At 71.3% G+C, this 114,740-nt stretch carries 86 protein-coding genes and 1 other RNA gene (1 of these 87 only partly in view); 34 read left to right on the plus strand and 53 right to left on the minus strand.

Annotation, left to right across the window (positions count from 1 at the left end):
• From ACZ4TO_RS14715 to ACZ4TO_RS14725, 3 genes are all read right to left on the minus strand, one after another.
• Positions 1 to 1,461, minus strand: the 5' portion of a protein-coding gene (locus tag ACZ4TO_RS14715) for a beta-N-acetylhexosaminidase (RefSeq protein ID WP_468024308.1). It extends 192 nt beyond the left edge of the window; the window shows 1,461 of its 1,653 coding nt (coding positions 1-1,461); its start codon is at positions 1,459 to 1,461; its stop codon lies beyond the left edge, outside the window.
• A 1,274-nt stretch (positions 1,462 to 2,735) separates the two neighbouring features.
• Entirely contained in the window at positions 2,736 to 3,035 is a 300-nt protein-coding gene (locus ACZ4TO_RS14720; protein WP_351861896.1) for a DUF3039 domain-containing protein, read from the minus strand.
• Between the two features lie 86 nt (positions 3,036 to 3,121).
• A complete protein-coding gene (locus ACZ4TO_RS14725) occupies positions 3,122 to 3,694 on the minus strand; it encodes a YqgE/AlgH family protein (protein ID WP_382790222.1) in 573 nt (190 codons plus the stop codon).
• Positions 3,695 to 3,975: 281 nt separating this feature from the next.
• Between ACZ4TO_RS14725 and murA the strand changes: the two genes are divergently transcribed.
• Complete coding sequence (gene murA / locus ACZ4TO_RS14730) at positions 3,976 to 5,316, plus strand: UDP-N-acetylglucosamine 1-carboxyvinyltransferase (RefSeq protein ID WP_339129611.1); 1,341 nt, start codon at positions 3,976 to 3,978, stop codon at positions 5,314 to 5,316.
• 125 nt (positions 5,317 to 5,441) lie between these two features.
• Here the strand turns inward: murA and ACZ4TO_RS14735 are convergent, their stop codons facing one another.
• The 6 genes from ACZ4TO_RS14735 to ACZ4TO_RS14760 form a co-directional block, all read right to left on the minus strand.
• Entirely contained in the window at positions 5,442 to 5,723 is a 282-nt protein-coding gene (locus tag ACZ4TO_RS14735; protein WP_037619258.1) for an HU family DNA-binding protein, read from the minus strand.
• A gap of 374 nt (positions 5,724 to 6,097) precedes the next feature.
• Entirely contained in the window at positions 6,098 to 7,531 is a 1,434-nt protein-coding gene (locus ACZ4TO_RS14740) for an NAD-dependent malic enzyme (protein WP_385043809.1), read from the minus strand.
• Positions 7,532 to 7,947: 416 nt separating this feature from the next.
• Positions 7,948 to 10,341, minus strand: coding sequence for a HelD family protein (locus ACZ4TO_RS14745; RefSeq protein WP_382790229.1), 2,394 nt, complete (start codon positions 10,339 to 10,341; stop codon positions 7,948 to 7,950).
• 85 nt (positions 10,342 to 10,426) lie between these two features.
• On the minus strand, positions 10,427 to 11,212 hold the full coding sequence (locus ACZ4TO_RS14750) for an anti-sigma factor family protein (protein WP_382790232.1): 786 nt from the start codon (positions 11,210 to 11,212) through the stop codon (positions 10,427 to 10,429).
• Between the two features lie 38 nt (positions 11,213 to 11,250).
• Entirely contained in the window at positions 11,251 to 11,781 is a 531-nt protein-coding gene (locus tag ACZ4TO_RS14755) for a sigma-70 family RNA polymerase sigma factor (RefSeq protein ID WP_037619265.1), read from the minus strand.
• Between the two features lie 225 nt (positions 11,782 to 12,006).
• Positions 12,007 to 12,594 carry a CGNR zinc finger domain-containing protein gene (locus tag ACZ4TO_RS14760; RefSeq protein ID WP_382790235.1) on the minus strand — a complete coding sequence of 196 codons (588 nt, stop codon included), beginning with the start codon at positions 12,592 to 12,594 and terminating at the stop codon, positions 12,007 to 12,009.
• Between the two features lie 230 nt (positions 12,595 to 12,824).
• On the opposite strand from ACZ4TO_RS14760, the gene ACZ4TO_RS14765 reads away from it, so the two are divergent.
• Positions 12,825 to 13,379: an anthrone oxygenase family protein gene (locus tag ACZ4TO_RS14765; RefSeq protein ID WP_468024309.1), complete on the plus strand. Its 555-nt coding sequence runs from the start codon at positions 12,825 to 12,827 to the stop codon at positions 13,377 to 13,379.
• Here the strand turns inward: ACZ4TO_RS14765 and ACZ4TO_RS14770 are convergent.
• The 3 genes from ACZ4TO_RS14770 to ACZ4TO_RS14780 form a co-directional block, all read right to left on the minus strand.
• The gene (locus ACZ4TO_RS14770; protein WP_382790242.1) at positions 13,328 to 14,479 is read right to left on the minus strand and encodes a uroporphyrinogen-III synthase; all 1,152 of its coding nucleotides are present in this window, start codon (positions 14,477 to 14,479) and stop codon (positions 13,328 to 13,330) included. The genes ACZ4TO_RS14765 and ACZ4TO_RS14770 overlap by 52 nt on opposite strands.
• Positions 14,480 to 14,605: 126 nt before the next feature.
• The gene (locus ACZ4TO_RS14775; protein ID WP_382790246.1) at positions 14,606 to 15,985 is read right to left on the minus strand and encodes a nitrate/nitrite transporter; all 1,380 of its coding nucleotides are present in this window, start codon (positions 15,983 to 15,985) and stop codon (positions 14,606 to 14,608) included.
• A 283-nt stretch (positions 15,986 to 16,268) separates the two neighbouring features.
• Positions 16,269 to 16,712, minus strand: coding sequence for an SgcJ/EcaC family oxidoreductase (locus ACZ4TO_RS14780; RefSeq protein ID WP_468024310.1), 444 nt, complete (start codon positions 16,710 to 16,712; stop codon positions 16,269 to 16,271).
• A 140-nt stretch (positions 16,713 to 16,852) separates the two neighbouring features.
• Between ACZ4TO_RS14780 and ACZ4TO_RS14785 the strand changes: the two genes are divergently transcribed.
• Entirely contained in the window at positions 16,853 to 17,980 is a 1,128-nt protein-coding gene (locus tag ACZ4TO_RS14785) for a sigma-70 family RNA polymerase sigma factor (protein ID WP_468024311.1), read from the plus strand.
• 19 nt (positions 17,981 to 17,999) lie between these two features.
• Here ACZ4TO_RS14785 and ACZ4TO_RS14790 read toward each other — a convergent pair whose 3' ends face one another.
• The 16 genes from ACZ4TO_RS14790 to ACZ4TO_RS14865 form a co-directional block, all read right to left on the minus strand.
• Complete coding sequence (locus ACZ4TO_RS14790) at positions 18,000 to 19,046, minus strand: hypothetical protein (RefSeq protein ID WP_385043823.1); 1,047 nt, start codon at positions 19,044 to 19,046, stop codon at positions 18,000 to 18,002.
• On the minus strand, positions 19,034 to 19,690 hold the full coding sequence (locus ACZ4TO_RS14795) for a hypothetical protein (RefSeq protein ID WP_468024312.1): 657 nt from the start codon (positions 19,688 to 19,690) through the stop codon (positions 19,034 to 19,036). The genes ACZ4TO_RS14790 and ACZ4TO_RS14795 overlap by 13 nt, the downstream gene beginning before the upstream one ends.
• A gap of 293 nt (positions 19,691 to 19,983) precedes the next feature.
• Positions 19,984 to 20,640, minus strand: coding sequence for a hypothetical protein (locus tag ACZ4TO_RS14800; protein WP_468024313.1), 657 nt, complete (start codon positions 20,638 to 20,640; stop codon positions 19,984 to 19,986).
• Between the two features lie 207 nt (positions 20,641 to 20,847).
• Positions 20,848 to 21,507, minus strand: coding sequence for a hypothetical protein (locus tag ACZ4TO_RS14805; protein ID WP_468024314.1), 660 nt, complete (start codon positions 21,505 to 21,507; stop codon positions 20,848 to 20,850).
• Between the two features lie 274 nt (positions 21,508 to 21,781).
• Positions 21,782 to 22,444: a hypothetical protein gene (locus ACZ4TO_RS14810; protein WP_468024315.1), complete on the minus strand. Its 663-nt coding sequence runs from the start codon at positions 22,442 to 22,444 to the stop codon at positions 21,782 to 21,784.
• 128 nt (positions 22,445 to 22,572) lie between these two features.
• Positions 22,573 to 23,226, minus strand: coding sequence for a hypothetical protein (locus ACZ4TO_RS14815; protein ID WP_468024316.1), 654 nt, complete (start codon positions 23,224 to 23,226; stop codon positions 22,573 to 22,575).
• 44 nt (positions 23,227 to 23,270) lie between these two features.
• On the minus strand, positions 23,271 to 23,960 hold the full coding sequence (locus ACZ4TO_RS14820) for a hypothetical protein (protein ID WP_468024317.1): 690 nt from the start codon (positions 23,958 to 23,960) through the stop codon (positions 23,271 to 23,273).
• A gap of 24 nt (positions 23,961 to 23,984) precedes the next feature.
• Positions 23,985 to 24,674: a hypothetical protein gene (locus ACZ4TO_RS14825; RefSeq protein WP_468024318.1), complete on the minus strand. Its 690-nt coding sequence runs from the start codon at positions 24,672 to 24,674 to the stop codon at positions 23,985 to 23,987.
• 25 nt (positions 24,675 to 24,699) lie between these two features.
• Entirely contained in the window at positions 24,700 to 25,968 is a 1,269-nt protein-coding gene (locus ACZ4TO_RS14830; protein ID WP_468024319.1) for a putative T7SS-secreted protein, read from the minus strand.
• A gap of 26 nt (positions 25,969 to 25,994) precedes the next feature.
• On the minus strand, positions 25,995 to 26,312 hold the full coding sequence (locus ACZ4TO_RS14835; protein ID WP_468024320.1) for a hypothetical protein: 318 nt from the start codon (positions 26,310 to 26,312) through the stop codon (positions 25,995 to 25,997).
• A gap of 44 nt (positions 26,313 to 26,356) precedes the next feature.
• Positions 26,357 to 27,403, minus strand: a complete 1,047-nt coding sequence (locus ACZ4TO_RS14840) for a hypothetical protein (RefSeq protein WP_468024321.1) — start codon at positions 27,401 to 27,403, stop codon at positions 26,357 to 26,359.
• The gene (locus tag ACZ4TO_RS14845) at positions 27,391 to 28,020 is read right to left on the minus strand and encodes a hypothetical protein (RefSeq protein WP_382790282.1); all 630 of its coding nucleotides are present in this window, start codon (positions 28,018 to 28,020) and stop codon (positions 27,391 to 27,393) included. Before ACZ4TO_RS14845 ends, ACZ4TO_RS14840 begins: the two co-directional genes overlap by 13 nt.
• Positions 28,021 to 28,315: 295 nt before the next feature.
• Complete coding sequence (locus tag ACZ4TO_RS14850) at positions 28,316 to 29,812, minus strand: acyltransferase family protein (RefSeq protein ID WP_468024322.1); 1,497 nt, start codon at positions 29,810 to 29,812, stop codon at positions 28,316 to 28,318.
• The gene (locus ACZ4TO_RS14855; RefSeq protein ID WP_468024323.1) at positions 29,809 to 32,064 is read right to left on the minus strand and encodes a glycosyltransferase; all 2,256 of its coding nucleotides are present in this window, start codon (positions 32,062 to 32,064) and stop codon (positions 29,809 to 29,811) included. Before ACZ4TO_RS14855 ends, ACZ4TO_RS14850 begins: the two co-directional genes overlap by 4 nt.
• Positions 32,061 to 33,068, minus strand: a complete 1,008-nt coding sequence (locus ACZ4TO_RS14860) for a hypothetical protein (RefSeq protein WP_468024324.1) — start codon at positions 33,066 to 33,068, stop codon at positions 32,061 to 32,063. Before ACZ4TO_RS14860 ends, ACZ4TO_RS14855 begins: the two co-directional genes overlap by 4 nt.
• Positions 33,069 to 33,497: 429 nt before the next feature.
• Positions 33,498 to 34,478, minus strand: coding sequence for a LysR family transcriptional regulator (locus tag ACZ4TO_RS14865; protein WP_468024325.1), 981 nt, complete (start codon positions 34,476 to 34,478; stop codon positions 33,498 to 33,500).
• An 83-nt stretch (positions 34,479 to 34,561) separates the two neighbouring features.
• Here ACZ4TO_RS14865 and ACZ4TO_RS14870 point away from each other — a divergent pair, with 83 nt between their 5' ends.
• From ACZ4TO_RS14870 to ACZ4TO_RS14895, 6 genes are all read left to right on the plus strand, one after another.
• Positions 34,562 to 35,929: an MFS transporter gene (locus tag ACZ4TO_RS14870; RefSeq protein WP_468024326.1), complete on the plus strand. Its 1,368-nt coding sequence runs from the start codon at positions 34,562 to 34,564 to the stop codon at positions 35,927 to 35,929.
• Positions 35,930 to 36,221: 292 nt separating this feature from the next.
• Complete coding sequence (locus ACZ4TO_RS14875) at positions 36,222 to 37,517, plus strand: ABC transporter substrate-binding protein (protein ID WP_468024327.1); 1,296 nt, start codon at positions 36,222 to 36,224, stop codon at positions 37,515 to 37,517.
• Complete coding sequence (locus ACZ4TO_RS14880) at positions 37,514 to 38,479, plus strand: carbohydrate ABC transporter permease (RefSeq protein ID WP_468024328.1); 966 nt, start codon at positions 37,514 to 37,516, stop codon at positions 38,477 to 38,479. The genes ACZ4TO_RS14875 and ACZ4TO_RS14880 overlap by 4 nt, the downstream gene beginning before the upstream one ends.
• Positions 38,476 to 39,297 carry a carbohydrate ABC transporter permease gene (locus ACZ4TO_RS14885; RefSeq protein ID WP_385043857.1) on the plus strand — a complete coding sequence of 274 codons (822 nt, stop codon included), beginning with the start codon at positions 38,476 to 38,478 and terminating at the stop codon, positions 39,295 to 39,297. The genes ACZ4TO_RS14880 and ACZ4TO_RS14885 overlap by 4 nt, the downstream gene beginning before the upstream one ends.
• Before the next feature lie 11 nt (positions 39,298 to 39,308).
• Positions 39,309 to 41,564: an alpha-xylosidase gene (gene yicI / locus ACZ4TO_RS14890; protein ID WP_382790309.1), complete on the plus strand. Its 2,256-nt coding sequence runs from the start codon at positions 39,309 to 39,311 to the stop codon at positions 41,562 to 41,564.
• Positions 41,564 to 42,577 (plus strand): LacI family DNA-binding transcriptional regulator, encoded by a 1,014-nt coding sequence (locus ACZ4TO_RS14895; RefSeq protein WP_382790312.1) that lies wholly within the window; start codon positions 41,564 to 41,566, stop codon positions 42,575 to 42,577. Before yicI ends, ACZ4TO_RS14895 begins: the two co-directional genes overlap by 1 nt.
• A gap of 104 nt (positions 42,578 to 42,681) precedes the next feature.
• On the opposite strand, the gene ssrA is transcribed toward ACZ4TO_RS14895, so the two are convergent.
• From ssrA to ftsE, 5 genes are all read right to left on the minus strand, one after another.
• Positions 42,682 to 43,070, minus strand: a transfer-messenger RNA (tmRNA) gene (ssrA, locus tag ACZ4TO_RS14900).
• Between the two features lie 139 nt (positions 43,071 to 43,209).
• On the minus strand, positions 43,210 to 43,752 hold the full coding sequence (gene smpB, locus ACZ4TO_RS14905) for an SsrA-binding protein SmpB (RefSeq protein WP_385043883.1): 543 nt from the start codon (positions 43,750 to 43,752) through the stop codon (positions 43,210 to 43,212).
• 81 nt (positions 43,753 to 43,833) lie between these two features.
• The gene (locus ACZ4TO_RS14910) at positions 43,834 to 45,000 is read right to left on the minus strand and encodes a S41 family peptidase (RefSeq protein ID WP_382790315.1); all 1,167 of its coding nucleotides are present in this window, start codon (positions 44,998 to 45,000) and stop codon (positions 43,834 to 43,836) included.
• 67 nt (positions 45,001 to 45,067) lie between these two features.
• A complete protein-coding gene (gene ftsX, locus ACZ4TO_RS14915; protein ID WP_355766939.1) occupies positions 45,068 to 45,988 on the minus strand; it encodes a permease-like cell division protein FtsX in 921 nt (306 codons plus the stop codon).
• A gap of 33 nt (positions 45,989 to 46,021) precedes the next feature.
• Complete coding sequence (gene ftsE, locus ACZ4TO_RS14920; RefSeq protein WP_328555238.1) at positions 46,022 to 46,711, minus strand: cell division ATP-binding protein FtsE; 690 nt, start codon at positions 46,709 to 46,711, stop codon at positions 46,022 to 46,024.
• A gap of 302 nt (positions 46,712 to 47,013) precedes the next feature.
• On the opposite strand from ftsE, the gene ACZ4TO_RS14925 reads away from it, so the two are divergent.
• Positions 47,014 to 47,205 carry a hypothetical protein gene (locus ACZ4TO_RS14925; RefSeq protein ID WP_037619292.1) on the plus strand — a complete coding sequence of 64 codons (192 nt, stop codon included), beginning with the start codon at positions 47,014 to 47,016 and terminating at the stop codon, positions 47,203 to 47,205.
• Between the two features lie 96 nt (positions 47,206 to 47,301).
• Here ACZ4TO_RS14925 and ACZ4TO_RS14930 read toward each other — a convergent pair whose 3' ends face one another.
• The 4 genes from ACZ4TO_RS14930 to ACZ4TO_RS14945 form a co-directional block, all read right to left on the minus strand.
• Positions 47,302 to 47,910: a hypothetical protein gene (locus ACZ4TO_RS14930; protein WP_382790319.1), complete on the minus strand. Its 609-nt coding sequence runs from the start codon at positions 47,908 to 47,910 to the stop codon at positions 47,302 to 47,304.
• Between the two features lie 336 nt (positions 47,911 to 48,246).
• Positions 48,247 to 49,353 (minus strand): peptide chain release factor 2, encoded by a 1,107-nt coding sequence (prfB, locus tag ACZ4TO_RS14935; RefSeq protein ID WP_382790322.1) that lies wholly within the window; start codon positions 49,351 to 49,353, stop codon positions 48,247 to 48,249.
• A 300-nt stretch (positions 49,354 to 49,653) separates the two neighbouring features.
• On the minus strand, positions 49,654 to 50,895 hold the full coding sequence (locus tag ACZ4TO_RS14940; protein ID WP_468024329.1) for a serine/threonine-protein kinase: 1,242 nt from the start codon (positions 50,893 to 50,895) through the stop codon (positions 49,654 to 49,656).
• 330 nt (positions 50,896 to 51,225) lie between these two features.
• Positions 51,226 to 52,896, minus strand: coding sequence for a serine/threonine-protein kinase (locus tag ACZ4TO_RS14945; RefSeq protein ID WP_382790327.1), 1,671 nt, complete (start codon positions 52,894 to 52,896; stop codon positions 51,226 to 51,228).
• A 490-nt stretch (positions 52,897 to 53,386) separates the two neighbouring features.
• On the opposite strand from ACZ4TO_RS14945, the gene ACZ4TO_RS14950 reads away from it, so the two are divergent.
• From ACZ4TO_RS14950 to ACZ4TO_RS14990, 9 genes are all read left to right on the plus strand, one after another.
• Complete coding sequence (locus ACZ4TO_RS14950; protein ID WP_468024330.1) at positions 53,387 to 57,523, plus strand: FHA domain-containing protein; 4,137 nt, start codon at positions 53,387 to 53,389, stop codon at positions 57,521 to 57,523.
• 454 nt (positions 57,524 to 57,977) lie between these two features.
• Positions 57,978 to 59,384 carry an ABC transporter substrate-binding protein gene (locus tag ACZ4TO_RS14955; protein ID WP_468024331.1) on the plus strand — a complete coding sequence of 469 codons (1,407 nt, stop codon included), beginning with the start codon at positions 57,978 to 57,980 and terminating at the stop codon, positions 59,382 to 59,384.
• Positions 59,385 to 59,391: 7 nt separating this feature from the next.
• Complete coding sequence (locus ACZ4TO_RS14960) at positions 59,392 to 60,732, plus strand: carbohydrate ABC transporter permease (RefSeq protein WP_468024332.1); 1,341 nt, start codon at positions 59,392 to 59,394, stop codon at positions 60,730 to 60,732.
• Positions 60,729 to 61,640, plus strand: coding sequence for a carbohydrate ABC transporter permease (locus ACZ4TO_RS14965; RefSeq protein ID WP_382790338.1), 912 nt, complete (start codon positions 60,729 to 60,731; stop codon positions 61,638 to 61,640). The genes ACZ4TO_RS14960 and ACZ4TO_RS14965 overlap by 4 nt, the downstream gene beginning before the upstream one ends.
• A 153-nt stretch (positions 61,641 to 61,793) precedes the next feature.
• Positions 61,794 to 64,076 carry a bifunctional glycosyltransferase/CDP-glycerol:glycerophosphate glycerophosphotransferase gene (locus ACZ4TO_RS14970; protein WP_468024333.1) on the plus strand — a complete coding sequence of 761 codons (2,283 nt, stop codon included), beginning with the start codon at positions 61,794 to 61,796 and terminating at the stop codon, positions 64,074 to 64,076.
• 123 nt (positions 64,077 to 64,199) lie between these two features.
• Positions 64,200 to 66,359, plus strand: coding sequence for a bifunctional glycosyltransferase/CDP-glycerol:glycerophosphate glycerophosphotransferase (locus ACZ4TO_RS14975; RefSeq protein WP_385048914.1), 2,160 nt, complete (start codon positions 64,200 to 64,202; stop codon positions 66,357 to 66,359).
• 1 nt (position 66,360) lies between these two features.
• Positions 66,361 to 68,571 carry a bifunctional glycosyltransferase/CDP-glycerol:glycerophosphate glycerophosphotransferase gene (locus ACZ4TO_RS14980; RefSeq protein ID WP_468024334.1) on the plus strand — a complete coding sequence of 737 codons (2,211 nt, stop codon included), beginning with the start codon at positions 66,361 to 66,363 and terminating at the stop codon, positions 68,569 to 68,571.
• 149 nt (positions 68,572 to 68,720) lie between these two features.
• Positions 68,721 to 69,980, plus strand: coding sequence for a hypothetical protein (locus tag ACZ4TO_RS14985; RefSeq protein WP_468024379.1), 1,260 nt, complete (start codon positions 68,721 to 68,723; stop codon positions 69,978 to 69,980).
• An 84-nt stretch (positions 69,981 to 70,064) separates the two neighbouring features.
• Positions 70,065 to 71,726 (plus strand): hypothetical protein, encoded by a 1,662-nt coding sequence (locus ACZ4TO_RS14990; RefSeq protein ID WP_468024335.1) that lies wholly within the window; start codon positions 70,065 to 70,067, stop codon positions 71,724 to 71,726.
• Positions 71,727 to 71,827: 101 nt separating this feature from the next.
• Here ACZ4TO_RS14990 and ACZ4TO_RS14995 read toward each other — a convergent pair whose 3' ends face one another.
• Positions 71,828 to 72,241 (minus strand): organic hydroperoxide resistance protein, encoded by a 414-nt coding sequence (locus ACZ4TO_RS14995; RefSeq protein ID WP_361681287.1) that lies wholly within the window; start codon positions 72,239 to 72,241, stop codon positions 71,828 to 71,830.
• 125 nt (positions 72,242 to 72,366) lie between these two features.
• Here ACZ4TO_RS14995 and ACZ4TO_RS15000 point away from each other — a divergent pair, with 125 nt between their 5' ends.
• The 4 genes from ACZ4TO_RS15000 to galE all read left to right on the plus strand — a co-directional run bounded on the left by ACZ4TO_RS15000 (position 72,367) and on the right by galE (position 78,561).
• A complete protein-coding gene (locus ACZ4TO_RS15000; RefSeq protein WP_382790354.1) occupies positions 72,367 to 72,864 on the plus strand; it encodes a MarR family winged helix-turn-helix transcriptional regulator in 498 nt (165 codons plus the stop codon).
• Between the two features lie 1,678 nt (positions 72,865 to 74,542).
• Positions 74,543 to 75,811 carry a glycosyltransferase 87 family protein gene (locus ACZ4TO_RS15005; RefSeq protein ID WP_468024336.1) on the plus strand — a complete coding sequence of 423 codons (1,269 nt, stop codon included), beginning with the start codon at positions 74,543 to 74,545 and terminating at the stop codon, positions 75,809 to 75,811.
• A gap of 55 nt (positions 75,812 to 75,866) precedes the next feature.
• Positions 75,867 to 77,462 (plus strand): glycosyltransferase, encoded by a 1,596-nt coding sequence (locus ACZ4TO_RS15010; protein WP_468024337.1) that lies wholly within the window; start codon positions 75,867 to 75,869, stop codon positions 77,460 to 77,462.
• 118 nt (positions 77,463 to 77,580) lie between these two features.
• Positions 77,581 to 78,561, plus strand: coding sequence for a UDP-glucose 4-epimerase GalE (galE, locus tag ACZ4TO_RS15015; protein WP_468024338.1), 981 nt, complete (start codon positions 77,581 to 77,583; stop codon positions 78,559 to 78,561).
• Between the two features lie 55 nt (positions 78,562 to 78,616).
• Here galE and ACZ4TO_RS15020 read toward each other — a convergent pair whose 3' ends face one another.
• The gene (locus ACZ4TO_RS15020; RefSeq protein ID WP_382790367.1) at positions 78,617 to 79,273 is read right to left on the minus strand and encodes a TetR/AcrR family transcriptional regulator; all 657 of its coding nucleotides are present in this window, start codon (positions 79,271 to 79,273) and stop codon (positions 78,617 to 78,619) included.
• Between the two features lie 172 nt (positions 79,274 to 79,445).
• Between ACZ4TO_RS15020 and ACZ4TO_RS15025 the strand changes: the two genes are divergently transcribed.
• Together ACZ4TO_RS15025 and ACZ4TO_RS15030 are read left to right on the plus strand one after the other, a co-directional pair.
• Positions 79,446 to 80,366: an ABC transporter permease gene (locus ACZ4TO_RS15025; protein ID WP_382790370.1), complete on the plus strand. Its 921-nt coding sequence runs from the start codon at positions 79,446 to 79,448 to the stop codon at positions 80,364 to 80,366.
• A 34-nt stretch (positions 80,367 to 80,400) separates the two neighbouring features.
• Entirely contained in the window at positions 80,401 to 81,204 is an 804-nt protein-coding gene (locus ACZ4TO_RS15030; protein WP_468024380.1) for an ABC transporter ATP-binding protein, read from the plus strand.
• A 132-nt stretch (positions 81,205 to 81,336) separates the two neighbouring features.
• Here the strand turns inward: ACZ4TO_RS15030 and ACZ4TO_RS15035 are convergent, their stop codons facing one another.
• From ACZ4TO_RS15035 to ACZ4TO_RS15050, 4 genes are all read right to left on the minus strand, one after another.
• A complete protein-coding gene (locus ACZ4TO_RS15035; RefSeq protein ID WP_468024339.1) occupies positions 81,337 to 82,485 on the minus strand; it encodes a glycosyltransferase in 1,149 nt (382 codons plus the stop codon).
• Positions 82,482 to 85,406, minus strand: coding sequence for a bifunctional glycosyltransferase/CDP-glycerol:glycerophosphate glycerophosphotransferase (locus tag ACZ4TO_RS15040; RefSeq protein ID WP_468024340.1), 2,925 nt, complete (start codon positions 85,404 to 85,406; stop codon positions 82,482 to 82,484). Before ACZ4TO_RS15040 ends, ACZ4TO_RS15035 begins: the two co-directional genes overlap by 4 nt.
• Before the next feature lie 37 nt (positions 85,407 to 85,443).
• Positions 85,444 to 85,944, minus strand: a complete 501-nt coding sequence (locus ACZ4TO_RS15045; RefSeq protein ID WP_382790378.1) for a GtrA family protein — start codon at positions 85,942 to 85,944, stop codon at positions 85,444 to 85,446.
• Positions 85,945 to 86,144: 200 nt separating this feature from the next.
• Positions 86,145 to 91,082: an NAD-glutamate dehydrogenase gene (locus ACZ4TO_RS15050; RefSeq protein WP_382790380.1), complete on the minus strand. Its 4,938-nt coding sequence runs from the start codon at positions 91,080 to 91,082 to the stop codon at positions 86,145 to 86,147.
• Positions 91,083 to 91,708: 626 nt separating this feature from the next.
• Here ACZ4TO_RS15050 and ACZ4TO_RS15055 point away from each other — a divergent pair.
• Positions 91,709 to 92,275: a DJ-1/PfpI family protein gene (locus tag ACZ4TO_RS15055; RefSeq protein ID WP_382790383.1), complete on the plus strand. Its 567-nt coding sequence runs from the start codon at positions 91,709 to 91,711 to the stop codon at positions 92,273 to 92,275.
• A gap of 87 nt (positions 92,276 to 92,362) precedes the next feature.
• Here ACZ4TO_RS15055 and ACZ4TO_RS15060 read toward each other — a convergent pair whose 3' ends face one another.
• On the minus strand, positions 92,363 to 93,028 hold the full coding sequence (locus ACZ4TO_RS15060; RefSeq protein WP_382790386.1) for an HAD family hydrolase: 666 nt from the start codon (positions 93,026 to 93,028) through the stop codon (positions 92,363 to 92,365).
• Between the two features lie 57 nt (positions 93,029 to 93,085).
• A complete protein-coding gene (locus ACZ4TO_RS15065) occupies positions 93,086 to 93,601 on the minus strand; it encodes a DUF6912 family protein (protein ID WP_382790388.1) in 516 nt (171 codons plus the stop codon).
• A gap of 346 nt (positions 93,602 to 93,947) precedes the next feature.
• Between ACZ4TO_RS15065 and ACZ4TO_RS15070 the strand changes: the two genes are divergently transcribed.
• Positions 93,948 to 94,628 carry an Rv3235 family protein gene (locus ACZ4TO_RS15070; RefSeq protein ID WP_382790391.1) on the plus strand — a complete coding sequence of 227 codons (681 nt, stop codon included), beginning with the start codon at positions 93,948 to 93,950 and terminating at the stop codon, positions 94,626 to 94,628.
• A gap of 223 nt (positions 94,629 to 94,851) precedes the next feature.
• Here ACZ4TO_RS15070 and secA read toward each other — a convergent pair whose 3' ends face one another.
• Positions 94,852 to 97,698, minus strand: coding sequence for a preprotein translocase subunit SecA (secA, locus tag ACZ4TO_RS15075; protein ID WP_385048877.1), 2,847 nt, complete (start codon positions 97,696 to 97,698; stop codon positions 94,852 to 94,854).
• Between the two features lie 244 nt (positions 97,699 to 97,942).
• On the opposite strand from secA, the gene ACZ4TO_RS15080 reads away from it, so the two are divergent.
• Positions 97,943 to 98,509 carry a GNAT family N-acetyltransferase gene (locus ACZ4TO_RS15080; RefSeq protein ID WP_468024341.1) on the plus strand — a complete coding sequence of 189 codons (567 nt, stop codon included), beginning with the start codon at positions 97,943 to 97,945 and terminating at the stop codon, positions 98,507 to 98,509.
• 91 nt (positions 98,510 to 98,600) lie between these two features.
• Complete coding sequence (locus tag ACZ4TO_RS15085; RefSeq protein ID WP_468024342.1) at positions 98,601 to 99,854, plus strand: winged helix-turn-helix domain-containing protein; 1,254 nt, start codon at positions 98,601 to 98,603, stop codon at positions 99,852 to 99,854.
• Between the two features lie 39 nt (positions 99,855 to 99,893).
• Here the strand turns inward: ACZ4TO_RS15085 and ACZ4TO_RS15090 are convergent, their stop codons facing one another.
• From ACZ4TO_RS15090 to mtnA, 7 genes are all read right to left on the minus strand, one after another.
• Entirely contained in the window at positions 99,894 to 100,640 is a 747-nt protein-coding gene (locus tag ACZ4TO_RS15090) for a response regulator (RefSeq protein WP_382790403.1), read from the minus strand.
• Positions 100,641 to 100,845: 205 nt separating this feature from the next.
• Positions 100,846 to 101,538 (minus strand): ribosome hibernation-promoting factor, HPF/YfiA family, encoded by a 693-nt coding sequence (gene hpf, locus ACZ4TO_RS15095; protein ID WP_382790406.1) that lies wholly within the window; start codon positions 101,536 to 101,538, stop codon positions 100,846 to 100,848.
• Positions 101,539 to 101,853: 315 nt separating this feature from the next.
• Positions 101,854 to 102,894 carry a ComF family protein gene (locus ACZ4TO_RS15100; RefSeq protein ID WP_468024343.1) on the minus strand — a complete coding sequence of 347 codons (1,041 nt, stop codon included), beginning with the start codon at positions 102,892 to 102,894 and terminating at the stop codon, positions 101,854 to 101,856.
• 167 nt (positions 102,895 to 103,061) lie between these two features.
• A complete protein-coding gene (locus ACZ4TO_RS15105) occupies positions 103,062 to 104,906 on the minus strand; it encodes an LpqB family beta-propeller domain-containing protein (RefSeq protein ID WP_468024344.1) in 1,845 nt (614 codons plus the stop codon).
• The gene (gene mtrB / locus ACZ4TO_RS15110) at positions 104,896 to 106,977 is read right to left on the minus strand and encodes an MtrAB system histidine kinase MtrB (protein ID WP_385048863.1); all 2,082 of its coding nucleotides are present in this window, start codon (positions 106,975 to 106,977) and stop codon (positions 104,896 to 104,898) included. Before mtrB ends, ACZ4TO_RS15105 begins: the two co-directional genes overlap by 11 nt.
• A 1-nt stretch (position 106,978) precedes the next feature.
• Positions 106,979 to 107,668, minus strand: coding sequence for a two-component system response regulator MtrA (gene mtrA / locus ACZ4TO_RS15115; RefSeq protein ID WP_192582811.1), 690 nt, complete (start codon positions 107,666 to 107,668; stop codon positions 106,979 to 106,981).
• Between the two features lie 8 nt (positions 107,669 to 107,676).
• Complete coding sequence (mtnA, locus tag ACZ4TO_RS15120) at positions 107,677 to 108,822, minus strand: S-methyl-5-thioribose-1-phosphate isomerase (protein ID WP_382790420.1); 1,146 nt, start codon at positions 108,820 to 108,822, stop codon at positions 107,677 to 107,679.
• A 141-nt stretch (positions 108,823 to 108,963) separates the two neighbouring features.
• Here mtnA and ACZ4TO_RS15125 point away from each other — a divergent pair, with 141 nt between their 5' ends.
• Genes ACZ4TO_RS15125 through ACZ4TO_RS15145 form a run of 5 tightly spaced genes read left to right on the plus strand, consistent with a single transcriptional unit; the run spans position 108,964 to position 114,559 of the window.
• Entirely contained in the window at positions 108,964 to 110,283 is a 1,320-nt protein-coding gene (locus ACZ4TO_RS15125) for a DUF7847 domain-containing protein (protein WP_468024345.1), read from the plus strand.
• Between the two features lie 4 nt (positions 110,284 to 110,287).
• The gene (locus tag ACZ4TO_RS15130; RefSeq protein ID WP_468024346.1) at positions 110,288 to 111,046 is read left to right on the plus strand and encodes a DUF4129 domain-containing protein; all 759 of its coding nucleotides are present in this window, start codon (positions 110,288 to 110,290) and stop codon (positions 111,044 to 111,046) included.
• Complete coding sequence (locus tag ACZ4TO_RS15135) at positions 111,043 to 112,251, plus strand: DUF4350 domain-containing protein (protein WP_468024347.1); 1,209 nt, start codon at positions 111,043 to 111,045, stop codon at positions 112,249 to 112,251. Before ACZ4TO_RS15130 ends, ACZ4TO_RS15135 begins: the two co-directional genes overlap by 4 nt.
• A complete protein-coding gene (locus tag ACZ4TO_RS15140) occupies positions 112,251 to 113,249 on the plus strand; it encodes an AAA family ATPase (RefSeq protein ID WP_468024348.1) in 999 nt (332 codons plus the stop codon). Before ACZ4TO_RS15135 ends, ACZ4TO_RS15140 begins: the two co-directional genes overlap by 1 nt.
• Positions 113,249 to 114,559, plus strand: coding sequence for a DUF58 domain-containing protein (locus tag ACZ4TO_RS15145; protein WP_468024349.1), 1,311 nt, complete (start codon positions 113,249 to 113,251; stop codon positions 114,557 to 114,559). The genes ACZ4TO_RS15140 and ACZ4TO_RS15145 overlap by 1 nt, the downstream gene beginning before the upstream one ends.
• Positions 114,560 to 114,740: the final 181 nt, after the last annotated feature.

A 114,740-nucleotide genomic window follows, 5' to 3' on the forward strand; every position in this document is an offset into this window, starting at 1 on the left:
GGCGAAGGCGGCGAGCCGCGGGAACGCCTGGTAGTCCACGCGCGCGTGGTCCTCCATCACCTCGGTCCACACGTTGGCCTGCGTGCCCAGCACATGCCGCGCCTCGGCCTCGGTGAGCTGCGGCGGAACCGGCTCGAAGCGGTAGACGTCCTCCAGAGTGCGCACATAGGCGATCGGCACCGGTTCGTCCTCGCCCGCGGCCTGACGGTAGTCCAGATACACGTGCTGCTCAGGGCACATGACGACGTCGTGGCCCGCGCGCGCGGCCGTGACCCCGCCCTGGTAGCCGCGCCACGACGAGACCGCGGCGCCCGGCGCCAGACCGCCCTCCAGGATCTCGTCCCAGCCGATGAGCCGACGTCCGCGCGCGGACAGCCAGTTGTCGAAGTGCCGGATGAACCAGGCCTGCAACGCGTCCTCGTCGGCGAGTCCGAGTTCCCGGATGCGCGCCTGCGCCGTGGCCGACTCCCTCCACTGGTCCTTGGCGCACTCGTCGCCCCCGATGTGGAAGAAGCCGGAGAACTCCGGCAAGCGGTCCGGGTCCGCCGGGAACAGATCGAGAAGTTCCTCGAACACCCCCTCGTAGAAGCGCAGGGTGTTGTCGGTGGGGGCGAGTACGTTTTTGGAGACGCCCCAGTTGTCCCAGACGGTCAGGGAGGTCGTGTCGACGACGTCGGTGTTGCCCAGTTCCGGATACGCGGCGATGGCGGCCTGCGAGTGGCCGGGGATGTCGATTTCGGGGACGACGGCGATATGCCGCTCGGCCGCGTACGCGACGATCTCCCGGATGTCGTCCTGGGTGTAGAAGCCTCCGTGCGGCTTGTCGTCCCACAGCGGCGAGGCCCGGTGGCCGAATTTGGTGCGCGCCCGCCACGAGCCGATCTCCGTCAGCTTCGGATAGCGATTGATCTGAACACGCCATCCCTGATCGTCGGTGAGATGGAAGTGGAAGACGTTGAGTTTGTGCGCGGCCAGCAGATCGAGGTAGCGCAGGACGCCTTCCTTCGGCATGAAGTGCCGTGAGACGTCGAGCATCAGACCGCGCCAGCGGAATCGGGGCGCGTCCTCGATGACTCCGTGCCGGATTTCGTACGCCGTCCGCGGACGGACGGGGGCGCGGCGGAATGCGTCGGGGCCGAGCAGTTGACGCAGTGTCTGGGCGCCCCAGAAGACGCCGGCCGCGTCGCCGCCGCGGATCTCGACACCGTCGTCGCCGACGGCGAGCCGGTAGGCCTCCGGCCCCAGGGTGTCGTCGAGGAGCAGGCGTACGGCGCGCGGAGCGTCCCGCGGCCCAGGTCGCAGGGGCAGTCCGAGCGCGGCGCCGAGGGCCGAGCCGAGCCAGCGCGCGGTGGTGTCCGTGCCCGGCGCGGCCCACAGGACGGTGTCCGCGTCCAGCGTGAACCGTCCTTCCGCCGCGCCTTCGACGACGAGGGGAGCGGGAATCAGGCCCGTGTCCTTCATGTCCATCCGTCCTTCAGTCCTTTACCGCCGCCGGGGCCGGAGACGGGTCACTGGGTTCGCGTACGAAGAGGAGCCGTATGAGGAAGATCGGCGTGGGGAGGACCGGCACGTGAATGGCCGCCGGGAAGGCGGGCGCCATACCGTCCGGTCGGACTCCCGGACCCGTCCGGCGAGTTCGGGAAATCGCGCCGGAGGCCGTGGACCGGGGTGTGGCCGGGCGGGAAAGTGATCCGCCCGGGAAAATCGCGCGCGGCCCGCCCGGCCGGTTTCCCGAGGCCTTCCGCGCATCCGCGACGGGGCGGGTGAAACCGCGCGGCATCGGGGCCGTGCGGGGCCGCCCGACTTCGGTGGGCCGGAGTCGGGCGGCAAGGGGAAGAGGGGTCCGCCGGAGCCGTGCGGGGCATCGTCCGGACCGCCCGGAAGACGACCGGTGAGCCGCTCCGGAATCGGAACCGGAATGGTCGCGGTGGCGGCGCCGGGGGAAATCCGCCGTGCGCGCCGACGACGGCGGCGCGGTCCGCCCGAAGAAGACGCCCGGGGAACTGACAGACGAATTCCCGCCGCCCCAGGAGCCCGGGGAAAGCCCTCCCCGAAGGACACCGCCCGGACGCGAGACGCGGGTCCACCGGAGGGCGCCGGTCCGCCCGAGAGCGCCCGTCTGCCGGAGGGCACCGTCCGGCCCCGAGCCACCGGCCCGCCGAAGGGCACCAGCCCGCGAGAGAGCGCCCGTCTGCCGGAGGGCACCGTCCGGCCGCGAACCACTGGCCCACCGGAGGGCACCGGCCGGCCGCGAGCCTGCCGGAGGGTGCCTGCCTGCCGAAGGGCACCGTCCGACCCCGAGCCACCGGCCCGCCGGAGAGTGCCGTGCCGTCGGAGGGCGTCTGTCTGCCGGAGGGCGGCGCCGCTCGGTTGCGAGGAACGGTCGGCCGCAACGGGTCCGGTGTCGGCCGGAGGCGGGGTGGTCACCGTTCGCGCCACGGCGATCCGGGAGCACTGGGCTTCAACGGGCGTCCTCCAGCCAGAGCGTGTTGCAGCATGCGCAATGACGGCTTCGCATCGCACAACACTCCGGAGGCTAAGGAGTACCGGGACCCGCCCACAAGAGGTCTACACCACTCTGTGATCGCGCACCGCTGTGAAAAACAGCCCACCCCCGCAGGAGACGGCCGCTCCGGGAGCGCCCCGCGCACGACACGGCCGCGCCGCCCCTCGCCGGGGGCGTCGCGGCCGTGGTCGGTCTGCGCGGCGTACCGCGCCGGGGCCGGAGCCCGGCGCTACTTCTTGTCGCCGCCCTTGCCCTGGTCGCCGCCACCGGCGCCCATGGACTCGAAGATCTCCTTGCACATGGGACACACGGGGTACTTCTTCGGGTCGCGGCCCGGCACCCACACCTTGCCGCACAGCGCCACCACGGGCGTGCCGTCCAGCGCGCTCGCCATGATCTTGTCCTTCTGGACGTAATGGGCGAAGCGCTCGTGGTCCCCGTCGCCGTGCGACACCTGCGGCGTCGGCTCTACGAGGGTCCCCGTCCCCGTGCCTCGCTGGGGCTGGGTCTCAGGCTCAAGAGTGCTCATGAAGCCAAGGGTACTGGGGCTCGCACCCATCAGTTGAGGGAAGGGCCGCGCACGAACGGCGGAAGACACCGGGGCCGGTGCGCCGGTCAGTTGAGGGAGGCATCGTCGGGGTACGTCGCGACCATCGCCAGCTCGCTGCGCTGGCGGCGCAGGACCTCGCGCCACAGGCGTTCGGGCGCCGGGGAGGAGACGTCGCCGGGTTCGGACTCGACGACGTACCAGGCGCCGTCGACCAGTTCGTTCTCCAGTTGGCCCGGTCCCCAGCCCGCGTATCCGGCGAAGATGCGCAGGGAGCCGAGGGCGGACGCCAGCAGTTCGGGCGGGGCCTCCAGGTCCACGAGACCGATCGCGCCGTGCACCCGCCGCCAGCCGAGGGGCGCGCGCTCCCCCGCCATGCCGCCCGGGATGACCGCCACCCCCAGCGCGGAGTCCAGCGAGACGGGGCCGCCCTGGAAGACGACCCCCGGTTCCCCGGCCAGTCCGGCCCAGTTCTCCAGGATGTCCCCGACACCGACCGGCGTCGGACGGTTGAGGACGACACCGAGGGAGCCCTCCTCGTCGTGGTCGAGGAGCAGCACCACCGCGCGGTCGAAGTTCGGGTCCGCCAGGGCGGGCGTGGCCACGAGCAGCCGCCCTGTGAGCGAGGACACCTCGGTCATGCCAGACATGATCCCGCACATTCCCTTCATGTGGGGAGCCAATGCGCGTACGGGAGTGAATGCAGCTCAGGGCGCAACGAAGCGTCGCCCGCGCACGGCGGCGCCGGTGACCCCCCGTGCCCGGCCAAGGACGGCTCGTGTTGTGGCCAAGCTATGACAGAGCTGAGTCCTCCTCGGGCTTACTGCGCCGGGGCGGGCGCCCATTACCCTTGCTGTTCGGCTCCCGTACGACCGGCCTGCCGACGACCCACACCTGCCCAACTCATCGGAACGCGAGATACATGACCGTCAACGACGATGTCCTGCTTGTCCATGGCGGAACCCCGCTTGAGGGCGAGATCCGTGTCCGCGGTGCGAAGAACCTCGTACCGAAGGCCATGGTCGCCGCCCTGCTGGGCAGCGGGCCGAGCCGGCTGCGCAATGTCCCCGACATCCGCGACGTCCGTGTCGTACGCGGGCTGCTGCAGTTGCACGGTGTGACCGTCCGTCCGGGTGAGGAGCCCGGTGAGCTGATCCTCGATCCCTCGCACGTCGAGAGCGCGAACGTCGCCGACATCGATGCCCACGCGGGCTCGTCGCGCATCCCGATCCTCTTCTGCGGCCCGCTGCTGCACCGGCTGGGCCACGCGTTCATCCCGGGTCTCGGCGGCTGCGACATCGGCGGCCGGCCGATCGACTTCCACTTCGAGGTGCTGCGGCAGTTCGGCGCGAAGATCGAGAAGCGGGAGGACGGCCAGTACCTGGAGGCCCCGCAGCGGCTGCGCGGCACCAAGATCCAGCTTCCGTACCCGTCCGTGGGCGCGACCGAGCAGGTCCTGCTGACCGCGGTCCTCGCGGAGGGTGTCACGGAGCTCTCGAACGCGGCCGTGGAGCCGGAGATCGAGGACCTGATCTGCGTCCTGCAGAAGATGGGCGCCATCATCGCGATGGACACCGACCGGACGATCCGCATCACCGGTGTGGACTCGCTCGGCGGTTACACCCACGCGGCCCTCCCGGACCGCCTGGAGGCCGCCTCGTGGGCTTCCGCGGCGCTGGCGACCGAGGGCAACATCTACGTCCGCGGCGCCCAGCAGCGGTCGATGATGACGTTCCTGAACACCTACCGCAAGGTGGGCGGCGCCTTCGAGATCGACGACGAGGGCATCCGCTTCTGGCACCCGGGCTCGCAGCTCAAGTCCATCGCGCTGGAGACGGACGTCCACCCCGGCTTCCAGACCGACTGGCAGCAGCCGCTGGTCGTGGCCCTGACGCAGGCCACCGGCCTGTCGATCATCCACGAGACGGTGTACGAGTCCCGGCTGGGCTTCACGTCCGCGCTGAACCAGATGGGCGCGCACATCCAGCTCTACCGCGAGTGCCTCGGCGGCTCCGTCTGCCGCTTCGGCCAGCGCAACTTCCTGCACTCCGCCGTCGTTTCGGGCCCGACGAAGCTGCAGGGCGCCGACCTGGTCATCCCCGACCTGCGCGGCGGCTTCTCGTACCTGATCGCGGCGCTGGCGGCCCAGGGCACGTCCCGCGTCCACGGCATCGACCTGATCAACCGCGGCTACGAGAACTTCATGGACAAGCTCATCGCCCTCGGCGCAAAGGTCGAACTGCCGGGCAAGGCGCTCGGCTAGCACTCCGGCGGGCTCGCCCGCGTACGCCGATGGGGCGGCCCCCTGAAAGGGCCGCCCCATTGGCGTTGCTGGGCTTCGTACGTCTCCCGCGTCCCGCGTCCGAGGGGAACGTACGGGCGCCGGGACTAGTTGCCCTTGGCGGCTTCCTTGAGCTTGCTGCCCGCGGAGACCTTCACGCTGAAGCCGGCCGGGATCTGGATCGGGTCGCCGGTCTGCGGGTTGCGCGCGGTGCGAGCGGCACGGTGGGTGCGCTCGAAGGTCAGGAAGCCGGGGATGGTCACCTTCTCGTCGCCCTTGGCGACGATCTCGCCGACGGTCTCGGCGAAAGCGGCCAGAACGGCGTCGGCGTCCTTGCGGGTCACCTCGGCACGGTCGGCCAGCGCGGCCACCAGCTCACTGCGGTTCATGTTGTTACTCCCGTGTTCTTCTTGCTGTTGAGGCGTGCCAGGCGGCGGAGCCGCATATCGGGCACAGTGAAGCCGATGCTGCCAGGGTCCTCGGTCGGCTCCCGGACCCGGGTCCGTGGCCAGACCGTCGCGCCCGAAGACGCATCCTGCCCCCACCTGCGGCGGGAAAGCCAATCCGGCACCCCTGGGAGTCACACGAACACCCCTGGGGGTCACACGAAGAGGCCCCTGCGAGGCCTGAGCCTGGCCGCCACCCTAGAGGCGGCCACTGGCCCCGCGTTCCGCGACGCGCCGGGTTCCGGGCGGTCGTGGCGCCCGTCACAGACGGGACATCGGCCGGTACGGCACGGGCTCGCGGCCCGGCTCGACCCGTGCTACGCGCTCGTGTTGGCCGCGTCCGTCGCCCCCGCCGCCTTCGCCGCGTCACGCACGGCCCCGGCGACCGCGCCCGCGACCTTGTCGTTGAAGACGCTGGGGATGATGTAGTTCGGGTTGAGCTCGTCCTCGGTCACCACGTTCGCGAGCGCGGCCGCGGCGGCGAGCATCATGTCCGTGTTGACGGTACGCGACTGGGCGTCCAGGAGGCCACGGAAGACACCCGGGAACACCAGGACGTTGTTGATCTGGTTGGGGAAGTCGGAGCGGCCGGTGGCCACAACTGCCGCGGTCTGGCGGGCGATTGCCGGGTCGACCTCGGGGTCGGGGTTCGCAAGCGCGAACACGATGGCGTTCTCCGCCATCGAGGCCACGTCGTCCCCGTCGATCACGTTCGGGGCGGAGACACCGATGAAGACGTCGGCGTCGCGCACGGCCTCCTTCAACGTGCCCGTGAGGCCTTCGAGGTTGGTGTTGTCGGCGATCCAGCGCAGCGGGGAGTCCGGGGCGGCGTCGACGAGGTCGCCGCGGCCGGCGTGGACGACGCCGTGGATGTCGGCGACGACGGCGTTCTTCACCCCGGCGGCGATGAGCAGCTTGAGGATGGCCGTACCGGCCGCTCCCGCGCCGGACATGACGACCCGGATGTCGCCGATCGCCTTGCCCGCGACGCGAAGCGCGTTGGTCAGGGCGGCGAGGACGACGATGGCCGTGCCGTGCTGGTCGTCGTGGAAGACGGGGATGTCGAGGGCCTCGCGCAGCCGGGCCTCGATCTCGAAGCAGCGCGGCGCGGAGATGTCCTCCAGGTTGATGCCCGCGAAGCCGGGGGCGATCGCCTTGACGATCTCGACGATCGCGTCGGTGTCCTGGGTGTCCAGGCACAGCGGCCAGGCGTCGATGCCGGCGAAGCGCTTGAAGAGGGCCGCCTTGCCCTCCATGACGGGCAGCGCGGCCTTCGGGCCGATGTTGCCGAGGCCCAGCACCGCGGAGCCGTCCGTCACGACCGCAACGGAATTGCGCTTGATGGTGAGGCGGCGGGCGTCCTCGGGGTTCTCGGCGATCGCCATGCACACCCGGGCCACACCCGGGGTGTAGATCATGGAGAGGTCGTCACGGTTGCGGATCGGGTGCTTGGACTGCATCTCGATCTTGCCGCCGAGGTGCATGAGGAACGTACGGTCGGAGACCTTGCCGAGCGTCACGCCCTCGATCCGGCGGAGCTGCTCGACGATCTCGTCGGCGTGCGAGGTGGAGCTCGCCGCGATGGTGACGTCGATCCGGAGCTTCTCGTGGCCGGACGCGGTCACGTCGAGGCCGGTCACCGAGCCTCCGCTGGACTCCACGGCCGTCGTGAGCTGGGAGACCGCGGTTCCGCTCGCGGGCACCTCCAGCCGGACCGTCATCGAGTAGGAGACGCTGGGCGCCGTTGCCATGGCCGACTTCCTCTGCTTTCACCGAGTCACTGCTTTGTGCCGTCCGATCGTCGCACCTACCACCGAGTACGCGGTAGTCGCCCCGGATTGCGAACGTTTTGTTCGCCGGGGGTTCGCTCTTCGGAAAGCGGATTCCACTGTACGAGAGAGGGGCGGCCGCCGCGCGGGAGGGTCGGGGGACCGGCCGGGGGACGAAAGAGGCCCACGTCACGGATGACGTGGGCCTCTCCAGGTCCTTCGGTGAAGGACGACGTTCAATGACACCGACCCGCCATGCTCGCCTCGCGGCAAGTGGTCGCTCGTAGCGACGAAGGTTGGGCCCGGGGGCTTGGATCGGGCCGGTGTCACGTCAAAGGTAACAAAGGATTCCCGTGGAGCAATTCCCGTCCCGGGAGTTCTTTTCGGCGCGGGGGCCGTCAGTCCCGCAGGAGGTCGGGCACCCCGTCCGCGTCGGGCTCGTCGCGGTCGCTGGAGACCACGGTGAGCTGCTGCGTGGCCCGGGTCAGGGCGACGTACAGGACCCGCAGTCCGGCGGGCGACTCGTCGGCGATCTCCGCGGGCGAGACGACCACGGTCGCGTCGTACTCCAGGCCCTTGGCCTCCAGGCTTCCCAGGGCCACCACGCGGTCCCCGAGCCCGGTGAGCCAGCGGGCGGCCTCCTCGCGCCGGTTCATGGCGACGACGACGCCCACGGTGCCGTCGACCCGGTCGAGGAGATGGGCGGCCTCGGCCCGCACGGTCTGCGCGAGGGAGTCCCGTACGACCGCGAAGCGGGGCTCGACGCCCGTGGACCGTACGGCGGACGGGGACTCGGAGCCCGGCATGGCGAGCGCGAGGACCTTGGCGGCCAGCTCGGCGATCTCCGCCGGGTTGCGGTAGTTGACGGTGAGGGTGAAGCGGCGCCGGGGGCGGGTGCCGAGCGCCTCGTCCCGGGCCTCGGCCGCCTCGTCGGGGTCGGACCACGAGGACTGGGCCGGGTCGCCCACGACCGTCCAGGTGGCGTGCCGGCCGCGCCGGCCGACCATCCGCCACTGCATGGGCGTGAGGTCCTGCGCCTCGTCGACGATCACGTGCGCGTACTCGGTCCGCTCCTGCGCCAGCCGCTCGGCGCGCTCGCGCTGGGTCTCCTCGCGCACCGGCATGAGCTCCTCCAGGCCGGTGAGCTGGTCCAGCGGGTCCAGATCGCGGCGCTTCCTGGGCCGTGCGGGTGTCCCGACGATGGCCTCCAGCTCGTCGAGCATCGCCACGTCGTGCACGGAGAACCCGTCCCGCTTGAGCGAGCGGGCCACCCGGCGGACCTCCCCCGGGTTGAGGATCCGGCGCGCCCAGCGCCCGAGGCGCCGCTCGTCGGCCATCGCGGCCAGCACCCCGCGCGGGGTCAGCTCCGGCCACCAGGCGTCCAGGAACGCCAGGAAACTGTCCTCGGAGGTGACGTCCTCGTCGAACGAGGACCGCAGCTCGGCGGCCAGCTCCGGGTCCGAGTGCCGGGTCCCGGCGCCCGACTTCGCCCACAGCGCGTCCAGCAGGAGTCTGCGGGCGCGCGGGCGCAGCAGGTTGACCGGCGCGGTCCCGCCGAGCGCGTTGTGCTTGATCCGGTCCAGTTCGGCGGACTCCAGCTCCAGACGGCGCCCGAAGGCGACGACCCGCAGCCGGGTGGGGGTGCCGGCGGGGGCCTGTTCCGGCTCGCCGAAGGTGAGCTGGCCGTTGTCGGCGCCGCGTGCCGGGCCGGCCGGGTTCTCCAGCGCGCCGCGCGCCGCCTTCCGCAGCACCTTCAGCATCCGGTACGAGCCCTTGGCGCGGGCCACCGCCGGGGAGTCGTACAGCGTCGCGGCCACGCCGTCGACGAGCGAGCCGATCGCGCGGATCGCGACCTGGCCCTCCTCGCCGAGCGAGGGCAGCACGCCTTCGGTGTAGGCGACGAGCAGCGGGGTCGGCGAGACGATCAGGATGCCGCCCGCGTACCGCCGGCGGTCCTGGTAGAGCAGGTAGGCGGCCCGGTGCAGGGCGACGGCCGTCTTGCCGGTGCCGGGGCCGCCCTCGACGTAGGTCACGGACGCGGCGGGCGCGCGGATCACCATGTCCTGCTCGGCCTGGATGGACGCCACGATGTCGCGCATGGTGTGGCTGCGGGCCTGCCCGAGCGCGGCCATGAGCGCTCCGTCGCCGATGACGGGCAGCTCACGGCCGTCGAGGGAGGCCTTGACCTGCGGGCGCATGAGGTCGTCCTCGACCCCGAGGACCCGGCGGCCCTTGGAGCGGATGACCCGGCGGCGCACGACCCGGCCGGGGTCGACCGGGGTGGAGCGGTAGAACGGGGCGGCGGCCGGTGCCCGCCAGTCGATCACCAGCGGCGCGTACTCGGCGTCCAGGACGCCGATACGGCCGATGTGGAGCGTCTCCGCGATGTCGGCGGTGTTGTCCTCGCGGACCGCGCCCTCGGCGGGCTCCACCGCGGTGTACGCGCCGTCGGGCCCCTTCACGCCGTCCTTGCCGCGGAGCAGGTCGATCCGGCCGAAGAGGAAGTCCTCGAACTCGTTGTTGAGACGGTTGAGGTGGATTCCCGCGCGGAACACCTGGGCGTCCCGCTCCGCGAGCGCCCCCGGTGTGCCGACGTGACCGCGCTGGGCGGCGTCGTGCATGAGGAACTCGGCCTCGTGGATCTTCTCCTCGAGGCGCCGGTAGACCCGGTCCAGATGTTCCTGTTCGACGGCGATCTCACGGTCCCGTACGGAGTCGTCCTTGACGGATTCCTCCGGTACGGATGTGCGGACCGAGCCGAGCGCGGTTTCCTGCTGAGCCTGAGCGGCCACCGGGCGCCCCCTTCTGACGTGCTGGGCAGCCGTCAACCGTACGCGAAGGGAGGCCCGCCGGGCTACGTCCGCGCCCGGAGTCCGCTCACGCCTTCACCTCCACGAGGCGCTTCCCCCCGAACGTCATGACCTCGAAGTGGTCGATCTGGTTCGGTTCGAAGGCCGCGCCGCCGTGGACGTAGAGGGGCTCCTTGGCCTGCTCCGTCTTGGCGTTGGGCGTGCCGTAGCCCCACTCCGGGACCGACCAGGAGGTGACCGTCTCGCGCTCGCCGTTCTTGCCGACGGCGATCAGGGAGCACTTCTCGGGGCCCGTGACGTTCTTGAGCTGGAGGACCGCGTGGGTGCCCCAGTCCTTCGGCTCGATCGCGACGACGGCGCTGACCTTGGTCTTCGGGTCCGTGGCCGACGACTTGTCGGTCATGACCTGGAAGGCGGCCTTGGCCGGGCTGGTGGCGTGCGCCTGCGGCATGTTCGTGCCGGTGTCGTTGCCGCCGTTGACCGCCATGACGGTCAGCGGTCCGCCGATGATCAGCGCGGCCGCGGCGGCGACCAGGTACATGCCCCGGCGGCGCTTCTGGGCCCGGCGTGCCGCGACCTCGTCCACGAGCCGTTCCGCGAGCCGTGGGCTCGGGCGGGCCGAGAGGGACTCCGCGATGGCCGGGCTGCCCTGCGAGGCGGGCAGGTCGGCGAGGGCCGCGAGCATCGGTTCCATCCCGGCGAGCTCGTCGAGCTGCTGGGCGCACCACTCGCAGGAGGCGAGATGCTCCTCGAAGGCCGTGGCCTCGATGTCGTCGAGGATGCCGAGCGCGTAGGCGCCGACAGTCTCGTGAATGTTGTCCCCGGACCCTTGCTGCCCTCGTGGACCTTGCATGGCTCCCGGACCACCTGTTCCGTAACCCCCGTACGTGTTCATGCCGTCACCCCCCGCTCCTCAAGAGCCAGCTTCATCGACCGAAGGGCGTAGAAAACCCGTGAGCGCACAGTGCCGCTGGGAATGCCGAGCGTTTCGGCCGCCTCATTGACGGTACGCCCTTTGAAGTATGTTTCGACCAATACTTCCCTGTGAGCAGGGGTCAGGTCGTCCAGCGCGTCCGACAGTGTCATCAGCCACAACGCCTTGTCGATCTCGTCCTCCGCGGGGATGACCTCCAGCGGCGACGGGTCGACCTCCTGAGGCCGGGCCTGCCGGCTGCGGTGGCCGTCGATGACGATGCGCCGGGCGACCGTCACCAGCCAGGGGCGTACCGAACCGGTCGCTCGATTGAGCTGGCCGGCGTTCTTCCAGGCACGGATGAGTGTTTCCTGCACGACGTCCTCGGCGCGCTGCCGGTCTCCGGCCACCAGGCGCAGCACGTAGGCCAGCAGGGGCCCCGCGTGTTCCCGGTACAGCGCACGCATCAGCTCCTCGTCGGGTTCGGTCGACGAGGACTGCTGAGACATGCGATGTCGGGCCCTTGGCTTGTGTTCATCAGCCACGGCTGAATCCTTGCGCACGCCTACCTCCGGTGTCCGGGGGTTCCCCCAGTCGGTCGCTCATCACCGGGTACGTGTGCTGGTACGCGGGTGTTCAAAGTGTTCAGGATTTTTTCTGGGGAAGATGTGTAGACAGCGAAAAGAATGCATATCGATCACCTCACGTCACTGGAACATCACGGACGGGTGTGATCAGGCGCGTGCCAGAGCCGCCCGCCGCCGGTGCCGGGCCACCCTCTCCCGATTGCCGCACACCTCGCTGGAGCACCACCGGCGGCGCCGGCCGCGCGAGGTGTCGAGGTAGACGATCGGGCAGTTGTCACCCTCGCACTGCCGCAGACTCGCTCTCGCGAGCGGGTCGGTGAGCAGATCGAGGGCGTCCCGGGCCACCACAGACAGTAGTTCACCGCAGTACGGCGGGGTGCGGAGCCCCCTGCGCAGTGAACCGTCGTCGGCGCGCACGGCCCAGGGAGCGGGCGGAGCCGCGAGGGCGACGGCGTTGACGCGGGCGAGGGCGCCGTCCGCGGGCCGCCCGTCCAGCTCGCCGCGTACCAACTGGGCGACATGTCCGCGCAGTTCCCGGAAGCCGAGCAGCCACGAGGTGTCCACGTCGGCCAGCACGGTACTCACCGGGACCAGCCCGGAGGCGAGGACCCAGGCGCTCAACCGGGCGGCCGAGTCGAGGCGTTCCTCGGGATGGGTGGTCGCCGTCAGGTCCAGGCAGATCCGCCCGGAGTCGAACCGCAGCTCGTACGAGGCCGTGGCCATGCCCGATGCCATGTGCCTGTCACCGCCTTGGGGTCACCTGCCGCTGTACCCCCTACAGTGCATGCCCCGGCGCCCCGCCGGAAGACTCGGCACCGGTCCCGTACCGGATGCCCGCCGGATGCTTACCGGGCGCGGGGCGGCGGCCCGCCGGGCGCGTGACGGAGGGCGCCGTGGACGCCCGCTTATGCGGCCGCGATCCTCGGCCATGTCCCCCGCCGCGGCCCGCCGGTTGACTGAGGGACATGACGGACGACAGCTTGGAGCGGCGTGACGCCGCCGCGGGTGTACTGGGAGCGGCCACGGTCGCGACGGGCCTGATCGCGGGGGCCTTCTACGTCTTCGCCTGCGCGGTGATGCCGGCGCTGGCGCGCAGCGACGACCGCGTCTTCATCGAGGTGATGCGGAACATCAACGAGGTGATCCAGAACCCGGTCTTCTTCCTGGGCTTCCTGGGCGCGCTCGCCCTGACGGCGGTCGCCGCCTGGCAGTCGCGCGGCACCCCGGACCGGTGGTGGGTGCTGGCCGGGTTCGCCGCGTACGCGCTCGCGTTCCTGGTCACCGTGACCGTCAACGTGCCGCTCAACAACGGCCTCGCGGACGCGGGCGACCCCGCGCGGATCGCCGATCCGGCCGCGGTGCGCGACCGGTTCGAGGACTCCTGGGTGGCCTGGAACGCCGTACGGGCCCTGCTGTCGACGCTCGCGCTGGCCTGCCTCGCCGGTGCCCTGCTGCGGCACCGACGGCCTCAGGCGTCGGCGTACTTGGCGTCCGCGGCCGGGTCGAGCGCGAGGCGGTAGCCGCGCTTGACGACCGTCTGGATCAGCTTGGGCGCGCCGAGTGCCGTACGCAGCCGGGCCATCGCGGTCTCCACGGCGTGCTCGTCCCGGCCGGATCCCGGCAGCGCGCGCAGCAGTTCGGCCCGCGCCACCACCCAGCCGGGCCGCCGCGCGAGGGACCGCAGCAGGGACATCCCGGCGGGCGGGACGGGCCGCAGCGCCCCGTCGACCAGCACCGCGTGTCCCCGGATCTCCACGTGGTGCCCGGCGATCGGCAACGTCCGCGCGCGGCCGGGCAGTTCCTGGCAGAGCAGTTGCACGAGGGGCCCGAGCCGGAAGCGTTCGGGCTGGACGGTGTCGATGCCGAGGGCCTGCAACGGCAGCGCGGTGACCGGGCCGACGCAGGCGGGCAGGACGTCGTGGTGGAGCGCGGCGAGGAACTCCGCGCGCACACCGCGCTCCTCGGCCCGGGACAGCAGGGAGGCCGCGGCGGGGGCACTGGTGAAGGTGAGCGCGTCAAGGCCGCGGGTGAGGGCCGCGTCGAGCAGCCGGTCGACCGGCGCGATGTCCTCGGGCGGCATCCACCGGTACACCGGCACGAGGACGACCTCGGCCCCGGCGGCGCGCAGCGACTCGACGAACCCGGGCAGCGGTTCCCCGTGCAGTTGTACGGCGATACGGCGGCCGTCCACGCCCTCTTCGAGCAGCCGGTCGAGCACCTCGGCCATCGACTCGGAGGACGGCGACCACTCCTCCGTCAGCCCCTGGGCCCGGACCGCGCCCTTGACCTTGGGCCCGCGGGCGAGCAGCTCCACGCTCCGCAGCCGGGCGAGCAGTTCCTCACCCAGGCCCCAGCCGTCGGCGGCCTCGACCCAGCCGCGGAATCCGATGGCGGTGGTGGCCACCACCACGTCGGGGGCGTCGTCGATCAACTCCTTGGTCGCGGTGAGCAGTTCGCTGTCGTCGGCGAGGGGCACGATCCGCAGGGCCGGCGCGTGCACGACGCTGGCCCCGCGCCGCTGGAGCAGCGCGCCCAGTTCGTCGGCGCGGCGCGCTGCGGTCACCCCCACGGTGAACCCGGAGAGAGGCCCGTGATCGGGTCGCTGCTGTTCGTCGTCCATGGGTTCTCGTCTCGCGCTCGTCGAGTCGTCGTACGGGGCTGTGCTGTCTGTCGTACGTCGCGGCTGGTCCGAGCCTGTCAACGGACCGTGACAGGCTCGGATCAAGGTGATGTCGGGCGTGTTACGTCACACCTCGGCATAGCTGAGCTGGGGCTTCGCCGCTGCGGTGGCGCTCGCCTCCGCCGCGGCGGCCGGGCGCCGAAGGTATACGGCCCAGGTGACCGCGAAGGCGGCGGCGTAGAAGACGAGGAAGGTGACGAAGGCGCCGGTGCCGGAGCCGGAGCTGAGGAAGGACTGGCGGAAGGCGAGGTTGATGCCGACACCGCCGAGCGCGCCCACGGCGCCGATCAGCCCCATCGCGGCGCCGGAGAGACGCCGTCCGTGGCGGGCGGCCTCCTCCCCTTCGAGCCCCGCTTCCAGGGCCTTGCGCTGGAAGATGCCGGGGATCATCTTGTACGTCGACCCGTTGCCGAGCCCGCTGAGCACGAAGAGCACCACGAAGACCGAGACGAACAGCGCCAGCGACTTCTCACTGCTGGCGAACACCAGGACCCCGGTGGCGGCGGCCATGGCGACGAAGTTCCACAGGGTGATCCTGGCGCCGCCGTAGCGGTCGGCGAGCCATCCCCCGACGGGGCGGATCAGCGAGCCGAGCAGCGGGCCGATGAAGGTGAGGTAGGCGGCCTGGAGCGGGGTCCGCCCGAACTCGACCTGGAGCACCTGGCCGAAGGCGAAGGCGTAGCCGATGAACGATCCGAAGGTCCCGATGTAGAGGAACGCCATGATCCAGGTGTGCGCGTCCTTGGCGGCGTCCAGGGCCGCGCCGGTGTCGTTCTTCACGGTCGTGAGGTTGTCCATGAACAGGCCGGCGAGGACGGCGGCCACGACGACGAGCGGGATGTAGATCCCGAGGAGCACCCTGGGCCCGCCGGCGGCCCCGATGACGGCGAGCGCCACGAGCTGGATGACGGGGACGCCGATGTTGCCGCCGCCCGCGTTGAGGCCGAGTGCCCATCCTTTCTTCCGCAGCGGGAAGAAGGCGTTGATGTTGGTCATGCTGGAGGCGAAGTTGCCGCCGCCGACCCCGGCCAGCAGTCCGATCACGAGGAACGTGCCGAACGAGGTGCCCGGCTCCATCACGACGAACGCGGCGACGGTCGGCACGAGCAGCAGACTCGCGGACACGATGGTCCAGTTCCGGCCGCCGAAGAGCGCGACGGCGAAGGTGTAGGGCACCCGCACCACCGCGCCGACGAGCGTCACCATCGAGGTGAGCAGGAACTTGTCGGCCGGGGTGAGCCCGTACTCCGGTCCCATGAACAGGACCAGCACCGACCACATCGTCCAGACGGAGAACCCGATGTGCTCGGACAGCACGGAGAAGACCAGGTTGCGCCGGGCGGTCTTCTCCCCCTTGTCGGCCCAGAAGACCTCGTCCTCCGGATCCCATTCCTCGATCCAGCGACCGCCCCGCGCAGGGGCCGTACTCGTGGCTGGGGCAGTCATCTCACGCCTCCATTGGTTCTCCGGGCTTACTGGCCTGCTGTTTCCCGAAGGTAGGGAGGGCGCGTTTCCGCGCTGTGGCTGTGAGTGACCTGAAGGGAACGTTGCTCTCACCCGGTCCCGGACCACGCCGTGAGGACGGGTCCGGGATCGGGTCCGGGATGGGGTCCGGGATCGGGGTCGGGTCCAGGTCCCCGGTCCGGCGGCTCGGGCCCGGGTGGCGGCTCGGTCGGAGTGCCGCGTTGTGGTCAGAGTGCTGCTTTGTGGTCAGAGTGTCGCGTTGTGGTCAGAGTGCCGCGTTGTGGTACGAGGTGATGGCCCAGGTCCCGGCGGCGGGATCGCGGACGAGCACCCAGGTCGCCCGCCGCTGCCGGTCGGCGGGAACCTCGCTCTCCCCGGCCAGGAGGATCCCGGCCTCACTGACGACGACGGCGGTGCCGGGCCGCGGGAACCGGATCCGCCGGGGTTCGTCGAGCGGCCGGGAGGCCTTCAGCGGCCCCTCGAACGCGGCCGCGATGTAGGCGCGGATCTCCTCCCGCCCGTCGTTGAAGACGCCCGGCATCACGACGGTCGCGTCCTCGGTGTAGAGCGCGGCGAAGGCGTCGGCGTCGTAGTCGGCCCAGGCGGAGTAGAGACGGTCGAGAACACCGCGGACGTCCTGGCCGTCGTCGGTGTTGGTGCCGGTAACGATGTCCGTGCTGGTGCTGGTGCTGGTGCTGGTGCCGTTCATGATGCTTCCTTCCCTCGAACGAGTTCGACGCCGGTATGTACTTCGGCGCCGTCCGGAAGTCATCGGTGCCGGGACGATGAGTTCGGGCGGGCCCGGAGGTAGATACCGGTGAGCGACGTGACGCGGCCGAGGAGCGGATGATGGGGAAACGGGACGACGAGGGTCTGTCCGGGGACGAGGGGCGCGACGACGTCGAGGCCCACGACCACGGCGGGCGCGACGACGGCCTCGGCCGGCACGGGGACTTCGGGGCGCGCGACGGCATCGGCGCGCTCGGGGACTACAACGCTCACGGGGACTTCGAGGCGCGGACGGCGCCCTATCGCCGCGAGCTGCTGACGCACTGCTACCGGATGGTCGGGTCGGTGCACGAGGCCGAGGACCTGGTGCAGGAGACGATGCTCAGGGCCTGGCTCGCGTTCGACCGTTACGACGCCGACCGCGCGTCCCTGCGCACCTGGCTGTACCGCATCGCCACCAACAGATGCCTGACCGCGCTGCGCGGCCGCACCCGCAGACCGCTGCCGTCGGGTCTGGTCGGCGCGCTGGACGATCCGGGCGCGCCGATGACGCTGGGCGCGGAGGTGCCGTGGCTCGAACCGTTCCCTGACCGGGGCGCCGGGGTCGGCTCCGCCGCCGGGACCGGTGATCCGGCGGGAGTGGTGGTCGCCCGGGGCAGTCTGCGGCTCGCGCTGATCGCCGCGATGCAGTTGCTGCCTCCGCGCCAGCGGGCCGTCCTCATCCTGCGTGACGTACTGGCGTGGCCGGCGACCGAGGTGGCCGAGGCCCTCGGCACGTCGACGGCGTCAGTGAACAGCGCGCTCCAGCGGGCCCGGGCACGACTCGGGGAGGCCGGCCTGACCGAGGACGAGGTGACGGAGCCGCCGGACCATGAGCAGCGCGCGGTGATCGACCGCTACCAGCGCGCCTTCGAGGACGCCGACCTCGACGCCCTGCGCACCCTGCTCACCCAGGACGTCGTGCTGGAGATGCCCCCGGTCCTCAACTGGTACGTCGGCCCCGATGCCTACGTCGCTTTCATCGCCCGTGTCTTCGCGATGCGCGGCAAGGACTGGCGCCTGCGCCCCACCTCGGCCAACGGCCAGCCCGCCCTCGCGGCCTACGTCCGCACCCCCGACGACCCCACCCACCGCCTGCACACCCTCCAGGTCTTCACCACGACCCGCACAGCGGTGAGCCACACGGTGGTCTTCCAACTCCCGACGGTCTTCACGGCGTTCGGGTTGGCGGAGGTGTGGGAGGAGTAGACGTGCCCGGACCAACTGTTCAGCGGTTGATGGACTGGATCTCCTGGACGACGACGTCCTGATCGGCCCCGAAGGTGCCGTCCGGCAGATTCCGGGCGTCCGGCACACCGGTACCCGTCCAGTGGATCTTCCAGGTGATGGTGGCCCTCAGCTTGTACGAGCCGTCACCCGAGGAGCGCAGATACTTCACCCCGCACGGAGGCGTCTCTCCGGCCTTGCCCTTCGCGTACGCCTCACCGATACGGTCACCCGAGATCGCGCACACACCCGACGCCGGATACGTCTGCGCATCCGCCGTACCAGGCTCGATCTTCAAGGCGACCGGCTCGGCCGTCGTCGTTGCGGTCACGTTCAGCAGCGGCACCGACGCCGTCACCGACACCGGCTTGAACTTCGCCGTGTCCAGCCACGCCCACGTCGGCAGATTCACCTTCGTCGTCCCCGCCGGAGCCAGATCCACCTTCGTCGACGGCACCCGTATCTCCGCATAGGCGAGCTGCGCCAGCATCTCCGGCGTGATCGCCTCCGGAACATCCGCCGGCGGAGCGTCACCCGTGTCCACCCAGAAGATGCCCTTCGTGCACTTCAACGCACCGGGGTCGCCTTCACGACCCGGCGTGACATACGAATCCCACCAATACCCCTTGCCGGTCTTGGCCTTGTTGAAGTCCTTGGCCTCACCGCCGTTGACGTACTTGTCACGCTGCTCCTGGTCCCACTGAGAACCCGTGGACTCGGCGTTCCAGATGGGCTCCAAGTACTTCTGCAACTCATCCGGCGTGTACTTAGGAGCGTAATAGCAGGCAGGCGGAGTCCAGTCCCCGGACGAAGACGTCACCGGCCCGGAAGAATCCCCCGACCCGTTCTTGGACCGATCGAACACAACAGCACCGGCTGTGGCGGTGAGGTTTCCCTTGCCGTCGGTGTTGCCCGAGGAATGGGTGTCGCCCGGCTTCTGACTGCCGTTGCCGAAGTCGTCGTCGGCTGCGGCCGGATTGGCGTTGACCAAGAGAAGTATCGCTATCGCGGAGCCACTCAAAGCCCCGCGCCATATCACGGCTGACATTTGGCGCTGCCCCTCTCCGAGAGCATGTCCTGCGTCACCCAGACGCCATCCGAATTCCTCTTCAACGTCGTGTTGTAGAAGATGTAGCTGTTCTTCGTGACCGGGGTCTTGTCGACCTTTCCGGTCTTGACGTACTTGTTGTACGCCTTGCCCTGGTCCTCGCAGTACGTGAGCGCCGCCGCTCCGTCGCCCTGAAGGGTCACGGTCTCGCCGTAGAAGCGGTAAGTGCCGGTGGTGCGGGCCTTGTGGTCCACGAATCGCTGTACGTATTTCTGCGTCGCGGCCGCGAGCTCCTCCGCCGAGTAGAAGCGGTAGGCGGGGTCGAGTACGTTCTGGTTGGCGATCGCCTGGTCCGTGGCCTTGATGAACAGCTCACCGTCGGCCAGGACGGCGTCCTTGTCCTTGTTGCCGGTCTTGCGCCACTCGAAGGTGTAGTGAAGGTCGGCGGGCAGCTCGATCTTGGGCCGATCCGCCGACTGCGTCGCGCTCGCGCTGGGTGAGGCCGACTTCTTGTCACCGGTGTCCGCGCCGGCGATCTTGTCGTTGGCCTTCGGCTTGTCACCACCCCCACCGCACGCCGTCAAAAGCAGCGCGGCTGACGCTCCGGCAGCAACTGTGGCAAGCAGGCGGGAACGGCGGTTCACGGCAGACTCCTGAGCGGCATGAGGTGACGGAAGGGCACCAACACGCTAACCGTGGCCTGTGCGACGACACCAGCGCGAACGGTGCCAACCCCGTAACAGTGGCCGACCATAGAGGCCCAAAACCAGACCAACTGGCCGACTGGCAGCGTCGGTTGAGTAGGAGCCGCCATGACCGCCGATCACCCAGTTGCTGTCCGCAAAGCCCCCGGCCCATCGAAGCCGACCCTCGTCGCGACCTGACGGAGAGTCGCTCTGGCTGAGAGCGGCAGTCGACTGCTACCGGTTCCGATGCCTCAAGACTGGCATGCGCTGCTCCCCCGCTGCGATGTCAGCTTCTCCGTGACCCAGACACCCTGCTTGTTGACCCGAAGAAGGGCGCTGTAGAGGACGTAGTTGTCCTTCGACTTCGGAGTCACCTCCGTCTTGCCCGTCTTCAAGCTCTTGTTGTACGCCGTGTTCTGGTCTTCGCAGTAGACAAGGCCTGCCGTCCCATCAGAGTTGATCGCCACCTTGGAGTCGTAGTAGCGCTTCGCCCCGGTGATGCGGTCCTTGTAGTCCACGAACTCCTGAATGAACTTCTGACTCCCGGCTGCCGCCGCGCCCCCGGAATAGAAGCGGTAGGCCTTGTGGAGCGGGTTCTGCAGGGCGATCGCCATGTCCACGGCCTTGATGAACTGCTCGCTGTCGCCCAGCACCGCGTCCTTGTCCTTGTCGCCCGTCCTGGGCCACTCGAACGTGTAGGTGAGATCCGACGGCAGCTCGATCTTGGGTCGGCCGGTCGCCGGCGAGGCGCCGGCGCTGGGCGTGGCCGACTTCTTGCCCCCGGCGTCCGCCCCGGAGATCTTGTCGTTGGCCTTCGGCTTGTCACCGCCCCCACCGCACGCGGACAAGAGCAGGGCGACTGACGCTCCGACAGCAACTGTGGCAAGCAGGCGGAAACGGCGGTTCACGGCAGACTCCTGTGCGGCATCGGGGTGCGGAAGGGAACCAACACGCTAACGGTGACCTGCGGGACGACACCAATGCGTACCTCGGGGGTGATCGCTTGCGGAATATCCGCCGGCGGGGCCTCGCCTCCTTGTCGACCTAGGCGATCCCGGGAGCCAGGGCCGCAACGGCCATCACCGTCGCGGCCGTCACCAGCCTGGATGCTTGCTTCACGGCTGGCACGCTTTGGCCCCCCGGTCCGAGATGATGTCCGTCGTCTGCCACACTCCCCGACCGTTCTTCACGAGCTTGGCGTTGTAGAGCACGTAGCTGTCGGCTGTCGTGGGGGTGTTCTGGATCTTCTTGGTCTTGCGGTTCTTGAGGAACGACTTGCTCTCGTCCGAGCAGTAGACGACCGACGCCGCCGTGTCACCGGACAAGGTCACGCGCCGGTTGAAGTAACGCGTGGTGCCGACCCACGTGTCTCCCTTGTCGAGGTACCCCTGGACGTAGGTGATCGCAGCGTTGAGCGCCTTGCCTGAGTTGTAGAAGCCCAACGCCTTGGCGTTGACGCTCCCCTGGAAGATCGCGTCATCCATGGAGTTGACGCTGAGGGCGCTGTCCGCGAGGACGGCGTCCTTCGTCGGGTCGCCGGTCTTCTCGTCCTCGAACACGTTCTTGACGCCGGCGGGGATAGCGATCTCGGGGCGCCCGGAGTCCGCCGCCGAAGCGGTCGCGCTCGGTGACGGAGACTTAGTGGTACCGGTGTCCGCCCCGGCGATCTTGTCGTTGGCCTTCGGCTTGCCCCCACCCCCGCCGCACGCGGTCAAAAGCAGCGCGGCTGACGCTCCGACAGCAACTGTGGCAAGCAGACGGGAACGGCGGTTCACGGCAGACTCCTGAGCGGCATGAGGTGACGGAAGGGCACCAACACGCTAACCGTGGCCTGTGCGACGACACCAGCGCGAACGGTGCCAACCCAGGAACAGTGGCCACCCAACGCGACTCATAACGTACGCAACTGGCCTACCGTCAGGCTGGATTGGGTGCACGCTGCCCGGCCGACGGTTCACCTTGTTGCTGTCCGCAAAGCCCTCGGCCCGTCACAACCGCGGCGAGCCGTCAGAGCGCCCGCCGACAGAGCGGCACGAACGGTGTTCATCGCTACGGCTGGCACCGAGCCGCCCCCCTGGTGGAAATGATCTGCGATGTCTGCCACACACCTTCTGAGCTCTTGTCCAAGCGGGTGTTGTAAAGGACGTAGCTGTTCTTGGTGGCCGGGGTCTTGTCGACCTTGTTGGTCTTCTTGTCCTTGGCGTAGCCCTTGCTCTCGTCCGCGCAGAACGTGAGCGAGGCGGAGGTCTTGCCGTCGAGCGTCACGGTCCGGTCGTAGTACCGCGCCTCACCCGTGAGGGTGGAGCCCGCCTCCTTGAACTGATTGACCCAGGTCAGCGCCGCTTCGAGAGCCTTGCCGGTGTTGTAGTACCCGATCGCCTCACCCTTGGGGTCCGTCCCGGTGATCGCCGCGTCCACGGCACGCATGCGCTCCGCGCTGTCGGCAAGGACAGCGTCCTTGATGTCGTTGCCGGTCTTCGCCCCTTCGAAGGTCAGAGTCAGATCCGACGGCAGCTCGATCTTCGGTCGGCCCGGCGTCTGCGTCGCGCTCGCACTCGCACTGGGTGAGGCCGACCTCTTGTCCCCGGTGTCCGCCCCCGCGACCTTGTCGTTGGCCTTCGGCTTGTCACCACCACCGCCACACGCGGTCAAAAGCAGCGCGGCTGACGCTCCGACAGCGGCGTTGGCAAGCAGGCGGTAACGGCGGTTCACGGAGGACTCCTGAGAGGCATGGGATGCAGAAGGAAACCGACACGCTAACCGGGGCCCGTGCGACGACACCAACCCGAACGGTGCCAGGCGGGTACGAGCCGTCACCCGACGGGCGGAGATGGACCAGTTCACACCTGACACCGGTCCGCGCCTCGAGTGGAGTTGATTTTCACGAGTTCCCACACCCCCCGCTCGTTCTTCTCCACCTGGATCCCATAGGCGACATAGCTGTTCTTGGTGGTCTTCGTCTTCTTCACCTCACCGGTCTCTATGACCTTGCTGTAGCCCTTGCTTTCGTCCGCGCAGTAGGTGAGCGAGGCAGTGTCCTTGGACCTGACGGTCACCTGCCGGTCGAAGTAGCGCACCGTGCCGGTGACCGTCCACTTGGCGGACTTGAAGGACTGGACCCACTGTTGAGCCGCCGCCGCACCCTCGCCCTCCGTGTAGTACTCGAGGGCGGGAAGACGAGGGTTCTGCGCATCGATGGCCGCGTTGAGCGCACGGATGAGTTCCGCGTTGTCCTTGAGGATCGCGTCCTGGACTGCGTCGCCCGAGGTCTCAGGAGTGAAGGTGAGGGTCAGATCCGACGGCAGCTCGATCTTCGGCCGACCCGTCGACTGCGTCGCGCTCGCACTCGCACTGGGTGAGGCCGCCTTCTTGTCTCCGGTGTTCGCGCCGGCGACCTTGTCGTTGGCCTTCGGCTTGTCACCGCCCCCGCCACACCCGGACAAGAGCAGCACCGCTGACGCTCCGACAGTGGCTGTGGCAAGCAGGCGGTTCACGGAGGACTCCTGTGTGGCGTGGGGTGCGGAAGGGCACCAACACGCTAACCGGTTGCTGTCCGCAAGGCTCCCGGCCCCTCGAAGCCGGTCATCGTCGCGATCCGGCGGAGGATCGCCCTGTACTGCTCACACCGTCCGACAGCGGTCGTGCTCAGCGTGAGCACGGCCAGCCGCCTGCAATCCGGATGCGGCAGGTGGGCGCGGAACTGGACCAAGGGTGTCCGAGGAAGCCCTTCGACCGCGCCGGGGGTGTGGACGCTCTCGCTGAACGTGACTGGTCCGCAGGGCAGTTCGGCGTACTCGATGTTCGCCCGTGCATCGAGTTCGCTCACCGCACGAGCCGCCGTGACGGCTCTCGGCGCCACCGCCGTGGTCCGCCAGGAGACGGTGAAGAACGACAACAACGGCCCGCCACCGGTCCCGGCCCCCTCGTCCACGTCGTCCCTGTGCAACCCGACCGAGCAGTGAACGGTTCCCGCCTCCCTCAACGCACCCAGCAGTCGCTGCCCTTGGGCGAACTGGGCGATGAACCGCTGCCGTACCGCCTCGTCGGGAGCCGCCTGGAGGAACGGCGCGAGGGCGATACGTAGATCGTGTGCCGCCGAGGAGTCCGGCTCGGGAAGCAGCGCGTCGAGCGGCACCGCGGTGAAGCCGGCCGGCTCCGCGAACCAGATGTCAGCGTCGGGGTCCTCCGCCGAATCGTCGACGGTGACGTGAGGGGCCGTGGTGGTCATCCGATCCTGCCTGCCCGGTGCGAATCAGTGGGGATGCGAGTGGGGGCGCACCGCGTCGGGGACATGGGCTCCAGAACGGCGGGCCCGTTCGAGGGCGTCCGGGCTCGCGTTCCAGTCGGTCGGTTCGATGCCCCGCCGGCCCGTGGCCGTGCGCTGGTAGAGCAGGTGCAGCCGCTTGGGGGCCTCGCCCTTGCGCCGGGAAGCCGCGATGACGGCGATGAAACGGGGGTCACCGGCGAACCAGAGCGGTTCGATCTCCGCCTTGAGCTCCGGCTTCGTCCGAGCGGTACCGAACCTTCGCATCCACCAGAAGGTGCGCATCCCGGAAAGGAACAGCAGCGGAATCTGCTCGCCGGGCTCCTCGGGATTGGGCAGCTCCAGCCACATCTCGTCCTCTTCGACCGCCGGATGCCGGTTCCGCCCTCGGGGCACGTCCGAGAGAAACTGCCAGGGGTACTGCCAGAGGACGCGCTGAATGTAGATGGAGGGCCGGATGTAGGCGAGTTGGAGGACGGCTCGGAACGCCGCATACCCCAGAAGGGGGACGAAGAGCAGGGTGAACCCCGGCGACAGAAAGACCACCAGGACAGCCAACGAGCCGATCCAAACCGCGATCCAGCCCACCAAACGCAGAACGATCAAGATGAAGTGCTGAACGAATGCCCTTCTGGTCGCAGGGTGATCCCATGCGGTCGGGTAGTCGGTGGGAGCCATGCGGCGCCTGCTCTCTGGTCGGGAATCAAAAGACGTGACGGGCGATATCGACAAGGCCTCCGACGTCGAGGCCGAGCCTGGCGCCGTCGATGGTCGCCACCGAGCCGTCCTTGATCCCGTCGTCGTCGGTGTCCACCGCGGTCATGGCGAGGCCGACGCCCGCGGTGCCGACGCCCACAGAAGCCGAGGTGACCTCAATCCCTTTCGTGATCTGCGCCGCTCTGGCGCCGCGAACCGTGAAGCCGAGCAGCGCATTGTCCAAGCTCGAAATGGCCTTCGCGTGCTCCATGGTGCTGCTCCCCATTCGGACGGCCCGTTGCCCCAGGGAAAGGGCGTCACCCGTCTCACTCGCAGCCCGAAGCCCAACCGCAGCGCCTTTACCCACGGCGGCAATGCCGGGAATCATGCCCAGAGCATCACCCCCGACCGTCACGAGATTGCTCCAGAAGTCGGTGTCGAGCTCTCCCTTGGCAAAACCGTCTCGCAGGGACGCCCACACCGTTGGGTGCTCAGATACTCGGATGGTCAACGACGTCGCACTCAAAGCCGACGCAGCCAGCAGCAGCACCGCAGCCAACGTCCCACCCGACACCACGAACAACGCGACCAGACCGATCACAGCCCCCAGCGTGCTCAGGATGTCCGGCAGGTTTTCCAGGACCCAGTCGAGGGCCGAGTCGAACCAACCCGGCTCATGAGGGGTCAGCTTCTTCGTGGCGTCGCGGATCTTTCCGGCGCGCAGCCGGGCCCGGTGCTCGTGTTCCCCGGCGAGTTCGCGTGCCTTTCCGCGAATCCCGGTCAGCGCGTCCTCAGCGTCGGCCACCGCCGATTTCGCCCTGGTCAGGGCCTTGTGCGCCTCGTCGTGCGCGGCGCCCTTGCCCTCCAGGTCGGGGCTGTCACCCGCCTTGGTGGCGTGGCCCTTCGCCCGGTCCAGGGCGGCCTGGGCGTCCTTCGCCTCGTCTTCGAGTCGCTTCGCCCGCCGCTGGAAGTCGTCGAGTTCGCCTTCCCATCGGCCGAGTTGTCCGGCCGCCTTGCGGATGGAGTGCGCCGCGTTCTTCAGGTTCAGGGGAAGCGGTCCGCCGTCCAACTGCTCTCGGAAGGCGACGGCCGCGTCGCCCTTCCAGTAGCTGCCGTCCATCAGCCTGGTGACGAGTCCGTGCGTCTCCTCGAGCACCTTCGCGCACCCCGTGAGCTTCTTGCGGAGGCCGCTCACGGTCTCCGTACGGCCCGGCGCCGGATCGAACCCGAGATGCGGATAGCGGGAGGCGGGGTCGGGGGCGTGCGGGTCGGGCACCGGCCTCGTGTCCTCGTGCGCGTACGTCACCTCGTACCGCCGCCCCCGCCGTGCCCGGCCTTCCGCAGAGCCTGCTCCAAGGCCCTGTCCACCTCGCGGTAGCTGTCCCGGCTCTTCCCGATGATCTTGGCCAGGTCCTCGGTCTGCTCACCGATCTGGTCGGCTCCGTACTTCCAGTTGTCCTGGAACTCCTCGCAGGCGCCGTCGAGATCGTCCGTCCCCAGGCCGGAGACCGTGGTGTCCCGCAACGCCCTGCGCAGGCCCCGCAACGACTCCGTCGACTTGCCGAGCATCCTCATGAAGTGCGACAGCTCGTCGCCGTCGACAGCCAACCGCTCCGCCACGCCCTCTGCTCTTTCCGGATCTCAGGGAGTCCGTGGAGCCGGACTCAGCGGTTGATGGACTGGATCTCCTGCACCACGACGTCCTGACCGGCCCCGAAGGTGCCGTCCGGCAGGTTCCGCGGCTCGGCTATGCCGGTGCCCGTCCAGTGGATCCGCCAGGTGAGGACGGCTTGCAGCCGGTACGAGCCGGCGCCCGAGGAACGCAGGTACCGCAGCCCGCACGGGGGCGTCTCCCCGGCCCTGCCCCTCGCGTACGCCTCGCCGATCCGGCCGCCCACGATCTCGCAGACGCCCGACGCCGGATACGTCTGCGCGTCCGCCGTTCCGGGCTCGATCCTCAGCGAAACCGGCTCCGCCGTCGTCGTCGCGCTCACGTTCAGCAGCGGCACCGACGCGGTCACCGACACCGGCTTGAAGCTCGCCGTGTCCAACCACGCCCACGTCGGCAGATTCACCTTCGTCGTCCCCGCCGGAGCCAGGTCCACCCTCGTCGAGGGCACCCGCACCTCCGCGTACGCGAGCTGCGCCAGCATCTCCGGGGTGATCGCCTCCGGAACATCCGCCGGCGGGGGCGCGCCCTTGTCGACCCAGAAGGTGTCCTTGGTGCACGTGGAGGCGGCGGGGTCACCCTCGTGGCCCGGCGTGACGTACGCGTCCCACCAGTAGCCCTTGCCGGTCCTGGCCTTGTTGAAGTCCTTGTACGGGTGCCCGTTCACGTAGGTGTCGCGCTGCTCCGCGTCCCACTGGTACCCCGTCGATTCGACGGCCCAGATCGACTCCTTGTACGTCTGCATCTGGGCCGGGGTGTATTTCGGGGCGTAGTAGCAGGCGGGCGGGGCCCACCCACCCGACACCGAGGTCACCGGCCCGGCGGATTCCCCGCCCCCGTTCCTCGAACGGTCGAACACCACAACACCCGCGGTGGCGTACAGGGTGCCTTCGCCCGTGGCACTCCCGCTCGCCTTCGGCGTGGTGTTCTCGTGGCCCTCGCCGCCACGGCCACCGGCGTTCGCGGCCTGGGAGCCGAGCGTGCCAAGGCAGAGGAGCGCCATGAGCGTCACGGAACCGGTGGAACGCATCACGGCTGACACTGGGCAGCGCCGCGCTTCGAGATGACCTTGGTGGTCTGCCAGACACCGTCCTGATTTTCGACCAGCCTGGTGTTGTACAACACGTAACTGTCCGCCGAGGTCGGCACGTTCTCGGGCTTGTTCGTCTTCCGGTTCTTGAGGAAGGACTTGCTCTCGTCCGAGCAATAGACGACAGCGGCACTGCCATCGGACTGGAAAGTGACCTGGCGGTCGAAGTAGCGGGTGGTCCCCGTCCACGAACGATCGTCGTCCAGATAGCCCTTGATGAACAACCGCGCGCTGCCCAGGGCGCCTTCCGAGCTGTAGAAGCCGAGAGCCTCGGTGTGCACCGTGCCCTGGAAGATGGCGTCGTCGATGGAGTTGATGCGCTGGGCGTTGTCCGCCAGCACCGCGTCCTTCCTGGCATCCCCGCTCTTCTGGCCCTCGAACACGTTGCGCGCGTCGGAAGGGAACGTGATCGTGGGCCGTCGCCCGGAGGCCGGCGCGCTCGCCGTCGGCGAAGCCGAATACGTACTCCCGGCCCCCGCGATCCCCCGCTCCTCCCCACCCCCACCACAAGCCGTCAACAGAAACAATGCGGCTGCGGCTGTGGAGAGCAGGCGGGCGTGGGGGGTCACAGGTGCTCCTGGCGGCGTGGGGTGCGGGAGGGGCGGCGGCACGTCACGCTAGCGGGGCCCCTGCCCACGGCACCAGGACGAAGGGCGCCGAGCAGGTGGATATAGAGGTTCATAGCGTGACCAAACGGCCACCCAGAACCTTCGATTGAGTGACATCGCGGGACGAACAGGGACGAGGGTGCCCGTGAGCCGGGGCAGTCAGGCACCGGCTCACGGCTCACGGCTCAGGGCTCAGGGCTCAGGGCTCAGGGCTCAGGGCTCAGGGCTCACGGGAACCCTCGCCGCTCGGCGGCCGTCAGGCCTTCGCCCGGTGACCCCGGGCCGACGAACGCCCGCCTCCCCCGCGACCCCCGCGGCTCTTGGCCCCGTTCGGCCAGAGCCGCGGGCTCCGCTGGGCGGCGATGTCCTCGATCCAGCCGAAGGCCAGGATGGTCAGGCCTATCAGCGGCCACACCAGGACGAACATCCACAGGGTGTACGTGGAGTCGAGGGCCGCCGTCGCCCCGTCGTTGTCCATGAACGGGAGGTTGTAGAGCTGGTCGAGGATCGGGACCGTGGCCATGATGAGCGTGTTGTGCCACAGGTAGATCGTGACCGCGCGGTTGTTGGACAGCGTCACCAGCTTGTCCCACCGGGCGAGGCGGCCCGGCAACTCCTTCCAGGACGGGCTGTACTGGAGCAGGATCACCACGAATCCGAAGGACCACAGCGCGTCGGCCAGCGGGATGTCGTTCAGGTCCCAGCCGTCGGGGCCCAGATGACCCGAGGCCCACCACAGGGCGAAGCCCATCATCAGGGCCGAGCACGAGATGGCGATGTAGCGCGGGACCTTGACGAGCATCCCCTCGTGGTGGGCGAAGCCCAGGATCCAGCAGCCTCCGTAGACGGTGAAGTCGGTGACGGCGTTGCCGGTCTCACCGGGGATGGTGACCAGCCCGGTGCCGAGCACGGCCGTCAGGGCGAGGGGCGCCAGCGCGGTCATCCACGGCGCGCGACGGAACGCCCACAGCAGGAACGGGGAGGCGACCACGAACCACAGATACGCGCGCAGGTACCAGAGCACACCCGCGGCCTCGACCGCCCAGGTGTCCTCGAACAGTCCCGACCGGGAGCCCAGGTGCCAGGGGAACGGAGGGGCGCCGATCGGGACGACGTAGTCGAGCAGCTCCACCACGTGCCAGCCGCCACCGAGGTCGGGGTCCTTCGCCGGGTTCCAGCCGCCCAGGAACATCATGGCCAGCACCACGGCGCCGAACGCCCAGAGCGGAGGCAGCAGACGCCTGAGGCGTCCCCGGATCACGCTGAGCGGCGGCCGGCTCAGCGAGCGCGCCATGAGGGAGCCCGCCAGCGCGAACATCACGCCCATGGAGGGGAAGAGGATCGTCAGCCAGGCCCAGCCGAACAGGTGGTACACGACCACACGGACCAGGGCCATGGACCGGAGCAGGTCCAGATAGCGATCGCGGCCGGGGCGGCGCGCGGCCGGTTTCGCGCCCGGTTCCGCACCCGGGTTCGCACCGGGTTCCGTACCCACGCCCGCGCCCGGGCCGGCGTCCAAGCCCGCGCCCGGGCCGGCGTCCAAGCCCGTACCCAGGCCGGCGCCCGAGCCCGTACCCGGGTCCGTACCCAAGCCCGCGCCCGGTTCCGCACCCGCCCACGTCTGCGTCTCCTGCTGCCGGCGCAGCCACTCGTCCGCGGGCGGTGCCCCCGGGTGCGTACGCGGCTGCGGGACCGCCGGTTTCGGGGTGCCCAGCGGCGGGGTCGCCCCCACCGGGTACTCGTGCGTGGTCATCCGACCGGCCTCCGTTCGTTCCCGCCGTGCGACGCCGGCTGCGGCGGGATCGGTTCCGTTCCCGGAACGGATCCCGGAACGGATCCCGGAACCGATCCCGGTGCCGCGCCCACGACGCCGGTGCGGCGCAGCTTCTGCCAGCGCAGCCGGCCGCCGGTGAGGGCGGTGATCCAGGACTGCAGCAGGACGACGTACATCAACTGCCGGTAGAGGATCTGCTGCAGGGGCAGCGAGATCAGATGGGTCATGCGTTCCTTGTCCAGCCGGAACGCGTACGCCGCGCACACCGCCTGGATGGTGAGGACGCCGAGCCAGGCGACGATCGTCCTCTGGGTCGGGCCGAAGACGACCCCGTACAGGAGGAAGACGTCGATCAGCGGCGCGAGGAGCGGGGCCAGGACCATGAACAGGGAGACCAGGGGCAGGCCGATCCGGCCGAAGCGGCCCGAGGGGCCCCGTTCGATCAGGGCGCGGCGGTGCTTCCAGATCGCCTGCATGGTGCCGTAGCACCAGCGGTAGCGCTGGGACCACAGTTGCTGGACGGACTCGGGGGCCTCGGTCCAGGCGCGCGCGTCCTCCGCGTAGACGACCCGCCAGCCGTCACGGTGGAGGGCCATCGTGATGTCGGTGTCCTCCGCGAGCGTGTCGTCGCTCATGCCGCCGACGCGTTCGAGCGCGGTGCGGCGGAAGGCTCCGACGGCGCCGGGGATGGTCGGCATGCAGCGCAGCAGGTCGTACATGCGGCGGTCGAGGTTGAAGCCCATCACGTACTCGATGTGCTGCCAGGCGCCGATGAGGGACTGCCGGTTGCCGACCTTGGCGTTGCCCGCGACCGCGCCGACCCTGCGGTCGGCGAAGGGCTGGACGAGTTCGCGGACGGTCGCCGGTTCGAAGACCGTGTCGCCGTCCATCATCACGACGATGGCGTGACTGGCGTTCGCCAGGCCCCGGTTGAGGGCCGCGGGCTTGCCTGCGTTGACCTGGCGCACGACGCGTACGTTCGGCAGCCGCATGTCCTCGACGATGCGGGCGGTGCCGTCGCTCGACCCGTCGTCGATCACGATGATCTCGATGGGGTGTTCGCTCGCCATGAGGGAGTTGACGGTGTTCTCGATGCACTTGGCCTCGTTGTACGCCGGGACCAGCACCGTCACCGGCTCGGTGACCGGCGCAGCGCCCCAGCGGAAGTCCTTGCGGCGGACCCGGCGGGCGTGCAGCGCGGAGAGCAGGAGCATCATCCCGAAGCGGGTGAAGACCAGTACGCCGATGATCGCGATCCCGACGACCAGGACGTCGGTGGTCTTCTCCGAGGCCTGCACCAGGAAGATCCAGGCCCTGCCCTTCCAGAGGTCGACGCCGGTGACCGGGATGTTCGCGCTCGGCGCGTCCAGTGCTTCGGTGAGGTTCTGGAACTCGTAGCCCTCGGCCTGGAGGCGGGGCAGGAACTCGGCCAGGGCCTGCACGGTCTGGTGGCGGTCGCCGCCCGAGTCGTGCATCAGGACGATGGCGCCCTTGCCGCCCTTGGGCGTGGCCCGGCGGATGATCTCGTCGACGCCCGGCTTCTGCCAGTCCTCGCTGTCGGTGTTGTTGACGACGGTGATGTAGCCGCGGGTTCCGACATACTGCGTCACGGGCCAGGACCTGTCGTCCATCGCGTCGGCGAACGAGGAGTACGGGGGACGGAACAGGGAGCTGCGGATGCCCGCCGCACCCTCCAGGGCCAGTTGGTTCTGCGACAGCTCCCAGTCGATACGGCTCTTGGACTGGTACGACAGGTCGGGGTGGTTGAAGGTGTGCAGGCCGACCTCGTGGCCCTCCTTCACCATCCGTTCGACGAGGCCCGGGTAGCGCGAGGCCATGGTGCCGGTGACGAAGAAGACCGCGTGGGCGTGGTGCGCCTTGAGGACGTCCAGGACCTTGGGGGTCCAGGTCGGGTCCGGGCCGTCGTCGAAGGTGAGGACGAGACGGTGGTCCGGGACGCTGAGGCTGGTGGTGCGGCCGCTGCGGGTGTCGATGACCGGGCCGCCGTCGAGGATCTTCTGCGGCACCTTGTCCGTGGCCGCCTCGGGCCGGACGCGGTGGTCGGCGAGGATCTCGCTGTGCACGTAGCCGCGCAGCATCAGCATCGCCATCATCGCGAGCAGGAGGACCAGGGGCAGCAGGAAGCGCATGGGAAGACGGCGGCGCGGGGCGTCGCGGTCCTGGCGCAGTGTGGTGGGTCCGGCGGGTGCGCGTCGGCGAAGGCCGCTCATGGGGTTCCGGCCCCCGCTCCGGTGGAGCCCGTGGTGCCTGTGGTCTCCGTGGGGGCGGGCGTGCCGGCGGGGGTGGTCTCCGGGGCGGAGGCCGTGGGCTGGCCGTCCGCCGAGACGGACGGTCTGGGCTCGGGGTCCGGGTCCTTGGGAGTGACGCCGGGGTTCGGCTTCTTGCTCGCCGACGTGCTGGGCTTCGGGTCGCCGGACGCGCCCGTCGCGGAGGCGGAGGCCGAGGCGGAGGGTGAGGCGCTCGAACCGGGTGAGGGGGTCGTGCCGTCGGAGGCCGTGGCCCGCGCGCCGGGCGCGGTGGCGGCGCCCCGGCCGGGGTTCACCGACTGCGTGGGCAGGGGTGAGGTCTCGACCTTGCCCGCGGGTGTGTCCTCCTCCTGGCCGGGGACCGGGAGCCAGGGAGCGTTCGAGTTGCCCGAGAGGAGCGTGGCGACGATCACGACGGCGTAGACCGCGCAGGCCACGGCGACGAGCATGCCGAGGCGGCGGAAGCGGCGGCTGCGGCGGCCGGAGGCGTCGACGAAGACGGGGCCGTCGGAGGCCTCCGCGCTTCCCGGGACGTCCTTGCCCGGGGCGCCCGGCCGGTCGCCTGCCGTACGACCGGGCTCGGCGCCCGTCTCACGGCTCGCGCTGTCGAGCTGGATGGTGACCTCGTGCGGGTCGTGACCGTCCGCCGGGTCGGCGGAGTTCTCCCGGGAAGCGGACGGCAGGAAGCCGAAGTCCGGTGCGTCCGCGGCGTCGGGAAGCAGCCCGGCCACCGGGCCGTCGTCGAAGGTGGGTCCGTCGGTGAAGAAGGGCCGTACCTGGGTGGTACGGGCCGGGGTCGACGGTTCCGCCGCGGCCGTGGCTCCTACGGCGGACCACGCCTCCGGATCCCGCTCGGACGCCGCTCCCGGCCCGGACCGGCGGCCGATCGACAGCTCGGCCTCCGGCCCACCGCCGACGAGCAGTTCGGCCTCCGGCCCACCGCCGACGAGCAGTTCGGCCTGCGGCACGCGACCGACGAGCAGTTCGGTCCCCGGTTCCGGGATTCGCTCGGGACGTCCGCCGGCCGCTCGCTCGGCGCGTTCCCCACGCTCGGGAATGATGCCAACCCCCATATCCGGCCACGAAAGGGTTCTGCCGGCTCGCGGCCGGGCGGTCGGCCCCGCGGCCTCCCGCACAGGTGACGGATCCACATGAAGCCCGTCACGCCGATCGATGTCCCGGTCGGCCGGTTGGGCGTCTTTCCGCCAGTTCTCAACGCGCACGTACATCCCCCCATGGGACTGCTCACGGGGTGCGCGACGACTCCGGGCAGATGCCGTCCTTGTCGTCCGGACCGAGCCCCCACCCGACCCAAAAGCGCCCCCAATATCACAATGCGCCCGGAGGCAGGAATGTAGCGCAGGGCGGGACTCGTACGGTTACGTCTCATGCATCTCTCAGGAAATGAGGGCGTCGGTGGCCGGAATCCACCCTCCCTGGGGACTCAGTAGCCAACTTTCTTCGCTCGCGAGTTCGCCTGCGGCTCGTACGAGCGCATCGATCCCCGGGTGAACCAGTCCCTTGCGCCACACGAGTGACACCGGTGACAGCGGTACGGGATCGACCAGGGGCCTCGACACCGAACCGGGCATGGCCGGAAACTCCACCACGGCGAGCACCGGATTCCGCCACTTGGCCATGACCCGTCCGAATTCCTCCGGCCCGACGGCCACCGGTGCGGGTGACGCGAGTCTGATGCCTCGTCCCTCGAACAGGTGATGTGCCAGGTCGGTCCACTCCAGCGTCCGGGGGTTCCCCGCCCCCGCGTACACGGTCTCGCCCGCGAGCGCGGCGAGCGGTACCGCGTCCAGGGCGGCGAGGTGATGGTCCTCGGGCAGGACGACGGCCATCGGCTCGTAGCGCACCACCCGGTGCTCCAGCCGGGCCCGCACGGCGGGGTCGAGTCCCGCGAAGCGGCCGAACGACACGTCCAGACGGCCGGCGAGCAGATCCGCCGCGGCGCCGGTGAGCCCGGTCTCGTAGCGGGCCATCAGCTCGCTGCCCGGGGCGAGGTCGCGGGCCCGGTCGAGGATGCGGGTGGAGACCAGGCCGGGTGTGTTCACGTCGACGAGCAGCGGCCGTTCCTCACCGCCGGGCCGTGCGAAGGCGTCCAGCAGCGCGTCGTGCGCCTCCAGCACGCGGCGCGCGTACGGCAGCAGCCGCTGGGCCTCCAGCGTCGGTGTCACCTGCCGGGTGGTCCGCACGAACAGCTCCGCCCCGAGCTCCCGTTCCAGCCGGCGGATGTCACGGCTCAGGGACTGCTGGGCCACGTACAGGCGGGCGGCGGCACGGGTGAAGTGCAGCTCCTCGGCGACGGTGAGGAAGGCGCGCAGCAGACGGAGGTCCAGGTGACCGGGAAAGGGGCGTTGACCAGGCATCACGCGAACCTACAACCCAAGTGCGTGAATCGCTACGGAGTAAGTGTTGGACCGCCCTCGCGACGCCGGGCGAGGGTTCGTGCATGTCACCGCTCACCCCGTACCGCCGTCTGTTCGCGCTGCCCGGTACCCGCGCCTTCACCCTCGGGAACCTCGTCGCCCGGCTGCCCATGGGCATGTTCAGCGTGAGCGCGGTCATCATGATCGCCGGGGCACGGGGCTCGTACGCGCTCGCCGGCGCCGTCACGGCGACCGGTCTCGCGACGACGGCGGTGGTCGCTCCCTGGATCGCGCGGCTGGTCGACCGGCACGGGCAGGCCCGGGTGGCCGTGCCCGCCACGGCCTTCGCGCTGCTCGGCGGGACGGGGCTGGTGGCCTGCGTGCGCTTCGGCGCCCCCGACTGGACCCTCTTCGCCGCGTACGCCGCCACCGCCACGACCCCCAACACGGGCGGGATGTCCCGCGCCCGCTGGGCCCACCTCCTGAAGGGCGACGCGGCGGCGCTGCACACCGCGAACTCCTTCGAGCAGGCCGTGGACGAGCTGTGCTTCATGCTGGGCCCGGTGCTCGCGGCCTTCCTGTGCGGGGCCGTCGCCCCGGAGGCGGGCATGCTCGTGGGGGGCGCGCTGCTGATGACGGGCGTCCTGCTGTTCACCGCGCAGCGTTCGACGCAGCCTCCGCTCCGGCCGGCCACGGCGTCCGGGTCGCCCGCGCTCGCCCCCGGCATGCCCGCGCTGCTGCTCTCCTTCCTCGCCACCGGCGCGGTGTTCGGCGCGATGGAGGTGGCCACGATCGCGTTCGCGGACGAGCGGGGACACAGCTCCGCCGCGGGTGTGGTGCTCGCCCTCCAGGCGGCGGGGTCGTGCGTGGCGGGCCTGCTGTTCGGCGTGCTGCTGCGGGGGACGCCGTCGGCCTCCGGACACTCCGCGCGCCCCGACGCCGACGCGCTCGCCGCTCGGCGCTACGCCGTGTGTGTCGGGGCCATGGCCGTTCTGCTGACGCTGCCGCTCCTGGCCGTCCGGCTCACCGGCTCGCTTCCGGTTCTCGCGGGCGCGCTGCTCGTGGCGGGCATGGCGACCGCTCCGACCATGGTCACCGGCATGACCCTGGTCCAGCGGCGCACGCCCGAGGGGCGGCTGAACGAGGGCATGACGCTCGCGGTGACCGGCCTGCTGGGCGGGATAGCCGGCGGCTCGGCGGCGGGCGGATGGATGGTGGAGCAGTGGTCGCCGGCCGCGGGATTCACGGTCCCGGTCGCGGCGGCGACGACCGCCCTGGTGATCGCCACCCTGGCCGCATGGACGAGCGCCGCCCGCACCCGGAAGACCAGCCCCGAATCCACCCCGGCCCCCACCCCACAGCCCCGGCAGCACCGCCCCGAACCCGCCCCGGCCCACACCCCACAGCCCCGGGAACACCACCCCGAACCCGACCTGGTGGACACCCCGTAGACCGGGCGGTACTCGAACTCGCCCCGGCCCACACCCCGCAGACGCGGAGCACCACCCCGAACCCCGACCCCGCTGACACCCCGTAGACCGGAGCACCGCCCCGACACCCCACAGCCCGAGCCCCGCCCGTCCGACCCGTCGAACCCCTGCCCCAATTCCGGTTCAGCCCATTGACGTGCCCACGGCCGCCACCTACCTTCCCCCGTCGAAGCGCTTCGACGTCATGCATCGAAACGATTCGACGACGGTGCATGGCAGCCCGATACTCATCCAACTCCTCTGGAGGCAGTGGATGTCGACGACACGGCGGCGAGTGGCGGCGGCGGTGGCGGTGACCTTGACAGGTGCCCTGCTGGCGACGGCATGCGGCGGCTCGGACAGTGGCTCCTCGGACGGCAAGACACTCAGACTGTGGCACTACGAAGGGCCCGACAGCGCGATGGGCGCGGCCTGGAACGAGGCCATCAAGGAATTCGAAGCGCAACACCCCGGCGTGAAGGTGAAGTTCGAGGAGAAAGGTTTCGAGCAGATCCAGAAGACCGCGCCCATGGTCCTCAACTCGAACGACGCCCCCGACCTCATGGAGTACAACAAGGGCAACGCGACCGCGGGCCTGCTCTCCAAGCAGGGGCTGCTGACCGACCTCACGGCCGAGGCGGCCAAGCGCGGCTGGGACAAGAAGCTCAGCGCCGGCGTGAGGACCACGAGCCAGTACGACGCGAACGGCGTCATGGGCTCCGGCAAGTGGTACGGCGTGCCCAACTACGCCGAGTACACGATGGTCTTCTACAACAAGGACCTCTTCAAGAAGTACGGGATCGCGGAGCCGACCTCGTACGACGAACTGGTCTCCGCGATGGACACGTTCGTGGCGAAGGGCGTCACCCCGCTCGCCAACGCGGGCGCCGAGTACGTCGCCCAGCAGTACCTCTACCAGCTCGCCCTCTCCAAGGCCGACCGCTCCTGGGTCGACACCTACGAGCTGTACAAGGGCAGGACCGACTTCCACGACACCGCCTGGAGCTACGCGGCGGACACCTTCGCCGACTGGGTGAAGAAGGGGTACATCTCCAAGAAGTCCAGCGGCACGAAGGCCGAGGACGCCGGCGTGTCCTGGATCCAGGGCAAGTCGCCGATCCTCTTCTCCGGAAGCTGGTGGTACGGCCGCTTCGAGTCGGAGGCGAAGTTCGACTGGGACTCCGGACTGTTCCCGGGCTCGAACCTCACCCTGGGCTCCGGCGGCAACCTGTGGGTGGTCCCCAAGGGCGCGAAGAACAAGGAACTGGCCTACGACTTCATCGACATCACCATGTCGAAGAAGATCCAGAACATGCTGGGCAACAAGGGCGGCGTCCCGGTGGCCGCGGACGCCGCCGCGATCACCGATCCCAGGACCAAGACCCTGATAGCCGACTACAACACCCTCTCGGGGCGCGACGGGCTCGCCTTCTACCCGGACTGGCCGGTGGCGGGCTTCTACGACACCCTCGTCTCCGAGACGCAGAAGCTGATCACGGGCAGCGAGAAGCCCGACGCCTACCTGGACAACCTCCAGAAGGCGTACGACAAGGGCGTGCCGCAGCGATGACGGCGACCGCCGAACGCGGCGGGCGGGTGACCGGCCTGAAGGCCCGGGCCGGTCACCCGAGCCGCCCGCGCACCTCGTACGCGCTGTTCCTGCTGCCCGGCGTGCTCGCCTTCACGGCCGTGGTCGTCGTGCCGTTCCTGATGAACACCTGGATCGGCTTCACCGACTGGCAGGGGGTCGGGACCCCTTCGTGGACCGGACTCGCCAACTACCGCGCCCTGATGGACGACAGCGAGTTCTGGGCGTCGTTCCGGCACAGCCTGTTCATGGTGCTGGCGATGGCCCTCGTGCCGACGGCCGTCGGACTCGTCCTGGCCGCCGCCCTGTTCGACTACGTCGGCAAGCACTTCGGCAGCAGGATCGTGGCCGTGCTGCGGGCCTGCTACTACCTGCCCCAGGTGCTGCCGATCGCGGTCGCGGGCATCGTCTGGAGCTGGATCCTCGCCCCCGACGACGGCTCGCTCAACGCGCTCCTCGACGCCGTCGGGCTCGGCTCCTGGCAGCAGGACTGGCTCGGCGACCCGGACCTCGCGCTGTACAGCGTGATGGGGGTGATGGTCTGGGTGCAGCTCGGCTTCCCGCTGGTGGTCTTCATGGCGGGACTGCAACGCGTCGACCCGGGGCTGCACGAGGCGGCCGAGCTGGACGGCGCCGGCTGGTGGCGGCGGTTCTGGCACATCACGCTGCCGCAGATCCGCCCGGAGATCTCGGTCGTCCTGCTGTGGTGCACGATCGCCGCGCTGAAGGTGTTCGGGGCGGTCTACGTCCTGACGAAGGGCGGTCCGGGCGGCGCCACGGACGTGCCGTCGTACTTCTCCTTCGCCACCTTCTTCGAGAAGACCCAGGTCGGCTACGGCGCCGCGATCTCCACCGTCCTGACCGTGATCGTCCTGGCGCTCGCGCTGATCGGGCTGAGGTTCCAGACCCGCGCCGAGGACGCCGAGGAAGGGGTCCGCGTATGAGCGCGCTCCGCCGCTCCCCCGTGCTCGCGGCTCTCGTGATCGGCGCGCTGTTCATGGTGCTGCCGTTCGCCGTGGTCGCCCTCAACGCGGTCAAGTCGCCCGCCGAGTACTCCGCGCACGGCCCTCTGAGCCTGCCGCACGGTCTCTACCTCGACGGTCTGGAGGACTTCTGGCAGCGCGTCGACTTCGGGCGGAAACTCCTCAACTCGGTGCTGATCTCCGGCTCGGTGGCGATCGGGGCCGCGGTGCTGTCCGTGCTGAACGCGTACGCGATCGGCATCGGCCGGATCAGGGGCCGCGCCTGGGTGCTCGCCTTCTTCGTCCTCGCCAACACGCTGCCGCAGGAGGCGCTGGTCTATCCGCTCTATTACCTGAGCAAGCAGGCCGGTCTCTACGACACCAGGCTCAGCGTGATCATCGTGTTCACGGTGCTCCAGACGGCCTTCGGCACCTATCTCCTCTCCGCCGTCCTCGGGCGGTTCCCGCGCGAGATCATCGAGGCCGCGCGGATCGACGGGGCGAACCAGTGGCAGGTGCTGTGGCGGATCGTGGTCCCGGTCAGCCGCCCCACGATCGGCGTGCTCCTCGTCTTCTTCTTCATCTGGACGTGGAACGAGTTCCTGCTGCCGCTGGTCATGCTGATCTCCAACGACAACCAGACCGTGTCGGTGGCCCTCGGCGTCCTCCAGGGACAGCGTCTGATGGACGCCACGATGACGAACGCGGCCGCCCTCCTCGGCGTGCTGCCCGCCCTCGTCTTCTTCCTCGTCTTCCAGCGGACCCTCACCCGCGGCATCGCCGTCGGCGCAGTGAAGTAAGGGGTACGACAGTGAAGTTCACGGACGGCTACTGGCTGCTGCGCGACGGCGTCACCGCGGCCCACCCGGTCGAGGTCCTCGACGTGACCTCGGGCCCCGGAGGCCTGGAGATCCACGCGCCGACGCAGCCCATACGGCACCGCGGCGACCTGCTGAAGGGACCGGTCGTGACGATCAGCGCCCACGCGCCGATGCCCGACGTCATCGGCGTCACGTTCACCCACTTCCAGGGCGAGGAGCCCCGGGGCCCCCGGTTCGAGCTGCGCGGAACCGGGTTCACCCCGCACACCGAGTACGACGACGACCACGCCACCCTGACCTCGGGCGCCCTGTCCGTCCGGGTCGCCCGCACCACCCCCTGGCACATCGACTTCCTCGCGCACGGCCGGACCCTGACCAGCAGCGGCCCCAAGGGCATGGGCATCATGCGGGACGCGGACGGGGCCCACTACCTGCGCGAACAGCTCGACCTCGGTGTCGGCACCCAGGTCTTCGGCCTCGGCGAGCGGTTCGGGCCGCTGGTCAAGAACGGCCAGGTCGTGGACATGTGGAACGCGGACGGCGGCACCGCCACCGAGCAGGCCTACAAGAACGTGCCGTTCTATCTGACGGACGCGGGCTACGGCGTCTTCGTCGACCATCCGGGCCGGGTGTCCTTCGAGGTCGGCTCGGAGGCGGTCTCCCGGGTCCAGTTCAGCGCCGAGACGCAGGAGTTGACGTACTACGTCATCCACGGCCCCACCCCGAAGGACATCCTGCGCAAGTACACGGAGCTCACCGGGCGTCCGGCCCTGCCGCCGGCGTGGTCGTTCGGCCTGTGGCTGTCGACGTCCTTCACGACCTCCTACGACGAGGACACCGTCACGTCCTTCATCGACGGCATGCGGGACCGTGAACTCCCGCTGTCCGTCTTCCACTTCGACTGCTTCTGGATGCGCGAGTTCAACTGGTGCGACTTCCGGTGGGACCCGCGGGTGTTCCCCGATCCGGAGGGCATGCTGACGCGGCTGAAGGACAAGGGGCTCAGGATCTGCGTCTGGATCAACCCGTACATCGCGCAGCGCTCACCGCTGTTCGCGGAGGGGCGGGCGCTCGGGCATCTGCTGAGGCGCCCCGACGGCAGCGTGTGGCAGTGGGATCTGTGGCAGCCGGGGATGGCCCTGGTCGACTTCACCAGCCCGGCGGCCCGGGACTGGTACGCCGCGAAGCTGGAGGCGCTGCTGGAGCAGGGGGTCGACTGCTTCAAGACCGACTTCGGCGAGCGGGTCCCGGTGGACGTGGCGTACGCCGACGGCGCCGACCCGGAGCGGATGCACAACTACTACACGTACCTCTACAACCAGACCGTGTTCGACGTGCTCCGCAAACACCGGGGCGAGGAGGAGGCCGTCGTCTTCGCCCGCTCGGCGACCGCGGGGAGCCAGCGGTTCCCGGTGCACTGGGGCGGCGACTGCGAGGCGACGTACGCGTCGATGGCGGAGTCGCTGCGCGGCGGGCTCAGCCTCGGCATGTCGGGGTTCGGGTTCTGGAGCCACGACATCGGCGGCTTCGAGGGCACGCCGACGCCCGCGCTGTTCAAACGGTGGATCGCCTTCGGGCTGCTGTCCTCGCACAGCCGGCTGCACGGCTCGTCCTCGTACCGCGTGCCCTGGCTGTTCGACGAGGAGGCCGTGGACGTCCTGCGGCTGTTCACCCGGCTCAAGCTCCGCCTCATGCCGTATCTGTACGAGGCCGCCCGCACCGCCCACGCGGAGGGGGTGCCGATGATGCGGGCGATGGTCCTGGAGTTCCCGGACGATCCGGGGTGCGCGCATCTGGAGCGGCAGTACATGCTGGGCCCGGATCTCCTGGTCGCGCCGGTCTTCAGCGACGAGGGGGACGTCTCGTACTACGTGCCCGAGGGCACGTGGACCCCCTATCTGGGCGGGCCGCCGGTGACCGGACCGCGCTGGGTGCGCGAGCGGCACGGCTTCCTGAGCGTGCCGCTGCTGGTGCGGCCGGGCGCGGTGATCCCGGTCGGCGCGGTGGAGGACGGTCCCGAGTACGACTACGCCGACGGGGTCACCCTGCGCGCGTACGGGCTGGAGCGCGGCGCCCAGGTGTCGGTGCGGGTCGGCCCGGTGACCTTCACCGTCGTGCGCGAGGGGAACACCCTGCGCGCGGCCTGCAGCGACCCGTCCGCGCCCTGGGGGCTGGCCGCGGGCGGACGCGAGGTACGGGCCCGCGCCGGGACGGGCTTCCTGTCCCTCGACCTGGAGGCGGAGTGATGGTCAAGATCACCGATGTCGCGCGGCACGCCGGGGTGTCCCCGAGCACCGTCTCCTACGCCCTCAGCGGCAAGCGGCCGATCTCCGAGGAGACCCGGCTGCGCGTCGAGGAGAGCATCCGCCGGCTCGGCTACCGCCCGCACGCGGGGGCGAGGGCGCTGGCCAGCAGCCGGTCGAACGTCCTGGCGCTGGTCGTGCCGCTGCGGGCGGGCATCCATGTGCCGGTGGTGATGCAGTTCGCGGTGTCGGTGGTGACGGCGGCGCGGCTGCACGACCACGACGTCCTGCTGCTCACCCAGGAGGAGGGAGAGGAGGGGCTGCGCCGGGTCGCGGACACCGCGTTGGTGGACGCGCTGATCGTGATGGACGTCCAGCTCCACGATCCCCGGCTGCCGTTGCTGCGGGCGCTGGAGCGGCCGTCGGTGCTCATCGGCTTCCCGGCCGCCCCGGACGCGCTCACCTGCATCGACCTGGACTTCAAGGCGGCCGGTGAGCTGTGTGTGGAGCGGCTCGCGGGGCTCGGGCACCGGGTCGTCGCGCTGGTCGGGTCGCCGCCCGAGGTGTATGTGCGGGGCACGGCGTTCGCGCAGCGGGTGGTGCAGGGGTTCACGGCCGCCGCCGACCGGAACGGTCTGGCCTCGTCCGTGCACCCCTGTGAGGCCTCGCCGGCCGCCGCGCGCCGGGTCGCCGAGCAACTTCTGCGCGAGCAGCCCGCGTTGACCGGTGTCGTCGTCCACAACGAGCCGGTCCTGGAACCGTTGATCGACGCGTTCGAGCAGCTCGGTCTGCGGGTTCCGGCGGATCTGTCCGTCACCGCGATCTGTCCGGACGAGCTCGCCGGGAGTCTGCGGGTCCCGGTCACCTCCATCGCGCTTCCGTCGGCCGAAGTGGGCGGACGGGCGGTCGACCTGCTGATGAGAAAGCTGAACGGCACGTCCTGTCCCGAGGCGACCCTGCTCACGCCCACGATGACGGAGCGGGCCAGTACGGCTCCCCGGGCGCTGCATCCCTGAGGGCGGGCCGCATTCCCGGGAGGGCAAGACGAAGGCCCCGCTACCTGAGCCGCGGGGCCTTCGTCACGCTATTCGATTGTGCGTATTCAATTAAAACATGGGATGAGTGGAGATGGCGGGAATCGAACCCGCGTCCAACGGTGCAAAATCAGGGCTTCTCCGTGTGCAGTTCGCTGCGATTTTCTCAGCCCCGGCGATCACGCGAACAAGTCGCCGACGGGCTCAGCCACTGTTTGATTTCCCATCGAACCCCGTGACCGGGCTCGATGGTTTAGTCCCCTAGATTATGCCAGGGTCCGGGTCGGGAACACTCCCGGGCTGACACCCATTAAGGGTCCTTCACTCACTGCTTATTAGGCAGCGAGGGCGAAGGACTGGGAATCGCTCTTGGAATTGGCGATTATTTTTTGCGACATATGGTTTACGAGATCATTGCCGCTTCCTCGACACGCTTCCCCTGCTTCAACAGCCGCTGTCGAAACCGATCATCCCCATGTTGATTTTTCAAAGCTCGGCCCCTCCGGGGAGGAACCCGCGCCCTCGATGGGGTGCGTTGCCATCCTACGTGACCAGCGCACGGGCGTGCCAGCATATTCCCGCGGGCCGGCCCACCGGCCGCGTCGGCGCCCGTCCTACTCGCCGCGCTGCTTGCGCTTGGCCGCCGCGATGGCCCGGTCGGACTCGCGCCGGTCCTGCTTCTCGCGCAGGGTCTGCCGCTTGTCGTACTCCTTCTTGCCGCGTGCGAGCGCGATCTCCGCCTTCGCCCGGCCGTCCTTGAAGTACAGGACGAGCGGCACGATCGTGTGACCCGTCTCCTCGGACTTCACGGACAGCTTCTCGATCTCCTCGCGGTGCAGCAGCAGCTTGCGCTTGCGGCGGGCGGAGTGGTTGGTCCAGCTTCCCTGGTTGTACTCCGGGATGTGGGCGTTGTGCAGCCAGGCCTCGCCGCCCTCGATCTGGACGAACCCGTCGGCCAGCGAGCTCCGGCCCTGGCGCAGCGACTTGACCTCGGTACCGGTCAGGACGAGCCCGGCCTCGTAGGTGTCGATGATCGCGTAGTCGTGGCGGGCCTTCTTGTTCTGCGCGACGATCTTGCGCTTGCCGCCCTTCTCGCCGTCCCTGGACTTGGCGGCAGTCCCGCCCTGCTTGGGCTGGGACTCCTTCGGTACGTACATTCCCTTGCTCATAGTGCTGGCCATTTTCGCACTACAGGGGGGCTCGGGGGAAAGCCGATTACCGGAGCCGCCGTCAGCGGGTCAGGGAAGGTCCCCGAGACCGCTCAGCACGGTCTCGGCCCGCTGCAGCGACTGCTTGTCCGCCTCCAGGTCGGGGGTGATGCCCCGGCCGTCGACGGAGCGGCCCGCGGGGGTGCGGTAGTGGCCGACGGTCAGCTCGGCGACGGAGCCGTCGGGCAGCCTGCTCGGCATCTGGACCGAGCCCTTGCCGAAGGTGCGGGTTCCCACGACGACCGCGCGTCCACGGTCCTGGAGCGCCCCGGTGAGCAGCTCGGCCGCGCTCATCGTGCCGCCGTCCACGAGCGTGACCAGGGGTCTCGCGGTGTCGCCGCCCGGGTCCGCGTGCAGGGCGCGCTCGGCGCCGTTCACGTCGTACGTGGCGACGAGGCCGCCGTCCAGGAAGGCGGAGGCGGTGGTGACGGCCTCGGTGACCAGGCCGCCGGAGTTGCCGCGCAGGTCGAGGACGATCCCGGCCCGGCCGGGAGCCCGCCCGACGGCGGTGCGTACGGCGTCGCCGACGCCCTTGGTGAAGGCGTCGACCTTGATCAGGGTGACCCGGCCGGGAAGGCTGCTGACGGTCACGGAGTCCGTGGAGAGCCGGGCGCGGCGCAGGGTCCTGCTCCACGACTGCGTGCCGCGCTCCAGGCCGAGGGAGACCTTCGTGCCGGCGGTCGCGTCGTCCGCGTCGCCGCGCAGTAAGGCGACCACCTCGGTGACGGGCCGGCCGTCCACCCGCTCGCCGTCGACGGTGCGCAGGAGGTCGCCCTTGCGGATGCCCGCGGCGGCCGCGGGCGAGCCTGCGCTGACCCGGGTGACCTCGATGCGTCCGTCGCTCTCGCGGCGGGCCCAGAGGCCGACGCCGGTGTACTGGCCGTCGAGTGCTTCCTCGAACTCCTCGTACTCGCCCTGGGAGTAGACGGCGCCCCAGCGGTCTCCGCTGCGGCTCACGGCCCGTTCGGCGGCCTCCATGGGCGACTTGCCGTCGGCCATCGCCTGGGCGGCGGCCCGGGTGACCTCGTCGTGCCGGCGCGCCGAGGCCGAACCGGGCGTGCCGTCCCCGGTCTTCCGGGCGGTGTCGGAGAACGATCCGGTGGCCGCGCCGGCGACGAGGACGGTCGCGAACACCAATGTCAGGGCCGCCCCGCGGCGGATGCGGCGGGGCTCGCAGAACAGGTCACGGCCTGACATGCCGGTGAGTCTAGGACAACGCGAAGGGCCGCACCGCCGGTTGACGGTACGGCCCTGTTGGGATGCGTCACACCTTCAGGTACTTGCGCAATGCGAAGAAAGCGGCCAGGGCGGGCATCAGCAGGCTCGTCGCGAGGATGAGCGGGAGCTTGGTCAACACGGCGTCCCAGCCGATGAAGTTGATCAAGTTGAGCTTCTCGGACAGCGCCAGACCGTGGTCGATGATGAAGTACCGCGCGATCAGCAGGAATCCGCAGGCCACACCGCCGCCGATGAGTCCGGCGACCGCGGCCTCGGCGATGAACGGCGCCTGGATGTAGAAGCCGGAGGCGCCGACGAGGCGCATGATGCCGGTCTCGCGCCGCCGGCTGAACGCCGAGACACGCACCGTGTTGACGATCAGCATCAGGGCGACGACGAGCATCATCGCCATCACCGCGCGCGCGGCCCAGTTCATGCCGTTGAGCAGCCCGAACAGGTTGTCCAGGATGCCCTTCTGGTCCTGGACCGACTGCACGCCGTCACGGCCGTCGAAGGCGGTCGCGATGACCTGGTACTTCTCCGGGTCCTTCAGCTTGATCCGGTACGACTCCTGCATCTGGTCCGGCGTGAGGGAGCTGGCCAGCGGCGAGTCGCCGAACTGCTCCTTGTAGTGCTTGTACGCCTGGTCCGAGGACTCGTAGGTGACCTTCTGCACGACCGTGGACATCTTGTCCAGGTCGGCGACGATCTGCTTCTTCTGGTCGCTGGTCACCGCGCCCCTGGCGCAGTGCGGGTCGGACTCGGCGTCACTCTTGTTGCAGAGGAAGATCGAGACGTTGACCTTGTCGTACCAGTAGCCCTTCATGGTGTTCACCTGGTCGCTCATCAGGAGCGAGCCGCCGAACAGGGCGAGCGAGAGGGCGACCGAGACGACGACCGCGAAGGTCATGGTCAGGTTGCGGCGGAGACCGACACCGATCTCCGACAGAACGAACTGCGCGCGCATGGCGTCTTCCTCAGACCTTTCCGTGGACGATGATCAGTGCTGGTAGCCGTAGACGCCGCGCGCCTGGTCGCGGACGAGACGGCCCTGCTCCAGCTCGATGACGCGCTTGCGCATCTGGTCCACGATGTTCTGGTCGTGCGTGGCCATCAGGACCGTGGTGCCCGTCCGGTTGATCCGGTCGAGCAGTTTCATGATGCCCACCGAGGTCTGTGGGTCGAGGTTTCCGGTCGGCTCGTCGGCGATGAGGAGCTTGGGCCGGTTCACGAAGGCTCTCGCGATGGCCACACGCTGCTGCTCACCACCGGACAGCTCGCCGGGCATCCGGTCCTCCTTGCCGCCCAGGCCGACGAGGTCGAGCACCTGGGGCACGGACTTGCGGATCTCGCCGCGGGACTTGCCGATGACCTCCTGGGCGAAGGCCACGTTCTCGGCGACCGTCTTGTTGGGCAGGAGACGGAAGTCCTGGAAGACCGTCCCGAGCTGGCGGCGCATCTGCGGCACCTTCCAGTTCGAGAGGCGCGCGAGGTCCTTGCCCAGGACGTGCACCTGGCCTTGGCTGGTCCGCTCCTCGCGGAGGATCAGCCGCAGGAAGGTGGACTTTCCGGAGCCGGAGGACCCCACGAGGAACACGAATTCTCCGCGCTCGACCTCCAGGGAGACATCCCTGAGAGCGGGGCGGGTCTGCTTGGGGTAGACCTTGGAGACATTGTCGAATCGGATCACGGGTGCACCACGGGTCGCCGGGGGTAGGTGTGCGTGACCATACGCGAACCGGGTGTGCAAGCGCAGTCGGCGTACGGGGTTGCGCGCGGCTTGCACGATTTGTCACGGATATGAGGCGCGATTCACACCCGATCCGAGGGGCTGGGGCAGCTCGGGGCGGGGCAGGAAAACGGGGGGCCGCGCCGAAAGCCGCGGAACCTGGCACAGTGGTAGGGGAACGGTTGCGTTCGCCGCAGCGTTAAGAGAGCGATGTGTACGTGAGAGTGCTGCGTACGCGGAGACGTCGCAAGGAGGGCCGGCGCATGACGTACGACCGACTGGTATGCGCTAACTGCGCGGCACCCGTCAGCGAGGGCCGCTGCCCCGTCTGCCGCGCGAACCGGCAGCGACTCCAGCAGGAGAGCCCCTTCGCGGGACTCAACCCCATGGCACTGATCGCGCTTCTGGCGGTCCTGATAGCGGCACTGGCGCTGGTGGCCCACCAGACGGTGTGAGCGCCGCGGGGACGGTCGGCACGGCCGTCGCCGCCCAGGAACACGGGCAGGGCCCGGAGCGAGCTGCTCCGGGCCCTTCGTCGTACGTGGGGAACGTCAGGCGGCGGCACCGCCGCGGCCGCCCGCGAGGCGGGGCAGCAGGCGGAAGCCGACACCGCCGGCGATCATCGTGGCGGCACCGATGATCAGGAACGTGGTCTGGCCGGCACCGGTCTCGGCCAGCGCGCCGTCCTTGCCCTGGGCCTGGGTGTCGGAGCCGGTGTCGGTGAGGGCCGAGGAGCCCTCCTCCTGGGCGGAGGAGCCACCGTTGGGGTCGGCGTCGTTGCCGCCGGTGCCGGTGCCGCTCGTGCTGCCGTCGGAGGGGGCGGTGGTGCTGCCGCCCGAGGTGGGTTCGTCGGTCGGGTCGGCCGGGTCGGTCGGGTCCGGGTCCTCGGTCGGCTCCGTCACGGTCGGCGCCGGCTCCGTGGGCTCGGTCTCCGTGGGGGCCGGCTCGGTGGGCTCGGTCTCCGTGGGAGTCGGCTCGGCGGTGGTGGTCGGGATGCCCGTGTCGGTGGGCGTCGGGGTCGGGTCGTCGGCGGTGGTCGCCGTGAGGCCGACATTGAGGTCGAGCGCCGAGGCGGCACCCGCCGCGGTGAGTGAAGCACCGGCGGCAATCACCGCGCCGGCGGCTATCCGCGCCACGCGGATCCGCGTCTTCTTGGTCATCTGCCTGCTACCCCCAGTAGCTGATCGTCAATGGAGCAGCGTCCGGAGCCACGGCGTCACAGGGGATTTCGTTCGACCCCCCGGTTCACATGCGCCCCGGTGATACGCATGCCACACGTCACCCTTCCCAGTTTTCAAAGCAGCGTCAAGGTCGTTGCGTACGCGATGTCCGGAACAGCATCGTTTGCCTGGCCTGGGGACATGTGACTGTGACGGAAAACCCATACGGCCCCTACAAACAAAGGCAACTGCCGCCCGGTGGACGGCAGTTGCCTTGTCGACAAAGAGGTTCAGCGGGGGCGGAGAACGCCCGCCCGCACCGCTTCCGTCGTGTGTTTACTTCTCCTGCTGCTTGCGCCAGCGAATTCCGGCCTCGAGGAAGCCGTCGATCTCGCCACCGAACACGGCCTCGGGGTTGCCGACTTCGAACTCCGTGCGCAGGTCCTTGACCATCTGGTACGGGTGCAGGACGTACGAACGCATCTGGTTGCCCCAGGAGTTGCCGCCGTCGCCCTTGAGGGCGTCCATCGCGGCCTGCTCCTCCTGCCGGCGCCGCTCGAGGAGCTTGGCCTGGAGGACGTTCATGGCCGAGGCCTTGTTCTGGATCTGCGACCGCTCGTTCTGGCAGGAGACCACGATGCCGGTGGGCAGGTGGGTCAGACGCACCGCGGAGTCGGTGGTGTTGACGCCCTGGCCGCCGGGACCGGACGAGCGGTACACGTCGATCCGCAGCTCGGACTCGTCGATCTCGATGTGGTCGGTCTGCTCGACCACCGGCAGGATCTCGACACCGGCGAAGGAGGTCTGGCGGCGCCCCTGGTTGTCGAACGGCGAGATGCGCACCAGCCGGTGCGTGCCCTGCTCGACGGAGAGCGTGCCGTACGCGTACGGCGAGTGGACGGCGAAGGTGGTGGACTTGATGCCCGCCTCTTCCGCGTACGAGGTCTCGTACAGCTCCGTCTTGTAGCCGTGGCGCTCGGCCCAGCGCAGGTACATGCGCTGGAGCTTCTCGGCGAAGTCGGAGGCGTCGACGCCGCCGGCCTCGGCGCGGATGGTGACGACGGCCTCACGGGAGTCGTACTCGCCGGACAGGAGGGTGCGGACCTCCATCTCGTCCAGCGCCTTCTTGACGGCGACGAGCTCGGCGTCGGCCTCGGCGCGGGTGTCCGGGTCGTCCTCCTCCTCGGCCATCTCGAAGAGCACGCTCAGATCGTCGATGCGCCCGCGGAGCGCCTCGGCCTTCCTGACCTCCGCCTGGAGGTGGCTCAGCTTGCTGGTGATCTTCTGCGCCTCGTCCGGGTCGTCCCACAGGGACGGCGCGGCCGCCTGCTCCTCGAGCACGGCGACATCTGCCCTCAGCTTGTCGAGGTCCAGGACGGCCTCGATCGACTCCATGGTCGAGGAGAGGGACTTGAGCTCTTCGGAAACATCGACGACTGCCACGCCTCCAGCGTAACGGCTACGGCAACCGGGCCTCGCCTCTCACCCCCGAGGGGCCCCGCCGACCCCCTGCCCCGGGCACAAGCGTGTCTCGCCCCCTCCGCCCCTACCCGTCCCGTCACGGGGGCGCTGCCCCCGGCCCCCCGCTCCTCAATCGCCGGAGGGGCTGATTCTCAGCCCGTCCGGCGATTGAGGACGAGGCCGTTCAGGCCGAAGCGGGGGTCCGGGGGCGGCAGCCCCCAGGGACGGGTCGGGTAGGGGCGGAGGGGGCGAAAGAGGCCTTTTCCCGGGTGGCGGCCGTGGTCACGGCGAGGCCGGGGCCGAGTTCTTCGTGTCCTGGGGAGGCGCGTCGTCGCCGCCGGAGGTGGCGAGCCAGGTGCCGACCCCGGCCGCGGCGACCAGGACGACGGCCGCCACCCCCAGGGTGATCCGCCGCCGCCGCGCGGAGGCACGATGCCGGGCGGACCCGGGCCGAGGCGCCCCCGCGGCCCGGGGCGCACGCGCCGTCCCCCGTGCCCCACCGGCCAGCTCGTCGGGCGCCGGCACCCGCATCGAGGTGTGCGTGTCCCGGTTCGAGTCGGTCGCACCCCCCGGCACCAGCGGCACGGCCCCACGCCGCTCCCGCGCGGCGGCGGGCGCCGACGGCTCGGTGCTCTCCTCCTGCTCCTCGTCCCCGTCCGCGGAGTCCGCGTCCGGGGAGTCCACGTCCAGCGGCGGCATCCCGGCCAGCAGCGGAAGCTGCTCCCGCAGCCGCGCCCCCAGCTCGGAGGCCCGCAGCCGGGACGCGGGCGCCTTGGCCAGACACTGCACGATGAGCTGCCACAGCTCGTCCGGGATGCCCGGCAGCGGCACGACGGTCTCGGTGACATGGCGGCGCAGGACCGCGCCGGGGTGTCCGCCCCCGAACGGCGTGAAACCGGCGAGCAGCTCGTAGAGCACGGTCGCCAGGGCGTAGATGTCGACGGCGGCACGCGGCGGCAGGCCCTCGATGATCTCGGGCGCGAGATAGTCGGGCGTACCGATGATCTTCGTGACCCGGGTCCGGCGGGGCGAGTCGATGAGCTTGGCCACGCCGAAGTCGGTCAGGAGGGCCGGGTGGGAGCCGCCGGGGCCGAGCGGGCCCTGCATGTCGAGCAGGACGTTCTCGGGCTTCACGTCGCGGTGGACGACGCCGGCGGCGTGCGCGGCGGCGAGCCCGTCCGCCACGTCGGCGACGATCGCGACCGCGGCCTCCGGGGCGAGCCGGCGTTCCCGGTCGAGCCGGGTGCGCAGGTCGGTGCCCCGCACGAGGTCCATCACGAGGGCGAGGTCGTTGCCGTCCACCACCAGGTCGCGCACCGCCACCACGTGCGGGTGGTCGAGGCCGAGCAGCGCGGTGCGCTCCTGCACGAAGCGCCCCACCAGTTCCTGGTCGGAGGCGAGGTCCTCGCGCAACAGCTTGATGGCGACGGGGCCCTCGGGCCCCTCGCCGAGCCACACCGTGCCGGCGCTCCCCCGCCCCAGGATCTGGTGCGCGGTGTACCTGCTGCCGATCTTGCGTGCCAAGACTGCTCCTACAGACGCGTGTTGCCGCTTAAAGTACGCGCCCGCGGAGCCAACCTTCACGCCCGGGACCGAAATCACCCATCAGATGTCGACAAATCCCCAGAGTCGGCTGCCCGAGGGGCAGGGATCGGCCGTCCGAGGGACAGGAATCGGTCGCCCGGGGGCCAAGGGATCGGTCGCCCAGGGACCGGGAATCGGTCGCCCGGGGGTCAGGAATCGGTCCGCCCGGGGGCCAGGAATCGGTCCGCCCGGGGGTCAGGGATCGGTCGCCCGAGGACCCCGGATCTCTCATCCGTGGGCCCCCGGACCGGTCGCCCGGGGCTCCCCGGATCAGTTGCCCGAGCCGCCCGAGGGGTCCTTCGAGCCGAGATCGCCGATCCAGCCGCTGACCTGGTCGTACCAGTGCGTGAGCTGGCCCCAGAAGCTCCGGGTCGAACCGATCCAGTCCTGGAGGGGGCTGAACTCCCAGACCAGCCAGCCGGCCACGAACAGGATGACGATCGTGAACAGGCAGCCCTTGAGGCAGCCGAGTCCCGGGATCTTCATCGGGTTGGCGCTGCCCTGACGGGGCTCGCGCTGACGGGGGGCGGGCTGCTGGGGCCGCTGCGGCTCGGGCGCGTACCGCTGCGGCTGGGGCTGCTGCTGGGGCGCCGGGGCGTACCGCTGCGGCTGCTGGTGCTGCGGCGCGTACTGCTGCTGGGGCTGCTGCTGCGGATAGCCGTATCCGGGCGGCGGCTGCTGGCCGCGCTGCGGACGCTGCTGCTGGGGCTGCCCCTGGGGCCGCGCGACCTGGCGCTGCGGGCGTCGGCGCAGCGGGTCCTCGTTCGGGTCGAGGTACTGGACCTGCGTCTGTTCGTTGCGGTCACGGGCCGCGCGCATCTGGTTCTGCCAGGGGTGCGGGTCGTCGCTCTGGCCGGGCTGTCCGCCCGGCTGGTTCTGCGGCACCGGCGGCAGCACGGCGGTCGGGTCGGCCGCTCCCGAGGTGTGCGGCAGCACGCTGGTGGCGCCGTACGGGTCGTAGGAGGCCGCGCCCTGCGGGAGCACCTGGGTCGGGTCGGCCGAGCCGGGCAGGTCCGGGACGTGCGCCGGGGCCGGGTCGGGAGCGAGCAGGGCGCCCACGCCCTCGGCGGCCGCGATCTGCGCGGGCGAGGCGTGCACCCCGACGCCCGCGGCGACGGCACGCAGTCCGCGGGCGAGGTTCTCGGCACTGGGCCGTTCGTCCGGGTTCTTGCGCAGGCAGCGCTCTATGACGGTCCACAGCGGGTCCGGGACGGTCGAGGGGCGGCGCGGTTCGGCGCTCAGGTGCTGGTGGAGCACTTCGAGGGCGGAGCTGCCGGCGAACGGCGGGCGCCCGGTGATCAGCTCGTACATCAGGATGCCGGCGCCGTAGATGTCGACGGCGGACGTCTGCGGGCGTCCCTCGGCGGACTCCGGGGCGACGTACGCGGGCGTGCCGACGAATTCGTGGGTCCGGGTGAGGCCGGGGGAGTCGGCGAGCCGCGCGATGCCGAAGTCGGTCAGCATCGGGTGCATCTGGCCGGCGTCCTGCTTGAGCAGGACGTTCGCGGGCTTCAGGTCGCGGTGCACGACGCCGTCGGCGTGGCTGGCGGCGAGCGCGTCGGCGATCTGGGCGGTGAGCAGGGCGGCCGCGACGGGCGAGAACGGTCCGTTCTCGCGCAGGTAGCGGTGCAGGTCGGGACCGTCGATCAGGTCCATGACCAGGGCGAGGAGGTCTCCCTCGACGACGAGGTCGCGGACCCGCACGATGTTCGGGTGGGTCAGGCGCAGCAGCACCGACCGCTCCCGCAGGAAGCGCATCACGATGTCGGCGTCACCGGCGAGCTCTTCCTTCAGGACCTTGATCGCCACGGTCTCGCCGGGCTGTCCCGCGACGGCCGCCTCGGCGCCGGCGGTCTCCCGCTGACGGGCGCGCCAGACCGTGCCTGTGGCGCCGCGCCCCAGCGGCTCCTCAAGGAGGTACTTGCTCCCTACCGGCCGCACGTCATGCGCTCCCTGTTGCTTGCTTGCCTGGTCCGTCCACCGTGATCACCGTGGTACAGGAGATTCCGACCCACTCTAGTGCCGCCCTGCCCGGCAACGGGCTGTCCTGCCCGTGTGCTTTCCCATAGGTCCCGTGCGCACCTGTGGTTCGCATAAGCGCTTACGTGGGCGTCCCCGTCCATGTTCGACGAAAAGCCGCTCGCGTGTGTTCGACGGAAAGACGCTCACTTCGGTCGCTTGGTTGCCCGGACCGGGCGTGAGCGATCTCAAGCCGACATCGGGCGGGCACTGGTCAGGAACTTTTACGGGCAGAGCCGACCAATCAAGATCACTTACGGGTGGGGGGCGGGCGTGTTGTCGGTGGCAGGTGCGAGGATGCCTCCAGTTACTGGCCGACGTGCCCGTGTGCGGTGGGGGGATCTGCGGTGGGGGACCGCAGCGCAGCCTCGCCCTCGCCGCGGCGCCTGTGCTGAAGGGACCCCTGACGGCGATGCAGATCCGGCTGACCGTCGTAGACCCGCTGGGCCCGCCCTCGGAACCGCGGGGGCGAGCCACGGCCTGCGATGTGCTGGTCACCGCGCCGGCCGGGACGGCGTTGGCCGCGGTCGCCTCGGGACTGGCCGCGGCGGTCGGGGGAAGCGGGGGCCCCTCCCAGGGCGAGCGGGGCCGCGAGTCCGGCGGGGGCCAGATCGTGCTCTACGCGGGCGCGGAGCGGCTGGACGCCCAGCGCTGCACGCTCGGCGAGCCGCCGCTGACCGACGGCGCCGTGCTCAGTCTGGGCGCGCCCGCCGAGCCCGGCCCCGACCTGGACGACGTGTCGGCCCAGCTGCACGTGGTCGCGGGACCGGACGCCGGCGGTGTGCACCTGCTGCACGGCGGCCAGATCCGCATCGGCCGCTCCGCGGACGCCGACGTGCCCCTGGACGACCCGGACGTGTCCCGCCTGCACTGCGCGGTCACGGTCACCCCCGAGGGCCGCGTCTCGGTCGCGGACCTCGGGTCCACGAACGGCACGACACTGGACGGCTCCCGCGTCGGCGGCCGTCCCGTCCCCTTCACCGCGGGCGCGCTGCTGCGCGTCGGCGAGTCCGCCCTGCGGCTCGCCCCGCCGGGAGGCCCGGGCCTCGTGGAGACGGCTCCGGACGGCGAGGGCCATGTGCGCGTCCGAACCGGCTCCGCCGAGGACACCCCGCCCCGTTCCGGCGGGGACACCGCGAGCCGCTCCGGGGACACCGCGAGCCGCTCCGGCAGGTCCGCCGAAGGCGCCCTGAACCGATCCGGCGAGTACGCCGGTGACACCTTGAGCCGTCATGGCAGGTCCGCCGAAGACGCTCCCGACCGCTCCGGCGGGTACGCGGGGAACACCCCGAGCCGTCCTGGTGGGTACGGGGACGACACCCCCGACCGATCCGGCAGGCCTGCCGGGCGCGTTCCCGCGCAGGCCGGCGGCACCGTCGGCCACGGCGTCCCGGCGGGCGCCCCCGCGGCAGACCGGCCCGGCGGGTCCCACGTTCGGCCCGGCTCGGCCTCCCCCGGTTCCACGCCCCCCGCGGCCGGCGGCCTCCCGGAGGACGGCTCACCGGGCGCCACCGCCCCCGGACCGGACGCCACGCAGCCGCGCGGTGCCGTGCCCCACGCGCGTGGGGAGAGCGCCTCCCTCACCCAGGGCGGCGGTCTGCCGCCTGCGGGCGAGACGCATCACGCCTACGGGACCGCCGAGTGGGGCGCGTCCGCGGGCGGTGTCCCCGGAGCGCAGGAGCACGGACGGGCGGTGCCCCTCGCCGTACCGGAACAGGGCCGGGCACCCCGGACCGAGCGCGGCCCCCGGGACGCGACGACGGAGGGCCGCGGCCCGGGCCCGTCCGCGCGCGAGACGGGCGGCCCCGCGGGCTCCGACGAGCCGGACGGTGCGGGTCGGGCCGACACGGCGGCCTTCGGCCCCGGCGCGGCCGACCCGTCCGACACCCCCGGCTCCGGCATCCCCTCCGCCCGCACGGGCACACCCACGCATGGCACGGACGTTCCGCCGGGCGTGCGCAAGCGGGGCGGCATCGGCGCGTGGGCCCGGCGTCTGGCGGGCGGCCGCGGCGGACCGTCCCCGGCACGGGAGACGTACGAGGACGGCGCGGTCGCGGTGGAGGAGCTCCTCCCCGAGGTACGGCGCTCGCCCGAGAGCTGGCCCGATCCGGCGACCCTGCTGCTCACCGCGATGGGCCCCGGTGCCCGGCTGTGGGAGCGCGGCCCGGGCCACCCCGAGGCACTGACGGTACGGCTGGGCACGGCCGACCGGGCGGCCCCCGACGGCTCGGGCCTGCTGCCCGCGGTGCCGGTGACCGCCGGGCTGCGGGAGGCCGGCTCCCTGGGCCTGGCCGGACCGCGGGCGCGGCTGTCGGGGCTGGCCCGCGCGGTCGTCGCGCAGCTCGCCGCGCTGCACTCCCCCGACACCCTGGAGATCGTCCTCATCAGCACCGACCGGACCCGCCCGGTCGAGGAGCGCACCGCCGAGTGGTCCTGGCTCGGCTGGCTCCCCCATCTGCGTCCCGCCCACGGCCAGGACTGCCGTCTGCTCCTCGCGTACGACCGCGAGCAGGCGGCGGCGCGCGCGGACGAGCTCCTGCGCCGCCTGGAGGACCACCTCGCGGAGGCGCGGGAGGCACCGCGCGTACGCCGTCCGCACCCCGGCGGCGCCGGTGCCGCGGTTCCGGCCGCCCGGTCCGGGACGCACGACACGGACGCCGGACGCGCCGGACACGTCACCCCGCCCGGCGACGACGGCTCGCGGAACGCGGCACGAAGGCCGTCCTGGGCGCGGGCCGACGACATGGACGAGGGGTACGACGGCCCGTACACGGTGGTGATCGTGGACGGGGACCCCGGCGGCGCCGACGTACGGGAGGGCCTGACGCGCCTCGCGCACGAGGGCTCGCGGGCCGGAATCCATCTGGTGTGCCTCGCCGAGACGGTCGCCGCCTCGCCCGCGTCGCCGGTGACGGAGACCTACGAGGCGGCGTGCGCGGTGTCGTCGGCGTTCCGCGAGTGCGGGGCGGTGGCGCTGCTGAGCGGGGACGTGGCCACGGCGCTGCGGCTCATGCGGGTGGCACCGGGCGGCAGTGGCGGGCCCGCCCCCGAGGCGGCACCGCACGGCGGACCCGACGGCGGCGGGCGGGGTGCCTCCGGCGCCGGGAACGGCTCGTCGGCGCACTCCGGTCCCCGGCACGGGGGAGCCACCCACGCGGGCATCCCGCGCCCGGCGTCCGGACGGCACGACGGTTCCGGCACGGCCCGCACGGGCCGTACGTCCTCCGGCGCCGCGGGCCAGTTCCAGCGTGGCCCCGTGGGGCACGGCACCGTCGCCGCCGTGGACGCCGTGTCGCTCGCCTGGGCCGAGCGGTTCGCCCGCTCCCTGGCGCCGCTGCGGACGGACGGCACGGCAGGGGACCGGCACACGCGCGTGTCGGCGCCCCTGCCCCAGATGGCCCGTCTGCTCGACGAGTTGGGGCTGGCGCGGGCCACCCCCGCCTCCCTGATGGCGCGTTGGGCGGACGCCGCGGACGACAGCGAGGCGTTCGGCGGTCGGGCGCGGACGGTGCTGGGAGCCGGTCCGCGCGGACCCGTCGCCGTGGACCTGCCCGTCGAGGGCCCGCATCTGCTGATCGAGGGCCCGCCCGGCAGCGGCCGTACGGAACTGCTGCGCTCGGTCGCCGCGTCCCTGGCCGCCGCCGAACGGCCCGACCGGCTCGGGATCGTCCTGATGGACGGACGCGACGGAACCGCGGCCCACGGCGGCGCGGGCGCCGGGGAAGGCCTCCAGGTCTGCACCGACCTGCCGCACGTCACCACCCACCTCACGGCCAACGACCCCGTGCGGATGCGGGAGTTCGCCCAGTCGCTGAGCGCCGAACTGAAGCGGCGGTCCGAGCTGCTGGGCCGGCTCGGCTTCGCGGAGTGGCACGCCGGGCGGACGGTCCCCGGTCGGATCGTGGCCCAGCGCTCGGGCGGAAGCTCGCCCGGCGGGTCCTCCTCCTCCCTGGGTGCCTCGGACCTCGACACCCCGTCCAGCTCGACGCTGCGGCTGCGCCCCGCCGCCGCGCGCCGGCAGACCGAGCCGGGGCCCCCGCTGGCCCGGCTGGTCGTGGTCGTCGACGATCTGGACGCCCTGCTGACACCCCCGCTGGGCTCCCCCGGACGTCCGGCGGCCGGTTCCGTCGTACGGGCTCTGGAGGCCGTCGTCCGGGAGGGCGACCGGCTCGGGGTGCACCTCGTGGCGGCGTTCGGCGCCGACGGCCGTACGGCCGCGTCGGAGCTGACGCGTTCCGCCGCGCTGCGCGTCACCCTGGACGCGCCGTCGCCCGGACCGGAGGAACCCGCCCCCGGGCGGGGCCGGTTGCGGCTCCCGGACGGCCGGGAGATCCCGTTCCAGGGCGGGCGGGTCACGGGGCGCATTCCGCGGACGGCGACCCTGCGCCCCACGGTCGTCCCCCTGGAGTGGCACCGCATGGGCGACCCGCCGGCCCGCCGCCCGGTCCGTGAGCTGGGCAACGGCCCGACCGACCTGGCCCTGCTCGCCAGCGCCCTGGAACGAGCCGCGCGCTCCGTCTCCGCGACGGAGATGCCCTCCCTCCTGTGACCCACGCCGGAGACACCCCGCCCCCGGCGGCCGACCACCGACAGCCCTGACCGCGACGCCCCGCGGCACCGACAACCCGCCCACAGCGACCGACCACCGGCAGCCCCCACCGCGACGCCCCGGGACCCCGGCACCCTGATCACCGCGACCGGCGGCCGGGACGCCCGACCGCCGGGCCTCGCGACCGGAACCCCCGCGGGGCGGGAATGCGTCACCGGTGTCGGTCAGCGGTGCCCGCAGCCGCGCACGTCACAGCGTCGGCGCCGCTCCCGTCCCGGTGCGGGTGGGCGGCTTCGGCGGACTTCCGCGCCATGACGCGACGTCACGACCCCGTCACGATCGTCCACTTGACACCACCGGCGGTCTTGCCGCCCCCGAGTGGGCAGGCGTAGACCGGAGTGATCCGGGCAGCAGCCGCTTTGACGTTCGACGAAGAACGAAGAACGGGGCAGTGATGCGCAGCATTCCTCAGATACGCAGGTCGCCCGATCACTCCACCCGCCGCGCGCGCAGAGCCGCACAGGCCGCGGCGGCCGCCGTCGCCGCGGGCGCGCTCACCCTGACGGCGTGCGGTGGCGGCGGCGGTGACGACAAGGGAAGCGACGGCGGCAAGGCCACGGAGAGCGGCGGCGCGGGCTCCGTCTCCCTGCCCAAGCTCGACGGCGCCACCCTGGAGGTCGCCGCCGTGTGGACCGGGGCGGAACAGGCCAACTTCAAGAAGGTGCTCGCGGAGTTCGAGAAGCGCACCGGCGCGAAGGTCACCTTCGTCCCGGCGCAGGACCCGATCATCAACTTCCTCGGTTCGAAGATCGCGGGCGGCGCGCCCCCGGACGTGGCGCTGCTCCCCCAGGTCGGCGCGGTGAAGCAGGCCGTCGACAAGGGGTGGGCCAAGCCCGTCGGCCCGGACGCGCAGGCCCAGTTGACGAAGAACTACGCGCAGGGCTGGCAGGACCTCGGCAAGGTCGGCGGCAAGCAGTACGCCGTGTACTACAAGGCCGCCAACAAGTCCCTGGTCTGGTACAACACCAAGGTCTTCGAGAACGCGGGGGCCAAGGAGCCCAAGACCTGGAAGGAGTTCCTGGCCACCGCGCACACGATCTACGACTCCGGCGTCACCCCGGTCTCGGTCGGCGGCGCCGACGGCTGGACGCTCACCGACTGGTTCGAGAACATCTACCTCTCCCAGGCGGGGCCCGAGAAGTACGACCAGCTCGCCCAGCACAAGATCAAGTGGACGGATCCGTCCGTGAAGGACGCGCTGACCACGCTGGCCCAGTTGTGGGGCGACAAGAACCTCATCGCGGGCGGCCCGGACGGCGCGCTCCAGACGGAGTTCCCGGCCTCGGTCACCCAGACGTTCACCGGCGGCGACCAGCCCAAGGCGGGCATGGTCTTCGAGGGCGACTTCGTGGGCGTCAACATCGCGGAGACCAAGGCGAAGATCGGGACGGACGCGAAGGTGTTCCCGTTCCCGGCGGTCGGCGACAAGGCGCCGGTGGTCAGCGGCGGTGACGCGGCCGTCGTCCTGAAGGACTCGAAGGCGGCCCAGGCGCTGCTAACGTTCCTCGCCTCGCCGGACGCGGCGACCGTCCAGGCCAAGCTCGGCGGCTACCTCTCCCCCAACAAGAACGTGGCCGGGTCGGCCTATCCGAACGCGGTCCAGCAGGCCATGGCCAAGGCGCTGATCGCGGCGGGCGACGACTTCCGCTTCGACATGTCCGACCAGGCCCCGCAGGCCTTCGGCGGCACGCCCGGCAAGGGCGAGTGGAAGGACCTGCAGGACTTCCTGAAGAACCCGAAGGACGTGGCGGGGGCACAGGCGAAGCTCGAATCGGACGCCGCAGCGGCCTACAAGGGCTGATCCGGTCATGACGTCGGCGACGGCCGGGGGCACCGCACCGGTGCCCCCGGCCCGTACACGCAAGAGCGTGACCGGGACCCGCAGGACGGTGGCGGTGCTCTTCCTGCTGCCCGCCCTGGTGCTGCTCGGCGCGCTCGTGGTCTACCCGATCGGGTACTCGGTCGTGCGCAGCTTCTACGACCAACAGGGCGACGGCTTCGCCGGGTTCGACAACTACAAGGCGCTGTTCACCGACGACGGGATCCGCACGGCGCTCAAGAACAACGTCATCTGGGTGGTGTTCGCCCCGACGGTCGCGACCGCGCTCGGGCTGATCTTCGCGGTGCTCACCGAACGGGTGCGCTGGGGAACGGCGTTCAAGCTGGTCGTCTTCATGCCGATGGCCATCTCGATGCTCGCCGCCGGCATCATCTTCCGGCTGGTGTACGACCAGGACCCGGACAAGGGCGTCGCGAACGCGGTGTGGGTGGGGGTGCACGACACCTTCGCCCCGGCGTCGGCGTTCCCGAAGGCCCACCCCGGCCGGGAGTCGCCCCTGACGCCCGACGCGGGCGGATTCGTCACCCGGGACACCGTGCACACCGGGCAGTCCGTCGCCCTGCCGCTGGTCGGCGTCGCCCCGGACCAGATGCCGGGCAGCGCGAGGAAGGCGGTGCGGGCGGCCGCGGACCCGGGCCGGGTCACCGGCACGGCCTGGCAGGACTTCACCCGCGGTAAGGGCGTCGGCAGGCTCGGCCAGGTCGACCCGAGCGAGCTGGGCTACGCCGGGATGAGGATCGAGGCGGTCAAGGACGGCGAGGTCGTCGACTCGGCGAAGGTGGGCGACGACGGCACGTTCTCGCTCTCGGGCAAGGCGGACGGCGCACGGCTGCGGCTTCCGGCGAGCAACTTCGCGGAGCCGTACAACGGGGTCGACTGGCTGGGCCCGTCCCTGGTCACCCCGGCCATCATCGGCAGTTACGTCTGGATGTGGGCGGGCTTCGCGATGGTGCTGATCGCGGCGGGCCTGGCGGGTGTGCCGCGCGAACTCCTGGAAGCCGCACGGGTCGACGGGGCGAACGAGTGGCAGGTGTTCCGCCGGATCACCGTGCCGCTGCTGGCGCCGGTGCTCGCGGTCGTCGCCGTGACCTTGATGATCAATGTGCTGAAGGTCTTCGACCTGGTGTTCATCATCGCGCCCGGCTCCTCCCAGGACGACGCGAACGTGCTGGCCCTGGAGCTGTACCGCAAGGGCTTCTCGGAGGGCAGGCCGGGCGTGGCGAGCGCCATCGCGGTGTTCCTGCTCCTGCTGGTGATCCCGGTGATGGCCTTCAACGTCCGCAGGCTCAGGCGGGAGGTGCGGCGATGAGCACGCATGCCGGACAGTTGACGAAGACGGTGACCGCCACCGCCGTGGACAGGGCGCGTCCCTCGCTCGGTTCACGGATCACGAGCGGGCTGGGCAGCGGCGTCGTACGCGTCTTCCTGCTGCTCGTCGGCCTGTTCTGGCTGGTGCCGACGATCGGGCTGCTGCTGTCCTCGCTGCGCAGCCCCGAGGACATGAGCGGCAGCGGCTGGTGGAAGGTGTTCACCGCGCCCTCGCAGCTCACCGTGGACAACTACCAGAAGCTCCTGGAGAACAGCGACATCACCAACTCGCTGCTCAACACGGTGCTGATCACGGTTCCGGCGACCGTGCTGGTCGTCGTGATCGGTTCGCTCGCGGGCTACGCCTTCGCCTGGATGGAGTTCCCGGGCCGCGACTGGTGGTTCCTCGGCGTGGTCGGTCTGCTGGTCGTGCCGGTGCAGGTGGCGCTGATCCCGATCGCCGAACTCTTCGGGAAGATCGGCGTCTTCGGGTCGGTCACCGGCGTGGTCCTCTTCCACGTCGGCTACGGACTGCCCTTCGCGGTGTTCCTGCTGCGGAACTTCTTCGCGGAGATACCGCGGGAGCTGCTGGAGGCGGCCCGGCTGGACGGCGCGGGTGAACTGCGCCTGTTCACCCGGGTCGTGATGCCGCTCGGCGGTCCCGCGATCGCCTCGCTGGGGATCTTCCAGTTCCTGTGGGTGTGGAACGACATGCTGGTCGCGCTGGTGTTCTCCGACTCGGGGAGCCAGCCCATCACGGTCGCCCTCCAGACACAGGTACGCCAGTTCGGCAACAACATCGACGTGCTGGCGCCGGGCGCGTTCATCTCGATGGTGATCCCGCTGGCCGTGTTCTTCGCGTTCCAGCGGCAGTTCGTCTCCGGAGTGATGGCGGGCGCGGTCAAGTAGGCAGGTCGCGAGGGGTGTTCGAGGGGCGGGCCGGTCACCGGCCCGCCCCTCGCCGTTCACCCGGCGTCCCCCGGATGCCACATCTGGCGTAACCAAGTCACCCCTTCGGCCGTTCCCGGGCAGGTATGCCCGCGCCGACCCATGGATGTCCCCGTGCCCAGGTTCAGTGTCATCGTCCCCGTGTACAAGGTTCAGGCGTACCTGCACGAGTGCCTCGAATCCGTCCTCGGACAGTCCTGCCCGGATCTCGAACTCATCGCGGTCGACGACTGTTCACCCGACGCCTGCGGGGCGGTCATCGACGAGTTCGCGGCCCGCGACTCCCGCGTTCTCGCCGTGCACCTGCCCGAGAACGTGGGCCTCGGCCGCGCCCGCAACGCCGGTATCGACCGCGCCACCGGGGACTACCTGATCTTCCTGGACAGCGACGACACACTCACCCCGGACGCGCTGCGGGCCATCGCCGGCCGGCTGGAGGAGACGGGCGACCCGGACGTCCTGGTGTACGACTACGCGCGTACGTACTGGTCGGGCGAGGCCGTCCGGAACCAGGCCGCGGCGCAGCTCACCGAGGAGGGTCCGGCCCCGTTCCGGCTGGACGAACGGCCCGGACTGCTGCGGCTGCTGATGGTGGTCTGGAACAAGGCGTACCGCCGGGACTTCGTCGAGCGCGCGGGCCTGCGGTTCCCGCCCGGCTACTACGAGGACACGCCCTGGACGTATCCGGCGCTGATGTCCGCCGGGACGATCGCGACCCTCGACCGGGTCTGCGTGCACTACCGCCAGCGGCGCCACGGCAGCATCCTCGGCACCAGCAGCCGCAAGCACTTCGACGTCTTCGAGCAGTACGACCGGGTCTTCGCGCATGTCGCCGCGCACCCGGAGCTGGACCGGTGGCGACCCGTGCTGTTCCGGCGCATGATCGACCATTTCGCCACCGTGTTCGTGAAGCGGGGCCGGCTGCCGCGCGAGGCCCGGGCCGAGTTCCTGCGCAAGGCCCGTGGGCACCACCGCCGTTACCGCGTCCCCGGTGTGCCGGCCGCTCCGGGCAGCCGGCTGCGCCACGCGCTGGTCGGCCTCGGCACCCATCGCGCGTACCGGCTGCTGTCCTTCCTGTCGCGGGTCAGGACGAGAGCCGTGCGGCCGATCGCCGGGCTGCGGCGCGCGGTGCGCGGCGCCGCGCTCCGGTTCCACTACCGCGTGCAGCTCCGTCTCCCGCTGCGCGCCGACCGTGCCGTGTTCTCCAGCCACGGGGGCCGGGGCCACGGCTGCAACCCGGGGGCCCTGGAGTCCGCGTTCCGCAGCTTCGCGCCGCACATCCGCACCGCGTGGATCGCGGACCCCGAGCACCACCACACGATCCCGGACCGGACGCGGCGGCTGCGTCCGGGCACGGCGGCGTACTGGACGGCGCTCGCCCGCTCCAAGTACCTGGTGAGCAACGTCGACTTCGACCGGCGGATGGTCAAGCGGCCCGGCCAGATCATGATCCAGACGCAGCACGGGACCCCGCTCAAGCGGATGGGACTCGATCTCCAGGACCGCCCGGCCGCCGCGCGCGGCACCGACTTCGCCGAGCTGCTGCGCGGTGCCGACAAGTGGGACTACTGCCTGTCCGGCAACCGCCACTCCACGCTGGTCTGGGAGCGGGTCTTCCCCTCCTCGTACACGACACTGGAGTACGGGCTGCCCCGCAACGACGTGTTCCAGCACGCGACGCCGGCGGACGTGGAACGGCTGCGCGCCTCGCTCGGCATCCCCGCGGGCACGGTCGCCGTGCTGTACGCGCCCACGTACCGGGACTACCGGCACAGCCGGCCGCGCACCCCGGACCTGGAGCGGGTGCTGCGCGAGCTGGGCCCGCGCTTCGTCGTGCTGGCCCGCGCCCACCCCGCCTACGGGGCGCCGCTCACGGAGACGGCGGGCGGCCGGGTCATCGACGTGTCCGGACATCCGAGCGTCGAGTCGCTGTGCCTCGCCTCGGACGCGCTGGTCACCGACTACTCGTCGCTGATGTTCGACTACGCGGTCCTGGACCGGCCGATCGTCGTCCTCGCGGACGACTGGGAGGCGTACGAGGCGGCCCGCGGCACCTACTTCGACGTGCGCGCCTCCCCGCCGGGCGCCCTCGCGCGCGACGAGGACGAGCTGATCGACGTCTTCGCGACCGGGCGGTGGCGCGGCCCGGACGCGGCCCGGCTGCGGGCCGCGTTCCGTGAGCGGTTCTGCCCCTACGACGACGGGCGGGCCGCCGAACGGGTCGTGCGGCACGTGGTGCTCGGCGAGAGCGCCGGACTGCCCCCGTTCGTCCCCCTCGCGGAACGCCGGCCGGTCCCCTCGGCCCAGGCGGCCCCGGCACGTGTCCCGGCCACCGACCGACCGCTCGCGGGCGTCCCGGCTCCGGGGGGCGTCGTTCCGCTGACCGAGACCCTCTGAACCGGAGTCCGCGTGCCCTCCAGTCCCTCGCGGCCCACGCCCACCCGGCCCTCCACCTGGCGGCCGGCCGGGCGCCCCGGGCGATGAACCCCCCGTCCGGCGCCCCTTGAGAGAAAGAGCAGAATGCCCCGCTTCAGTGTCATCGTGCCCACCTTCGAAGTCGCCGGGCACCTGGCCCGCGCGCTGGACTCGGTCCTGTCCCAGTCCTTCGGCGACTTCGAGCTGATCCCGGTCTGCGACGAGCCGGACGCCCCGGCCGCCGGGGTCGCCGCCGCGTACGCGGACCGGGACTCCCGGGTGGTCCCGGTCCATACGCCGCCGTCCCCCGGACTGGGCGCGGCGCGCAACGCCGGGATCGCGGCGGCGAAGGGCGCGTACCTGCTCTTCCTCGACGGCGACGACGAGCTGGTGCCGGGCGCCCTGGCCGCCCTGGACGCGGGTCTCGCGGCCGGCGTGGACGTCCTCTACTTCGGGCATCAGCGGGTGCACTGGTGGGAGGGCGAGCCGAGCACGCCCCCGCTCGACAAGGCCCCGGAGGTGCTCGGCGTACACGTCCCGGCGTGGAGCGCCGTGTACCGCCGCGGCTTCGTGGCCGAGCACGAACTCGCCTTTCCCGAGGGGCATCACACGGACACGGGCTGGGGCGGCCTGGTGACCGTGGCGGCCGAGCGGCCGGCGGTGCTGCGGACGGTCTGCGTACGGCATCGTCTGCGCCGCCAGGGCAGCCGGCTCAACGCCCCGGGCGAGCACCACTTCGACCTCCTCGACCAGGTCGAGCGGGTCCTCGTCCACGCCTCGCGGCGGACGCTGCCCGCGGCCCGGTCGAAGGCGCTGTTCGGCCAGCTCTTCTCGCTGGTCCTGAAGACGGCCGCGCATCCGGTCCGGGTGCCCGCGCGCCGCCGCCGCGCCTTCTTCCGCCGGGCGGGCAAGCTCTACCGGCGGCACCGCCCGGCCGGGTTCCGGGCTCCGGCGGGCAGCCTCGGGGTGCAGCACCTGCTGCTCGCGGCGGGCGCGTACAGCGCGTTCCGCGCGCTGCGCGGCACGAACCGGGCCGTCTCCGGTGTGCTGCGCCGGGTGCCGCGGGGCCGGACCCTGCGCACCCGGGCGCGCTACGCCCTCCAGCTCCGCCGCCCGCTCGACGAGAACCTCGCCGTGTACTGCGCCTACTGGGGCCGGGGTTACGCCTGCAATCCGGCGGCGATCCACGCCAAGGCCCGCGAACTGGCCCCGCACATCCGGTCGGTGTTCCTGGTCGAGCCGGAGGCCGTGGACGCGCTGCCGAAGGACGTCGAGCACGCGGTGATCGGCAGCCGGCGCGCCTGGGAGGTGCTGGCCCGCGCCAAGTACCTGGTCAACAACGCCAACTTCGCCGACGGCGTGGTCAAACGGCCCGGGAGCGTGCACCTCCAGACCCAGCACGGCACACCGCTGAAGAGGATGGGCGTCGACCAGTCGACGTTCCCGGTGGTGGCCGCCGCGACCGGCAGCTTCACCAAGCTGCTGGCCCGGGTGGACCGCTGGGACTACAACCTCTCCTCGAACCGCCACTCCACCCAGATGTGGGAGCGGGCCTTCCCGGGCGGCTACGAGGCGCTGGAGTACGGCTATCCGCGCAACGACGTCTACTGCACGGCGAGCGCCGAGGACGTGGCCCGGGTCCGCGAACGGCTCGGGGTGCCCGAGGGCCGCACGGCGCTGCTGTACGCGCCGACGCACCGCGACCACAGCACCGGCTTCGAGTCCCGGCTGGACCTGGAGGCGTTCTGCGAGGCGATCGGCGACCGGTTCGTGGTCCTGCTGCGCGCCCACTACTTCTACGACGAGGGCCGCGGGCGCGGCAGCGGGCGGATCATCGACGTGACCGGACACCGGTCCTCCGAGGACGTGTGCCTGGCCGCCGACGCGCTGATCACGGACTACTCGTCGATCATGTTCGACTACGCCAACCTCGACCGGCCCGTCGTCGTGTACGCGGACGACTGGGAGGTCTACCGGGAGACCCGGGGCGTCTACTTCGACGTGCTGGAGGAGCCGCCGGGCCGGGTGGCGCGCACCCCGGACGAACTGGCCGCGCTGTTCGCCGACGGCTCCTACGCGGATCCGGGCGCCGCCGCGCTGCGGGCCCGCTTCCGTGAGCGCTTCTGCCAGTTCGACGACGGCAGGGCCGCCGAGCGGGTGGTGCGCAGGGTGCTGCTGGGCGAGTCCCCGGAGACGATCCCGCCCGTCCTGCCGCTCGCCGAACGCGTCCCGGCTCCGGCCGCGTCCACCCTCGTAAGGAGCTGACGTGCCCCGCTTCAGCATCATCGTCCCCGTCTTCAAGGTGCAGGGCTTCCTGCGCGAGTGTCTCGACTCGGTCCTGGAGCAGTCGTACACGGACATCGAGGTCATCGCCGTCGACGACTGTTCCCCGGACGGCTGCGGCGCGATCCTCGACGAGTACGCGGCCCGCGATCCCCGGGTACGGGTGCTGCACCTGCCGGAGAACGTGGGGCTCGGCCGTGCCCGCAACGCCGGGATGCCGCTCGCCGGCGGCGACTACCTCTTGTTCCTCGACAGCGACGACACCCTGACACCGGGCGCGCTGGGTGCCGTCGCCGACCGCCTGGACGAGACCGCCGATCCGGATGTGCTGGTCTTCGACTACGCGCGCACCTATTGGTGGGGCGGCACCCGCAGGAACGTGCTGGCGCGGGTCCTCGCGGAGGCCGGCCCCGGCACCTTCTCCGCGGCCGAACACCCGGAGATCCTGGATCTGCTGATGGTGGTGTGGAACAAGGTCTACCGCCGGGCGTTCGTGGAGCGGGAGGGCTTCGCCTTCCCGCCGGGGTACTACGAGGACACGCCCTGGACCTTCCCGGTGATGCTCAGCGCGGAGCGGATCGCGGCCCTGGACCGGATCTGTCTGGCCTACCGCCAGCGCAGGCAGGGCAACATCCTGTCCACCACCAGCCGCAAGCACTTCGACATCCACGACCAGTACGAGCGGGTCTTCGCGTTCGTCGCCTCCCGGCCGGAGCTCGCGCACTGGCGCCCGTATCTGCACCACAAGATGGGTGAGCACTGCCTCGACATCCTCTCCAAGGAGGACCGGCTGCCCGAGGAGGACAAGGCGGAGTTCTTCCGGCTGACGGCGGCGCTGTTCCGCAAGCACCGGAGCGGTCCCGTGCCGCCCGAACTGCGGTTCCTGGAGGGCGGTTTCACCCGCTACCGGGTACGGCGGCAGGCGGACCGCGCGGGCCGGGAACTGGGCCGGCGCGGACAGCAGGTCCGCCGGGCCGTCGCCGCGCGGGTCAAGCACGGCTGGTCCGCGGCGCACGGACACCGGCCGCTGGACCCGCATCTGGCGGTGTACTCGGCGTTCTCCCACCGGGGCGTGCTCGGCGATCCGGCGGCGGTGTACGCCGCGGCGCGTGAACTCGCCCCGCACGTGAGGGGGGTGTGGGTGGTGCGCGACGAGGAGCAGGCGGCGCTGCTGCCGCCGGACACCGAGCACGTCCTGCTCGACTCCCTGGCCTACCGCCGTATCACCGCGCGGGCCACGTACTTCGTGAACAACGTCAACTGGCCCGGCTCGCTGGTCAAGCGCCCCGGCAGCGTTCACGTCCACACCCATCAGGGCACCCCGCTGAAGTACATGGCCGCGGACCTGCTGCACAAGCCGGGGGCACGGCACGGCGTCGACGTGCCGCAGATGCTGCGCCGCGCCGACCGCTGGGACTTCAGTCTGGTCGCCAACCGGCACTCGGAGCTGGTCTGGGGCCGCGCCTACCCCTGCCACTTCACCTCGCTGCGCAGCGGCAGCCCCCGCAACGACGTCCTGGTGCGGGCCCGGCCCGAGGACGGGCGGGCGGCCCGGGCGCGCCTGGGGATCCCGGCCGGGAACCGGGTGCTGCTGTACGCGCCGACGCGCCGCGAGTACGTCCGCGGCGGGCATGCCGAGCGGCTCGACCTGGCCGCGTTCGCGGACGGCCTCGGCGCGGACCACACCCTGGTCGTACGGCTGCATCCCTCGCTCGCGGACGGTCCGGCGCGCGGGATGGGGCTGGCCGAGCTGCACCGGCGCGGGGTCGTGGTCGACGCCACGGACGAACCGCGGGTCGAGGACGTGATGCTGGCCGCGGACGCCCTGGTGACCGACTACTCGGCCCTCATGTTCGACTACGCCAACCTCGACCGGCCGATCGTGCTCCTCGCCGACGACTGGGGCGCGTACGCGGCGAGCCGGGGCGCCTACTTCGACATCACGGCCGATGCGCCGGGCCATGTCGCCCGTACGCAAAGGGAGTTGGCGGAGCTGTTCGCCACGGGGGCCTGGCGGGACGGGGAGTCGGAGCGGCTGCGGGCCGGATTCCGTTCACGGTTCTGCGAGTTCGACGACGGCCGGGCCGCCGAGCGGGTGGTGCGCACCCTGATGCTCGGCGAGCCGCCGGTACCGCCGCCGGTGACCGCCGCCCTGCCCGCCCAGGCGGGCCACGACGTCCTCGCGTCGTCATGAGCGCCGCCTCGAACCGCCCCGCCGCCGGCCCCGCGAACGGCACGGCGGCCGGTGCGGCCTCCGGCGTCCCGGACGGCTGCGGCGGTGCGCCCGGGTCGGCGCGGTCCCGCCGGCTCCGGGCGCGGGTCCCGCGTTCGGCCCGTGGCCGGGTGATCCTGATCGCCGTCGTCTTCGCGGTCCTCCAGCTCGCCAACGTCACCAACCGGGACACCCCGGACACCAAGAACTATCTGACGTACGCGCTGGACCTGAGCGGCTACAGCAAGCAGGAGGCCGCCGCGCTGACCATCGACTACGTGTGCGCGGGCAAGGCGTCCGTGGCCCGGCGCAACCAGGCCGTCGACGTGGTGCGCTTCCACCGCCCGAGTCCGACCCGGCGGGTCGTCGCCGAGTGCCGGCGCGAGCAGTGGCGGGGGGTGTCCGCGCGGCTGGCGGCCGGGCCGACGACGGGGCACACCGTGCCGTTCATGCCGCCCCGCTTCATGCGGATCTTCGAGGCACGGCCAGGATATCCGGTGCTGCTGGTGCCGTTCGTGACGGTGCTCGGAGTGACCTGGGGCCTGTGGGCCTCGGCCGTGGCCGTGACGGTGGCCGGGGGCGTCCTCGTCTTCCTCCTGCTGCGCACCCTGCGCACCTCCACCGGCGCGGCCCTGACCGGGCAGGCCCTCTACTACGTCCTGCCGTGCGGCACGACGGCGATGCGCCCCATGACCGAGGGCCTGATGATGGCCCTGACCCTCGCGGCCCTGTGGGGCTGCGCGCTGGTCCTGGAGGGCCACCGCGCGCGGGCCGGGATCGGGCTGGTCGGCGGCTGTCTGGCGGTCCTGTTCACGGTGAAGCATTCGCAGGCGCTGTTCCTCGGGCTGTGCCTGGGCGCCGCCTGCGCGGTGCTGATGGCGCGGCGACGGCGGTGGGGCGGGCCGCTGCGGACGCTGGGTGTGGTGGCGGGCTGCGGTGTGCTGGCCACCGTGCTGCTCGCGAAGGTCCTGCACTATCCGTCGCAGTCGGAGAGCGTGCAGGATCTGCTCACGGGGCATTACGCGCGTCCCGACCGCGTCCATCCGTGGCCGGAGTTCCTCCATCTGGAGGCGGCCTTCTGGATCGAGTGGACGCGCCGCCAGTTGTGGGAGCCGCTGTTCCTGGCGGCCGTGGTGGCGGCCGGGTGGGGGGCGCTGCGCAGGCATCGGGCCTTCGCCGTGTTCCTGCTGGCGGCGGCTGGCACCGGGGTGCTCAACCAGGCCGCGCATCCCGACATCAACGTCTGGGGCGACCGGCTGATCGTGCTGCTGTGGCTGCTGCCGGCGGTGGGCCTGCCCCTGCTGCTGGACACGGTCGCCCGCCCCGGCACGCGGCTGTCCGGCGGTCTGGTCCCGGGGCCCCAGAGGAGGGAGTCCGAGGTCGCCCGATGAGGTGATCAAGGGCTAGGCCGCCGATCGCGGCGGGCATATAGGGCAGATGCCGGAAACCGCCGTTCCCCGTTCCCCCGCCGCCCGATGAGCGCCGACGTCGTCACCCGGCGGGAGGCCGTCCGCGGCGCGACCGCGCTGCGCAAGCGGGGCCGCCCGCGCGCGACTCCGTATCAGGTCTGGGGCGGCCTGTTCTGGCTGGTGATGACGCTCGTGTACTGGCGGATCCCGTTGTGCTGCGACGCGGGCCAGCACGCGGCGGTCGTCGAACGGCTGCGGGCGGACCTGCTGCACCCGCGCCATCCGATGGCGGACCTGCCGGGCGCGGGCAGCCCGTACTACTCGCCGTACGCGGTGGCCGAGGGCGCCTTCGCCCGGCTGACCGGACTCGGCGGCTGGGTGGTGGTGCGGCTCGCCGGGCCCGTCAACCTGCTGGTGCTGCTGACCGGCATCGGCCGCTTCACCCGGGTGCTGACACCCCGTCGCGCGGCGCCGGTCCTGTGCCTGTTCGCGATGGTGCTGCTGTGGGGCACGGAGCGGGCCTGGTGGAGCGGCTACCTCGGGCTGATGTCGATGACCGGCAACCTGGGCTACCCCTCGACGTTCGCGATCGGGCTGGCCTTCTGGGCCTGGGCGCTCACCGCCCGGCGCGCGGCGGGCACGGGGGGCCTCGTCCGGTTCGTCGGCCCGGGCGGCCTGGGGAGCTGGTGGGGGTACGCGGGGCTCGGCGTCCTGTACGGACTGATCCTGCTCGTGCATCCGATCACGTCGATCGCGGCGGTGCTGGGCGGGGTGGCGTTCGTGGCGGCCCGGCAGCGCGGCCGGCGTCCTGCGGTGGTGTGCCGGTGGCTGCTCGCGGGCGCGGTGGCGCTCCTCGTCGCGTACGCGTGGCCGTACTTCGACGTGTTCGCGCTGACCGGGGACCGCAGCGTCGACGCCATGCACGAGCAGTTGTACGACCGGATGCCCGGACACTTCTGGCTGGCGCTGACCGGGTTGCCCGCGCTGTGGCTGCGGGGCCTGCGCGCCCGGCGGGGCGAGGGGCACGGGTGGCGCGATCCGCTGGTGCTGATGTTCGCGCTGGAGTGCGCGGTGGTGGCGTACGGCTGGGTGAGCGGGCACTACACGTACGGCAGGATCCTCGGGCTCACGCTGGTGCCGCTGCAGTTCGCGCTCGGGGTGGAGCTGGCCGAGCCGCGGCCGTGGGGGCCGTGGCGGCGGCTGCTGGGCGGAGTCGCGGCCGCGGGCGCGCTGACCGGGTTCCTGACCGTGCAGGCGGGGGCGGTGGTGCCGCGCTCGCTCGACCCGGTCGGCTTCGCCCAGCCGCCGCGCTGGCCGACGTACGACTGGGCGGCCCGGTACATCCGGCCCGGCGAGGCGGTGATCGCGGACGGGTACTACTCGGTCCATCTGCTCGCGGGCTACGGCCCGGATCTCGCGGCGCCCGCCTGGCCCGACCCCGCTCTCGCCGAGAGCGAGCGGCTGCGCCGGCTCACGGCGGTGCGCGCCTATCTCGCCCCGACGTCGACCCGGGCCGAACGCGTGGCGATCGCGAGCCGGTACCACGCCCGCTGGCTGCTGCTGACGCGCTGGCGGCCGGTGCCCGAGGAGGCGACGGTGGTGGCGTGGAGCCGGGAGACCGGGGAGGTGCTGGCCCGGATCGGGCCGGGAGCCGGTTCCCGCACCGGCGCGGCGGCCGGCACGGGTGCCGGCGCCAAGGGCGCTGCGGGTGCCGGGTCGCGTCCGTGACGGCGCGTCAGGCGCGCTTCCACGGACACGACCCGAGGCCGGTGCGGCGGTTCCGTGCCGCTCGATGACGGACCCTCCGGCACCGGCCCGCTCGGTGCCGGCTACTCGATGACGAGCTCGACCGGGATGTTGCCGCGGGTGGCGTTGGAGTAGGGGCAGACCTGGTGGGCCTGCTCGACCAGCTTGCGGCCGGTCTCCTCGTCCACGGTGTCGGGCAGCTCGACGCGGAGCGTGACGGCCAGGCCGAAGCCCTCGCCCTGCTTGCCGATGCCCACCTCGCCGGTCACGGCGGCCTGCGTGACGTCGACCTTCGCGGCGCGGCCGACCAGGCCGAGGGCGCTCGCGAAGCAGGCCGCGTACCCGGCGGCGAAGAGCTGCTCGGGGTTGGTCCCCTTGCCGCTGCCGCCCATCTCCACCGGAATGCCGAGCTCGAGGTCGAGCGTGCCGTCGGAGCTGACGGCACGGCCCTCGCGGCCGTGGGTGGCGGTGGCGACGGCGGTGTAGAGCGCGTCCATGCGGACCATCCCTCTCAGGTCGGAATCGTGGCGGGGGCTGCCGGTCCGGCGACCCCACGACCAGAATTAGAGCACGCAATTCAGTTGTGCACAACTTAATTGCTCGCTAGAGCTATCCTGAGGACATGACCGCAACACCCGCCCCGAGCGCCGGGGCCCCCGTCGCGGGGGACTTCCTCCGCCTCGACGAGCAGATCTGCTTCTCGCTGAACGCCGCCTCGCGCGCCTTCGGCGGTGTCTACCGGGTCCTGCTGAAGGACCTCGGGCTCACCTACCCGCAGTACCTGGTCATGCTGGTGCTGTGGGAGCACGGCGAACTGCCCGTGAAGAGGGTCGGCGAGCATCTGCGGCTCGACTCGGGGACCCTGTCGCCGCTGCTGAAGCGGCTGGAGGCGGCGGGCCTCGTACGGCGGGAGCGCAGCGCGCGCGACGAGCGGTCCGTGCAGGTGGGACTCACCGAAGAGGGGGCGGCGCTGCGGGAGCGGGCGCTGGACGTGCCGCGCCGCATCGCGGCCGCCACCGGGGCGGACCTGGAGGAGATCCGAGAGCTCCGGGCCCGGCTGGACCGGCTGACCGCGGCGCTGGACGAGGCGGCCCTGTCCGAGGCTCCGGGATGCACGTAGGCTGGCGCACGTAGAGGCGCAGCGTCACGCCCCGGCTCGCGATCCGCTCCACGGACTCGAACTGCTCCCCGACCACGGCGAGCTTGAGGCGCTCGGTCGCCTCCGCCGGGGACCAGGCCCGGCGCGTCGCGAAGGGCGCGGCAAAGACCCACACCCGGTCGAGCCGGTCCAGCCTGCGGCGCAGTTCGGCGGGGTCCGCCTCACGGCCGTACAGGGTTCCGGACGCGGGCGCGGGGACGCTCAGCGCGATGTCGCGGATCCCTCGGAAGCCCCTGGGGTAGGCCAGGGCCGCTCGCCGCGCGAGGGACGGCAGGAACAGCACCGGGTCGCCGGGGCGCAGTTCGCGGTGGGCGACGGCGGCGACGGCGGCCAGGTCGTCGGGGCGGCGGTCGGGGACGCGGTCCGCGCGCAGCAGCGGGAGCTGGACGGCGAGGACGAGGGCCACCGCGAGGACGCCGGTGGGGACGGCGTGGGGCAGCAGCCGCGGGAGTCTCGTGGCGAGGTGGTCGGCTCCGGCGGCCGCGAGCAGCGGGGCTCCGGCCAGGGCGTACAGGACGTAGCGCTCGTCGTAGAGCGGCCGCCAGTGGGACACGGTCAGCAGCACGGCCGGGGGCACGGCCGCCAGGGGCAGGGCGACGGCCGTGAGCGAGAGGGTGCCGCGCGGGGTCCGCTCGGGCCGGAACGCGAGGGCGGCGAGGACGAGGTAGGGCACGATGACGAGCCGGGCCGGGCCGGTGAACAGCCCGAGCAGCCGTCTCGCGCTGGCGAGTCCGGTGCGCGGCAGCCAGGCGACCTGCGCGGACTGGCCGTGGGAGACCAGGAGGAGGGGCGCGAGCACCAGGGCCGTGGCCGCGGCGGCGAGGGCCCAGCCCCGCCACACCCGCGCCGGCACCCGGGCGAGCGCCAGTGTCGTGGCGTGGGCGAGGAGCAGGAGCAGGGCCATCTCGTGCAGCAGGCAGGTGACGGCGGCCGTCGCTCCGTAGGCGATCCAGGGGCCGGGCCGGGTGGAGCGGGCGGCCCCGACCAGCAGCAGGGTCGCTCCGGCCGCCCCGGCCGCGACGAGTGCGTAGGAGCGGCCCTCCTGGGCGAAGTGGCCGGTCATGGGTGTGACGGCGTACAGCAGGCCCGCCCACAGACCGACGCGCGGGCGGCCCAGCCGGACGCCGAGCGCGGCCACGAGTCCGGCGGTCGCGGCGGCGCCGCAGACGGAGGGCAGGCGCAGGGCGACCTCGCCGGGGTGCGGGGCGAGGACGGGGTGCATGAGGAGGTAGTACAGGCCGTGCACGGCGTCCACGGAGTGCAGCAGGTGCCAGATCTGGGGCACCGAGCGCTGGGCGACCTGGAACGTGACGGCCTCGTCGCGCCACATGCCGCCGCGGTCGAGCCCCCACAGGCCGATCGCGAGCATGGCCAGGACGGGCGCGAGGACGGCCAGGACGACGGCCGCCCTGTGCCGGCGCCGGGACGGGCGGCACCGGTCCCGGCCACGGGACGACGCGCCACCCCGGGCGGCCGGAGGCCGAAGGGCCGGGGGCCGGGCCGCCGGACGCCTCGCCGTCGGCGGCCTCATCCACGCATACACCATGAGGGCGATTTTTTGCTATTAAACAACGTTTAGCCGGTATTGACGGCGTATCGCACGATACGACCCATCCATGCGGCTTACGATCCCGACTTGATGAGCCCCTCCCGAAAGCACCGCACGCTCGCCCTCGCCGCCGCCTGGCTCGCCACCCGCGCCCTGATGCTGTGGCTCCTCGCCCACGACCGGCTCGCCCCGCTGGGCCGGGGCGGGGTGTCGCGCGAGGTGGGCCATCTCTACTTCCATTGGTACGGCGTGCTGTCCCAGGGCGCGTTCCCGGTCGGCGACCGGCTGTGGCAGTACCCGCCGGGGGCCGGCCCGGTGCTGCTCGCACCGGGGCTGCTGCCGGGACTGACGTACTTCACCGCGTTCGTGGCCTGCACGCTCGCCGCCGACGCGGTGATCGCCGCCGCCCTCACCCGCGCCGGGCTGCGGCCCGGACGCAGTCCGCGCGGCGCCTGGCTGTGGGTGCTGGGCCTGCCCCTGCTGCTGCACATCCCGCTGGCCCGGTACGACGTGCAGGTCACCGCCTTCGCCGTCGTCTCGCTGCTGGCGCTCTCCCGCGGCCCGCGCGTGTGCGGCGCGTTCGCCGCGATGGGCGCCCTGGTGAAGGTCTGGCCCGCGCTGGCGCTGATCGGGACCCCACGGGGCCGCAGCACGCGCGAGGTGTGGACCTCGGCGGTGATCACCGCGGCCGCGCTGCTCGCCGTTCTCGCGGCCCTCTTCAGCGGCCCGTTCGACTTCCTGCGCCAGCAGAGCGGCCGGGGTGTGCAGATCGAGTCCCTCGGCGGCACGGTCCTGGGCCTCGCGCGCCACGCCGGCTGGCCGGGCACCGCCCGCTACCAGTACGGCGCGATGGAGTTCGTCGGTCCCTACACCGGCGCGGTCGCGGCCTGCTCGCTCGCCCTGACCGTCGCCGCGTTCGGGCTCGTGCTGCTGTGGCGCGTCCGCGCACGGCGCTGGACGGAGGCCACCCCGTACGACGCGGCGCTCACGGCCGTCCTGCTGTTCACCGTGACCAGCCGGGTGATCAGCCCCCAGTACATGGTGTGGCTGCTGGGCCTCTGCGCCGTGTGCCTGACCTCGCGGCACACCACGCAGCGCCCGGTCGCCGTGCTGGTCCTGGTGGCGACGGCGGTCAGTTCGGTGGCCTATCCGGGGCTGTACGGCGAGGTGGTGCGCAGCACGTGGACGGGCTGTCTGCTGATGCTCGTACGCAACGGCCTGCTGGCGGCCGCGGCGGGAGTGTCCTTCGTACGGCTGTGGCGGTCGGGGCTTCCCCCGGCCGCCCCGCGCCGCCGTGTGCCGGCGGGGCGGGAGCGCGGTCCTCACCGGGTTCCCACCGGGCTCCGAACGCGACACTGACCGCCTCTTGACGGAGAATTACCCGCAATCCCTACGATTCCGGCCCGTGGATCACATGAACCCTCATCAGGCGAAGGTCAGCGTCGTCGTCATCGGGTACGACGACGCCGCCCATGTGGCGGACGCGGTGCGCTCGGCGCTCGCGCAGGGTCCCGCCGTGGCCGAGGTGATCGCCGTGGACGACCGCTCGACGGACGGCAGCGCCGCCCTCCTCGACGACCTCGCCGCGGGGGAGCCGCGCCTGAGGGTGATCCACCGGCCGGTCAACAGCGGCGGCTGCGGCAGTCCGCGCAACGACGGCATCGACGCGGCCGCCGCCCCGTACGTGATGTTCCTGGACAGCGACGACGTCCTGCCGGCCGGCGCGGTGGACGCGCTGCTCGGCGCCGCCGAGGAACACGACGTCGAGGTCGCCGCCGGGCTCTGCGTACGCCGGGAACTGCCCTCGGGCCGCGAGGTCCCCTGGGAACGAGCCCTCTACGCGCGGCCCGCCCTGATATCCCGACCCGCGCGCCGCCTCCGCCTCGCCCACGACACCCTCTGCGTCAACAAGCTGTACCGCACCGGCTTCCTGCGCGAGCACGGCATCCGCTTCCCCGAAGGCCACTACCCCTACGAGGACTTCGTGTTCACCGCGCGAGTGCTGGCCGCCGCGCCGCGCATCGCGCTGATCCCCGACACGGTCTACGTCTGGCACGTACGGCGCACCGCGGAGCGCCTGTCCATCTCGCTCGACCGCTCCGGCATCGACAACTGGCGGGCCCGCACCGAGGCGAACCGGGCCGCGTACGAGATCCTCCTGGGCGCCGGGGAGAAAGGGCTCGCGCGGGCCGTGCGGGCCAAGTTCCTCGACCACGAACTGCGCATGTACACGCGCGAACTGGAACAGCGCTCCCCCGGCTACCGCGGCGCCTGGTGGGACCACACCCGGGCCTATCTGGCGACGTTCGACGCGGCCGACCTCGGCGTCAATCCCTCGGCCCCCGGCCGTCTCGTCGCCCGTGTGATCCTCGCCTGCCCCGCCCCGCGCGACCTGCCCCGCCTGAGGGAACTCGCCGCCCGTCCGGCCCGGCTGCTCCCGCCCTACCCCCGCGGCAGCGACGGCGTCCCCGTATGGTCCGCGGATCTCCCCGAGGTGACCCTGGAGCACTTCCTGGACCGGCCCGCCCATCTGCTGCCCGCCGCCGTCGACGCGGAACTGCGCCCCCGTGCTCGGGGCACCCGGCTGCGGCTGCGCCTGCACGAGATGTACGGGCGGATGGCCGCGGCCGGTCCCGCCTCGGTGGAACTCGCGTTCGTCCACCGGGAGGAGGGGCGGGTGGGCCTGAGCGGCAGGGCGCACCTGGTGGCCGACCGGTACGGAGACTCCTGGTGCGCGGAGACGCCGGTGAAGCTGTCCGCCCTGGGCGCGGGCGTGTGGGATCTGCGCCTGGTCGTGCGCTTTCACGACGGTACGAGCCGGGAGGTGTCCGCGCACGCGCTCGGCGGCCCGGGGCTGCTGCGCCGCCGCGCGGTCGCCGACCCCCACCACGGTGTTCTCCTCGTACAGCCCTACCGGACGCACGCGGGGGCGCTGGGGCTGCGGACGGCGTCCGGCGTGCGGGGCGTGACCGCGGTGGTGTCCCGCAGGCTCCGCCGCCTGCTTCACTGATACGCGGACGCGGAGACGCGAGGCGCGGACGCGGACACCGTCCCGCGCGCCCGCCCCTCCCCGGCCGCAGACGCACGGTCCGGCACCACGGACTCACTCACGAGGGGAACGGCCGCACATGACCTGGCTGATCACCGGCGGCGCCGGCTACATCGGAGCGCACGTCGTCCGCGCGCTGCGCGAGGCGGGCGAACAGGCCGTGGTCTACGACGACCTGTCCACGGGGATCGCGGAGCGGGTGCCGTCGGACGTTCCGCTGGTGGTCGGCTCGACCCTGGACGGCGACCTGCTGGCCCGGACGCTCACGGAGCACTCGGTCACCGGTGTCGTCCACCTGGCGGCGAAGAAGCAGGTCGGCGAGTCGGTGGACCTGCCCCTGCACTACTACCGGGAGAACGTCGAGGGCCTGCGCGTCCTGCTGGAGGCCGTGACCGCGGCCTCCGTGACGGCGTTCGTCTTCTCGTCCTCGGCCGCGGTGTACGGCATGCCGGACGTGGACCTGGTGACGGAGGAGACACCCTGCGCGCCGATGAGCCCCTACGGTGAGACGAAGCTGGCGGGCGAGTGGCTGGTGCGCGCCACCGGCCGCGCGACGGGTCTGTCGACGGCCTGTCTGCGCTACTTCAACGTGGCGGGCTCGGCGGCTCCGGAGCTGGCCGACGTGGGCGTCTTCAACCTCGTCCCCATGGTCTTCGAGAAGCTGACGGACGACGCGGCGCCGCGCGTCTTCGGCGACGACTACCCGACCCCGGACGGCACCTGCGTGCGCGACTACATCCACGTGGTCGACCTGGCCGAGGCGCACGTGGCCGCGGCCCGCGCCCTGACGGCCTCCCCCGGGACCTCCCTGACCCTCAACATCGGCCGCGGCGAGGGGGTTTCGGTGCGCGAGATGATCGACCGCATCAACGCGCTCACCGGCTACGACCGCCCCCCGGTCACCACCCCGCGCCGCCCCGGCGACCCGGCCCGCGTCGTCGCCTCCGCCGACCGCGCCGCCGACGAACTGGGCTGGAAGGCCCGCCACGACGTCGACGACATGATCACCTCAGCCTGGACAGGCTGGCTCCACCACCACCCGAACGCGAGCCGGATCTGACCCCGCCCGCGCTCCGCACCGAGTTCCCCGGCCGCCCTCTCGAGGGCGGCCTTTCTCAGAGCGCCTTCAGGGCTGCCGCTGTCGCTCGGGCCAGGCTGGCCAGGTAGCCCTTCGGGACCTTCGGGCCGCGGACGACGACCGCGCGCCAGTACAGCGGGCCCGACATCAGGTCCAGGGCGAGTTCGACGTCGACGCCCCCGCGGATCTCGCCCCGCTCGACGGCCGACGCGACGATCCCGCTCGCCACCGACTGCTGGCCCTCCCGCAGCGCCGCCTGCATCGCGTCCGCGATCTCGGGGTTGCGGGCCGCCTCGGCCTGGAGGTCGGGGATGATCTGGCCGGCCACCGGGTGCCGCAGGGCGCGCGAGGTGACCTCGTACAGCAGCCGCAGGTCTCCCTCCAGGGAGCCGGTGTCCGGCGCGGGCAGTCCCTGGACCGCGATCGCCGAGACCAGGTCGAGCACGAGATGGAGCTTGGAGCGCCAGCGCCGGTACACCGCGGTCTTGCCCACGCCCGCGCGGCGGGCGATGCCCTCGATGGACATCCGGGCGTAGCCGACGGAGGCGAGCTCCTCGAAGACGGCGGCGCGGATCGCCTCGGTCACGTCCTCGCGGAGGACGGCCGCACCGGCGGGAGCCCGGCGGCGCCTGGGCTTTCCGTCGGCAGGCGCGGGCGTGGCGGCACTCGCGGCTGTGTCGGCGTTCGTCGTCATACGGACCAGCATAGGGCGTTACGACGAAACGGTTGCGTTCCGACGTCGACTGGGCCTACTCTCGCGTTACGACGATACGGTCCCGTCCCGACGCAAGAAAACGGCAAGAAACACCGTCGGAAACATCCGGGACCGACCGCGCGCCCCCACCCCCCGAGCGAAAGCAACGGATGTGAGCCAGGTCCTCAACACACCGCCCCCGACAGCGTCACCGGTCTCCCCCACCGACGACGCCGCGGCCATCGCCGCCCGGTACGGCCTCACCGTCAGCGGCGCGCGCCCGAGCCTGCCCGCGTACGTCCGCCAGCTCTGGGCGCGACGCCACTTCATCACCGCGTTCGCCACCGCCAAGCTCACCTCGCAGTACAGCCAGGCCAAGCTGGGCCAGGTGTGGCAGGTGATGACCCCGCTGCTGAACGCGGCGGTCTACTACTTCATCTTCGGCGTGCTGCTCGGCACCAAGCACGGTGTGCCGGACTACATCCCGTTCCTGGTCACCGGCGTCTTCATCTGGACCTTCACGCAGAGCTCGATCATGGCGGGCACCCGGGCGATCTCCGGCAGCCTCGGCCTGGTCCGCGCCCTGCACTTCCCGCGTGCCGCGCTCCCGGTGTCGTACGCGATCCAGCAGCTCCAGCAGCTCCTGTTCTCGATGGCCGCGCTGGTCGTCATCCTGCTCTGCTTCGGCGTTCCGGTCTCGGCCTCGTGGCTGCTGGCGGTCCCCGTGCTGGTGCTCCAGTTCACGTTCAACGCGGGCGTCGCGATGATCATGGCCCGGATGGGCGCCAAGACCCCCGACATCGCGCAGCTCATGCCGTTCGTCCTGCGCACCTGGATGTACGTCTCGGGCGTCATGTGGAGCATCGACAAGGTGCTCAGCCACAACAGCCTCCCCCACTGGGCGACGGTCGCGCTGGAGAGCAACCCGGCGGCCGTCTACATCGACCTGATGCGCTTCTCGCTGATCGACAGCTTCCACGCGCACCAGCTCCCGCACCACGTCTGGGCACTGGCGGTGGGCTGGGCACTGGTGGCGGGCGTCGGCGGCTTCATCTACTTCTGGAAGGCTGAGGAGACGTACGGCCGTGGCTGACATCATCACGCAGGACACCGAGCCGCAGGACGCCGTGAGCACGGCGGCGGCCGCCCCCGCGGCCGACGCGGAGCGCATCCCGACCGTCATCGCCGACCGCGTCGACATCGTGTACCGCGTCAACGGCACCGGTGCCGGACGGGGCAGCGCCACCGCCGCGCTCAACCGCATCCTGCGCCGCAAGCAGTCCGAGAAGGCGTCGGGCGTCCGCAAGGTCCACGCGGTCAAGTGCGTGTCCTTCACCGCCTACCGCGGCGAGGCCATCGGCCTGATCGGCACCAACGGCTCCGGCAAGTCCACGCTGCTCAAGGCGGTCGCGGGCCTGCTCCCGGTGGAGAACGGCAGGATCTACACCGACGGCCAGCCCTCGCTGCTCGGTGTGAACGCGGCCCTCATGAACGACCTCACCGGCGAGCGGAACGTCTACCTCGGCGGCCTCGCCATGGGCATGTCCCGCGAGCAGGTCAAGGAGCGCTACCAGGAGATCGTCGACTTCTCCGGCATCAACGAGAAGGGCGACTTCATCACCCTGCCGATGCGGACGTACTCCTCCGGCATGTCGGCCCGGCTGCGCTTCTCCATCGCGGCGGCCAAGGACCACGACGTCCTGATGATCGACGAGGCCCTCGCGACCGGCGACCGCTCCTTCCAGAAGCGCTCCGAGGCCCGTATCCGCGAGCTGCGCAAGACCGCGGGCACGGTGTTCCTGGTCAGCCACAACAACAAGTCCATCCGCGACACCTGCGACCGCGTGCTGTGGCTGGAGCGCGGCGAGCTGCGCATGGACGGACCGACCGCGGACGTCCTCAAGGAGTACGAGAAGTTCACGGGCAAGTAGGCACGTGCGGTACACCGGGGCGGGGCCGTCGACGGCTCCGCCCCGGGCTCGTCCCGGCTCGTTCCCGCTCGCCGCGGCTGGTCGCGGCTCGTTCCCGCTCGTCGCGGCTCGCTCCGGCCCGTGCCCGTCCGTTCAGCGCTCCAGGAACGTGAACAGCTCCTCCCAGCGGCGGACGACCTCCTGCGTCGTGAAGCGCTGCACGTTCGCGCGCGCCGCGTCGCCCATGGAGTCCCGCAGCGCCTTGTCGGACATCAGCGTGTCCAGCCGGCGGGCCAGCTCACCGGTGTTGCCGAGGGTGGCCAGCAGTCCGTCCTCGCCGTCCCGGACGATCTCGTGGACGCCGGGCGCGCAGTCGAAGGCGGCGCACGGCAGCCCGGCGGCCATCGCCTCCATGAGGGCGAGCGGGAAGCCCTCGCCGCGCGAGGAGAGCACGAAGACCGAGCCGCCGCGCAGCGCGCCCGGCACGTCACTCGTCCGGCCCATCCAGTCGACCGACTCGTCGAGCCCGAGCGCGGTGCACTGCTTCCTCAGGATCTCCTCGTCCTCGCCCGAACCGTAGATCCGCAGCCGCCAGTCGGGGTGGAGCGGGGCCGTCTCGGCCCAGGCGTCGAGGAGCATGTCGATGCCCTTCTGGTCGGTCAGCCGCCCCACGCTGACGACGGCGTTCCCGGTGCGCGGCGAGGGCACCTCGGGCATGAACGGAAGGGGGTTCGGCATGAAGGACGCGTTGTTCATACCCTGCCCGATCCACAGGTCGGCGTCCTCACGGGTGAGCGCGAGCATCCGGTCCACGTCCTTGTAGTGCTTGAGGACCCGGCGGAACCGCGAGGTCGTCCGCGAGTACTCGTACGACTCGTGGCTCATCCCGATGACGGTCATGCCGCCGGTGTCGGCGAGCTCCACCCATTCCATGGCCCACACCTGGGTGACGATCACGACGGCACCCGGGCGCGCGGCCCGGAACAGCGCGGTCAGCTCGGCGGCCTTCTCGCGCATACCCGCCGCCCGCTCGGCGCGCAGCCTCCGCTCCGCGAGGTCGAGCCGCCCCCTCAGGCCGCGCGCCGGTCCGATCCGGGGCGGGTGGACGTCGTACAACGTCGTGGTGGGGTACGGGAGTTCGCCCAGCTCCTGCGGGACGGCGGGCTCGGTGACGCCCACGACGTGCACGCGGTGACCGCGTTCGGTGAAGAGCCGGGCCATCTGGTGCGACCAGCTCGTCACCCCGCCCAGTTCGTCGACGCTGTTGGAGACGAAGAAGATGTCCCGCCGCGGGTCGGTCATCCGTGCCTCCAGTGCGTGAAGAACTGGTCGACGACGCTGCGGGCCGCCGTCCCCTTGTCGTACTCGCCGAAGTCGGCGAGGAACTGCTCGCGCCGCGGCGCGTACTTGACGCGCTGTTCCTCCAGCGAACCGAGGACGGCGTGCAGTTCGTCCTCGGTCCGCACCACCGGCCCCGGCGCCCGCTCCAGCAGGTCGAAGTAGGTTCCGCGGTCCTCGTGCACGTACGCGTCGTAGTCGTAGGCGAAGAAGAACATCGGACGGTCGAGGAGCGCGTAGTCGAACATCACCGACGAGTAGTCGGTGATCAGCCCGTCGGCGAGGGCGAGCAGCGGGGTCATGTCGTGGTGGGCCGTGACGTCGACGACCCGGCCGCGCACGGACGGCGGGAGCACGACGTGGTTCAGGTAGTGGGAGCGGATCAGCAGGACGTAGCGGTCGCCGAAAGTGTCGGCGAAGCGCTCGACGTCGAAGGGCAGCTCGAACCGCTTCTTCCCGTTGCCGCGGCTGCGGAACGTGGGCGCGTACAGGAGGATCTGCCGGTCGTCGGGGATGCCCAGCTCCGCCGCCAGCGGGCCGCGCTCGCGCCCGGCGCCGGCCGCCTCCCGCTGCCTGGCCCGCACGAGCGCGTCGTTGCGCGGGTATCCGACCCGCAGCAGGGTCCGCTCCTTCAGCCGGAACGCCCGCGCGAGGGTGCGCACGTCGTGCTCGGAGCGGATGAGGAAGCGGTCGAAGCGGTCCAGCACCTTCTGCTGTTCGGCCTGCGCCTCACGGGACTTCAGTTTCCATTCGGCCTCGTCGAAGCCCATCCGCTTGAGCGCGGAGCCGTGCCACGTCTGGAGGTACGTCGTGCCGGGCCGTTTGGTCAGTTTCAGCGGGTAGCTCTGGTTGTCGACCCAGAACTCGGCCTGCGCGAGCGCCCGGAGGTAGGGCAGCGACCAGCGGCGTACGAGGGTGGCGTCGTCCGGGAATCCGGCCGGGCTGTCGGTGTACGACCAGACGGGCTCGAACTCCAGCCCCTGGCGGCGCATCTCCTCGTAGATCGCCCGGGGGCTGTCGCTGTACTGCCGGCCCAGATGGCTCTCGAAGACGACGAGCCCCTTACGGACGGGCAGCCGGCTGAACACCTCGTGGTAGATACGGATCTTGGTCTCGCCGGAGGTGAGGTCCTTGCGCAGGGAACGGGCCTTGCGGTAGCCGCTCTTGGCGAGGGTGACGGCCCGGCCGTGCACGCCGCGCTGCACGACGAGGTTCGCCTTCTTGTCGGGGACCAGCCGGAAGGACAGGTGTCCGCGTGAGGACACGACCGGCTCCATGCGGTCCGCGACCAGCCGGGTGAGCCGCGGTCGGACGGGCAACCGCCCGGCGGCCAGGCCGGGTTCGGCCGCGGTGAGCCGTGTGGTGGTGCGCACACCGTCGACGTCGAGGTGGAGCCGTACGTCCCACACGGCGTCCACGATGCCCAGCGGCCGTACGGCCAGGAGGTTCGCCGCCCCCTCCCAGGCGACGGTCTCACCCGCGTGCCACACGTGGGCCACCGGGAAGCGGAAGGTCTGGAAGCGCACTCCGCGGCGCCGGGCGTAGAACTCCAGCTCGCTGGTGAGCCGGGCGCCGGGCGGGATCACCCCGAGCGGGTTGGTGACGCGCCCGGCGAGCCGGACCGTGCCGCCGGTGCTCTCGTACGAGGTCAGCGTGTTGCGCAGGAACATCCGGTCGACCGGCTTGATGTGGTGGCCGAGGTCGGTGACGTCCAGGACATGCCGGCCGAAGGGGTCGTCGAGGTGCTCGGCGCACCAGTACACGCGGCCGTCGCGCTCGACGAGCGGCGAGGAGATCTTGTCGCGGTTGGTGAGCGTGTCCACGGCGGGCAGCAGGTTGTCCCAGTCGCTCACCTGGAGGAGATAGGCGCAGATGGCCTGGATGGGTTCGGTCTCGTCGAAGGCGGCGCGGTCGATCGACTCCAGGTACCGCCGGGCGATCGCCGCGAACTCCTCGCGGAAGGCCGCGTCGCGGAAGGGCAGTTCCCGCAGGTGCAGGACGAGGTCGTGCTTGAGGAACTTGACGTCCTTGGCGAACTTCAGCTCCAGGAGGCCCTTTTCCGCGAGGAGTTGGTCGACCCTGCGGTGGATCTCCATGCGGTGCGTGAAGTTGGCGATCTCGTCACGCCGGTTGCTGATGGACTTCGCGGCCGCCTTGTCCGCGACCCTCCAGTCGTAGACCCGGTTGGGGATGAGGGTGATGCGGCGGGCGGTGGCGTAGGCCTGGGCGGAGAACAGCAGGTCCTCGTAGTGGATGCCGACCGGGAAGCGCAGGCCCTCGTCGAGCAGGAACCGTCTGCGGTAGCACTTGTTGGTCGACAGGGTGTCGAAGACCAGCAGGTCGGGCAGTTCGGAGATCGACTCCAGGGTGCGGGTGCGCTGGTACAGCCAGGGGTACCACTTGACCTCCTTGCGCGTGCGCGCGTCGACGTGCACGCGTACGCACAGGCCGGAGACCAGGTCGGCGCCGGTGGACTCCGCGGCCTCCAGCATGTTGCGGCAGGCGTTGCGTTCCAGGACGTCGTCGCTGTCGAGGAAGACGACGTAGGTGCCGCGGGCCTCGGTGATGCCGCGGTTGCGGGGGGCGCCGCAGCCGCCGCTGTTCTCAGGCAGCCGGCAGGCGCGGACCCGGTCGGGGTGCGCCGCGGCCAGCCCGCGCGCCACCTCGTACGAGCCGTCGGTGCTCCGGTCGTCGACGACGATCACCTCGACGTCGCGCAGCGTCTGGTCCAGGACGGAACGCACGGCCGTGGGCAGCCGGGCGGCGTCGTTGTAGACGATGACGACCACGGAGACGGCAGGTCTCCTGGGCGCGGACCCGGTGGACGCGCGGTGCTCGGCGGACGTGCGGCGCTCGGCGGACGCGCGAGGCTGATCCTCATTCATCCTATTAATCGTAGTGAGTGCGGACCGTTTTGGGGCGCTATCGCCCGTTCTTCGCGTGTTGGAACACCCACGTCCGGTACACCACGAAGCGGAACGCCGAGGCCAGGACGATCGACAGCGCCTTGGCGATGTTCGAGCCGAGCGGGCCGCTCATGCCGAGCCCCTGATAGCCGGCATAGAACAGGACGCTCTCCATGGCGACGCCGAGCCCGCTGAACGCGAAGAAGAGGACGATCTGGCGCCGGGTGCGCGAGGCCCGGTCCCGGTAGGCGAAGTAGCGGAAGCCGAGGTAGTTCGTCCCCATGGCGACACAGCTCGCGACCACCGTGGCGGCCATCGGGGCCCACCTGAGGCCGTGCAGCGCAAGATTGAAGAAGAGGATGTTGACGGCGACCCCGCTGCCGCCGACGACGGCGAACCGGGCGACCTCCAGGGCGAGCCGGCGGGCCCTCGGGACACTCGGGACGGAGCGGGGGCGGACGACGGGGGCGGGCAGGGTCGCGAGGGGAGCCCGGCCCTCGGAGAGATGCACTGTCACGGGTCCGGATCCTCCACAGGTCTGTCCGTCGGTCGAGGCCACCTTAAGCTAAATGTCCTATTTACCAGGTATAGGTAAATCGCGAGCCGGAGTTTCTTCGGAGAATCACCGGAAACGGGCAAGAACCCCGCCTCCCGCGCACACGGAACGGGGGCGCCCCGAGCCATGACCGGCTCGGGGCGCCCCCGTTCACGTACCGCTCAGGAATGCGAGCGCAGCAGCGTCCGCATCGTCCGCATCGCCACCGACAGGTTGGCGAGGTCGAACGAGTCCGAGCCCTGGATCTCCTCCAGGGTCGTGCGGGCCCGGCCGAGGATCGCCGTGTTCTTCTCCTGCCAGGCCTCGAAGCGCTGCTCGGGAGTGGAGGTACCGTCGCCCGCCGCCAGGACGTCGGCGGTCAGGGCCGCGTGGGCCGCGTACAGGTCCTCGCGGATCGACGCGCGGGCCATGGACTGCCAGCGGTCGGCGCGCGGCAGCTCGATGATGCGGTCCATCAGCTGCGTGATGCCGAGACGGTCGGCGAGGTCGTAGTAGACCTCGGCGACGGCCATCGGGTCCTGGCCCGTGCGGTCGGCCACCGAGACGATGTCCAGCGCCGGGAAGGCGGAGGAGAACCCGGCCACGCGGGTGGCGAGTTCGTCCGGCACACCGGCGTCCGACAGCTCGTCGTAGATCTGCTGGTACCACTCCAGATCCGCGCCGCGGACCAGCTTGGGCAGCTCCGACCAGACCTGCTCCACACGGTCGCTGAAGAAGCTGATCGTCTCGGCGAGCTGGAGCGGCTGCGGCCGGTTGTTGAGCAGCCAGCGCGTGCCGCGCTCCACGAGGCGGCGCGAGTGCAGCCGGATCCGGGTCTGCACGTCGGCGGCGACGGAGTTGTCGAGCGCCTCCACCGCGTCCCACACCGCGCTGGAGTTGAAGATCGCGCGGGCCGCGGTCTGGGCCCGGACGATCTCCTCCAGCGAGGCGCCCGTCTCCTCGCGCAGACGGTGCAGGAAGCTCGTACCGCCCGTGTTGACCGTGTCGTTGACCAGGACGGTCGTCACGATCTCCCGGCTCAGCGCGTGCCCCTCGATCTGCTCGCGGAACTGGTCGCGCAGCGCCGTCGGGAAGTACGCGAGCAGCAGGCTCTGCAGATACGGGTCGTCGGGCAGCGAGGTGGCGAGCAGCTCGACGGAGACCGTGATCTTCGTGTACGCGAGCAGGACCGCCGTCTCGGGACCGGTCAGGCCCTGGCCGGCGTTGAGCCGCTCGCGGATCTGGCGCTCGGTGGGCAGGAACTCCAGGGCCCGGTCGAGGTGCCCCTCGCGGACCAGGTGGCGCAGGAAGCGCTGCTGGGCGTGGAGCATGCTCGGGGACTGGGCCAGCGCGTTGGAGATCGCCACGTTCTGCGCGTAGTTGTTGCGCAGCACCAGGGCGCCGACCTCGTCGGTCATCTCGGCGAGCAGCTTGTTGCGCTGCTTGACGGTCAGATCGCCGTTGGCCACCACCGCGTTGAGCAGGATCTTGATGTTCACCTCGTGGTCGGAGGTGTCCACACCGGCGCTGTTGTCGATGGCGTCGGTGTTGATCCTGCCGCCGTGCTGGGCGAACTCGATCCGGCCGAGCTGGGTCAGACCCAGGTTGCCGCCCTCGCCGACGACCTTGACGCGCAGGTCGGCGCCGTCGACACGGATCGCGTCGTTGGCCTTGTCGCCGACCTCGGCGTGCGACTCGGCGGACGACTTCACGTACGTGCCGATGCCGCCGTTCCACAGCAGGTCGACGGGCGCCTGGAGGATCGCCCGCATCAGGTCGGCCGGCGTCATCTTCACGACGTTCGACTCGATGCCGAGGACCTCGCGGATGTGCGCGTTGACCGGGATGGCCTTGGCGCTGCGCGGGAAGACGCCGCCACCGGCCGAGATCAGCTCGGTGTCGTAGTCCGCCCACGAGGAGCGCGGCAGCTCGAACAGACGGCGGCGCTCGGCGTACGAGGTGGCCGCGTCCGGGGTCGGGTCGATGAAGATGTGCCGGTGGTCGAACGCGGCGACCAGGCGGATGTGCTCGGAGAGCAGCATGCCGTTGCCGAACACGTCGCCGGACATGTCGCCGACGCCGACCACGGTGAAGTCCTGCGTCTGGGTGTTGACGCCGAGCTCCCGGAAGTGCCGCTTCACGGACTCCCAGGCACCGCGGGCGGTGATGCCCATCTTCTTGTGGTCGTATCCGGCCGAGCCGCCGGAGGCGAACGCGTCGCCGAGCCAGAAGTCGTACGACTGGGCGACCTCGTTGGCGATGTCCGAGAACGTCGCCGTGCCCTTGTCGGCGGCGACCACGAGGTAGGTGTCGTCCTCGTCGTGCCGGACGACGTCGGCGGGCGGGACGATCTCGCCGGCCACCATGTTGTCGGTGATGTCGAGCAGCGCGGAGATGAAGGTCCGGTAGCTGCGGATGCCCTCGGCCAGCCACGCGTCGCGGTCCACGGACGGGTCGGGGAGCTGCTTGGCGACGAAGCCGCCCTTGGCGCCGACCGGCACGATGACGGTGTTCTTGACCATCTGCGCCTTGACCAGGCCGAGGATCTCCGTACGGAAGTCCTCACGCCGGTCGGACCAGCGCAGACCGCCGCGCGCGACCTTGCCGAAGCGCAGGTGCACGCCCTCGACGCGGGGCGAGTACACCCAGATCTCGAACGCCGGGCGCGGCGCCGGGAGGTCGGGGATGGCCGTCGGGTCGAACTTCATCGAGACGTACTCGTGCGGCTTGCCGTCGGCAGCCTGCTGGAAGAAGTTCGTGCGCAGGGTGGCCTTGATCAGGTGGAGGAAGGACCGCAGGATCCGGTCCTCGTCCAGCGAGGCGACCTGGTCGAGGGCCGCGTCCAGCTCCTCGAGCAGCGCGTCGGTGAGTTCGACCCCGGCGCGCTGGCGCTCCGGCGACATCCGCGCCTCGAACAGCGAGACGAGCAGCCGGGTGGTGTGGACGTTGTTGCGGAGGGTGTCCTCCATGTAGTCCTGGCTGAACGTGGAGCCGGCCTGGCGCAGGTACTTCGCGTAGGCGCGCAGCACCATCGACTGCCGCCAGTTCAGCCCGGCGCTCAGCACGAGGGCGTTGAAGCCGTCGTTCTCGGCCTGGCCGGTCCAGGTGGCGGCGAACGCCTCCTGGAACCGCTCGCGGCCGTCGTCGCCGAGGTAGTCGCCGTTGCCGTTCAGGGACTTGGGCAGGCGCAGCCCGAAGTCGTAGATCCACGCGGTCGTACGGTCCGAGCAGCGCAGTTCGTAGGGCCGCTCGTCGGTGACCTCGACGCCCATGCGGTTCAGGGCGGGCAGGACCGCGGAGAGCGAGACCTGCTCGCCGGTGCGGTAGATCTTGAAGCGGCGCTCGCCGGGCGCCGCGCCCACCGGCTCGTACAGGCTGAGCGCGAAGTCCTTGCGGGGCTCATCGCCGAGCGCCTGGAGGTGGACCAGGTCCGCGACGGCGGAACGCGGGGAGTGGTCGGCCTTGTAGCCCTCGGGGAAGGCGTTGCCGTACCGGCGCAGCAGTTCCGCGGCGCGCTCCTCGCCGCACTCGGCGGTCAGCGCCTCCGCGAAGCCGTCCGCCCAGGAACGGGCGGCCTCGACGAGGCGGGCCTCGATGCGCTCCTTGTCGGAGTCGGAGAGCTGCGGCAGCTCGGTGCCGGGCTCGACCCGGACCACGAAGTGCAGCCGGGACAGGATCGACTCGGTGTTCCAGGCCGTGAAGTCGACGCTGGTGCCGTTGAGCTCTTCCTTGAGGATGTCGATGATCCGCAGGCGCACACCGGTGGTGTAGCGGTCGCGCGGGAGGTAGACGAGGGCCGAGTAGTAGCGGCCGTACTCGTCCTGGCGCAGGTAGAGCCGCAGCCGGCGGCGCTCCTGGAGGTACAGGACGGAGGTGACGATCGCGCGGAGCTCGTCGGCGGGCGTCTGGAACAGCTCGTCGCGCGGGTACGTCTCCAGGATCTGGAGCAGATCGCGTCCGTCGTGGCTGTTGGGCGAGAACCCGGCACCGCGCAGGACCTCGTCGACCTTGCGGCGGACGACGGGCACCCGGCGCACGGACTCGGTGTACGCGGCGGAGGAGAACAGGCCCAGGAAGCGGCGCTCCCCGATGACCTCACCGTTCTCGTCGAACTTCTTGACGCCGACGTAGTCCAGGTACGAGGGCCGGTGCACGGTGGCGCGGCTGTTCGCCTTGGTCAGGACCAGCAGCTTGTGCTCGCGGGCCTTGGCCCGGGCGTCGGCGGGCAGCCGCTCGAAGGACGGGCTGACCGGGTGGCTGTCCTCGCCGTGCTGCGGGTCGGAGCGCAGGATGCCGAGCCCGGTGCCGGGGACGGCGGCCAGCGAGTCGTCGTCGCGGAGCTGGTACTCGCGGTAGCCGAGGAAGGTGAAGTGGTCGCCGGCGAGCCAGCGCAGCAGCTCACGGGCCTCCTCGACCTCCTGGTCGCGCAGATCGTCGGCGGTGGGCTCGGTGGGGAGCTCCTCGGCCATCCGCAGCGCCGCGTCGCGCATCTTCTCCCAGTCCTCGACGGCCTCACGGACGTCGGACAGGACGCGCAGCAGGTCGGCGGTGATCTGCTTCAGGTCGGCGCGGTCGGTCTCCCGGTCGATCTCGACGTGGATCCAGGACTCGACGTGCGCGTCGTGCGGCAGGTCCTCGGCGGAGGGCCGCGCGGGCAGCACCTCGATGAGCTTGCCGGTGAGGTCGCGCCGGACGACGAACTGCGGGTGGATGACGACGTGGATGCCGCGTCCCTGGCGGGACAGCTCGTTGGTCACCGAGTCCACGAGGAAGGGCATGTCGTCCGTGACCACCTCGACGACGGAGTGGCTGGAGGTCCAGCCGTTCTCCTCGACGGTGGGTGTGTGCACGCGCACGTTGGCCGTGCCCTGAGGGCGTGTCTCGGCCAGTCTGTAGTGGGAGAAGGCCGTTCCGAAGACATCGACCGGGTCGCGGTCGGTGAGGTCCTCCGGGGCCGTGTGCAGGTAGTAGCGCTGGAGGAACGCGAGCACGGTGTCCCGGTCGGGGGTGCCCTCGCCCGTCGTCCCAGTCGGTAGGTGCCCCCCGACCGGGCTGTTCTCAGCTACCCGGGCAGCCCTCTCGAGCAGCTCGGCCTTGGCTTCGTCCAGCTTGGTCTGCATTGTCCTCTGGCTCCTGTCGCGCGCCGTTGCGTGACGTTGAAGGAAATACGGTCTCGTCGCTTCCGACGCAACGCCGTGACGCGGGGTGTCCGGTCTGGTTCGACGCTATGCCGCAAGGGGAGACGAGCGGGGCGGTATCGGCCATTCTGGGCCGTCCCGGGGAGTGTGACGCCGCTCTCGCCGACGTCCGTTCCCCGGGTGCCGTCGGCGTACGGATCGCGTTGCCGTGGGCGCTCGCCGCGTTTCCGCTCGCGCACACGGCCGTCGCCGTGGTCCCGTCCCGTCCGTGAAGATCAGCGATCGACGCCCGGTCACGGATGTCGTCCGTGCGCTCCGGGCGCGGGGCAGGGGCGACGATGCCCCCGCGAGATATCGCGCTGATCACGCCACCAGGCTATCGCCCCCGACCGGGGGGTCGTCATGAGCCGTATGTGTACAAAACCGGGGGTGGAACTTTGACACTATGCACAGGGACGAACAGGGCGACGGCATGCAGTACGGGCCGACTGCGGGCTACCGTCGTCCTACGGACCGTGTTCCGCCCCTTGGCAAGAACCTCCCCCGGAGGCAGGTTGACGGGGACGGTGAACGCGACGCGCAAGGACGGCCGACGGGAGCGCAGCACCATGGCACCGAAGATCCTCATTGTCACCGGCGACGCGGCGGAGTCGCTGGAGGTCCTCTACCCCTACCAGCGTCTGCTCGAAGAGGGGTACGAGGTCCACATCGCGGCCCCGACCCGCAAGAAGCTGCAGTTCGTGGTCCACGACTTCGAACCCGGCTTCGACACCTACACCGAGAAGCCCGGCTACACCTGGCCCGCGGACCTGGCGTTCGCGGAGGTCGACCCCGGAGCGTACGTCGCCCTGGTCATCCCCGGCGGGCGCGCCCCGGAGTACCTCCGCAACGACCTGGAGCTCCGCAAGATCCTGAAGTCCTTCTTCGACGCGGACAAGCCGGTGGCCCAGATCTGTCACGGGCCGCTGCTGACCGCGGCCGTGGACAGCCTGAGCGGGCGCCGCGTCACGGCCTATCCCGCGCTGGAGCTCGACATGCAGGCGGCGGGCGCGACCTTCCAGGACGCGGAGGCCGTCGTCGACGGGACACTGGTCTCCGCCCGCGCCTGGCCGGACCACTCCGCCTGGATGCGCGAGTTCCTCAAGGTTCTGCGCTCGAAGGCCCCGGTGAGCTGACCGGGGGCGGCGCCTTTCGGGCCGTCCGGGAGAGCCCTCGGTGGGCCGAGGGCTCTCCGTGTCCTGTCCGGGAGGCGGGCGGAGGCCTCAGGCCGCCAGTCTGCCGGCCTCCTCGACGGCCTCCTCCAGGCTGTCCACCACGGGAACGCCCGCCTCCTCCAGGCTGACGCGGCTGTGGGAGCCACCGGTGTAGAGGACGGCCCCGGCACCGACGTGCCGCGCGGCCGTCGCGTCGTCCACCGCGTCGCCGATGACCACCACGCGGCCCGGTTCGACACCGGCGAGGGCGGCGAGGTGGCGCACCATGTGCTCGGCCTTGCTGCCGCCGGAGGGCCCGGTCCGCCCGTCGACCCGCAGGAAGTGCGGCTCGATGCCGAAGCCCCGCACCAGCGGGACCAGCTCCTCGTGCCCGTACATGCTCAGGAGGGACTGGCTGCGGCCCGCCGCCTCCCATCCGGCGAGCAGCGCGGGCACGCCGTCGGTGAGCCCGCACGCCCTGCGGTGCTCGGCGTAGTACCGGTGGAAGGTGTCGTCCATGATCTGCCACTCGGCGTCCGTCGGCAGCCGGCCCATCAGCCGCTCGTAGAACCTGGGCACGGGCACGCAGTACATCGCCCGGTACCGCTCCAAGGTGATCGGCTCGAGCCCCAGCTCGGCGAACGCGGCGTTCGTCGCCCCGATGATCGCGTCATTGTCGTGGAACAGCGTGCCGTTCCAGTCCCACACAATGTGCGCGTTTCCTTGCTTCCCCATACGGAAAAAGTACCCGCCGCCACCGACAACGCGTCGTCCCGGGCGGGAACGGGGCGGCTACTCCCCGAGTCCGACCAGGCCCGGGATCTCCTGGGTGGCGAACCACAGCAGCTCGTGGTCCTCGGCACCGTCCACCACGAACTGGGCGTCGTCGTCGCCCGCGTCCGCCGCGCCGAGCGCCGCCGCGGCCGCGGTCACGTCCGTCTCGGCGTCGTCCGCGTCGACGTGCACGGCGGCCGCCTTCGCCAGGGTCACGTCCTGGGAGACCCGCACCTCGCCGAGCGCCGCGGGGTCGAGTCCCCGGTCGGGGTCGGCCGCCGCCACCCGGTCCGGGACGTCGACCGCGACGACGACCCGGCGCCGCACGGCCTCCTGGTCGATGGCCAGCAGCCGCAGCGAGGCCAGTGCCGCGCGGCTCAGCGCCGCGTACTCCAGTTCCTCGATGTCGTCGGAGACGTACCACTCGCGCAGGGCGGGCGTGACGGCGTACGCGGTGAACGGTCCCGTCTGCAGCTCTCCCGTCTTGTACGCCTCGGCGAGACCGGAGAGGGTCAGGGGGACGTAGACGCGCATGGCTGGCCGCTTTCGTAGTCGGGGCTCCGAGGGTCACGCGGTGCGAGCACTCCGGGGAGGGCCGTCCCGCGCCTCCGGGGAGGGTCTTCAGGATACGTGCGGGCGTCCCCTTTCGAGGCCCCGGCCGCACCCGTCGCGGCGTCCACCCGAGGCCCGCGATTCACCCGGTACTCCCCCTCGCCGCCAAGGGCTCCGCGCCTCCGGGCCACCCTGATAGGTGATCTTTCCTGCGGCCGTGGCGCGCGCCCGCCGTCCTTGCGCCGGCCTCCTCCCGGCTCGTACAAGATCCCCGACACGAAAGTTACCGGCGGGTATCGCCGGTCCGGACGACGAGCGGGGACGACGCATGAACAAGGTGATGACGAGGACCAGGCGCCACCCGGGCACCCGTCCGCCCGGCCGTCAGGACTCCCGCCGCCCCGGCGGCGCCCCACCGCGCACCCCGGGCACGGGCACCCCCGCCCGACGCCCGACCGGCACCCCGCCCCAGGACACGACCCCGGCTCCCGCCCCCTCCGCGGGCCCACCGCACGGAGAAGCCCGGACGGGCACGCCACGGCTGAGGGAGGCGGCCGGGACCGGCCGGGAGGGCAGGACCGGCGGAGAAGCCCGGACGGGCGTCCTGGCGGCGGGAGCGGCCGGGACGCCCGCCACGGCGGCGGCCGGGGCTCCCGTACGCCCCGCTCCGGGGCCCCGTCCCACCGACGTCTTCGCCGAGCGGCTGCTGGCCGTGCTGAGCGGCGCCCGCCCCGTCCACTGCATGCTGCGCCACACCGCGGGCCGGGCCTACGACGAACTGGTCCGGCTCGCCGAGCGCGGCCCGCTGCGCACCCGCGGCGCCCGCCCCGTCGTCCGGGACATCGGCTACTACGTCGCCCGCCCGGACGCCGTCGAGGCCTTCGCCCGCATCGGCGCCGGCGACCAGCTCCGCGCCATGGCCTTCCGGCTGGAGCAGGGCCCCGACCTCCGCTGGCGCTGCACGGCGATCGAACTCGGCATCCCCCGCACACCCCACCCCCACGACTGATCGAAGTCCGCCCCAGCCCGGCCCACGCCCCCGGGGACGTCCGCACACGGCCCGGCGACGTCCGCACCACGGCCCCGGGACGTCCGCACCATGGCCCCGGAAACGTCCGCAGGGTCCGGGCCGGAGGTCTCCGGACGCGGGAAGGGCCGGACACCAGGTGTCCGGCCCTTCCCGCGTCATCCGGTCGCCTGCGGCGGCACTGCCCGCCGCACGCGACCCTCACTCACTTCTTGCGGCGGCGCACGCCACCCTTCTGGGCCTTGCGGCGCTCCGCGCGCGTGAGGCCGTCCGCCTCGGACCGCACCGGCTCGTCGCTGGCGAAGTCGCCCTCGACGATGCCGCCCTCGCCGTCCACGGTCGGCGCGGAGAAGTGCAGCCGGTCCGGCCGCTGCGGGGCGTCGAGGCCCTTGGCGCGGATCTCGGGGCGCGCCGCGCCCGCACCCGCGGGGACCGCCTCCTGCTTGGCCAGGGACGGCGCCGAGTCCTCGACCGGGACCTCCTCGACCTGCTGCTCGACCTGGACCTCCAGGTTGAACAGGTAGCCGACGGACTCCTCCTTGATGCCGTCCATCATGGCGCTGAACATGTCGAAGCCCTCGCGCTGGTACTCGACCAGCGGGTCCTTCTGGGCCATCGCACGCAGGCCGATGCCCTCCTGGAGGTAGTCCATCTCGTAGAGGTGCTCACGCCACTTGCGGTCCAGGACCGACAGCACGACCCGGCGCTCCAGCTCACGCATGATCTCGGAGCCGAGCTGCTCCTCGCGGGCCGCGTACTGGTCGTGGATGTCGTCCTTGATGGACTCGGAGATGAACTCGGCGGTCAGACCGGCACGGTCGCCCGCCTCCTCCTCCATCTCGTCGACGGTGACCTTCACCGGGTAGAGCTGCCGGAAGGCGCCCCACAGCCGGTCGAGGTCCCACTCCTCGGCGAAGCCCTCGGCGGTCTCGGCCGCGATGTAGGCGTCGATGGTGTCGTCCATGAAGTGCAGGATCTGCTCCTGCAGGTCCTCGCCCTCCAGGACGCGGCGGCGCTCGCCGTAGATGACCTCGCGCTGCCGGTTGAGCACCTCGTCGTACTTCAGGACGTTCTTGCGGGTCTCGAAGTTCTGCTGCTCGACCTGCGACTGCGCGGACGCGATGGCGCGGGTGACCATCTTGTTCTCGATCGGCACGTCGTCCGGCACGTTGGCCATCGACATGACGCGCTCGACCATCTGCGCCTTGAACAGACGCATCAGGTCGTCGCCCAGGGAGAGGTAGAAGCGGGACTCGCCCGGGTCGCCCTGACGGCCGGAACGACCGCGGAGCTGGTTGTCGATACGCCGCGACTCGTGGCGCTCGGTGCCGAGCACGTAGAGACCACCGAGGTCGTGGACCTCGTCCTTCTCGGTCCTCACGGCCGCCTCGGCCCGCTCCAGGGCGGCGGGCAGGGCGTGCGCCCACTCCTCGATGTGCTCCTCGGGGTCGAGGCCGCGCTGGCGCAGCTCCGCCTCGGCGAGGTCCTCGGGGTTGCCGCCGAGCTTGATGTCCGTACCGCGGCCGGCCATGTTCGTGGCGACGGTGACGGCACCCTTGCGGCCGGCCTGGGCGACGATCGTCGCCTCCCGGTCGTGCTGCTTGGCGTTCAGCACCTCGTGCTGGACGCCGCGCTTGGAGAGCTGCTGCGAGAGGTACTCGGACTTCTCGACCGACGTCGTACCGACGAGGATCGGCTGGCCCTTCTCGTGCTTCTCGACGATGTCGTCGACGACCGCCTCGAACTTCGCGATCTCGGTGCGGTAGATCAGGTCGGACTGGTCCTTGCGGACCATCGGCCGGTTGGTCGGGATCGGGACGACACCGAGCTTGTAGATCTGGTGGAACTCGGCGGCCTCGGTCATCGCGGTACCGGTCATGCCGGAGAGACCGGGCACTTCCTTGCCGTTGTGGTCGTGGCGCTTGTAGAGGCGGAAGAAGTTCTGGAGGGTGATCGTGGCGAGGGTCTGGTTCTCGTCCTTGATGTCCACCCCTTCCTTCGCCTCGATCGCCTGGTGCATGCCCTCGTTGTAGCGGCGGCCGGCGAGGATACGGCCGGTGTGCTCGTCGACGATCATGACTTCGCCGTCGATGACGACGTAGTCCTTGTCCAGCTTGAACAGTTCCTTGGCCTTGATGGCGTTGTTCAGGTAACCGACGAGCGGGGTGTTCACCGACTCGTAGAGGTTGTCGATGCCCAGCCAGTCCTCGACCTTGGCGACGCCGGGCTCGTGGATGGCGACGGTGCGCTTCTTCTCGTCGACCTCGTAGTCGCCGGTCTCCTCGATGCCCTTCAGGGGGTTGCCGGGCTCGCCCTTCTTCAGGCGGGTGACCAGCTTGGCGAAGTCGCCGTACCACTTGGTGGCCTGGTCGGCCGGGCCGGAGATGATCAGCGGCGTACGGGCCTCGTCGACGAGGATCGAGTCGACCTCGTCGACGATCGCGAAGTTGTGGCCGCGCTGGACGAGCTCGTCCTGGGACCACGCCATGTTGTCGCGCAGGTAGTCGAAGCCGAACTCGTTGTTCGTGCCGTACGTGATGTCGCACGCGTACTGCTCGCGGCGCTGGGCCGGAGTCATGTTGGCGAGGATGCAGCCGACCTCGAGGCCGAGGAACTTGTGGACGCGGCCCATCATCTCGGAGTCGCGCTCGGCCAGGTAGTCGTTGACCGTGATGAGGTGGACGCCGGCTCCGGAGAGGGCGTTCAGATAAGCGGGCAGGGTGCCGACGAGGGTCTTGCCCTCACCGGTCTTCATCTCCGCGACATAGCCGAGGTGGAGCGCGGCGCCACCCATGATCTGGACGTCGTAGTGACGCTGGCCAAGGGCGCGCTTGGCCGCCTCGCGGACGGTCGCGAAGGCCTCGGGCATCAGGTCGTCGAGGCTCTCGCCGTCGGCGTACCGCTGCTTGTACTCATCGGTGAGGGCCCTCAGCTCGGCGTCGGAGAGGTCGACGAAGTCCTCTTCGATGGAGTTGACCTGGTCCGCGATGCGGTGCAGTTTGCGCAGGATCTTGCCTTCGCCTGCACGCATGATCTTCGAGAGGACGGACACGGGGGTTTGTCTCCTTGCCGGTCGGGCCTGGGACGGTCGGTTTCAATGACAGTTTCAAATCACAGCTTGAGCAACGGCCATCGTAAGCGAGGACCACACCGCGCCGGGAGGTCTGCCGGTGACAGCCACCAGGACAACGGACAGGGGTCGCCGAAGGTGCCGCGTTCGCTCAGCGAAAAGTAGCGAACCGGTCACGCAGGGCAAAGGAATGGCATCCTTCCGGTTGCCCGAGCAGAATCGCCCGATGGACCCCGTCACGCTGACCACCGACCGTCTCGTCCTGCGCCCCGTGGACGTGGACGACACCGACGCCGTCTTCGAGGCCGCCCAGGATCTCGACATCCAGCGCTGGACCACCATCCCCTCCCCTTATCTGCGCGAGCACGCGTCGGGCTTCACGGACCAGATCGTGCCCGAGGGCTGGGCGGACGGCTCGGCCTTCGCCTTCGGGGTCTTCCTTCCCTCCGGGGAACTGGTCGGGATGCTCTCCATCACGATGCGCTCCCTGGGCGTCGGCGAAGTCGGGTACTGGGCGACCAAGGAGCACCGCGGCAACGGCTACACCGCCGAGGCCACCGTCGCCGCCTCCCGCTGGGCCTTCACCGACCTGTCCGTCGACCGCGTCGAGTGGCGCGCCGAGGTCGGCAACGCCGGATCCCGCGCGGTCGCCGAACGCGCCGGCTTCACCATCGAGGGAACCCTGCGCTCGGCCCTCAACAACAAGGGCGTACGCCGGGACTGCTGGGTGGGCTCGCTGCTCCCGTCGGACCTGGGCCTGCCGTCGACGGCTCCGTACCTGCCGGCCAGGTGAGCGCGGGTCCGGCTCCCGGCGCGCGACCACGAGCCGCCGCGGTCCGTCCGTGCGCGCCCCGGTTGTCAGTGGCACCGCCTAACGTGTGGGCATGACGAGTCTTCCGCGTCCCACCACCGAACTCTCCGCGGACGAAGCCCGCCGAATCGCTCTGCGGGCGCAGGGTTTCCTGGGCGCCCCGGACCGCCGGGCGGGCGTCCGGGGAGTCCTGCGGCACCTCGGCGCGGTGCAGCTCGACACGATCTCCGTCCTCGCCCGGTCGCACGAGCTCATTCCGTACGCCCGGCTCGGCGCCGTCGGCCGCAAGACCGTGGAGCAGGCGTACTGGACCTCCGCGCCCTCCGACGGGACACCCCCGGCGCCGCACGCCTTCGAGTACTGGTCCCACGCGGCCTGCATCCTGCCCGTGGAGGAGTGGCCGCACTTCGCGTTCCGCCGCCGCGCCTACCGCGCCCGCCCGCACTGGAACCACGACCTGCCGGACGGCGCCTACGACCAGGTCGTCAAGCAGCTCCGCGCCGAAGGCCCGCTGACGGCCACGGACTTGGGCGGGGCGAAGAAGACCAGCGAGTGGTGGGACTGGTCGGGCACGAAGGTGGCCGTCGAACGCGCGCTGATGTACGGCGAAGTGGTGTGCGTCGAGCGGCGCGGCTGGAAGCGGGTCTACGACCTCGCGGAGCGGGCCGTCCCGAAGGCCCTGCTGCACGACGAACTGGACGACCGGGAGTGCCTGCGCCGTCTGGTGCGCCTGGCCGGACAGTCCCTCGGTGTCGGCACCCGAGCGGACATCGCCGACTACCACCGTCTCAAGCTGGAACAGGTCGACGCGGTGATCGCGGACTCGGGTCTGGTCGCGGTGACGGTGGAGGGCTGGGGCAAGGCCCCGGGCGGCAAGGGCGGGGCGGGAGGCGCCGGCGCGAGAGCGGCCGGAAGCGCTTGGGCGGACCCCGCGGCGCTGGAGACGGTCCCGCGCGGCCGTCACCGCACGACGCTCCTGTCGCCGTTCGACTCCCTCATCTGGGAGCGGGCGCGCACGGAGCGGATCTTCGATTTCACCCACCGCCTGGAGGCGTACACGCCCAAGCCGAAGCGGGTCCACGGCTACTTCGCGATGCCGGTGCTCGCCGGCGGCCGGCTGGTCGGCCGGGTCGACCCGGCGCGGGAGGGCCGCACGCTGATCGCCCGGCAGGTCACCCTGGACGGCGCGAAGGCGGTCCCCGCGGTGGCCCAGGCCCTGGCGGAGGCCGCGGACTGGGTGGACTGCACGTCGGTGCGGGTCGAGCGGGTGGACGCCCCGGACCTGCGCGAACCGCTGACCGCGGAACTCGCGCGCATCCTGGGCTGACACCCGGCGGAGCCGTCGGACAGCGTCCGGGGGTGACGCCTAGCGGATCTCGAGGATCTTCTCCCGCATCGCGTAGACCACGGCCTCCATCCTGGAGTGCAGTTGCAGCTTCTCCAGGATGTTGCGGACGTGGTTCTTCACGGTGTTCTCGGAGATGAACAGCTCCTTGGCGATGTCACGGTTGTTCATCCCCGTGGCCACCAGCTTGAGGACCTCCAGCTCACGGTCGGTGAGCCGGGGCGCGGGCACCAGCCGGCGCTCGTCCGTGCGCTGGATCATCGACTTGAACTCGGTGAGGAGCTTCGAGGCCATCGACGGACTGATCTGCGACTGCCCGTCGGCGACAGCGCGGATGGCCGTGGCCACCTCGTCCGTGGAGATCTCCTTGAGGAGGTAACCGGTCGCCCCCGCCTTGATCGCGTCGTAGAGGTCGGCCTCCTCGTCGCTGATCGTCAGCATGATGATCTTCGCGCTGGGGGCCACCTCCTTGATGGAGGTGCACGCCTCGATACCGCCGCGCTTGGGCATCCGTACGTCCATCAGCACGATGTCGGGCAGCAGGTCGGCGGCCTTGTCGACCGCCTCCGCCCCGTCCCCCGCCTCACCGACGACCTGGATGTCCTCCTCGGCCGCGAGCACGATCTCCAGACCGCGGCGGAAGAGGGCGTGGTCGTCGACGACGAGAACCCTGATGGGCTCCTCGCGTGAAGGACCCCCGCTCAGGCCGGAGGCGACGACTCCGTCGCCGGTGCCGCCGGCACGCATCGGTCCGAAGCTGTCCGCCATCGTTCCTCCCCCTGAAGGCCGTGGCCTGTGTTTCCGTGGCATCGCCAACCCAAGGCAACGACCCACCGGTTGGGCCGGTGCGGCCATGATTCCACGTCCGGACGGCGGCGGGGTGACGGAGCGGGGCGTGAAGTGGTCGCACACCGGTGCCCCTGGGGGCGCACTCGCGCTCCAGGGGCACCGGCTCATCCGTCACCGGAGACGGTCAGCCGCCGAGCGCGCCACCCGGCGCGTCCGCTCCGCCCTGGGTGACCATCGGGTCCGTGCTGAGGTGGATGACCCCGTAGTCGTACGCGTGGCGCCGGTAGACGACGCTGGGCTCCTTCGTCTCGGAGTCGACGAAGAGGTAGAAGTCGTGCCCGACCAGCTCCATCTCGTAGAGCGCCTGGTCGAGCGTCATGGGTGCGGCCACGTGGGTCTTCTCCCGGACGACACAGGGGCCTTCCCCCATGATCTCGAGAGAGCCGATCTTCTTGGTGGGTACGGCGTCCGGCTCCTCGTCGTGGACGACGTCACCGCTGCCGTTCAGGGTCGCGGCCCCCGGGACGACGTCGGCGACCTCGGCCGCCGAGATCCTGCCGTTGCCACGGCGGGTGTAGCGCTTGTCGTGCTGCTTGCGCAGCCGGGCCTCGAGCTTGTCCGCGGCCAGGTCGAGTGCTGCATACGCGTCGCTTGCCGCTGCCTCCGCCCGGATCACAGGCCCGCGGGAGTGGAGCGTGATCTCCACCCGGTCACTGCGGTCGGCCTGTCGGGGGTTGGGCTCCTTGGACACCTCGACGTCGAGGCTGATCACCTTGCCATCGAGCTTCTGGATCTTCTCCAGCTTCAGCTTCTCGGCCACGTGCTTGCGGAACCGCTCAGGCACCTCGGTCTTGCGGCCCTTGACGACGATGTCCACGCAGAACTCCGTTCCCGGATAGCCCCGCTCCACTGGCGGAGCATCTCCCTTTTGCACCAGGCTCCGGTGAGCCCCGGAACCTCGGACTCGGTGACTTTCACCTCCTCCTCCCCCAAGGACAAGATCTCCACCCCACCGATGCGGGTGATTGCCGGAAAGTCACGCTTCGGCACTCGGATGCGCGAGGTACGGCCTGCGCCATTGCCTCACAACCGAACATATCTCGCCCGGACGGATGTCGTCACCCTCTACTGATACGTACCTCCGTTCAGGTGAATTGACCCTCTCGTTACCTGCAACGATGCAAGTTCTCGGTCAGTTCCGGTTTATTTCGAAGGCGTCCGGCGGCGCCGCGATCACGGCCGAGCAGACCATGTCGCCGCTCCTTCCTTCGGCGTGCTCCCTACCCCCGATCCGCCCGAACACCTCCGCACCTACCGTCCTCTCACCCGTCCATCCCAGCGCCCGCACACCCGACTGCGCCGTGCGCACCGCCCGGGCCGCCTCCGCCAGCGAGGCCCCCGTCGTCATCAGGTCGTCCACCAGCACGACCCGCCCGCCCTCGGCCAGCAGCCGCCCGCCCCCGGCGACGACCTCCAGGGCGCCGGCCAGATTCGCCGCCCGCTGACGGGAGTTCAGCCCCGACTGGTCGGCCACGGCACGCCGCTGCCGCAGCACACCGAGCACCCGGGCCGGTGTTCCGGAGCGCCGCAGCTCCCGCGCCGCCGCGAGCGCGATCCGCCGCACCGGATCATGACCCCGCGCCCGGACCGCCCACCGAGCCGACGGCACCGGCACCAGCAGCACGGGCCCGCGCCCCGCCCCGGCCTCCCGGACCGCCGCACCGCCGGTACCGGCTCCGGTCTCCCGGACCGCCACACCGCCGGTACCGGCTCCGGTCTCCCGTATCCGCGTACCGCAGCCGCCCGGACCGGCCCGCTCTCCCCGCACGTCCCTCCTCCCGGACCCCAGCTCTCCCCACACGTCCCCCTTCCCGAACCTCTGTGGTGCCTGCGGAGCCACGGGCCGCCCTCCCGGACCAAGTGGTCCAGGACGCCCCGCGGGCCCCAGACCTGCCCGCACAGCCCCCGCGAGGGCCGCGCCCAGGGGTGCCGCCAGCGCCAGCGCACCCCGTTCCTTGTGGGCGAGGAGCATGGCCCGCACCTCGTCCCCGTAGGGAGCTGCCGCGTGCACCACGGACAGCCCCGCCGGCTCGGGCACCGGTCGCACCCGGCACGGTGCGGCCCCCGTCAGGGCGGCACGGCACTCGGGACAGAGCACCGTGCGAGGCGTCCCGCAGCCTCCGCACTCGGCCGGCAGCACCAGATCCGTGAGGTCCCGCCACCACCCCCGCATGGCCACCACTGTGCCAACGCCCGGCCCCCTCGGCCACCCCTGTGGAAAACCGCGGAGAAGGGCGGAGAACCGCCTGTGGACGGCTGTACCCGACCGCTCCCGAAACGGCGGTGGGCCCGCCCGGAAAACCGGACGGGCCCACCTGAGCGGCACGGACGCACACGGCACTACCCCGGATAGACCGGCGCCGTCCCGTCCTGGACCACCTTCTGCCACTGCTCTCCCGCCGACAGCCGCACGATCCCGTCCGCCTCCGAGTGCGCCACCAGCGGCAACTGCTCGTCCTCCGACGCGGCGATCTCCTTGACGTTGGCCAGCGCGGAGGGCGAGGTCCCCAGCGGGGTGGAGCCGTCGACCTGGACGTACTGCATCTGCTGCACGCCACCCTTCTCGCTGCCGACCACCACCAGGCGGCTGTCCCCGGCCCAGGACATGGCCGTGACCTCCTCGAGCTGGGGCGCCACGGAACCCAGTCCGACGATGAACGCGCCGTCGGGATCGTCGCCGCCGCCCCGCTCGATCCGTCCGATCTGCAGCGAGCTCTTGCCGTCCTTCTCGACGATCAGCGCGACGCGCACACCGTCGGCGGCCACCCGCACCGCCTCGATGCGCCCGTCGAGCTCCGGCGCCTGCACGACGACGGGCTCGCCCGCGCCCTTGCGCAGCAGAAGCAGCCTGGGGTTCTTCGGGTCCCGGTCGGCCACCCACAGATCACCGTGCGTGTCCCAGCTCGGCGTCGTCAGCCGGTCGTCGGCCGTCCTGCCCTGGCTGCGCACCACCGGCTCGGCGAGCGAACCGCCCGGCACCAGCGACCCGACGTACAGGTTCCGGCCGTCGGCCGACACTCCGGCGGCGGTGTCCTCGTCCCGCGAGACCGCGGCCGCCCGCAGCTTCTTGTCGCCCTCGCCCAGCGCACCGGGCACCGGCTCGGGCTTCTTGTCGCGGTTGCCGCCGGGCATCCGTACGAGCCGCTGCTCGTGATCGATGAAGTACTGGTACTCCGGGTGCTCGCCCGTGCCGTGCGAGGCGACGCTCTCGGCCTTGGCCTTGGTCAGCGCGCAGAGCTGCGAGCCGTCGGACCGCTGGAGCTCCACCTCGTCGACACCGGTGGGGGTCAGATCCCGCAGGGTGAGGAGGATCTGCGCGGCCATCTCCCGGCACTTGGCGCTTCCGACCCGGTCGGCCCGCTTGTTCAGCGGCACCGTGACGCTGTTGCGGTCGTCGGGCGACAGCGACACGGCGCTGTTCTTCAGCTCGGTGCCCGAAGGGAAACTCGACCTGGCCACCGGGTCCAGCCACGTCGTGGGCCCCTTCAGCAGGGCGCGCACGATCTGCGTCATCGGGTCCACCTGCGCGCGCACGTAGACCGGGTCGGCGACGACTCCCAGGGGGCGGTCGGCCCCGGAGGGTCCGTTCGACGCGTAGTAGTACTTGTTGACGGACACGTAGTTGCGCTGGAAGTCCGACGCACCCATCACGACGCCCTGCGGCAGCCCGTCGATACGCCACTGCTTGTTGCTCTTGAGCTTCGTCAGATGCACCGATCCGCTGTACTGGCCGGCGTCCGGCCCGTACGCGTGCCAGGCGTCCACGGTGGCGACCTTGGACCCGTTCAGCCGGAACAGGACGTCGCGGCTGCCCTCCTTGGTCCCGGAGGGCGCTCCCACCGGCTCCGGCGCGTCCGCGAGGACCGTCGTCGAACGGTAGGGGTCCCACGTCTTGCGCGCGCTGTCGGTGAGGTACTTGCCGGCCGTCTCGTACTTGGCGTCGTCACTGGTCAGCGCCTCCAGGAAGCCCTGGACGATCTCCGCCGCCGAGGCACCGGGATGCGGCGGCATCGCGTAGACGCGGACCTGCGAGTCCTGGCGCGGGGTGGACTCCACCCCGCGCAGATCCCCGCTGTCCGGCATCGAGGCGCACCCCGCCAGCAGCAGGGCGCCACACCCGGCGTACACCATGACGCTTGCCGAACGGCGTCCGCGGATGCCGTTCCCCCCGCGGTCAGCGCCCACGAAATGCCTCCCCATGTCCGAGCTCCTCCGGCGTCTCGCCGTCCCGCCCCCGCTCCTGCGCGGTCCGTTCCCGGCCGGTGCCGGATGTCTCCTCCTGGCGCCGCAGCGCCCCGGCGGGCCGGGGCACCACGCGGGCGCCGTTGCCGGGCAGCGCCGTCGGATCGGCCGTGGGCGAGGCCCCGGCCAGCCGGGGGGCCATGGCCCCGCGCGGCGGTATCGGATCCGCCGCGGACCCGGCCTGCTGTACGGGAACCGTGGCGCGCTTCGTGGCGCCGCCGTGCGGCAGCCCGGCGTCGTCGAGTCCGCGGTTGCGCCGGGAGTCCTTGGGTTCCAGGGGTATCGGTGATCCCCTGAGCGGCTCATCGGCGGTGCGCGGCAGGGTCAGCCGGAACTGCGAACCGCCGCCCGGCTCGCCCCAGGCCTGCAGCCAGCCGCCGTGCAGCCGTGCGTCCTCCAGGGCGATGGACAGGCCGAGACCCGTTCCGCCGGTGGTACGCGCGCGTGCCGGGTCGGCCCGCCAGAAGCGGCTGAACACGCGGGTCGCCTCGCCGGGCTTGAGCCCGACGCCGTAGTCGCGGACCGCGATCGCGACCGCTCCGCCCGCCGCGGCGAGCTTGACGACGACGTCCTTGCCCTCGCCGTGCTCCACGGCGTTGACGACCAGGTTGCGCAGCACCCGCTCGACCCGCCGGGCGTCCGCCTCGGCGATCAGCGGCTGCTGGTCGCCGACGACACGTATGTGGGTGCCCTTGCGCTCGGCGAGCGGCTCGGCTCCGCCGACCACCCGTCGTACGACCTCCCTGAGGTCGATCGCGTCGGCCTCCAGGGCCGCCGCGCCCGCGTCGAACCGGCTGATCTCCAGCAGGTCGGCGAGCAGCGTCTCGAAGCGGTCCAACTGGTCGGCGAGGAGTTCAGCCGACCGCGCGGTCACCGGGTCGAAGTCCACGCGCGCGTCGTGGATGACGTCGGCGGCCATCCGCACGGTGGTCAGGGGAGTACGCAGTTCGTGCGACACGTCGGAGACGAACCGCCGCTGCATGCGCGACAGATCCTCGAGCTGCTGAATCTTGAGCTGGAGGTTCTGCGCCATCTTGTTGAAGGCTTCGCCCAGACGAGCGATGTCGTCCTCGCCGGTGACCTTCATACGTTCCTGGAGGCGTCCGGCGGAGAGCCGCTCGGCGATCCCGGCCGCCATGCGCACCGGTGTCACGACCTGGCGCACCACGAGCCAGGCGATGGCCCCGAGGAGCACCACGACGAACAGTCCGGCCGTCGCGAGGGTGCCCTTGACCAGGCTCAGCGACTTCTCCTCCTGCGTGAGCGGGAAGAGGTAGTAGAGCTGGTACGCGTCCCCGTTGGGGTCGCTGACCTGCTTGCCGATGACCAGCGCCGGCTGGGACTCCCGGCCGTCCTTGTAGACCACACGGGTGTAGCTCTGCGCCGCCGCGGTGCTCTTGTCGACCCGGGCGCGCAGGTTCTCGGGGACGCTCACGGTCGGGTCCACCTGGCCCGAGTACCGGGGTGCGAGACCGCCGCTGCCGTCGCCCGAGGCGGTGGAGTTGAGGGTGACCACGTCGAACGCGCCCTGTCCGCCACTGGACAGGGACACGACGAGGTCGGTCATCCACTGGCTGACGTTCTTCGACCGTCCGTCCGTGGCGGCGCCGTCGTCGCCGTTCGCCGTCGCCGCGGAGTCCGCCTTCTGCTTGGCCACCGAGAAGCCGCCGGTGGCCTGGCTCTGGGAGGCCCGCACCTTGGCGTCCAGCAGGCCGTTGCGGACCTGCCCGATCACGACGAAGCCGAGCAGCAGGACGACGCCCATCGACATCAGCAGCGTCGTCGCTACGATCTTGAGCTGGATGTTGCGCCGCCACAGCCGCATCACGGGCAGCAGCGGACGGCGCACCCAGCGTATGAGCAGCCGGAGAACCGGACTGCCCTGGACCCCGCCCTGGAGCAGTCCTCCTTCGAAGAACCGCTCCCAGCGGGAGCCCCTCATCTTCCGGCCGACAGGCCGCCCCGAACGATCCCCCAGCTCAGCGGACGCCGAAGCGGCACTGTCCCATGACATGTCAGCTCGGTCCTGCCTTGTATCCGACGCCTCGGACGGTCACCACGATCTCCGGGCGCTCCGGGTCCTTCTCGACCTTGGAGCGCAGTCGCTGGACGTGCACGTTGACGAGACGGGTGTCCGCCGCGTGCCGGTAGCCCCACACCTGCTCGAGCAGGACCTCACGGGTGAAGACCTGCCACGGCTTGCGCGCCAGAGCGACCAGCAGGTCGAACTCCAGCGGCGTCAGCGCGATCGACATGCCTTCCCGCTTCACAGAGTGACCGGCGACGTCGATGACGAGATCGCCGATCGAGAGCTGCTCGGGTGCCGGTTCCTCCGAACGGCGCAGCCGCGCCCTGATCCGCGCCACCAGTTCTTTTGGCTTGAACGGCTTCACGATGTAGTCGTCGGCGCCCGACTCGAGGCCGACCACGACGTCGACGGTGTCGCTCTTCGCCGTGAGCATCACGATCGGCACCCCGGACTCCGCCCTGATCAGGCGACACACCTCGATGCCGTCCCGTCCGGGCAGCATGAGGTCCAGGAGCACCAGGTCGGGCTTGGCGTCACGGAAGGCGGCCAGCGCCTTGTCGCCGTCGGCTACGAAAGACGGCTCAAAACCTTCACCACGCAACACGATGCCGAGCATCTCGGCCAGTGCGGTGTCGTCATCGACGACAAGGACTCGTCCCTTCATAAACGACATCATCCCATTAACTAAATCGTTACCTGGCGTGACAAGTCACACAGCTCGGCGAGAGCCTCAGCCGTCACGGGCGAAACAACGCCCTCTTCGGTGACGATCGCCGTGATCAACTCCGGCGGCGTCACGTCGAACGCCGGGTTGTACGCCTGGGTCCCCAGGGGTGCCACAGGTATACCCCCTCCCGGCTCCGCCCCCGCCACCGGGACCTGCGGAGCTGCGATCTCCGTCACTTCATGACCCGCGCGCTGCTCGACTTCGATGGACGCGCCGTCGGGCGTGTCCTGGTCGATCGTCGTCACCGGCGCCACCACGATGAACGGCACGTGGTGGTACCTGGCCAGCACCGCGAGCGGATAGCTCCCCACCTTGTTCGCCACCGAACCGTCGGCCGCGATGCGGTCCGCGCCGATCAGCACGGCGTCCACCTCCCCGGCCGCGAACAGCGAGCCCGCCGCGTTGTCGGTGAGCAGGGTGTACGCCATGCCGCTGCGCGCGGCCTCGTAGGCGGTCAGACGGGCGCCCTGCAGCAGGGGCCGCGTCTCGTCCACCCAGAGCCGCCGCAACTGTCCGGCCCGGTGCGCGGCGAGCGCCACGGCGAACGCGGTGCCCTCGCCGCCGGAGACCAGCGCCCCGGTGTTGCAGTGCGTGAGGATCCGGTGGCTGCCGCCCGGCAGCAGCTCGTCGAGCAGCGCGAGGCCGTGCTCGGCCATGCGCGCGCTCGCCTCCGCGTCCTCGCGGTGCAGCGTCCGCGCCGCGTTCAGCGCGGCCGCCGCGGCCACCGTCTCGTCGCCGCCCGCGGAGAGCGCCGCCCGGTGGGCCGCCTGCGCCCGGCGCACACCGACCGCGAGGTTCACGGCCGTCGGCCGGGCACCGGCCAGGGCGTGGGCGGCCTCTTCCACGTCGAAGCCGCGTACGGCCGCGAGCGCGACGCCGTACGCACCGGCGATCCCGAGCAGCGGCGCACCGCGCACCGCGAGCGTACGGATCGCCTCCACCAGGGCCGGCGCGTCCGTGCACACCAGCTCGACCTCCTCCGCGGGGAGCCGCGTCTGGTCGAGAAGGACCACCACGGGACCTTCGGGCGGCTCGTGCCAGCGGATCGCGGGTATCTCCGTCGGTCCACTGTCCTCGCGGGGTTGCGCGTAGTGATCGGCCATTCGCCCAGTCTGCCCCGTACCCGGCGGACTATTGAAGGTGTGCAGCCCATACGGGGCCCCGTACTCTGCCGGGCACGCCGTGACACGATGGCTGCCAACCTGCCGCCGCGACCGCGGGACGGGCACCGTGAAGGAGCGACGATGAACGACACTCCGGGCTGGGCGTCGCCCGGATCCGCCCCCTCCGGCGAAGAGACGCCGGACTCGTCCGGCACCCCGGGGCCCGCGGACCAGGACGGAGCGAACCCGCCCGAGCAGCCGTCGAAGTGGTCCAAGGAGCAGCCCCCGCCCGGCCAGTGGTCCGCGCCCGCCCCGCAGGGGCCCGCGCAGGCCCCGCCGCCCCCCGCGCCCGGCCGGGGCTGGGCCGGCCGTCCGCCGGGCGGTCAGAACGGTGGACACGGCGGCTGGGGAGGCCCCGGACAGGGCACCCCGGGAGGCCCCGGCGGCTGGGGCAGCGGCTGGGGCGCGCAACCGCCCGCCGCCAAGCCCGGCGTGATCCCGCTGCGCCCCCTCGGCGTCGGCGAGATCCTGGACGGCGCCGTGTCGACCATGCGCGCCTACTGGCGCACGGTCCTCGGCATCTCGCTGGCCGTCGCCGTCGTCACGCAGGTCGCCGTCATCCTGCTCCAGGGCTTCGTCCTGGACAGCACCGACACGGACGCGCTCGACGACCCCAGCGCCACCCTCGGCGAGCTGAGCCGGGCCATGGGCGACGCCCTCCTCGGCTCCGGTCTCGTCCTGCTCGTCACCCTGCTCGGCACCATCGTCGCGACGGCCCTGCTCACCTCGGTGACCAGCCGTGCCGTGATCGGCAAGCCGGTGACCACCGGCGAGGCGTGGCGCGACGCCCGTCCCCAGCTCGCCAGGCTGCTCGGCCTGACCCTGCTGCTCCCGCTCATCGCCGTCGCGATCCTCACCGCGGGCGCGCTGCCCGGTCTGCTCGTGGTGGCGGGCGGCTCGACGGACGCCGGCCTCACGCTCGCCGTCCTCGGCGCCCTCGCCGCGGGTGTCGTCGCCCTCTGGCTGATGATCCGCTTCTCGCTCGCCTCCCCCGCCCTGATGCTGGAGAAGCAGAGCATCACGAAGTCGATGCGCCGCTCCGCGAAACTCGTCCGCGGCTCTTGGTGGCGGGTGTTCGGCATCCAGCTCCTCGCCACGATCATCGCCAACATCGTGGCGTCGATCGTCGTGATCCCCTTCGCCGTCCTCGCTGCCGCGCTGAGCGGCGACGGGTTCACCGGCTTCCTCGACAGCTCCGGCGGCGACCTCGGCTGGACCTACCTCATCGTCAGCGGCATCGGCTCGGTGATCGGATCCATGATCACCTTCCCGATCACCGCGGGCGTCACGGTCCTCCTGTACATCGACCGGCGCATCCGCCGCGAGGCCCTCGACCTCGATCTGGCCCGGGCCGCCGGCCTCCAGGGATACGGCACCACCGGCACCACACCAGGGAGTTGATGCGGTGAACGGGGCGGGGGGAGTTCTCACGGCGGTGCTCGCGGGGCCGCACACCGGTGCGATCACGGTCCTCGCGTCGGCCCGCGACGACACACCACCGGTGACCACACCGCGCGAGGCCGCACGGGAGGCGGCCAGACGCGAACTGTCCAAGCGGATGTACCACGAGAACGACCCCAGCCTCGTCCAGCGTGCCCTCAACGCCTTCTGGGACTGGGTCGACCGACTGTTCGGCGCCGCCTCGTCCGCGACGCCCGGCGGAACACTCGGACTCGTGGTCATCGTCCTCGCCGTCGTGGCGGTCGTGGCCGCCCTGTGGTGGCGCCTGGGCACCCCGCACCGCGCCCCCGCCTCGTCCGCCGCCCTCTTCGACGACCGCCCCAGGAGCGCCGCCGAACACCGCGCCGCCGCCGAGGCGCACGCCGCCCAGGGCCACTGGAACCAGGCGGTCCAGGAACGGATGCGGGCCGTCGTACGGTCCCTGGAGGAACGCGCCCTGCTCGATCCGCGCCCCGGCCGCACGGCCGACGAGGCCGCCGCGGAGGCGAGCCGCTCCCTGCCCTCCCACGACGGCCGACTGCGCGCCGCGGCACGCGACTTCGACGACATCACGTACGGCGGCCGCCCCGGCGACCCACGCGCGTACCAGCACCTCACGGACCTCGACCGCGACCTGGAACGCACCAGGCCCGTCCTCACGGACAGCGCCGCCGGCCCGCACCCGAAGACGGACCGCAAGGGCCACCAGGGGGCCGCGTCATGACCGAGGCCACCCTCACCCCCACCTCGTCCTCGCCCACCACCTCGTCCTCGGCCACCACCCGCCAGATCTGGACCCGAACGCGCGGAATCGCCCTCGCGCTCGTCCTCCTGCTGGCGGCCGCCGTCGCGATAGCCGCGGTCCGCTCGGACGCCCGGCACGGCCGCCTCGACCCGCGCTCCGCCGACCCCTCCGGCAGCAAGGCCGTCGCCCGGCTCCTCGCCGACCGGGGAGTGTCCACGCGCGTGGTCACCACCCTCGGCGAGGCGCGCTCGGCGGCCGGCCCCGACACCACCCTGCTGATCACGTCCCCCGACCTGCTGACCAGGCATCAGCAGACCGACCTGCGCACGGCGACGGAACAATCGGGCGGCCGTACGATCCTGATCTCCCCCGGACCGCCCTCCCTCGGCACCCTCGCCCCCGGCGTCACCGCCGACCCCGCGGTCAGCTTCGACTCGACGCTCTCCCCCCGCTGCGATCTGCCCGCCGCGCGCCGAGCGGGCAGCGCCGACACCGGCGGCATCCGCTACAGCACCACCGACCAGGACGCCGACACCTGCTACCCGAGCGAGGGACTGCCCACGCTCGTACGCGTGCCGGCCCGCGCGGGAGGCGGCGACACCGTCGTGCTCGGCGCCCCCGACATCCTCTACAACGACCGCCTCGACGAGCAGGGCAACGCCTCGCTCGCGCTCCAACTCCTCGGCTCCCGCACCCATCTGGTCTGGTACCTCCCCTCGCTCTCCGACGACTCGGCCACCGACACGGGCAGCCGGAGCTTCTTCGACCTGCTCCCCTCGGGCTGGCTCTGGGGCACCCTGCAGCTCCTCATCGCGGCCGTCGTGGCAGCACTGTGGCGGGCCCGCCGCATGGGCCCCCTCGTACCCGAACGGCTTCCCGTCGCGATCCGCGCCTCCGAGACCGCCGAAGGCCGCGCCCGCCTCTACCGCAAGGCCGCCGCCCGTGACCGCGCGTCCGCCGCTCTCCGCTCCGCCACCCGCACCCGCCTCGCCCCCCTCATCGGCGTACCCCCGGCCCAGGCGCACGCGCCCGAGACCCTGCTCCCCGCCCTGGCCACCCACGTCGACGGCGACCCGGGCGCCCTGCTCCCGCTCCTCTTCGGGCCGCCGCCCCGCGACGACGCGGCCCTCGTCTCCCTCGCCGACCAACTCGACGCCCTCGAAAGAGAGGTACGCATTTCATGATGGACCCGACCACTGACAACGCCGGGTACACCGGGTACACCAAGGACGCGGACACCGCCCGCTCCTCCCTGGAAGCCCTGCGCACCGAGATCGCCAAAGCCGTGGTCGGCCAGGACCCCGCTGTGACCGGCCTCGTCGTCGCCCTCCTGTGCCGCGGACACGTTCTCCTCGAAGGAGTCCCCGGCGTCGCCAAGACGCTGCTCGTCCGCGCACTGGCGTCCGCCCTGGAACTCGACACCAAGCGCGTCCAGTTCACCCCCGACCTCATGCCGAGCGATGTCACCGGCTCGCTCGTCTACGACGCCCGCACCGCGGAGTTCTCCTTCCAGCCCGGCCCGGTCTTCACCAACCTCCTGCTCGCCGACGAGATCAACCGCACGCCTCCCAAGACCCAGTCGTCGCTCCTGGAGGCGATGGAGGAACGCCAGGTCACCGTCGACGGCACACCCCGGCCGCTGCCCGAGCCCTTCCTGGTCGCCGCGACCCAGAACCCGGTCGAGTACGAGGGAACGTATCCGCTCCCCGAGGCCCAACTGGACCGCTTCCTCCTCAAACTGACGATCCCGCTGCCCTCCCGCCAGGACGAGATCGACGTCCTCACCCGCCACTCCGAGGGCTTCAACCCGCGCGACCTGCGCGCCGCGGGCCTGCGTCCCGTCGCCGGCCCCGCCGACCTCGAAGCCGCCCGCGCCGCGGTCGCCAAGACGACGGTCTCTCCCGAGATCACCGGCTACGTCGTCGACCTGTGCCGCGCGACCCGCCAGTCGCCCTCGCTCACGCTCGGCGTCTCCCCGCGCGGCGCGACGGCCCTGCTCGCCACCGCCCGCGCCTGGGCCTGGCTGACCGGCCGCGACTACGTCATCCCCGACGACGTGAAGGCCCTGGCCCTGCCGACCCTCCGCCACCGCGTTCAACTCCGCCCCGAGGCCGAGATGGAGGGCGTGACGGCCGACTCCGTCATCAACGCGATCCTCGCCCACGTCCCCGTCCCCCGCTGATGGCACTCACCGGACGCGCCGCTCTCCTGGCGGCCCTGGGCGCGCTCCCCGTCGGCATCTGGGGGCCGAGTTGGACAGGCGTCCTCGCCGTGAACGTCCCCCTCGCCCTGGCCTGCGCCTGCGACGCCGCCCTCGCGGCCCCCGTACGACGCCTGGGCCTGACCCGCTCCGGGGACACCTCGGTGCGCCTCGGTGAGGCCGCCGACGTCACCCTCACGGTCACCAATCCCTCCGGCCGCCTTCTGCGCTCCCACGTCAGGGATGCCTGGCCGCCCAGCAGTTGGGAACCCGGCACGGAGGTCGAGGCCTCCCGCCACCGTATGACGGTCCCGGCGGGCGAACGCCGCCGTGTGACGACCCGTCTGCGCCCCACCCGCCGCGGCGACCGCCGGGCCGACCGTGTCACGATCCGCTCGTTCGGCCCGCTCGGTCTGTTCTCCCGTCAGGGCAGCCACGAAGTCCCCTGGGCCGTACGGGTCCTGCCCCCCTTCACCAGCCGGAAGCACCTCCCGTCCAAGCTGGCCCGGCTCCGTGAACTCGACGGCCGCACCAGTGTGCTGACGCGCGGTGAGGGAACGGAGTTCGACAGTCTGCGCGAGTACGTTCCCGGCGACGACACCCGCTCCATCGACTGGCGCGCCACGGCCCGCCGGACGACGGTCGCCGTACGGACCTGGCGTCCCGAGCGCGACCGTCACATCCTTCTGGTCCTCGACACCGGCCGCACCTCCGCGGGCCGTGTCGGCGACGCGCCCCGCCTCGACGCCTCCATGGACGCGGCCCTGCTCCTCGCCGCCCTGGCCTCCCGCGCCGGCGACCGCGTGGACCTCCTCGCCTACGACCGCCGGGTACGCGCCCTGGTCCAGGGCCGTGCGGCAGGCGACGTCCTTCCGTCCCTGGTCAACGCGATGGCGGGGCTCGAACCTGAGCTCGTCGAGACGGACGCCCGCGGCCTGACCGCCACAGCTCTGCGTACGACCTCGCGCCGGTCCTTGATCGTGCTCCTGACGACCCTCGACGCCGCTCCGGTCGAGGAGGGCCTGCTCCCGGTGCTCTCCAGCCTCACCCAGCGCCATACGGTGCTGCTGGCATCGGTCGCGGACCCGCACGTCGCGCGGATGGCGAAGGCCCGGGGCGACATCGACGCCGTGTACGAGGCAGCGGCGGCGGCCCAGGCCGAGGCGGGACGTCAGCGCACCGCCGAGACGCTACGACGTCACGGGGTCACCGTCGTGGACGCGACTCCGGACGATCTCGCGCCGGCCCTGGCGGACGCCTACCTGGCGCTGAAGTCCGCGGGTCGCCTGTAAAAACGCCACCAGTAAAACCGGCACCGGCCAGGAAGCCGAAAGCCGGCCCACAACCCGGCATTGACGGAGAGTGGAAAAACCGGCCCTGAACGCAGAAAACCCCCGGACCGGTATCCCCGGTCCGGGGGTCTTCTCACAATTTGTTCGGCGGCGTCCTACTCTCCCACAGGGTCCCCCCTGC

The sequence above is a fragment of the Streptomyces sp. NPDC028298 genome (assembly GCF_055565895.1).

Coding starts and splice junctions, on each gene's coding strand:
- ACZ4TO_RS14720 (WP_351861896.1), bottom strand. CDS start 3,035: ATGAGCACTCTTGAGCCTGAGACCCAGCCCCAGCGAGGCACGGGGACG.
- ACZ4TO_RS14725 (WP_382790222.1), bottom strand. CDS start 3,694: ATGACCGAGGTGTCCTCGCTCACAGGGCGGCTGCTCGTGGCCACGCCC.
- murA (WP_339129611.1), top strand. CDS start 3,976: ATGACCGTCAACGACGATGTCCTGCTTGTCCATGGCGGAACCCCGCTT.
- ACZ4TO_RS14735 (WP_037619258.1), bottom strand. CDS start 5,723: ATGAACCGCAGTGAGCTGGTGGCCGCGCTGGCCGACCGTGCCGAGGTG.
- ACZ4TO_RS14740 (WP_385043809.1), bottom strand. CDS start 7,531: ATGGCAACGGCGCCCAGCGTCTCCTACTCGATGACGGTCCGGCTGGAG.
- ACZ4TO_RS14750 (WP_382790232.1), bottom strand. CDS start 11,212: ATGCAAGGTCCACGAGGGCAGCAAGGGTCCGGGGACAACATTCACGAG.
- ACZ4TO_RS14755 (WP_037619265.1), bottom strand. CDS start 11,781: ATGTCTCAGCAGTCCTCGTCGACCGAACCCGACGAGGAGCTGATGCGT.
- ACZ4TO_RS14760 (WP_382790235.1), bottom strand. CDS start 12,594: ATGGCATCGGGCATGGCCACGGCCTCGTACGAGCTGCGGTTCGACTCC.
- ACZ4TO_RS14765 (WP_468024309.1), top strand. CDS start 12,825: ATGACGGACGACAGCTTGGAGCGGCGTGACGCCGCCGCGGGTGTACTG.
- ACZ4TO_RS14770 (WP_382790242.1), bottom strand. CDS start 14,479: ATGGACGACGAACAGCAGCGACCCGATCACGGGCCTCTCTCCGGGTTC.
- ACZ4TO_RS14775 (WP_382790246.1), bottom strand. CDS start 15,985: ATGACTGCCCCAGCCACGAGTACGGCCCCTGCGCGGGGCGGTCGCTGG.
- ACZ4TO_RS14780 (WP_468024310.1), bottom strand. CDS start 16,712: ATGAACGGCACCAGCACCAGCACCAGCACCAGCACGGACATCGTTACC.
- ACZ4TO_RS14785 (WP_468024311.1), top strand. CDS start 16,853: ATGGGGAAACGGGACGACGAGGGTCTGTCCGGGGACGAGGGGCGCGAC.
- ACZ4TO_RS14790 (WP_385043823.1), bottom strand. CDS start 19,046: ATGTCAGCCGTGATATGGCGCGGGGCTTTGAGTGGCTCCGCGATAGCG.
- ACZ4TO_RS14820 (WP_468024317.1), bottom strand. CDS start 23,960: ATGACCACCACGGCCCCTCACGTCACCGTCGACGATTCGGCGGAGGAC.
- ACZ4TO_RS14825 (WP_468024318.1), bottom strand. CDS start 24,674: ATGGCTCCCACCGACTACCCGACCGCATGGGATCACCCTGCGACCAGA.
- ACZ4TO_RS14850 (WP_468024322.1), bottom strand. CDS start 29,812: ATGACCACGCACGAGTACCCGGTGGGGGCGACCCCGCCGCTGGGCACC.
- ACZ4TO_RS14855 (WP_468024323.1), bottom strand. CDS start 32,064: ATGAGCGGCCTTCGCCGACGCGCACCCGCCGGACCCACCACACTGCGC.
- ACZ4TO_RS14865 (WP_468024325.1), bottom strand. CDS start 34,478: ATGCCTGGTCAACGCCCCTTTCCCGGTCACCTGGACCTCCGTCTGCTG.
- ACZ4TO_RS14870 (WP_468024326.1), top strand. CDS start 34,562: ATGTCACCGCTCACCCCGTACCGCCGTCTGTTCGCGCTGCCCGGTACC.
- ACZ4TO_RS14875 (WP_468024327.1), top strand. CDS start 36,222: ATGTCGACGACACGGCGGCGAGTGGCGGCGGCGGTGGCGGTGACCTTG.
- ACZ4TO_RS14880 (WP_468024328.1), top strand. CDS start 37,514: ATGACGGCGACCGCCGAACGCGGCGGGCGGGTGACCGGCCTGAAGGCC.
- ACZ4TO_RS14885 (WP_385043857.1), top strand. CDS start 38,476: ATGAGCGCGCTCCGCCGCTCCCCCGTGCTCGCGGCTCTCGTGATCGGC.
- ACZ4TO_RS14895 (WP_382790312.1), top strand. CDS start 41,564: ATGGTCAAGATCACCGATGTCGCGCGGCACGCCGGGGTGTCCCCGAGC.
- smpB (WP_385043883.1), bottom strand. CDS start 43,752: ATGTACGTACCGAAGGAGTCCCAGCCCAAGCAGGGCGGGACTGCCGCC.
- ACZ4TO_RS14910 (WP_382790315.1), bottom strand. CDS start 45,000: ATGTCAGGCCGTGACCTGTTCTGCGAGCCCCGCCGCATCCGCCGCGGG.
- ftsX (WP_355766939.1), bottom strand. CDS start 45,988: ATGCGCGCGCAGTTCGTTCTGTCGGAGATCGGTGTCGGTCTCCGCCGC.
- ACZ4TO_RS14925 (WP_037619292.1), top strand. CDS start 47,014: ATGACGTACGACCGACTGGTATGCGCTAACTGCGCGGCACCCGTCAGC.
- ACZ4TO_RS14930 (WP_382790319.1), bottom strand. CDS start 47,910: ATGACCAAGAAGACGCGGATCCGCGTGGCGCGGATAGCCGCCGGCGCG.
- ACZ4TO_RS14950 (WP_468024330.1), top strand. CDS start 53,387: ATGCAGATCCGGCTGACCGTCGTAGACCCGCTGGGCCCGCCCTCGGAA.
- ACZ4TO_RS14955 (WP_468024331.1), top strand. CDS start 57,978: ATGCGCAGCATTCCTCAGATACGCAGGTCGCCCGATCACTCCACCCGC.
- ACZ4TO_RS14960 (WP_468024332.1), top strand. CDS start 59,392: ATGACGTCGGCGACGGCCGGGGGCACCGCACCGGTGCCCCCGGCCCGT.
- ACZ4TO_RS14965 (WP_382790338.1), top strand. CDS start 60,729: ATGAGCACGCATGCCGGACAGTTGACGAAGACGGTGACCGCCACCGCC.
- ACZ4TO_RS14975 (WP_385048914.1), top strand. CDS start 64,200: ATGCCCCGCTTCAGTGTCATCGTGCCCACCTTCGAAGTCGCCGGGCAC.
- ACZ4TO_RS14990 (WP_468024335.1), top strand. CDS start 70,065: ATGAGCGCCGACGTCGTCACCCGGCGGGAGGCCGTCCGCGGCGCGACC.
- ACZ4TO_RS14995 (WP_361681287.1), bottom strand. CDS start 72,241: ATGGACGCGCTCTACACCGCCGTCGCCACCGCCACCCACGGCCGCGAG.
- ACZ4TO_RS15000 (WP_382790354.1), top strand. CDS start 72,367: ATGACCGCAACACCCGCCCCGAGCGCCGGGGCCCCCGTCGCGGGGGAC.
- ACZ4TO_RS15005 (WP_468024336.1), top strand. CDS start 74,543: ATGAGCCCCTCCCGAAAGCACCGCACGCTCGCCCTCGCCGCCGCCTGG.
- ACZ4TO_RS15010 (WP_468024337.1), top strand. CDS start 75,867: ATGAACCCTCATCAGGCGAAGGTCAGCGTCGTCGTCATCGGGTACGAC.
- galE (WP_468024338.1), top strand. CDS start 77,581: ATGACCTGGCTGATCACCGGCGGCGCCGGCTACATCGGAGCGCACGTC.
- ACZ4TO_RS15020 (WP_382790367.1), bottom strand. CDS start 79,273: ATGACGACGAACGCCGACACAGCCGCGAGTGCCGCCACGCCCGCGCCT.
- ACZ4TO_RS15035 (WP_468024339.1), bottom strand. CDS start 82,485: ATGACCGACCCGCGGCGGGACATCTTCTTCGTCTCCAACAGCGTCGAC.
- ACZ4TO_RS15040 (WP_468024340.1), bottom strand. CDS start 85,406: ATGAATGAGGATCAGCCTCGCGCGTCCGCCGAGCGCCGCACGTCCGCC.
- ACZ4TO_RS15050 (WP_382790380.1), bottom strand. CDS start 91,082: ATGCAGACCAAGCTGGACGAAGCCAAGGCCGAGCTGCTCGAGAGGGCT.
- ACZ4TO_RS15055 (WP_382790383.1), top strand. CDS start 91,709: ATGGCACCGAAGATCCTCATTGTCACCGGCGACGCGGCGGAGTCGCTG.
- ACZ4TO_RS15060 (WP_382790386.1), bottom strand. CDS start 93,028: ATGGGGAAGCAAGGAAACGCGCACATTGTGTGGGACTGGAACGGCACG.
- ACZ4TO_RS15065 (WP_382790388.1), bottom strand. CDS start 93,601: ATGCGCGTCTACGTCCCCCTGACCCTCTCCGGTCTCGCCGAGGCGTAC.
- ACZ4TO_RS15070 (WP_382790391.1), top strand. CDS start 93,948: ATGAACAAGGTGATGACGAGGACCAGGCGCCACCCGGGCACCCGTCCG.
- ACZ4TO_RS15080 (WP_468024341.1), top strand. CDS start 97,943: ATGGACCCCGTCACGCTGACCACCGACCGTCTCGTCCTGCGCCCCGTG.
- ACZ4TO_RS15085 (WP_468024342.1), top strand. CDS start 98,601: ATGACGAGTCTTCCGCGTCCCACCACCGAACTCTCCGCGGACGAAGCC.
- ACZ4TO_RS15090 (WP_382790403.1), bottom strand. CDS start 100,640: ATGGCGGACAGCTTCGGACCGATGCGTGCCGGCGGCACCGGCGACGGA.
- ACZ4TO_RS15100 (WP_468024343.1), bottom strand. CDS start 102,894: ATGCGGGGGTGGTGGCGGGACCTCACGGATCTGGTGCTGCCGGCCGAG.
- mtrB (WP_385048863.1), bottom strand. CDS start 106,977: ATGTCATGGGACAGTGCCGCTTCGGCGTCCGCTGAGCTGGGGGATCGT.
- mtrA (WP_192582811.1), bottom strand. CDS start 107,668: ATGATGTCGTTTATGAAGGGACGAGTCCTTGTCGTCGATGACGACACC.
- mtnA (WP_382790420.1), bottom strand. CDS start 108,822: ATGGCCGATCACTACGCGCAACCCCGCGAGGACAGTGGACCGACGGAG.
- ACZ4TO_RS15125 (WP_468024345.1), top strand. CDS start 108,964: ATGAACGACACTCCGGGCTGGGCGTCGCCCGGATCCGCCCCCTCCGGC.
- ACZ4TO_RS15135 (WP_468024347.1), top strand. CDS start 111,043: ATGACCGAGGCCACCCTCACCCCCACCTCGTCCTCGCCCACCACCTCG.
- ACZ4TO_RS15140 (WP_468024348.1), top strand. CDS start 112,251: ATGGACCCGACCACTGACAACGCCGGGTACACCGGGTACACCAAGGAC.
- ACZ4TO_RS15145 (WP_468024349.1), top strand. CDS start 113,249: ATGGCACTCACCGGACGCGCCGCTCTCCTGGCGGCCCTGGGCGCGCTC.